The organism is Pseudomonas sp. TE3786, from assembly GCF_054057335.1.
In genome coordinates this window covers 1-114204 of sequence record NZ_JBSRZF010000001.1, presented here as the reverse complement: position 1 = coordinate 114204, position 114204 = coordinate 1, and the positions used below count along the sequence as shown (strand labels likewise).

General features: G+C 60.3%; 102 protein-coding genes, 2 tRNA genes, 1 other RNA gene and 3 pseudogenes (1 of these 108 only partly in view). 46 read left to right on the top strand and 62 right to left on the bottom strand.

The genetic code is table 11. The features are described from left to right. Together ACVW0Y_RS00540 and ACVW0Y_RS00535 are read right to left on the bottom strand one after the other, a co-directional pair. Positions 1 to 312: the beginning of a mechanosensitive ion channel family protein gene (locus tag ACVW0Y_RS00540; RefSeq protein ID WP_457435330.1), read on the bottom strand. 525 nt of this gene lie to the left of the window's left edge; the window shows 312 of its 837 coding nt (coding positions 1-312); its start codon is at positions 310 to 312; its stop codon lies beyond the left edge, outside the window. Between the two features lie 262 nt (positions 313 to 574). Further along, complete coding sequence (locus tag ACVW0Y_RS00535) at positions 575 to 1054, bottom strand: YajQ family cyclic di-GMP-binding protein (protein ID WP_457435329.1); 480 nt, start codon at positions 1052 to 1054, stop codon at positions 575 to 577. A gap of 106 nt (positions 1055 to 1160) precedes the next feature. Between ACVW0Y_RS00535 and ACVW0Y_RS00530 the strand changes: the two are divergent. The 4 genes and pseudogenes from ACVW0Y_RS00530 to ACVW0Y_RS00515 form a co-directional block, all read left to right on the top strand. Next, positions 1161 to 2168 (top strand): annotated as a pseudogene (locus ACVW0Y_RS00530) (response regulator); the annotation flags it as partial. Beyond that, positions 2169 to 3080, top strand: coding sequence for a putative 2-dehydropantoate 2-reductase (locus ACVW0Y_RS00525; protein WP_457435328.1), 912 nt, complete (start codon positions 2169 to 2171; stop codon positions 3078 to 3080). Between the two features lie 169 nt (positions 3081 to 3249). Next, complete coding sequence (locus ACVW0Y_RS00520) at positions 3250 to 5286, top strand: sensor histidine kinase (protein ID WP_457435327.1); 2037 nt, start codon at positions 3250 to 3252, stop codon at positions 5284 to 5286. A 2-nt stretch (positions 5287 to 5288) separates the two neighbouring features. Beyond that, entirely contained in the window at positions 5289 to 5867 is a 579-nt protein-coding gene (locus ACVW0Y_RS00515) for a cob(I)yrinic acid a,c-diamide adenosyltransferase (RefSeq protein WP_457435326.1), read from the top strand. 98 nt (positions 5868 to 5965) lie between these two features. Here the strand turns inward: ACVW0Y_RS00515 and ACVW0Y_RS00510 are convergent, their stop codons facing one another. The 4 genes from ACVW0Y_RS00510 to secA all read right to left on the bottom strand — a co-directional run bounded on the left by ACVW0Y_RS00510 (position 5966) and on the right by secA (position 11808). Further along, the gene (locus ACVW0Y_RS00510; RefSeq protein WP_457435324.1) at positions 5966 to 6916 is read right to left on the bottom strand and encodes a Nudix family hydrolase; all 951 of its coding nucleotides are present in this window, start codon (positions 6914 to 6916) and stop codon (positions 5966 to 5968) included. 5 nt (positions 6917 to 6921) lie between these two features. Further along, complete coding sequence (locus ACVW0Y_RS00505) at positions 6922 to 7545, bottom strand: glutathione S-transferase family protein (protein WP_457435323.1); 624 nt, start codon at positions 7543 to 7545, stop codon at positions 6922 to 6924. Between the two features lie 182 nt (positions 7546 to 7727). Then, complete coding sequence (argJ, locus tag ACVW0Y_RS00500) at positions 7728 to 8945, bottom strand: bifunctional glutamate N-acetyltransferase/amino-acid acetyltransferase ArgJ (RefSeq protein ID WP_457435321.1); 1218 nt, start codon at positions 8943 to 8945, stop codon at positions 7728 to 7730. A gap of 127 nt (positions 8946 to 9072) precedes the next feature. After that, complete coding sequence (gene secA / locus ACVW0Y_RS00495; protein WP_457435319.1) at positions 9073 to 11808, bottom strand: preprotein translocase subunit SecA; 2736 nt, start codon at positions 11806 to 11808, stop codon at positions 9073 to 9075. Between the two features lie 360 nt (positions 11809 to 12168). Between secA and ACVW0Y_RS00490 the strand changes: the two genes are divergently transcribed. Next, entirely contained in the window at positions 12169 to 12618 is a 450-nt protein-coding gene (locus tag ACVW0Y_RS00490; RefSeq protein ID WP_457435317.1) for a DUF721 domain-containing protein, read from the top strand. Between the two features lie 151 nt (positions 12619 to 12769). On the opposite strand, the gene lpxC is transcribed toward ACVW0Y_RS00490, so the two are convergent. From lpxC to rsmI, 18 genes are all read right to left on the bottom strand, one after another. Next, positions 12770 to 13681, bottom strand: a complete 912-nt coding sequence (gene lpxC, locus ACVW0Y_RS00485) for a UDP-3-O-acyl-N-acetylglucosamine deacetylase (RefSeq protein WP_108098520.1) — start codon at positions 13679 to 13681, stop codon at positions 12770 to 12772. Positions 13682 to 13792: 111 nt separating this feature from the next. Continuing rightward, on the bottom strand, positions 13793 to 14977 hold the full coding sequence (gene ftsZ / locus ACVW0Y_RS00480; protein ID WP_457435315.1) for a cell division protein FtsZ: 1185 nt from the start codon (positions 14975 to 14977) through the stop codon (positions 13793 to 13795). A 56-nt stretch (positions 14978 to 15033) separates the two neighbouring features. Further along, a complete protein-coding gene (ftsA, locus tag ACVW0Y_RS00475) occupies positions 15034 to 16281 on the bottom strand; it encodes a cell division protein FtsA (protein ID WP_457435314.1) in 1248 nt (415 codons plus the stop codon). A 20-nt stretch (positions 16282 to 16301) separates the two neighbouring features. After that, entirely contained in the window at positions 16302 to 17180 is an 879-nt protein-coding gene (locus tag ACVW0Y_RS00470) for a cell division protein FtsQ/DivIB (protein ID WP_457435312.1), read from the bottom strand. A 4-nt stretch (positions 17181 to 17184) separates the two neighbouring features. Next, on the bottom strand, positions 17185 to 18129 hold the full coding sequence (locus ACVW0Y_RS00465; RefSeq protein WP_457435311.1) for a D-alanine--D-alanine ligase: 945 nt from the start codon (positions 18127 to 18129) through the stop codon (positions 17185 to 17187). Beyond that, positions 18126 to 19544, bottom strand: a complete 1419-nt coding sequence (gene murC, locus ACVW0Y_RS00460) for a UDP-N-acetylmuramate--L-alanine ligase (RefSeq protein WP_457435812.1) — start codon at positions 19542 to 19544, stop codon at positions 18126 to 18128. The genes ACVW0Y_RS00465 and murC overlap by 4 nt, the downstream gene beginning before the upstream one ends. A gap of 28 nt (positions 19545 to 19572) precedes the next feature. Next, the gene (gene murG, locus ACVW0Y_RS00455) at positions 19573 to 20643 is read right to left on the bottom strand and encodes an undecaprenyldiphospho-muramoylpentapeptide beta-N-acetylglucosaminyltransferase (protein ID WP_457435310.1); all 1071 of its coding nucleotides are present in this window, start codon (positions 20641 to 20643) and stop codon (positions 19573 to 19575) included. Next, a complete protein-coding gene (gene ftsW, locus ACVW0Y_RS00450; RefSeq protein ID WP_457435811.1) occupies positions 20633 to 21871 on the bottom strand; it encodes a putative lipid II flippase FtsW in 1239 nt (412 codons plus the stop codon). The genes murG and ftsW overlap by 11 nt, the downstream gene beginning before the upstream one ends. Before the next feature lie 11 nt (positions 21872 to 21882). Continuing rightward, on the bottom strand, positions 21883 to 23232 hold the full coding sequence (murD, locus tag ACVW0Y_RS00445) for a UDP-N-acetylmuramoyl-L-alanine--D-glutamate ligase (protein WP_457435308.1): 1350 nt from the start codon (positions 23230 to 23232) through the stop codon (positions 21883 to 21885). 15 nt (positions 23233 to 23247) lie between these two features. Continuing rightward, complete coding sequence (gene mraY, locus ACVW0Y_RS00440; RefSeq protein WP_457435306.1) at positions 23248 to 24330, bottom strand: phospho-N-acetylmuramoyl-pentapeptide-transferase; 1083 nt, start codon at positions 24328 to 24330, stop codon at positions 23248 to 23250. Beyond that, positions 24331 to 25698 (bottom strand): UDP-N-acetylmuramoyl-tripeptide--D-alanyl-D-alanine ligase, encoded by a 1368-nt coding sequence (locus ACVW0Y_RS00435; RefSeq protein WP_457435305.1) that lies wholly within the window; start codon positions 25696 to 25698, stop codon positions 24331 to 24333. Continuing rightward, complete coding sequence (locus ACVW0Y_RS00430) at positions 25691 to 27154, bottom strand: UDP-N-acetylmuramoyl-L-alanyl-D-glutamate--2,6-diaminopimelate ligase (RefSeq protein ID WP_457435303.1); 1464 nt, start codon at positions 27152 to 27154, stop codon at positions 25691 to 25693. Before ACVW0Y_RS00430 ends, ACVW0Y_RS00435 begins: the two co-directional genes overlap by 8 nt. Next, positions 27154 to 28890, bottom strand: a complete 1737-nt coding sequence (locus ACVW0Y_RS00425; protein WP_457435301.1) for a peptidoglycan D,D-transpeptidase FtsI family protein — start codon at positions 28888 to 28890, stop codon at positions 27154 to 27156. Before ACVW0Y_RS00425 ends, ACVW0Y_RS00430 begins: the two co-directional genes overlap by 1 nt. Continuing rightward, entirely contained in the window at positions 28887 to 29180 is a 294-nt protein-coding gene (gene ftsL / locus ACVW0Y_RS00420) for a cell division protein FtsL (RefSeq protein ID WP_457435299.1), read from the bottom strand. Before ftsL ends, ACVW0Y_RS00425 begins: the two co-directional genes overlap by 4 nt. After that, positions 29177 to 30130, bottom strand: coding sequence for a 16S rRNA (cytosine(1402)-N(4))-methyltransferase RsmH (gene rsmH / locus ACVW0Y_RS00415; protein ID WP_457435298.1), 954 nt, complete (start codon positions 30128 to 30130; stop codon positions 29177 to 29179). The genes ftsL and rsmH overlap by 4 nt, the downstream gene beginning before the upstream one ends. After that, the gene (gene mraZ, locus ACVW0Y_RS00410) at positions 30127 to 30582 is read right to left on the bottom strand and encodes a division/cell wall cluster transcriptional repressor MraZ (RefSeq protein WP_457435297.1); all 456 of its coding nucleotides are present in this window, start codon (positions 30580 to 30582) and stop codon (positions 30127 to 30129) included. Before mraZ ends, rsmH begins: the two co-directional genes overlap by 4 nt. Before the next feature lie 311 nt (positions 30583 to 30893). Continuing rightward, positions 30894 to 31250, bottom strand: an RNA gene (gene rnpB / locus ACVW0Y_RS00405) — RNase P RNA component class A. Between the two features lie 50 nt (positions 31251 to 31300). Next, a complete protein-coding gene (gene rsmI / locus ACVW0Y_RS00400) occupies positions 31301 to 32146 on the bottom strand; it encodes a 16S rRNA (cytidine(1402)-2'-O)-methyltransferase (RefSeq protein WP_457435810.1) in 846 nt (281 codons plus the stop codon). 152 nt (positions 32147 to 32298) lie between these two features. Between rsmI and ACVW0Y_RS00395 the strand changes: the two genes are divergently transcribed. From ACVW0Y_RS00395 to ACVW0Y_RS00380, 4 genes are all read left to right on the top strand, one after another. After that, positions 32299 to 34113: a penicillin-binding protein activator gene (locus ACVW0Y_RS00395; RefSeq protein ID WP_457435809.1), complete on the top strand. Its 1815-nt coding sequence runs from the start codon at positions 32299 to 32301 to the stop codon at positions 34111 to 34113. After that, positions 34114 to 34485, top strand: a complete 372-nt coding sequence (locus ACVW0Y_RS00390; protein ID WP_457435295.1) for a YraN family protein — start codon at positions 34114 to 34116, stop codon at positions 34483 to 34485. A gap of 177 nt (positions 34486 to 34662) precedes the next feature. After that, positions 34663 to 35256, top strand: coding sequence for a phosphoheptose isomerase (locus ACVW0Y_RS00385; RefSeq protein WP_108098503.1), 594 nt, complete (start codon positions 34663 to 34665; stop codon positions 35254 to 35256). Continuing rightward, positions 35253 to 35783, top strand: coding sequence for a BON domain-containing protein (locus ACVW0Y_RS00380; RefSeq protein ID WP_457435294.1), 531 nt, complete (start codon positions 35253 to 35255; stop codon positions 35781 to 35783). The genes ACVW0Y_RS00385 and ACVW0Y_RS00380 overlap by 4 nt, the downstream gene beginning before the upstream one ends. A 101-nt stretch (positions 35784 to 35884) precedes the next feature. Here the strand turns inward: ACVW0Y_RS00380 and ACVW0Y_RS00375 are convergent, their stop codons facing one another. From ACVW0Y_RS00375 to rplM, 7 genes are all read right to left on the bottom strand, one after another. After that, positions 35885 to 36298, bottom strand: coding sequence for a ClpXP protease specificity-enhancing factor (locus ACVW0Y_RS00375; protein ID WP_457435292.1), 414 nt, complete (start codon positions 36296 to 36298; stop codon positions 35885 to 35887). Positions 36299 to 36315: 17 nt separating this feature from the next. Then, positions 36316 to 36933, bottom strand: coding sequence for a glutathione S-transferase N-terminal domain-containing protein (locus ACVW0Y_RS00370; protein ID WP_457435291.1), 618 nt, complete (start codon positions 36931 to 36933; stop codon positions 36316 to 36318). A gap of 92 nt (positions 36934 to 37025) precedes the next feature. Further along, positions 37026 to 37808 (bottom strand): cytochrome c1, encoded by a 783-nt coding sequence (locus ACVW0Y_RS00365; RefSeq protein WP_457435289.1) that lies wholly within the window; start codon positions 37806 to 37808, stop codon positions 37026 to 37028. After that, positions 37808 to 39019, bottom strand: a complete 1212-nt coding sequence (locus ACVW0Y_RS00360; protein ID WP_108098498.1) for a cytochrome b — start codon at positions 39017 to 39019, stop codon at positions 37808 to 37810. Before ACVW0Y_RS00360 ends, ACVW0Y_RS00365 begins: the two co-directional genes overlap by 1 nt. After that, positions 39019 to 39612 carry a ubiquinol-cytochrome c reductase iron-sulfur subunit gene (gene petA / locus ACVW0Y_RS00355; protein WP_108098497.1) on the bottom strand — a complete coding sequence of 198 codons (594 nt, stop codon included), beginning with the start codon at positions 39610 to 39612 and terminating at the stop codon, positions 39019 to 39021. The genes ACVW0Y_RS00360 and petA overlap by 1 nt, the downstream gene beginning before the upstream one ends. A 252-nt stretch (positions 39613 to 39864) precedes the next feature. Further along, positions 39865 to 40257, bottom strand: coding sequence for a 30S ribosomal protein S9 (rpsI, locus tag ACVW0Y_RS00350; RefSeq protein ID WP_108098496.1), 393 nt, complete (start codon positions 40255 to 40257; stop codon positions 39865 to 39867). Positions 40258 to 40271: 14 nt separating this feature from the next. After that, a complete protein-coding gene (gene rplM / locus ACVW0Y_RS00345) occupies positions 40272 to 40700 on the bottom strand; it encodes a 50S ribosomal protein L13 (RefSeq protein ID WP_457435287.1) in 429 nt (142 codons plus the stop codon). Between the two features lie 237 nt (positions 40701 to 40937). On the opposite strand from rplM, the gene ACVW0Y_RS00340 reads away from it, so the two are divergent. After that, positions 40938 to 41975, top strand: a complete 1038-nt coding sequence (locus ACVW0Y_RS00340; RefSeq protein ID WP_457435285.1) for an NADP(H)-dependent aldo-keto reductase — start codon at positions 40938 to 40940, stop codon at positions 41973 to 41975. A gap of 60 nt (positions 41976 to 42035) precedes the next feature. Here the strand turns inward: ACVW0Y_RS00340 and ACVW0Y_RS00335 are convergent, their stop codons facing one another. Beyond that, positions 42036 to 43172, bottom strand: coding sequence for an acyl-CoA dehydrogenase family protein (locus ACVW0Y_RS00335; protein ID WP_457435284.1), 1137 nt, complete (start codon positions 43170 to 43172; stop codon positions 42036 to 42038). Between the two features lie 249 nt (positions 43173 to 43421). Here ACVW0Y_RS00335 and ACVW0Y_RS00330 point away from each other — a divergent pair, with 249 nt between their 5' ends. Both ACVW0Y_RS00330 and ACVW0Y_RS00325 read left to right on the top strand, forming a co-directional pair. Next, complete coding sequence (locus ACVW0Y_RS00330) at positions 43422 to 44327, top strand: GlxA family transcriptional regulator (RefSeq protein ID WP_457435807.1); 906 nt, start codon at positions 43422 to 43424, stop codon at positions 44325 to 44327. A 72-nt stretch (positions 44328 to 44399) separates the two neighbouring features. Continuing rightward, positions 44400 to 45365, top strand: a complete 966-nt coding sequence (locus tag ACVW0Y_RS00325; RefSeq protein ID WP_457435282.1) for a hypothetical protein — start codon at positions 44400 to 44402, stop codon at positions 45363 to 45365. Between the two features lie 63 nt (positions 45366 to 45428). On the opposite strand, the gene ACVW0Y_RS00320 is transcribed toward ACVW0Y_RS00325, so the two are convergent. The 6 genes from ACVW0Y_RS00320 to hemA form a co-directional block, all read right to left on the bottom strand. Continuing rightward, positions 45429 to 45941, bottom strand: coding sequence for an acyloxyacyl hydrolase (locus ACVW0Y_RS00320; protein WP_457435280.1), 513 nt, complete (start codon positions 45939 to 45941; stop codon positions 45429 to 45431). 155 nt (positions 45942 to 46096) lie between these two features. After that, positions 46097 to 46891, bottom strand: a complete 795-nt coding sequence (gene murI, locus ACVW0Y_RS00315; protein WP_457435279.1) for a glutamate racemase — start codon at positions 46889 to 46891, stop codon at positions 46097 to 46099. Then, a complete protein-coding gene (gene moeB, locus ACVW0Y_RS00310; RefSeq protein WP_457435277.1) occupies positions 46888 to 47649 on the bottom strand; it encodes a molybdopterin-synthase adenylyltransferase MoeB in 762 nt (253 codons plus the stop codon). The genes murI and moeB overlap by 4 nt, the downstream gene beginning before the upstream one ends. After that, on the bottom strand, positions 47642 to 48466 hold the full coding sequence (gene prmC, locus ACVW0Y_RS00305) for a peptide chain release factor N(5)-glutamine methyltransferase (RefSeq protein ID WP_457435806.1): 825 nt from the start codon (positions 48464 to 48466) through the stop codon (positions 47642 to 47644). Before prmC ends, moeB begins: the two co-directional genes overlap by 8 nt. Positions 48467 to 48496: 30 nt before the next feature. Then, positions 48497 to 49579, bottom strand: coding sequence for a peptide chain release factor 1 (gene prfA / locus ACVW0Y_RS00300; RefSeq protein ID WP_457435276.1), 1083 nt, complete (start codon positions 49577 to 49579; stop codon positions 48497 to 48499). After that, the gene (hemA, locus tag ACVW0Y_RS00295; RefSeq protein WP_457435275.1) at positions 49576 to 50853 is read right to left on the bottom strand and encodes a glutamyl-tRNA reductase; all 1278 of its coding nucleotides are present in this window, start codon (positions 50851 to 50853) and stop codon (positions 49576 to 49578) included. The genes prfA and hemA overlap by 4 nt, the downstream gene beginning before the upstream one ends. Before the next feature lie 198 nt (positions 50854 to 51051). On the opposite strand from hemA, the gene ACVW0Y_RS00290 reads away from it, so the two are divergent. From ACVW0Y_RS00290 to ychF, 8 genes are all read left to right on the top strand, one after another. Then, positions 51052 to 52779, top strand: coding sequence for a tetratricopeptide repeat protein (locus tag ACVW0Y_RS00290; RefSeq protein WP_457435273.1), 1728 nt, complete (start codon positions 51052 to 51054; stop codon positions 52777 to 52779). 3 nt (positions 52780 to 52782) lie between these two features. Next, on the top strand, positions 52783 to 53400 hold the full coding sequence (gene lolB / locus ACVW0Y_RS00285; RefSeq protein ID WP_457435271.1) for a lipoprotein insertase outer membrane protein LolB: 618 nt from the start codon (positions 52783 to 52785) through the stop codon (positions 53398 to 53400). Then, the gene (gene ispE, locus ACVW0Y_RS00280; protein WP_457435270.1) at positions 53400 to 54251 is read left to right on the top strand and encodes a 4-(cytidine 5'-diphospho)-2-C-methyl-D-erythritol kinase; all 852 of its coding nucleotides are present in this window, start codon (positions 53400 to 53402) and stop codon (positions 54249 to 54251) included. The genes lolB and ispE overlap by 1 nt, the downstream gene beginning before the upstream one ends. Before the next feature lie 33 nt (positions 54252 to 54284). Further along, positions 54285 to 54359 (top strand) — tRNA-Gln (locus tag ACVW0Y_RS00275). A 46-nt stretch (positions 54360 to 54405) separates the two neighbouring features. Next, entirely contained in the window at positions 54406 to 55347 is a 942-nt protein-coding gene (locus ACVW0Y_RS00270) for a ribose-phosphate pyrophosphokinase (protein WP_457435268.1), read from the top strand. A gap of 127 nt (positions 55348 to 55474) precedes the next feature. Beyond that, positions 55475 to 56077 (top strand): 50S ribosomal protein L25/general stress protein Ctc, encoded by a 603-nt coding sequence (locus ACVW0Y_RS00265; protein ID WP_457435267.1) that lies wholly within the window; start codon positions 55475 to 55477, stop codon positions 56075 to 56077. A gap of 31 nt (positions 56078 to 56108) precedes the next feature. Continuing rightward, positions 56109 to 56693, top strand: coding sequence for an aminoacyl-tRNA hydrolase (pth, locus tag ACVW0Y_RS00260; protein ID WP_457435266.1), 585 nt, complete (start codon positions 56109 to 56111; stop codon positions 56691 to 56693). A gap of 40 nt (positions 56694 to 56733) precedes the next feature. Then, positions 56734 to 57834: a redox-regulated ATPase YchF gene (gene ychF / locus ACVW0Y_RS00255; protein ID WP_457435265.1), complete on the top strand. Its 1101-nt coding sequence runs from the start codon at positions 56734 to 56736 to the stop codon at positions 57832 to 57834. Between the two features lie 72 nt (positions 57835 to 57906). Here the strand turns inward: ychF and ACVW0Y_RS00250 are convergent, their stop codons facing one another. From ACVW0Y_RS00250 to ACVW0Y_RS00240, 3 genes are all read right to left on the bottom strand, one after another. After that, a complete protein-coding gene (locus tag ACVW0Y_RS00250) occupies positions 57907 to 58344 on the bottom strand; it encodes a CopD family copper resistance protein (RefSeq protein ID WP_457435263.1) in 438 nt (145 codons plus the stop codon). 11 nt (positions 58345 to 58355) lie between these two features. After that, on the bottom strand, positions 58356 to 59540 hold the full coding sequence (locus tag ACVW0Y_RS00245) for an NnrS family protein (protein ID WP_457435261.1): 1185 nt from the start codon (positions 59538 to 59540) through the stop codon (positions 58356 to 58358). A 330-nt stretch (positions 59541 to 59870) separates the two neighbouring features. Beyond that, a complete protein-coding gene (locus tag ACVW0Y_RS00240) occupies positions 59871 to 61286 on the bottom strand; it encodes an acyltransferase family protein (protein ID WP_457435260.1) in 1416 nt (471 codons plus the stop codon). A gap of 346 nt (positions 61287 to 61632) precedes the next feature. Here ACVW0Y_RS00240 and ACVW0Y_RS00235 point away from each other — a divergent pair, with 346 nt between their 5' ends. The 4 genes from ACVW0Y_RS00235 to ACVW0Y_RS00220 all read left to right on the top strand — a co-directional run bounded on the left by ACVW0Y_RS00235 (position 61633) and on the right by ACVW0Y_RS00220 (position 66969). Continuing rightward, a complete protein-coding gene (locus tag ACVW0Y_RS00235) occupies positions 61633 to 62601 on the top strand; it encodes a glycosyltransferase family 2 protein (protein WP_457435258.1) in 969 nt (322 codons plus the stop codon). Between the two features lie 62 nt (positions 62602 to 62663). Beyond that, positions 62664 to 63788: a hypothetical protein gene (locus tag ACVW0Y_RS00230; RefSeq protein ID WP_457435257.1), complete on the top strand. Its 1125-nt coding sequence runs from the start codon at positions 62664 to 62666 to the stop codon at positions 63786 to 63788. Beyond that, positions 63785 to 65959 carry a hypothetical protein gene (locus ACVW0Y_RS00225; protein ID WP_457435255.1) on the top strand — a complete coding sequence of 725 codons (2175 nt, stop codon included), beginning with the start codon at positions 63785 to 63787 and terminating at the stop codon, positions 65957 to 65959. The genes ACVW0Y_RS00230 and ACVW0Y_RS00225 overlap by 4 nt, the downstream gene beginning before the upstream one ends. Next, positions 65956 to 66969 carry a hypothetical protein gene (locus tag ACVW0Y_RS00220; protein ID WP_457435253.1) on the top strand — a complete coding sequence of 338 codons (1014 nt, stop codon included), beginning with the start codon at positions 65956 to 65958 and terminating at the stop codon, positions 66967 to 66969. The genes ACVW0Y_RS00225 and ACVW0Y_RS00220 overlap by 4 nt, the downstream gene beginning before the upstream one ends. Here the strand turns inward: ACVW0Y_RS00220 and ACVW0Y_RS00215 are convergent. From ACVW0Y_RS00215 to ACVW0Y_RS00170, 10 genes are read right to left on the bottom strand one after another with little or no spacing between them, the layout of a single operon-like run. Further along, positions 66920 to 68278: an ABC transporter ATP-binding protein gene (locus ACVW0Y_RS00215; RefSeq protein ID WP_457435252.1), complete on the bottom strand. Its 1359-nt coding sequence runs from the start codon at positions 68276 to 68278 to the stop codon at positions 66920 to 66922. The genes ACVW0Y_RS00220 and ACVW0Y_RS00215 overlap by 50 nt on opposite strands. After that, a complete protein-coding gene (locus tag ACVW0Y_RS00210; protein ID WP_457435250.1) occupies positions 68268 to 69077 on the bottom strand; it encodes an ABC transporter permease in 810 nt (269 codons plus the stop codon). Before ACVW0Y_RS00210 ends, ACVW0Y_RS00215 begins: the two co-directional genes overlap by 11 nt. A 54-nt stretch (positions 69078 to 69131) precedes the next feature. Continuing rightward, complete coding sequence (locus tag ACVW0Y_RS00205; protein ID WP_457435249.1) at positions 69132 to 70070, bottom strand: NAD-dependent epimerase/dehydratase family protein; 939 nt, start codon at positions 70068 to 70070, stop codon at positions 69132 to 69134. A 51-nt stretch (positions 70071 to 70121) separates the two neighbouring features. Then, positions 70122 to 70847, bottom strand: coding sequence for a sugar phosphate nucleotidyltransferase (locus tag ACVW0Y_RS00200; RefSeq protein ID WP_457435248.1), 726 nt, complete (start codon positions 70845 to 70847; stop codon positions 70122 to 70124). Positions 70848 to 70850: 3 nt separating this feature from the next. Next, the gene (locus tag ACVW0Y_RS00195; RefSeq protein WP_457435246.1) at positions 70851 to 72020 is read right to left on the bottom strand and encodes a DegT/DnrJ/EryC1/StrS family aminotransferase; all 1170 of its coding nucleotides are present in this window, start codon (positions 72018 to 72020) and stop codon (positions 70851 to 70853) included. A gap of 37 nt (positions 72021 to 72057) precedes the next feature. Continuing rightward, positions 72058 to 73020: a transketolase family protein gene (locus tag ACVW0Y_RS00190; RefSeq protein WP_457435244.1), complete on the bottom strand. Its 963-nt coding sequence runs from the start codon at positions 73018 to 73020 to the stop codon at positions 72058 to 72060. 5 nt (positions 73021 to 73025) lie between these two features. Next, entirely contained in the window at positions 73026 to 73859 is an 834-nt protein-coding gene (locus tag ACVW0Y_RS00185) for a transketolase (RefSeq protein ID WP_457435242.1), read from the bottom strand. Continuing rightward, a complete protein-coding gene (locus tag ACVW0Y_RS00180; protein WP_457435240.1) occupies positions 73852 to 74805 on the bottom strand; it encodes a GDP-L-fucose synthase family protein in 954 nt (317 codons plus the stop codon). The genes ACVW0Y_RS00185 and ACVW0Y_RS00180 overlap by 8 nt, the downstream gene beginning before the upstream one ends. Positions 74806 to 74807: 2 nt before the next feature. After that, entirely contained in the window at positions 74808 to 75800 is a 993-nt protein-coding gene (locus ACVW0Y_RS00175) for a GHMP family kinase ATP-binding protein (protein WP_457435239.1), read from the bottom strand. A gap of 2 nt (positions 75801 to 75802) precedes the next feature. Next, a complete protein-coding gene (locus ACVW0Y_RS00170; RefSeq protein ID WP_457435237.1) occupies positions 75803 to 77329 on the bottom strand; it encodes a B12-binding domain-containing radical SAM protein in 1527 nt (508 codons plus the stop codon). Between the two features lie 372 nt (positions 77330 to 77701). Here ACVW0Y_RS00170 and ACVW0Y_RS00165 point away from each other — a divergent pair, with 372 nt between their 5' ends. Both ACVW0Y_RS00165 and ACVW0Y_RS00160 read left to right on the top strand, forming a co-directional pair. Then, the gene (locus ACVW0Y_RS00165; RefSeq protein ID WP_457435235.1) at positions 77702 to 80575 is read left to right on the top strand and encodes a sensor domain-containing phosphodiesterase; all 2874 of its coding nucleotides are present in this window, start codon (positions 77702 to 77704) and stop codon (positions 80573 to 80575) included. A gap of 86 nt (positions 80576 to 80661) precedes the next feature. Then, positions 80662 to 80738: transfer RNA gene (locus tag ACVW0Y_RS00160), tRNA-Met, on the top strand. Between the two features lie 94 nt (positions 80739 to 80832). Here ACVW0Y_RS00160 and ACVW0Y_RS00155 read toward each other — a convergent pair. The 3 genes and pseudogenes from ACVW0Y_RS00155 to ACVW0Y_RS00145 all read right to left on the bottom strand — a co-directional run bounded on the left by ACVW0Y_RS00155 (position 80833) and on the right by ACVW0Y_RS00145 (position 82135). Then, positions 80833 to 81103: pseudogene (locus ACVW0Y_RS00155) on the bottom strand (type II toxin-antitoxin system RelE family toxin). A 14-nt stretch (positions 81104 to 81117) separates the two neighbouring features. After that, positions 81118 to 81390 carry a type II toxin-antitoxin system Phd/YefM family antitoxin gene (locus ACVW0Y_RS00150; protein WP_457435233.1) on the bottom strand — a complete coding sequence of 91 codons (273 nt, stop codon included), beginning with the start codon at positions 81388 to 81390 and terminating at the stop codon, positions 81118 to 81120. A gap of 373 nt (positions 81391 to 81763) precedes the next feature. Beyond that, on the bottom strand, positions 81764 to 82135 hold the full coding sequence (locus ACVW0Y_RS00145; RefSeq protein WP_457435232.1) for a hypothetical protein: 372 nt from the start codon (positions 82133 to 82135) through the stop codon (positions 81764 to 81766). 243 nt (positions 82136 to 82378) lie between these two features. Between ACVW0Y_RS00145 and ACVW0Y_RS00140 the strand changes: the two genes are divergently transcribed. Next, complete coding sequence (locus ACVW0Y_RS00140) at positions 82379 to 82702, top strand: YdcA family protein (RefSeq protein WP_457435230.1); 324 nt, start codon at positions 82379 to 82381, stop codon at positions 82700 to 82702. 103 nt (positions 82703 to 82805) lie between these two features. Continuing rightward, the gene (locus tag ACVW0Y_RS00135; protein WP_457435228.1) at positions 82806 to 83012 is read left to right on the top strand and encodes a hypothetical protein; all 207 of its coding nucleotides are present in this window, start codon (positions 82806 to 82808) and stop codon (positions 83010 to 83012) included. A 129-nt stretch (positions 83013 to 83141) separates the two neighbouring features. Here the strand turns inward: ACVW0Y_RS00135 and ACVW0Y_RS00130 are convergent, their stop codons facing one another. The 5 genes from ACVW0Y_RS00130 to ACVW0Y_RS00110 form a co-directional block, all read right to left on the bottom strand. Then, the gene (locus tag ACVW0Y_RS00130; RefSeq protein WP_457435226.1) at positions 83142 to 84011 is read right to left on the bottom strand and encodes an alpha/beta hydrolase; all 870 of its coding nucleotides are present in this window, start codon (positions 84009 to 84011) and stop codon (positions 83142 to 83144) included. An 81-nt stretch (positions 84012 to 84092) separates the two neighbouring features. Continuing rightward, positions 84093 to 86006, bottom strand: a complete 1914-nt coding sequence (speA, locus tag ACVW0Y_RS00125) for an arginine decarboxylase (protein ID WP_457435224.1) — start codon at positions 86004 to 86006, stop codon at positions 84093 to 84095. Positions 86007 to 86146: 140 nt separating this feature from the next. Beyond that, a complete protein-coding gene (locus ACVW0Y_RS00120) occupies positions 86147 to 86518 on the bottom strand; it encodes a translation initiation factor Sui1 (RefSeq protein WP_457435222.1) in 372 nt (123 codons plus the stop codon). A gap of 194 nt (positions 86519 to 86712) precedes the next feature. Continuing rightward, on the bottom strand, positions 86713 to 87273 hold the full coding sequence (locus tag ACVW0Y_RS00115) for an NUDIX hydrolase (protein WP_457435221.1): 561 nt from the start codon (positions 87271 to 87273) through the stop codon (positions 86713 to 86715). After that, positions 87273 to 88346, bottom strand: a complete 1074-nt coding sequence (locus tag ACVW0Y_RS00110) for a DUF2333 family protein (protein ID WP_457435219.1) — start codon at positions 88344 to 88346, stop codon at positions 87273 to 87275. The genes ACVW0Y_RS00115 and ACVW0Y_RS00110 overlap by 1 nt, the downstream gene beginning before the upstream one ends. Positions 88347 to 88640: 294 nt before the next feature. Between ACVW0Y_RS00110 and ACVW0Y_RS00105 the strand changes: the two genes are divergently transcribed. From ACVW0Y_RS00105 to ACVW0Y_RS00030, 16 genes and pseudogenes are all read left to right on the top strand, one after another. Then, positions 88641 to 90248 carry a diguanylate cyclase gene (locus ACVW0Y_RS00105; protein WP_457435217.1) on the top strand — a complete coding sequence of 536 codons (1608 nt, stop codon included), beginning with the start codon at positions 88641 to 88643 and terminating at the stop codon, positions 90246 to 90248. 1581 nt (positions 90249 to 91829) lie between these two features. Next, positions 91830 to 92345 (top strand): annotated as a pseudogene (locus ACVW0Y_RS00100) (methyl-accepting chemotaxis protein); the annotation flags it as partial. Positions 92346 to 92482: 137 nt separating this feature from the next. Beyond that, positions 92483 to 94273 (top strand): protein-disulfide reductase DsbD, encoded by a 1791-nt coding sequence (locus tag ACVW0Y_RS00095; RefSeq protein ID WP_457435215.1) that lies wholly within the window; start codon positions 92483 to 92485, stop codon positions 94271 to 94273. Positions 94274 to 94402: 129 nt separating this feature from the next. Further along, complete coding sequence (gene aroQ, locus ACVW0Y_RS00090) at positions 94403 to 94846, top strand: type II 3-dehydroquinate dehydratase (protein ID WP_108098429.1); 444 nt, start codon at positions 94403 to 94405, stop codon at positions 94844 to 94846. Between the two features lie 24 nt (positions 94847 to 94870). Then, positions 94871 to 95329 (top strand): acetyl-CoA carboxylase biotin carboxyl carrier protein, encoded by a 459-nt coding sequence (accB, locus tag ACVW0Y_RS00085; protein WP_457435212.1) that lies wholly within the window; start codon positions 94871 to 94873, stop codon positions 95327 to 95329. 17 nt (positions 95330 to 95346) lie between these two features. After that, the gene (gene accC / locus ACVW0Y_RS00080; protein WP_457435210.1) at positions 95347 to 96690 is read left to right on the top strand and encodes an acetyl-CoA carboxylase biotin carboxylase subunit; all 1344 of its coding nucleotides are present in this window, start codon (positions 95347 to 95349) and stop codon (positions 96688 to 96690) included. A 65-nt stretch (positions 96691 to 96755) separates the two neighbouring features. After that, positions 96756 to 97622, top strand: coding sequence for an EI24 domain-containing protein (locus tag ACVW0Y_RS00075; RefSeq protein ID WP_457435209.1), 867 nt, complete (start codon positions 96756 to 96758; stop codon positions 97620 to 97622). Between the two features lie 41 nt (positions 97623 to 97663). After that, entirely contained in the window at positions 97664 to 98542 is an 879-nt protein-coding gene (gene prmA / locus ACVW0Y_RS00070) for a 50S ribosomal protein L11 methyltransferase (RefSeq protein WP_457435207.1), read from the top strand. Positions 98543 to 98599: 57 nt separating this feature from the next. After that, the gene (locus ACVW0Y_RS00065) at positions 98600 to 99952 is read left to right on the top strand and encodes a DUF3426 domain-containing protein (protein ID WP_457435206.1); all 1353 of its coding nucleotides are present in this window, start codon (positions 98600 to 98602) and stop codon (positions 99950 to 99952) included. A gap of 167 nt (positions 99953 to 100119) precedes the next feature. Continuing rightward, positions 100120 to 101118 (top strand): tRNA dihydrouridine synthase DusB, encoded by a 999-nt coding sequence (gene dusB, locus ACVW0Y_RS00060; RefSeq protein ID WP_457435204.1) that lies wholly within the window; start codon positions 100120 to 100122, stop codon positions 101116 to 101118. Beyond that, a complete protein-coding gene (fis, locus tag ACVW0Y_RS00055) occupies positions 101115 to 101435 on the top strand; it encodes a DNA-binding transcriptional regulator Fis (RefSeq protein WP_457435202.1) in 321 nt (106 codons plus the stop codon). The genes dusB and fis overlap by 4 nt, the downstream gene beginning before the upstream one ends. 76 nt (positions 101436 to 101511) lie before the next feature. Then, positions 101512 to 103119 (top strand): bifunctional phosphoribosylaminoimidazolecarboxamide formyltransferase/IMP cyclohydrolase, encoded by a 1608-nt coding sequence (gene purH, locus ACVW0Y_RS00050; RefSeq protein WP_457435201.1) that lies wholly within the window; start codon positions 101512 to 101514, stop codon positions 103117 to 103119. A 172-nt stretch (positions 103120 to 103291) separates the two neighbouring features. Then, the gene (gene purD, locus ACVW0Y_RS00045; RefSeq protein ID WP_457435199.1) at positions 103292 to 104581 is read left to right on the top strand and encodes a phosphoribosylamine--glycine ligase; all 1290 of its coding nucleotides are present in this window, start codon (positions 103292 to 103294) and stop codon (positions 104579 to 104581) included. 125 nt (positions 104582 to 104706) lie between these two features. Then, positions 104707 to 107493, top strand: a complete 2787-nt coding sequence (locus ACVW0Y_RS00040; RefSeq protein ID WP_457435198.1) for a response regulator — start codon at positions 104707 to 104709, stop codon at positions 107491 to 107493. Positions 107494 to 107523: 30 nt separating this feature from the next. Further along, positions 107524 to 108123, top strand: a complete 600-nt coding sequence (locus ACVW0Y_RS00035) for a MarC family protein (RefSeq protein WP_457435196.1) — start codon at positions 107524 to 107526, stop codon at positions 108121 to 108123. 331 nt (positions 108124 to 108454) lie between these two features. After that, on the top strand, positions 108455 to 109720 hold the full coding sequence (locus ACVW0Y_RS00030) for an Hsp70 family protein (RefSeq protein ID WP_457435195.1): 1266 nt from the start codon (positions 108455 to 108457) through the stop codon (positions 109718 to 109720). A gap of 77 nt (positions 109721 to 109797) precedes the next feature. Here the strand turns inward: ACVW0Y_RS00030 and ACVW0Y_RS00025 are convergent, their stop codons facing one another. Further along, entirely contained in the window at positions 109798 to 110268 is a 471-nt protein-coding gene (locus ACVW0Y_RS00025) for a GreA/GreB family elongation factor (protein WP_457435193.1), read from the bottom strand. Between the two features lie 193 nt (positions 110269 to 110461). Here ACVW0Y_RS00025 and ACVW0Y_RS00020 point away from each other — a divergent pair, with 193 nt between their 5' ends. Then, positions 110462 to 110665: a hypothetical protein gene (locus ACVW0Y_RS00020; RefSeq protein WP_457435192.1), complete on the top strand. Its 204-nt coding sequence runs from the start codon at positions 110462 to 110464 to the stop codon at positions 110663 to 110665. 231 nt (positions 110666 to 110896) lie between these two features. Beyond that, positions 110897 to 111235 (top strand): osmotically-inducible lipoprotein OsmE, encoded by a 339-nt coding sequence (gene osmE / locus ACVW0Y_RS00015; RefSeq protein WP_457435191.1) that lies wholly within the window; start codon positions 110897 to 110899, stop codon positions 111233 to 111235. Between the two features lie 146 nt (positions 111236 to 111381). Here the strand turns inward: osmE and can are convergent, their stop codons facing one another. Further along, positions 111382 to 112029 carry a carbonate dehydratase gene (gene can, locus ACVW0Y_RS00010; RefSeq protein ID WP_457435190.1) on the bottom strand — a complete coding sequence of 216 codons (648 nt, stop codon included), beginning with the start codon at positions 112027 to 112029 and terminating at the stop codon, positions 111382 to 111384. An 82-nt stretch (positions 112030 to 112111) separates the two neighbouring features. Then, positions 112112 to 114034: a bifunctional metallophosphatase/5'-nucleotidase gene (locus ACVW0Y_RS00005; RefSeq protein WP_457435188.1), complete on the bottom strand. Its 1923-nt coding sequence runs from the start codon at positions 114032 to 114034 to the stop codon at positions 112112 to 112114. Positions 114035 to 114204: the final 170 nt, after the last annotated feature.

The following is a 114204-nucleotide window of genomic DNA, read 5'->3' as shown; positions in this document are numbered from 1 at the left end:
GATGGCCAGGCCGGCAGCACCAATGGCGGCGATAAAGGAGGTGGTTTCCACGCCAATCATCGACGCCGCGCTGATCACCAGCAGCACTTTCAGAATGATATTGGCCAGGGTGCCGATAAACCCTTGCAGGGCCGGGTCTCCCAGGCGTTTGCCGATAAGCGCGCTGAGGTTGTTCGTGAGCCGGTTGATCAGCCACCAGCCGATCGCCAATACCACCAAGGCCAGCAGCACACGGCCGCTATAGGCCATGATGACCGGTAACCACGCCTGTGAAGCGTCCACCAGGTGGTCCACTTGCGCATTGAAATCCATAACCCACTCCCCCACTGCCTGACCGCCCGTACGCCGGTCATGAAAAACAGCTGTGATGTAGGTTGCGACGTCTCGTAGATGGGATGGTTCCCGAATTTGGCCCGAGCCAATATCCGGTCAGACGCTGTGAAAACGTAGCGAGCGAAGGATAGGCAAGGCGGAAACAGGCGAACAAGCGGAGTTGGCTGTAGCCAATGAGCATTGTGAGTCTGTTTTCAACGCCGCCTAGCCGAGCGCAGTAGTTTTCACAGTGTCTGGAACACTAATCGCGGAAATTGTTGAACTGGAGGGGCATGCCGAACTCTTTTGCACGTAGCGCCGCGATGGCTTCTTGCAGGTCATCCCGCTTCTTGCCGGTCACCCGAACCTGCTCGCCCTGGATGGCGGCCTGGACTTTGAGTTTGGCGTCTTTGATATGGGCAACGATCTTCTTCGCCAGGTCCTTATCGATGCCCTCGCGCAGAACTGCTTCCTGCTTCACACTCTTGCCCGATGGATACGCATCTTTCAGCTCCAGGCACTGCACATCGATCTTGCGCTTGACTAGGCTGAGTCTGAGAATCTCCACCATCTGCTCGAGTACAAATTCGGCGTCACCGGTCAGGTTGATGGTCAGATCCTTGAACTCGAAAGTACCTTTGCCACGCAGGTCATAACGACGCTCCAACTCTTTAATCGCGTTGTCGACAGCATTGGTCACTTCGTGTTTGTCCAGTTCGGACACCACGTCGAACGAGGGCATGGGAATTCTCCAGATAGACGGCGTGATAAGTCTTACAGACAATGCACGCCAAGCTTGACGGTTAAAATGCCGGATCATTATATATCTGCCGATACAAACACCGCCCGGCCAACCGCCGGCACCTTCATTATTTCTCTCGAGTCTGCCAATGCCCAACCCCCATCTCAGCATCCTGGTGGTGGACGACGCCAAGTTCTCCAGCGCCATGATCGGCCGAGCCCTGAGCCAAGCCGGTTACCTCGATGTGCGCTTTGCCAGCAGCGCACTGGAGGCCTTGACGCTGTTGGAACAACGTCCTGCCAGCGTGCTGCTCGCCGACTGGCTGATGCCGGAAATCGACGGCCTGGAACTGACCGGCCGCGTCCGCCAACTGGACGAAATGGCGGACCACTACACCTACGTCATGCTGCTTACCGGCAAGGAAGGCGAAAACGTACTGAGTGAGGCCTTCGACCGTGGCGTCGATGACTTTGTCAGCAAGTCGGCCATGAGCGAGCAACTGGTGCCACGGGTGTACGCCGCCGACCGTCTGTGCAACACCTTGCAGCGCCTGCTGCAGGAAAACCGCATGCTCACCCAGAACATTTCCAGCCTGGAACAGCGCAATCTGGTCGACCCGCTGACCGGCCTGGGCAACCCGCGCTATCTGCATCAGATGATGATCGACAGCATCCGCCAGGTGGAGTCCCGTGGCGGTGCCGTGTGCTATCTGCTGATCGGCCTGCAGGACGCGCCGAACTTGCGTCAGCAGTACGGCGAAAGCTTCTACAACGAGCTGCTGCATGGCGTTGCCCGCCGTCTGCAACAGTTGGTGCGGCCGCTGGACGTGCTGGTTCGACTGGACGATCACCACTTCGGCCTGCTGACCCTGCTGGAAGACCTGCAGGAATGCTCGCCAAGCAGTTTCAAACGCCTGCATGAAGGGCTCAATCTCAAAGCGTTCAAGACCAGCGAAGGTTTTATCACCCTCAAGGCCGGTATCAGCCTGGTGGGAATGGACGCCAAGGCGCTGCCGATCCAGCCTCAGGCGCTGATCGACCAGGCCACCACCCTGCTGCCCGAAGCCTATGGCAGCGGTCGCGTCGCTGCGGTGCGTCTGCCGCTGAACAAGTAAATGCATTGGCACATTCTCGGTGCGGGCAGCCTGGGCACCCTCTGGGCTGCCCGTCTGGCCCGCGCCAATGTGCCGGTCACCCTGCTGCTACGCAATCGTCAACGTCTGGCCAGCTACCGTCAGCTGGGCGGCCTGACGCTGGTGGAACAGGGCCAGGCCAGCCTGTATCCAGTGCCGGCGCAAAGCGTCGACGACACCAGCCCCATTCGTTTGCTTCTGCTGGCGTGCAAGGCCTATGACGCCGAGGCTGCCGCAGCCAGCGTGGCCCATCGGCTGACCACGGATGCCCAGGTGGTTCTACTGCAAAACGGTATGGGCAGTCAGGACGCCGTGGCCGCCCGCCTGCCAAGAGCCCGTTGCATTCTTGCCTCCAGTACCGAAGGTGCCTTTCGTGACGGCGATTTCCGCGTGGTGTTTGCCGGCCATGGCCATACCTGGCTGGGCGACCCGCAGAACCCCGTCCCATCCGCGTGGCTGGCCGACCTGCAAAACGCCGGTATTTCCCATGAATGGACACCCGATATCCTCAGTCGCCTATGGCGCAAGCTGGCGCTGAACTGCGCCATCAACCCACTCACGGTGCTCTATGACTGCCGCAATGGCGCTCTGCTGGAGCATCCGGCGGAAGTGGCCACCCTGTGCGCCGAACTGAGCGAACTGCTCAGCCTGTGCGGCCAAACGGCAGCGGCGGAGCATCTGGACGAAGAAGTGCAACGAGTCATCAAGGCCACCGCAGCCAACTACTCATCCATGCATCAGGATGCAGCGCAGGGGCGGCGTACGGAGATCAGCTATCTGATTGGCCATGCCTGCGCGGTGGCGCAGCGGCATAACTGCGCGGTGCCGCATTTGCAGGTGTTGCTGGAGCGCCTGCAGGCAGAGTTGGGCAGTAAAGGCCTGCCGACCGACTAGCACGTCGCGCAAATCCGTAGGAGCGGCTTCAGCCGCGATGCGTTTGTCGTATGCACGACCCAATCGCGGCTAAAGCCGCTTCTACAAAAGCAGCATCCCTGAAGTCGTTGAGCTACCTCTGACCAGGCGTTACCCTGCCCACCTCTCTAGAAAAGGTGTTGCCTCGCTTATGTCCCTGCGCAAGCGCCTGGAAAACCTGTCGGTCGGCCGCAAGTTGTTGGCGGCGTTGTTGGCGTTGCTGACCACGGTGTTGCTGGTGGCCAATCTGGCGTTTATTAGTGCCGCCTACTGGATCTCCCAGGAAAATATGGCACCCCAGGCCCTGCAGACCCTCGGTCGCCTGCTGTCCACACCCGCCTTGAGCAACGAGGCCTTGAGCTCACGCGCCACCGCCGAAGCCTTGCTGCAACGCTTGGACAGCTACAGCCCGCTGCGCGCCGCAGCACTGTATGGCAGCGATGGCCGCCGTCTGGCGCAGCTGGAGCATGGCGAAAAACTGCATCTGCCACGCCGCATCGAACAACTGTCCACCTGGCGTTATGGCGAATTTCGCACCAACCAATTGTTCGAACTGCCGCAGGAAGGCAAACCGCCCGGCCATTTGCTGTTGGTGGCCTCCAGCGAACTGCCCGGCGCGTTCTACACCGGTACCCTGACCGCCAGCCTGGTGATTCTGGCCTGCAGTGTGCTGCTCTGGTCGCTGGTGGCGCGGCAGATCCGCCGGCTGGTGACCCGCCCGATTCGCCGCCTGGAGGAGCTGTCGCGCCAGGTGACCCGCGAAGAGAACTACGCCCTGCGCGCCGAGCGCGGCAATCAGGACGAAATCGGCAGCCTGGCCGAAGCGGTGAATACCATGTTGTCGCGCATCGAAGCCCGCGAGCAGCAGCTCAAGCGCGCCCGCGACGACGCGCAGATGGCCTTCGACCAGGCTCAGCGGCTGGCCGAAGAAACCCGCCACTCCAATCGCAAGCTGGAGCTGGAAGTACAGGTGCGTAGCAAGATCGAGAAAAAGCTCACCGGCTTTCAGAATTACCTCAATAGCATCATCGACTCCATGCCCTCGGCGCTGATTGCCCTCGATGAACAGCTGTATGTCAGCCAGTGGAATCAGGAAGCCAGCGCCCTCTCCGGCACACGCCTGGACGAAGCCCTGAACCAGCCAGTATTCCTCGCCTTCCCGCCGCTGAAACCCTACCTGCCGCAACTCAAGCGCACCGCCGAACGCCACACGGTGGAAAAAATCGAGCGGGTGACCTGGACCCGAGGCGACACCAAGTGCCATTACGCCCTCACCTTCTACCCCTTGATGGGTGGTGCCGGGCGCGGCGTGGTGATCCGTATCGATGACATCAGCCAGCGCCTGTCGCTGGAAGAAATGATGGTGCAGTCGGAAAAAATGCTCTCCGTGGGCGGCCTGGCAGCCGGTATGGCGCACGAAATCAACAACCCCCTGGGGGCGATTCTGCATAACGTGCAGAACATTCGCCGGCGCTTGTCCGCCGAGCTGCCGCGCAATCAGGAAGTGGCCGACGCCGTGGGCGTCTCGCTGGATACCGTCTATCAATACCTGCAAGGCCGCGAAGTCCCGCAGTTGCTCGATGGCATTCAGCAGGCGGGGTCCCGGGCGGCGAAGATCGTCACCCATATGCTCAGCTTCAGCCGCATGAGCAACCGGCAGTTGGCCCCCTGCCAGTTACCCGCCCTGCTCGACCAAGCGGTAGAAATCGCCGGCAACGACTTCGACCTCACCGAAGGCTTCGACTTCAAAGGCCTGAATATCGAGCGCGAATTCGACCCGCAGGTTGGCTTGGTGCCGGGCATCGCCAACGAGCTGGAACAGGTGCTGCTCAACCTGCTGAAAAACGCCGCCCAGGCCATTCACCAGCGCGAGGCCAAACCCGGTTCGTTGCTGGAACCAGGGCGCATCGTGCTGCGCACCCGGCTGGCCGAGCCCTGGGCCGAGATTCAGGTGGAAGACAACGGCATTGGCATGCCGGAGCTGGTGCGCAAACGCATCTTCGAACCCTTCTTCACCACCAAGGAAGTCGGCCAAGGCACCGGCCTGGGCTTGTCGGTTTCCTACTTCATCATTACCAACAACCACAAAGGCCAGATGGAGGTGCAGTCCACCCTGGGCCAGGGCACCTGCTTCACCCTGCGTCTGCCCCTGGCAACGCCCCCCCCCGATTACCTCGAAGAGAGCTGAACATGGGTTTTCGCCTGTCGAAGATTTACACCCGCACCGGCGATGCCGGCGAAACCGGCCTGGCCGATGGCCGCCGCGTGCCCAAGGATCACCCTCGTGTCGAAGCCATGGGCGAGCTGGACAGCCTCAACAGCCAGCTTGGCTTGCTGCTGGCCGGCTTGGCCGAACATGAAGTGATGTGGCCGGGGCTGAGCGAGGTGATTGATGTGTTGACGCCCTGCCAGCACCGGCTGTTTGACCTCGGTGGCGAACTGGCGATGCCGCAGTACCAGGCGTTGAACCAGGCCGAGGTAGAGCGCCTGGAGGCGGCCATCGATCTGTGGAATGAAGAGCTGGGGCCGCTGGAGAACTTTATTCTGCCGGGTGGCTCATTGCTGGTGGCGCAGGCCCATGTGTGCCGAGCGCAGGCCAGGAGCGCTGAACGGCGGTGTCAGCAATTGAATGCGCTGGAACCGTTGAAAGGGGTGGGATTGGCGTATGTAAATCGGCTTTCGGATTTGCTGTTTGTCGCGGCGCGTCTGATTGGGCGACGTATGCAAATCAACGAAGTGCTTTGGCAGGCGGCGCCGAAGCCGGAGTGAGATTGACGGTCCTATAACCAGACCTGTAGGAGCGGCTTCAGCCGCGAGCTTTTCAGAATCAAAAGCATCGCGGCTAAAGCCGCTCCTACGAGGATTTATCAGTCAGAAAACTGCGGCCAGAACGCACGAATGCCGGCCACACCCTGGGCACCAGCCTCCCAGGCTTTTTCGGTAGCCCCTGCGCCAACCCCACCGAGCAGAAACACCGGCTGATTGAAGCCCGCAATCATTTCCTGCGCCGCCTCCCAGCCCAACGGCTGAGCCTCGGGGTGAGTCTGAGTTGCCTGCACCGGCGACAGGGTGACGAAGTCCACGCCCATCTCCGTCGCCAACGCCAACTCTTCAGCGTTATGACAGGACGCTGCCAACCAGCGATGCGTCGGGAACGGCCGACCACCGCTGACCAGCTTGCGCAATTGGGTCGACGTCAGGTGCCAACCAGCCGCCGGAAAATCGCCCAGCCATTCCAGCGGTCCCTTGAGCATCAGCTGCGCACGGCCGGCGCACAGGCCGACAGCGTCCACCGCAAGGTCGCGGTACTGCGGGTCGTACATGTTCGGGGCACGCAGCTGGACCAGGCGAATGCCGCCTTCCAAGGCCGCCTTGAGCCCTAGCAAAAGTTGCTTGGGTTCCAGGTTGTCGGGGGTAATCAGGTAATGCTCGGGCAGACGCGCAGCAGCCACGATCGGGCGGTTGGCGGCGGGGAATTCGTAGTCGTTCAGTTCACGGTTGCTTACCCAAGCCAATGGCTGGCCTTCAGCCCCATGGGGCTCGCCGGTAAAGGCGCTGACTTCCCAGACATCCAACAGCACATGTTTGTCCGGGTAGTCATGGCGCACCTGAATCAGCGGCCGTGCAGCCGTCACCTGAATGCCCAGCTCCTCGGCCAGCTCTCGGCCCAGGGCAGCGCGCACCGACTCGCCCTCCTCGACCTTGCCGCCGGGGAACTCCCACAGGCCACCCTGATGTTTATCGTCGGGGCGACGGGCGAGCAAAATGCGCCCATCGGTCCCACGAATAACCGCTGCCGCCACATGCACTCGTTTCACGCCGTTTATTCCTCTCGTGCTGCCTGCTGCCAGCGCTGGAACGCCGGCCACTGGTAGATGGTTTCAACATAGGCTGCGGCCTCGGCCGACAGCACCGCCCGGTAGCCGCGAAAACGCACGGCGACCGGGGCAAAAAAGGCATCCGCCAGGCTGACATGGCCAAACAGATAGGGGCCGTCCTGGCCAAACTCGCTCCGGCAGCGCGCCCAGATGGCGCTGATGCGCTCGATATCGGCCAGAACATCAGCCGGCACCTCGGGCAACGCCTGATCGCGCGACAGGTCCATGGGCATCGCCGTACGCAGGGGCACAAAGCCGCTGTGCATCTCCGCACATACGCTACGGGCGATGGCACGCGCATAGGCACCACGGGGCCACAGATGGGCCTCAGGGAAGGTTTCGGCGAGGTATTCGCTGATAGCCAGGGAATCCCAGATCGAGCCTTCTGCAGTTTTCAGCAGCGGCACTTTACCGGTGGGCGAGTGCTCGAGGATGCGCTCGCGGGTATCCGGCTGGTTCAGGCGGATTACCTGCTCGCTGTAAGGGGTGCCGGAGAGCTCCAGCGCCAATGCGGCGCGCAGCGACCAGGAGGAGTAAGTCTTGTCGCCGATTACCAGGGAGAGAGCCATGTGCATCATCCTTTGTTGAGCCCAATTAACGAACTGCGACAATAGGCAGCGTCTGGGCCCAGGGCAAATTCCGATTGTTCATGCGCGGATAAGTCCGGGGAATACTGCATTCCCTGTGGGAGGGGCTCTAGCCGCGATGTTCTATCAAAAGCTCGCGGCTAAAGCCCTTCCCACAAAACGGTTTAGGAGCGGTATTCGGCGTTGATGCGCACGTACTCGTGGGACAGGTCGGTGGTCCAGATGGTTTCGCTGCAGGTGCCGCGGCCCAGCTCGATACGGATACCGATCTCTTCCTGGGCCATTACCGCAGCGCCCTGCTCTTCGGTGTAGGTGGTCGCGCGGCAGCCACGGCTGGCGATGCACACGTCACCGAGGAACACGTCGATCTTGCTCACATCCAGCTGCGCCACACCGGCACGACCCACAGCGGCCAGAATGCGGCCCCAGTTCGGGTCGGAGGCGAACAGGGCCGTCTTGATCAGCGGCGAGTGGGCGACGGCGTAGGCGACGTCCAGGCATTCCTGGTGGGTAGCACCACCGTTGGCTTGCACAGTGACGAACTTGGTGGCGCCTTCGCCGTCACGGACGATGGCTTGCGCCAACTCCATGGACACATCCAGCACGGCCTGCTTCAGCTCGGCGAACAGCGCGCCGCTGGCCTGGGTGACTTCCGCCAGCTCGGCCTGGCCGGTGGCGACCAGGATGCAGCAATCGTTGGTAGAAGTATCGCCGTCGATGGTGATGCGGTTGAACGACTTGTTCGCCGCATCGCGTAGCAGGTCCTGCAATACGCCCTGGGAGACTTTGGCGTCAGTGGCGATATAGCCAAGCATGGTGGCCATATTCGGCTTGATCATCCCGGCACCCTTGCTGATGCCGGTTACGGTGACGGTCACGCCTTCGTGCACGAACTGGCGGCTGGCACCTTTGGGCTGGGTGTCGGTAGTCATGATGCCGCTGGCCGCAGCCGCCCAGTTATCCACAGACAGATCTGCCAGCGCGGCAGCCAGGGCACCTTCGATTTTTTCCACCGGCAGCGGCTCGCCGATAACGCCAGTGGAGAACGGCAGCACGGAGGTCTCTGGCACGCCGGTCAGTTCAGCCAGCTTGGCGCAGGTACGCGCAGCGGCTAGCAGGCCTGGTTCGCCGGTACCGGCGTTGGCATTGCCAGTATTGGTCAACAGGTAGCGCACCGGGTTGACCACGTTTTTCTTCGCCAGAATCACCGGCGCGGCGCAGAAAGCATTCAAGGTGAACACTCCGGCAACGCTCGAGCCTTCGGCACAGCGCATCACCACCACGTCTTTGCGCCCCTCGCGCTTGATGCCGGCAGAGGAAATACCGAGTTCAAAACCAGCGACAGGGTGCAGCGTAGGCAGAGGACCGAGACCAACAGGCATGGGGATGAGCTCCTTGGCAGAAACCGAGTAAAACCGCGCCCCTTCGGCGCAGCATGAATTCAAGCAAAAACGCCGCGAACGGCAATTCGTTCACGGCGTTTTATCACACAGCTTTTACATTGCAGGCTTAAGAAATCTGGCCGTGGCAATGTTTGTATTTCTTACCCGAGCCGCAGTAGCAGAGTTCGTTGCGACCGATCTTCTGATCGTTACGTACGGGTGCGAATGTGGCGACTGCCACTTCACCTTCCGGCTCCAGCTCAGGCTCGTCCAGCGCCGAGGCTTCGGCGTGTTCAAACTGCATGCGCGAGGCCAGAGCTTCGGCTTCCTGGCGCAGACGCGCCTCTTCTTCGACCGGGTCTTCGCGACGCACTTGGACGTGGGACAGAACGCGAATGGTGTCGCGTTTGATCGAATCCAGCAGTTCCTGGAACAGGGTGAAGGACTCGCGCTTGTACTCCTGCTTCGGGTTCTTCTGCGCGTAACCACGCAGGTGAATACCGTGGCGCAGGTGGTCCATGGTCGACAGGTGGTCTTTCCACAGGTCGTCCAGTACGCGCAGCAGAATCTGCTTCTCGAAGGTACGCAGGGCTTCGGCGCTGGCCGCGTCTTCTTTTTCGTTGTAGGCCTTCAGCAGCTCTTCGAGGATGCGCGCACGCAGCGGCTCTTCGTACAGCTGGGCGTCGTCGTCGAGCCACTGCTGGATCGGCAACTTGATGCTGAAGTCGTTGAACAGCGCAGTTTCCAGACCGGCGATATCCCACTGTTCGGGCAGCGATTGCGGGGCAATGTGCTGATTGATGGTGTTATCCAGCACTTCCTGACGGAAGTCGGCGATGGTGTCGCCGATATCGCTGGCGGCCAGCAGGCTGTTGCGCATGTGGTAGATCACTTTGCGCTGCTCGTTGGCGACGTCGTCGAACTCCAGCAGTTGCTTACGCATGTCGAAGTTGCGGCCTTCCACTTTGCGTTGGGCCTTTTCGATGGCGTTGCTGACCATGCGGTGCTCGATGGCTTCGCCGGACTGCATGCCCAGGGCCTTCATAAAGTTCTTCACCCGGTCGGAGGCGAAGATGCGCATCAGGTTGTCTTCCAGCGACAGGTAGAAACGGCTGGAACCCGGGTCGCCCTGACGGCCGGAACGGCCACGCAGCTGGTTGTCGATACGGCGCGATTCGTGACGCTCGGACGCAATTACATGCAAGCCACCGGACTCGATCACCAGTTGGTGACGCTTGTGCCAGTCGGCCTTGATCTGCGCGATCTGCTCTTCGGTCGGGTTTTCCAGGGCGGCCACTTCGACTTCCCAGTTACCGCCCAACAGAATGTCGGTACCGCGACCAGCCATGTTGGTGGCGATGGTCAGCGCACCCGGGCGACCGGCCTGGGCAATGATTTCGGCTTCTTTCTCGTGGAACTTGGCGTTGAGTACTTTGTGCTCGATGCCTTCTTGTTCCAGCAGCTTGGACACGTATTCCGAGCTGTCGATAGACGCCGTACCCACCAGGATCGGACGGCCAACAGCCTGGCTTTCCTTGATGTCGGCAACGATGGCGGCGTACTTCTCTTCCTGGGTCAGGTACACCAGGTCGTTGAAGTCTTTACGGGCCAGCGGCTTGTTCGGCGGAATGACCACCACCGGCAGGTTGTAGATCTGGTGGAACTCGAACGCTTCGGTGTCAGCGGTACCGGTCATGCCGGAGAGTTTGCTGTACAGACGGAAGTAGTTCTGGAAGGTGGTGGAAGCCAGGGTCTGGCTCTCGGCCTGGATATTCAGACCTTCCTTCGCTTCGATGGCCTGGTGCAGGCCTTCGGACAGACGACGACCCGGCATGGTACGGCCGGTGTGCTCGTCGACCAGCAGAACCTGGTCGTTCTGCACGATGTACTCGACGTTGCGGTGGAACAGTTTGTGGGCACGCAGGCCGGCATACACGTGGGTCAGCAGACCGAGGTTGTGCGCCGAGTACAGACTTTCGCCTTCGGCCAGGAGGCCGGCGTGGGTAAGCATGTCTTCGATGAACTGGTGACCGGCTTCGTTGAGTTCGACCTGACGGGTCTTTTCATCAACGGTGAAATGGCCTTCCTGGGTCACTACGCCTTCCACTTCCTCGATATGTTGCTTGAGGCGTGGAATCAGCAGGTTGATCTGCATGTACAGCTTGGAGCTGTCTTCGGCCTGGCCGGAGATGATCAGCGGGGTACGGGCTTCGTCGATGAGGATCGAGTCCACTTCGTCGATCACCGCGAAGTTCAACTCACGCTGGAACTTCTCTTCAACGCTGAACGCCATGTTGTCGCGCAGGTAGTCGAAGCCGAATTCGTTGTTGGTACCGTAGGTGATGTCGGACGCATAAGCGGCGCGCTTTTCTTCCGGCGGCTGGAACGGGCTGACGATACCTACGGACAGGCCGAGGAACTCATACAGCGGACGCATCCAGTTGGCGTCGCGGCGAGCCAGGTAGTCGTTCACCGTAACCACGTGTACGCCTTTGCCAGACAGGGCGTTGAGGTAAACGGCCAGGGTACCCACCAGGGTTTTACCTTCACCGGTACGCATCTCGGCGATCTTGCCTTCATGCAGGGTGGCGCCACCGATCAGCTGAACGTCGAAGTGACGCATGCCCATCACGCGCTTACCCGCTTCACGGGCGACCGCGAAGGCTTCAGGTAACAGTTGGTCGAGGGTTTCGCCTTTGGCCAGACGGGCCTTGAACTCTTCGGTCTTGGCGCGCAGCTGCTCGTCGGACAGAGCCAGCATCTGCTCTTCGAACGAATTGGCGGCTTGCACCACCTTCTGCATGCGCTTCACTTCGCGCTCGTTCTTGCTTCCAAAGAGTTTTTTTAACAAAGGCGCAAACATATCGGCAGGATCTTCCACACATATGGATGGAGGGCGGCCCCGTGAGCAGCCCGCGCAGCCTTCATGGCTGCTTGCGAAGCGGGCATTCTACCCGGAATCGTTATTGAGGAAAGTAGCGTTGTTGCACTGTGCCAGCAGCTGATGTTTTCGCCACAGGCTATTCAGTTACGGACTACAAAATTGACTACTCAGTCTGATTGTTGTCGACGTAAAACCTGACCAGTTACAACTAGTAAACATTTCCAAGGCTTGTATATGGGGGCACTTTTTCCTCAATCAACCCCCTGCCCGACAGCCCTCGGCGCAGACGCCAAGCTGCTTCTGCTACCATGACCGCCCACCCCCCGAAGACCCGTCGCCATGGCTTTCCGCCCGCTGCCCGCCAAGGGCCACACCGCTGTGCTCCGCGACGCCAAGCCGTTGCAAGCGCTGATCAATCAGGCGCATCGCCTGGATCATTTGCAGCGCCTGCTGGAAAGCCAACTGCAACCTGCCGCTCGTGAACACTGCCACGTTGCCTCGTGGCGCGAAGGCTGCCTGCTACTGATTGTCACAGACGGCCACTGGGCCACCCGTTTGCGCTATCAACAGCGCCGCCTGGAGCGGCAACTGCAAATGCTGGAAGCGTTCCGCGGCCTCACCCGCATTCTCTTTAAAGTGCAGCCACGGGTCGGCGTCGCCAAGATGCGCGGGCACACGATGCAGCTGTCTAGCGAAACGGCAGAAGGGATTCAGGAAGTGGCGGAAGGGATCAGCGACCCGGGCTTACGCGCGGCGCTGGAGCGCTTGGCGCGGCACGGGAAAGATTGAGTTCGACTGGTAAAGAAAAGCGTCGCGGCTGAAGCCGCTCCTACGGGGACCGCGTATTCCGTAGCAGCGGCTTCAGCCGCGATTGCTTTTAAATGCTCATAAAAAAAGCCACCCGAAGGTGGCTTTAAGAAACAGCTAAGGAGGGTATTGCTCAACCAGCCGCAACTGGTCGCATGTACGAAATCGGCGCGCTCTTCACGTCGTCGAAAGTCACCACTTCCCAAGCGTCACGTTGCTCAATCAAGGTGCGCAACAGACGGTTGTTCAGCGCATGCCCCGACTTGAAGCCGCGGAACTCGCCAATCAGGCTGTTACCCAGCAGGTAGAGGTCGCCGATAGCGTCAAGAATCTTGTGCTTAACGAATTCGTCTTCGTAGCGAAGGCCGTCTTCGTTCAATACGCGAAACTCATCAACCACGATGGCGTTTTCTACGCTGCCGCCGAGTGCCAGGTTCTGTGAACGCAGGAACTCGATGTCACTCATAAAACCGAAAGTCCGCGCACGGCTCACTTCTTTTACGAAGGAGGTGCTGGAGAAATCCACGCTCGCGCTCTGGGTGCGATTGCGGAAAACCGGGTGATCGAAATCGATCTCGAAACTCACCTTGAAACCATCGAAGGGAACGAAGGTGGCGCGCTTGTCGCCCTCTACAACCGTTACTTCGCGGGTGATGCGGATGAATTTCTTCGCCGCTTCCTGCTCTTGCAGACCAGCGGATTGAATCAGGAATACGAAGGGGCCAGCACTACCGTCCATGATCGGCACTTCGGACGCGGAGAGCTCGACGTAGGCGTTATCGATGCCCAGGCCAGCCATGGCCGAAAGCAGGTGCTCCACGGTGTCCACTTTCACATCACCATTGACCAGTGTGGTCGACATGGTGGTTTCACCGACATTCTCGGCACGTGCGCGAATTTCCACGACGGGGTCCAAGTCGGTACGACGAAACACGATACCGGTATCGACCGGTGCCGGCTTGAGGGTCAGGTAAACCTTCTCCCCAGAATGCAGGCCGACGCCGGTGGCGCGGATGATGTTCTTCAGGGTGCGTTGTTTGATCATGGATTGGCCGCTATAACACTAGTTGCGAATTGTTTTCAACAATGGCCGGGGATGATACCAGACCCGGCCTGTGCTGAACACCAATCACCCCAATACTCCTGATACATTTCATCAATCAGCCTGACGACGCAGGAACGCCGGGATATCCAGATAATCCAGATCGTCCTGCGCGTTCAGCTTGGCTGCAGCAGCAGCGCCAGCATGAGCCTGATTGCGCATTACGGTCGGACGATCCAGGTCGCGGTAGTTCACCGCAGGCTGTTCGTGGCGTGGTGCAGCGGCGGACGGCATGGCAGCTGCTTGCACGGTGTTATCGATAACCTTGACCGGCTTCTCGATTTTCGCGCCCAGGCCTGTAGCCACCACGGTCACGTGCAGTTCGTCGCGCATGTCCGGGTCGATCACAGTGCCGACCTTGACGGTAGCCTGCTCGGACGCGAACTGCTCAATGATGTTACCCACGTCGGAGTACTCACCCAGAGACAGGTCAGGACCGGCGGTGATGTTCACCAGAATGCCGCGAGCGCCTTGCAGGTTCACGTCTTCCAGCAGCGGGTTGCGGATCGCTGCTTCGGTCGCTTCACGGGCACGGTTCGGACCGCTGGCGCAGCCAGTGCCCATCATCGCCATGCCCATTTCGCTCATCACGGTTTTCACGTCGGCGAAGTCGACGTTGATCATGCCCGGACGCTTGATGATGTCGGAGATACCGCGCACGGCACCGGCCAGTACATCGTCAGCCTTGGCGAAAGCCGACAAGAGGCTCGCGTCTTTGCCGAGGATGGTCAGCAGTTTTTCGTTGGGAATGGTGATCAGCGAGTCAACGCTCATCGACAGCGCGCGGATGCCTTCTTCGGCGATCAGCATGCGCTTGCGGCCTTCGAACGGGAACGGACGGGTCACCACCGCAACGGTGAGGATGCCCATTTCCTTGGCCACTTCAGCAATGATCGGGGCCGCACCGGTACCGGTACCGCCACCCATGCCGGTGGTGATGAAGACCATGTCGGTGCCTTGCAGCACTTCGGCGATACGCTCGCGGTCTTCCATGGCAGCCTGACGGCCGACTTCCGGGTTGGCACCAGCGCCCAAGCCCTTGGTCACGCCAGTACCGAGTTGCAGCACGGTACGCGCGCCGACATTTTTCAATGCCTGAGCGTCCGTGTTGGCGCAGATGAACTCGACGCCTTCAATGTTGTTTTTGGCCATATGGTTAACAGCATTACCGCCGCCGCCACCCACACCGATGACCTTGATAACTGCACTTTGCGGGATATTGTCTACGAGCTCGAACATGGTCCCCTCTCCTTTGCTTTTCTAGTTGTAACGCCTACAGCACACGCGGTTTAACATCAGAAATTGCCCTGGACCCAGCGTTTCAGCCGCTCCAGTACAGGTGTCTTTGGTTCGTCGTTGTAGCTGCTGCCACCCGACAGCGAGATGCCGTCGTTCTGCTTTTGCAGCCCGTACATGAGCAAGCCCACGCCGGTCGAATAAATCGGGTTGTGCACCACGTCCGCCAGGCCTTTGATGCCTTGCGGCATGCCCAGGCGAACCGGCATGTGGAAGATTTCTTCAGCCAGTTCCACCGCGCCTTCCATCTTGGAAGTGCCGCCGGTGAGGACGATGCCGGCCGGGATCAGGTCTTCGTAACCGCTGCGGCGCAGCTCAGCCTGGACCAGGGTGAACAGCTCGTCGTAACGCGGCTCCACCACTTCAGCCAGGGACTGACGCGACAGGTCACGGGGCGGACGATCACCCACGCTTGGCACCTTGATGGTTTCGCCAGCGCCAGCCAGCTTGGCCAGGGCGCAGGCGTAGCGAATCTTGATTTCTTCGGCGTACTGGGTCGGGGTACGCAGCGCCATGGCGATGTCGTTGGTGACCTGGTCGCCGGCAATCGGGATCACCGCGGTGTGGCGAATCGCGCCTTCGGTGAAGATGGCGATATCGGTAGTACCGCCGCCGATGTCCACCAGGCACACGCCCAGCTCTTTCTCGTCATCGGTCAGCACGGCATACGCAGAAGCCAGCTGCTCAAGAATGATGTCGTCTACTTCCAGACCGCAGCGGCGTACGCATTTCTCGATGTTCTGCGCCGCGTTCACCGCGCAGGTCACCACATGCACCTTGGCTTCCAGACGCACGCCCGACATGCCCAGCGGCTCGCGCACGCCTTCCTGGTTATCGATCACGTAGTCCTGCGGCAGGGTGTGCAGCACCCGCTGGTCAGCCGGAATGGCCACGGCCTGGGCGGCATCCAGTACGCGCTCGAGGTCGGCCTGGCTGACTTCACGGTCGCGAATGGCGACGATGCCGTGGGAGTTGAGGCTGCGGATATGGTTGCCGGCCACGCCGACGAAGGCCGAGTGAATACGGCAGCCAGCCATCATCTGCGCTTCCTCGATGGCGCGCTGAATCGACTGCACGGTGGATTCGATATTCACCACCACGCCCTTCTTCAGGCCACGGGATGGATGAGTACCGATACCAACGATTTCCAGCTGGCCGTCAGCCGTGACCTCGCCCACCAGCGCCACCACTTTGGAGGTGCCGATATCGAGGCCGACGATCATCTTGCCGCTCTGCACGTTTGCCATGTTGCTGCCTTCTCCTGAATTCACTTCTGGGCGACGGTTTTGGCCGTCGCCGGCGCAATCGGTTCACGCCACGCCACGGCCAGGCCGTTGGAGTAACGCAGGTCGATGCGCGAAATATTGGCGATCTGCTCTTTCAAACTCTTGTCGTAGATGGTCACGAAACGGCGCATTTTTTCGACCAGATGGTCGCGACCCAACAACAACTCAATACTTTGTCCGGTGTTATTCACCCCGGTGGTGAGGAACCAGCTGCCGCGCTCACGCAGCTCCAGGCGGGCCACCGAGAAACCCAGCGGGCGCAGCATCTGGCTGAGCATCTGGTAGCGCTGCATCACATCTTCCTGAGCGCGCTGCGGGCCCACCAGTTGCGGCAGATTTTCGTAGTTGGCCAACTCGCGCGGGGTGAAGGCCTGGCCCTGGTTATTCAGCAGCGCTTCGTCGCCCCAACGAGCGACTGGCAGTTGTTCTTCCAGTGAAATGGTCACGGTGTCCGGCCATACGCGACGTACTTCGGCATGGGCAATCCAGGGCATTTTTTCCAGCTCGGCACGCATGCCGGCCAGGTCGACGGTAAAGAAGCTCGCCGCCACGTAAGGCGCGATGCGCTGCTGCACCGCCTGCTGGCTGATATAGCTGAGCTCGCCCTGCACGCTGATTTTGGCAATCGGCCGGTCGGCATACGGCAGCAGGCGCTGCGCCGCTTCGTAGGTACCAAAACCGAGCACCAGCAACAGCACCGGCCAAAGCACGCGTTTGATCGCCGAGAAGCTCGGCTTGGGCACGCGCACCGACAACGGTTCTTTGGCCACCATCCGACTGGCACCCCGCTGCGCCGGCTTGCGTGGCAAAGCGCCGCGGCCGGGAACAGGTTGCTGATGACGGAGGGTTGCGCCGTGCATGGTCTTATCGAGCCTCAACGCTGTCGGAAAGAATCGCCACGACCAGCTGCTGGAAATCCAGCCCTGCTGCGCGAGCGGCCATGGGTACCAGGCTGTGGTCGGTCATACCCGGAACGGTGTTGACTTCCAGCAGCCAGAATTTGCCGTCTTTGTCCTGCATCACGTCGGCACGCGCCCAACCCTGGATACCTACGGCTTCACAGGCACGGGCGGTGAGGTCTTTGAGTTCCTGTTCCTTGGCCGCGTCCAGGCCGCACGGGATGCGGTACTGGGTGTCATTGGCCAGGTACTTGGCGTCGTAGTCGTAAAACGTGTGCGGGGTGCCCAGGCCAATCGGCGGCAGTACTTCGCCACGCAATACGGCAATGGTGAATTCCGGACCCGAGATCCATTGCTCGACCAACACCTGCGAGTCATAGCCGCTGGCGTCACGCCAGGCGCTGATCAGCTCATCCACGCTGGTCACTTTGGCCATGCCGATACTGGAACCTTCATGGGCCGGTTTGACGATCAGTGGGAAACCCAGTTCCGTGGCCGCCGACCGGCAGTCATCAACGCTGGCCAACACCGCATGACGCGGCGTGGACAGGCCCAGGCTCTGCCAGACTTGTTTGGTGCGCAGCTTGTCCATGGCCAGGGCCGAGGCCAGCACACGGCTACCGGTGTACGGAATGCCCACGCACTCCAGCAGGCCTTGCATGCTGCCGTCTTCGCCGCCACGACCGTGCAGCACGATAAAGGCGCGGTCGATCTTCTCGCTGACCAGTCGCTGCAGGAAGTCATCGCCGACATCGATGCCAAACGCATCCACGCCAGCCGCTTGCAGCGCTTCCAGCACGGCAGCGCCGGACTTCAGCGACACAGGACGCTCAGCGCTTTTACCGCCGAACAGCACGGCAACGCGGCCGAAGGCTTCAGGGGCCAGGTTAGCTTGCAACAGGCGACTCATTTCTTACTCCCACCGGCGGCAACCGCGCCGGCAAACAACGGGCTCTGCAACAACTGCGGCGCCAGGCCACCGATATCCCCGGCACCTTGGCACAGAAGGATGTCGCCGGCGCGCAGCAACGGCTTGACGATCGGCGCCAGCTCGGTGCCGCGCTCGATATAGATAGGGTCCAACTGGCCGCGCTGACGAATGCTATGGCACAGCTGACGGCTGTCGGCACCGGGAATTGGCTCCTCGCCCGCCGGGTACACTTCCATCAGCAACAGCACATTGGCGTCGGCCAGCACTTGCACGAAATCGTCGTACAGATCGCGGGTACGGCTATAGCGGTGCGGCTGGTAGACCATCACCAGGCGGCGCTCAGGCCAGCCGCCGCGTACGGCTTTGATCACCGCCGCCACTTCGCGCGGGTGGTGACCGTAGTCGTCCACCAGCATCACGTTGCCGCCTTCCACCGGCAACTCGCCGTACACCTGAAAGCGCCGACCCACGCCTTCAAAGCACGACAAGCCTTGCACGATGGCTTCATCGCTGAGTCCTTCGTCAGTGGCGATGGCGATGGTCGCCAGCGAGTTCAGTACGTTGTGGTTGCCCGGCATTTTTACCGACACATCCAACGGCTCACGGCCGGCGCGCAGCACGGTGAAGTAGGTTTGCATGCCGTCCTGACGGAGGTTGATGGCGCGCACATCGGCGTCTTCGCTCAGGCCATAGGTCATGGTCGGGCGTTTCACTTGCGGCAGAATTTCGCGCACCACCGGGTCATCGATGCACACCACCGCCAGACCGTAGAACGGCAGGTTGTGCAGGAACTCGACGAAGGTTTTCTTCAACTTGTTGAAGTCACCTTCGTAGGTGCTCATATGGTCCATGTCGATATTGGTGACCACGGCCACCATCGGCTGCAGGTGCAGGAAGCTGGCGTCGCTCTCGTCTGCCTCGGCCACCAGATAGCGGCTGGTGCCGAGCTGGGCGTTGGTGCCGGCAGCGTTCAGGCGGCCACCGATAACGAAGGTCGGGTCCAGACCGGCCGCGGCGAAAACCGAGGCGATCAGACTGGTGGTGGTGGTCTTGCCATGGGTACCGGCTACGGCGATGCCGTGGCGATAGCGCATCAGCTCAGCCAGCATCTCGGCGCGCGGCACGATGGGGATGCGCCGCTCAACGGCGTTGGCCACTTCCGGGTTGGCGGTGTTGATGGCGCTGGACACCACCAGCACATCAGCGTGCTGAGCGTTCTCGGCGCGGTGACCGATAAATATCTGCGCGCCGAAATTCTGCAGGCGCTCGGTGACGGCCGAACCTTTGATGTCGGAGCCGGAGACGTCATAACCGAGGTTCAACAACACCTCGGCAATACCGCACATGCCCGCGCCGCCGATACCGACGAAGTGGATGCGACGGATGCGGCGCATTTCTGGCTGCGGAAACGCTTTCTGGCTCTCAACCACGGGCCACCTCCAGGCAAATGTCGACTACGGTGCGCGTCGCGTCGGGCTTGGACAGGCGGCGAGCGGTGCTGGCCATGTAAATCAGACGTTCGGGATGCATCAAAACCTCGGTCAGGCGCTCGGCCAGTTCGGCGGCGCCAGTAGTCGCTTGTGGCAGCAGGAAGGCAGCACCTTCACGCGCCAGATAATCGGCATTGCGGGTCTGGTGATCGTCGATGGCGTGCGGCAACGGCACCAACATCGACGGCAGACCGGCAGCAGCCAGTTCACTGATGGTCAGCGCGCCTGCGCGGCACACCACCAGGTCGGCCCAGGCATACGCACCGGCCATGTCTTTGATAAAGGGCGCAACGTGCGCTTGGACACCGGCGGCCTGATAACGGTCCGCAGTGATTTCATCGTGGTTCTTGCCAGACTGGTGCACCACTTCCGGACGGATTTCCGCCGCCACTTCGCGCAGTGCTTCGGGTAACAATTTGTTCAACGGCTCAGCGCCCAAACTGCCACCCAGAATCAGCAACCGTGGACGACGACCTTTGAGGGTGTCGCGCGGCGTTTCCAGGAACAGCTCTTCGCGCACCGGGTTGCCAGTGGTGCGGCGCTTGGCCGAGGCCTTGAAGGTGTTTGGAAAGGCTTCGCACACACGGGTAGCGAAACGCACCAGGCTGCGGTTGGCCGTACCGGCCACCGCATTTTGTTCGTGGATGATCAGCGGCACGCCGGCCATCTTCGCCGCCAGCCCGCCAGGGCCGGTGACATAACCGCCCAAGCCCAGCACGCACACCGGCTTGAGCTTGCGCACGATCCGACGCGCCTGGAACAGCGAGCGCAGCAGGCTGAACGGGGCTTTCAACAAGTTGAGGAAGCCTTTGCCACGCAGGCCGGCCACGTTGATCAGGTGCAATTCCAGACCGGCTTCCGGCACCAATTGGTTTTCGATGCCGCGCGGCGTGCCCAGCCAGTGCACGGTGTAACCACGGGCCTGGAATTCGCGGGCGCAGGCCAGGGCCGGGAACACGTGACCGCCGGTACCGCCGGCCATGATCAGAACATTAGCGGCCATGGACCACCTCCTTGGACGCTTTGCCGGCAGGCGCATCTTCGGCGAAATCGCTCTCGACGAAATCGACATCCTCGCTGCCCAGAATCGTCCGGCGCTCCCACTCGATACGCAGGAGCAAGCCCAGGCAGGCGCAGCAGATAACCAGCGAACTGCCGCCATAACTGAGGAACGGCAGGGTCAGCCCCTTGGTCGGCAGCAGGCCGACGTTCACGCCGATATTGATCAGGAATTGACCAATCCACAGGAACGCCAGGCCATAGGCGACATAGGCGGCGAAGAATTGTTTGGCTTTCTCGGCCCACAGGCCGATGTACAGAGCGCGCACGCTGACGAACACGAACAGCGCTACGGTGGCCAACGAACCGAACAGGCCAAGCTCTTCGGCCAGCACGGAGTACACGAAGTCGGTGTGCGCTTCGGGCAGGTAGAACTGCTTCTGGATGCTGTTGCCCAGGCCCACGCCCAGCCATTGGCCGCGACCAAAGGCAATCAGCGCTTGCGTGAGCTGGTAGCCGGAACCGAACTGGTCGGCCCACGGGTCGGTAAAGGTCACCAGACGCGCCATCCGGTAGGGTTGCGCCTGCACCAGCACAAATACGGCGGCTACGGCCAAGGCCACCATCAGCGAGAAGCGGAACAGGCCCACGCCACCAAGGAACAACATGGCCGCCGCAGCGCCCATCAGTACGACGGTGGCACCGAAGTCCGGCTCCATCAGCAGCAGACCGGCCATTGGCAGCAGCACGATGAAAGGCTTGAAGAAGCCCATCCAGCTTTCCCGCACTTCTTCCTGACGGCGTACCAGGTAGCCGGCCAGGTAAATCACGGCGAACACCTTGGCGATTTCCGACGGCTGTACGTTGAACGCACCGAAGCCGATCCAGCGCATCGAACCGTTCACTTCGCGGCCAATGCCCGGCACCAAAACCAGCACCAGCAAACCGAAGGCGACCACCAGCAACGTGCCGCCCATGCGCTGCCAGGTGGCCAGGGGAATCACCATCATCAAACCGGCGGCACCCAGGCCGATGCACATATAAATGAGGTGGCGGATCATGTGATAGAACGGATTGCCGGTCTGCACCGCCGCCACTTCGGTGGAGGCCGAGGTAATCATCACCAGGCCCAGGCCCAGCAGCGCCAGGCAACCGGCCAGCAGCGGGAAGTCGAGGTCGATGCCGCGACGGCTGAACAGTGGCGACGGGTACGGGCGCAGAACGCTGAGCAGACGGGCGAGCATCAGTTCAGCCCCCCTACCGCTTGGGCAAACAGACGCCCGCGCTCTTCGAAGTTCTTGAACATGTCCAGGCTGGCACAGGCCGGCGACAGCAGCACGGCATCGCCGCTTTGCGCCAGCTCGGCGGCCTTGGCCACCGACTCGTCCAGTGTCTGCACGCGAATCAGCGGCACACCGGTATCGGCCAGCACATCGGCCAGCAGCGGCGCATCGCGACCGAGCAGGATCACCGCACGGCAATGGGCCGCCACCGGCGCACGCAGGGCGGAGAAATCCGCGCCCTTGCCGTCACCGCCAGCGACCAGCACCAGCTTGCCAGCGATATCCGCACCCAGGCCTTCGATGGCGGCGAGAGCGGCACCAACGTTGGTGGCTTTGGAGTCGTCGTAGTAGCTCACGCCATCGCGCTCACGCAACCACTGGCAACGGTGCGCCAGGCCGGTGAATTCACGCAGCGCTTGCAACATCGCTTCGAACGGCAAGCCCACAGCATGGCCCAGGGCCAATGCCGCCAGGGCATTGGCCTGGTTGTGGGCACCACGCACTTTCAGTTCACGCGCTGGCATCAGCGTGTCGAACTGGAAGGCCAGGTATTTTTCGCCGCCTTCTTCCACCAAGCCGAAGCCTTTGAAGTCGGGCTTGTTCAGGCCGAAGGTCCAGCACGGCGTGTTCTCGCCAATCAGCGGACGGGACAGGCCGTCCTGACGATTCACCACCACCTGCCGCGCGCCACGGAAGATCCGGTGCTTGGCCAGGTGATAAGCCGGCAGACCGCTGTAACGGTCCATATGGTCTTCGCTGATATTCAGCACGGTGGCCACTTCGGCATTCAGCTGGTCGGTGGTTTCCAGTTGGAAGCTCGACAGCTCGATCACATACAGCTCGACGTCATCGCTGAGCAGATCCAGTGCCGGGGTGCCAAGGTTGCCGCCCACTGCCACACGTTTGCCGGCAGCCACCGCCATCTCACCCACCAGGGTGGTCACGGTGCTTTTCGCGTTGGAGCCGGTGATGGCCACAATCGGTGCCTTGGCATGGCGGGCGAACAATTCGATATCACCCAGCAGCTTCACGCCACGGGCCGCGGCTTGCTGCAGCGCCGGTGTGGCCAGGGCCAGGCCGGGGCTCACATAAAGCTCGTCGGCGCGACACAGGAACTCCACGTCCAGCTCGCCACAACGCACTTCCACCTGCGGGTACTGGGCACGAATGCTGGCCAGTTCCGGCGGGTTCTCGCGCGTGTCGGCCACAGCAAAGCGGATGCCCTGGCGTGCGAGGAAACGCACCAGGGACATGCCGCTCTTGCCGAGGCCGACAACGATGCGGAAGTGGTCAGAAGCGATCAGGCTCATTGGGTTCCTTGGTCCTTAACGCAGTTTCAGGGTGGCGAGGCCGACCAGCACCAAAATCACGGTGATGATCCAGAAGCGCACGATTACGCGCGGCTCAGGCCAGCCTTTGAGTTCAAAGTGGTGATGGATCGGTGCCATACGGAATACGCGCTTGCCGGTGAGCTTGAACGACGCCACCTGGATCACCACCGAAAGGGTTTCCATCACAAACACGCCGCCCATGATGAACAGCACGATTTCCTGGCGGACGATCACGGCGATGGTGCCCAGAGCGGCCCCCAGGGCCAGCGCGCCGACATCGCCCATAAATACTTGCGCCGGGTAGGTGTTGAACCACAGAAAGCCCAGGCCGGCACCGACCAGCGCCGAGCAGAACACGATCAGCTCGCCGGCACCCGGCACATAAGGAATCAACAGGTAGTCGGCGAATTTGATGTTGCCCGACAGGTAGCAAAAAATGCCCAGGGCGCCGCCGACCATTACCGTGGGCATGATCGCCAGGCCATCGAGGCCGTCAGTCAGGTTGACCGCGTTGCTGGAGCCGACGATCACGAAGTAGGTCAGCACCACAAAGCCCACGCCCAGCGCGACGCTGACATCTTTGAGCATGGGCACGATCAGGGTGGTTTCCACCGCGCTTGGCGCAGTCATATACAGGAAGATCGCCGCGCCCAGGCCAAACACCGACTGCCAGAAATACTTCCAGCGGCTCGGCAGGCCTTTCGAATTCTTTTCGATCACTTTGCGGTAGTCGTCGACCCAACCGATGCCGCCGAACAGCAGGGTCACTGTCAGCACCACCCACACATAACGGTTGGTCAGGTCGGCCCAGAGCAAGGTGCTGATGGCGATGGCGGATAGAATCAAGGCACCGCCCATGGTCGGGGTACCGGATTTCGACAGGTGCGATTGCGGGCCGTCATTACGCACGGCTTGACCGATCTGGCGAATCTGCAGAGTACGAATCATCCAGGGGCCCAGCCACAGCGACAGCGACAACGCGGTCAACACACCCAGAATCCCGCGCAGGGTCAGGTATTGAAAGACCGCAAAGCCTTTGTAGAACTGTTGCAGATACTCGGCCAACAGCAGCAGCATTTAATGACTCCCCTGAGTGCCGCACAAAGCCGCGACGACGTTTTCCATCGCTGCGCTGCGCGATCCTTTAATTAGAATGGTGGTGTTGCCGGGCTCGGCACTGACGGCAGCGATCAGACTGGCCTGATCGGCAAAGTGCCGGCCCTGGGTGCCGAATGCGGCCACGGCATGGGCCATATTCGGGCCGACGGCATAAAGAGCATCGACTTTTCCGGCAGCGTAGGCACCGACATCGCGGTGGCCTTGTTCAGCCCACTCGCCCAGCTCGCCGATGTCGCCCAGAACCAGAACGGTCCGGCCTTCGAGGGCGGCGAGTATATCAATGGCGGCGCACATGGAAGTCGGGTTGGCGTTGTAGGTATCGTCGATCACCCGCGCGCCATTGGTCGCCAACTGCGCTACGGCGCGGCCTTTGACCGGCTGCACGTTTTCCAGACCGGCCTTGATACTGACCAACGGCACACCGAGGGCCGACGCTGCAGCCGCTGACGCCAACGCATTGGCGACATTGTGGGTGCCGAGCAGATTGAGCTGCACGGTGGCGCTGCCCAGGCGACTGTTCAGGGTAAAGGACGGGCAACCACGGGCATCGCGGCCCAGGTCGCTGGCGTAAAAATCGGCCGCAGGGTTGCTCAGGGCAAAGCTCAGTACCTGGCGGTTGCCGGCACGGCCTTGCCAGATCGCAAACGCCTTGTCGTCGAGGTTGAGCACGGCGATGCCGCTGGCGCTCAGGCCATCGATGATTTCGCCTTTGGCTTCGACAATCTTGTCGGCACCGCCGAACTCGCCGATATGGGCAGTGCCGGCGTTATTCAGTACCGCGACCTGGGGTTTGGCCAGGCTGACGGTGTAGGCAATCTCGCCGAGGCGGTTGGCACCCAGTTCGATCACTGCACCTTGATGCTCCGCGCCCAGTTCCAGCAGGGTCAGCGGTACGCCAAGGTCATTGTTCAGATTGCCGCGTGTGGCCAATACCGGGCCGTTGCTGCCGGCACGCAGAATGCTGGCGAGCATTTCCTTGACCGTGGTCTTGCCACTGGAACCGGTGATGGCCGCCAGCGGGCCGGTGTAGGCCTGACGATTCAGCGCACCCAGTTGCCCCAGGGCGTGACGGGTATCGGCAACCACCAGCTGGGGAATGCTCACGCCTACGGTTTCACGCTCGACCAGAGCGGCAACCGCACCTTTCTGGGTGACTTCCTGCAGGTAGCTGTGGCCGTCGAAGCGTGGACCGGTGAGGGCGACAAACAGCTGACCCGGCTGGATCGCGCGGCTATCGGTGCTGACGGCGCTAAATGTGGCGTCGGCACCGACCAGGCAAGCGTTGAGGGTGTTGACCACTTCACTCAGGCGCAAGGCTTTAAACATGGGCGGCCTCCCACGCAGCGAGGGCGTTGGTGGCTTGATGCAGATCGGAGAACGGCTGCCGTTCGCCATTGATCTCCTGGTAATCCTCATGGCCCTTGCCGGCCAGCACGATCACATCGGCAGCGTCGGCACTGGCAATCAACTGGGCGATCGCCTGGCCACGGCCATAGACGAACTGCGCCTGCTCCGGTGCCTTAAGGCCGGCACGGATATCGGCAAAAATCTGTTCCGGCGCTTCGCTGCGCGGGTTGTCGTCGGTAACCATCACGCCATCGGCCAGACGCTCGACCACTTCGGCCATCAGCGGACGTTTGCCGCGATCACGGTCGCCGCCGCAGCCGAACAGGCACAGCAGCTTGCCAGTGGCGTGGGGGCGCAATGCGCTGAGGACTTTTTCCAGGGCGTCCGGGGTGTGGGCATAGTCGACCACCACCAGCGGCTTGGCCCCGCCACCCAGGCGCTGCATACGGCCAGCCGGGCCTTCCAGCTGCGGCAGTACTTTGAGAATTTCGTCCAGCGGGTAGTCCAGGCCGAGCAAGGCACCGACCACGCCGAGCAGATTGCTCAGGTTGAAACGACCGAGCAAGGAACTGCGCAGGCTGCCCTCGCCTTTCGGGGTGACCAGCTTGGCGCGTACGCCGTGGTCGTCGAACACCGCTTCGCTGCAATAGAGGTAGGCGTTGCGGTCTTCGAGGCTGTAAGTAATCAGGCGCGACTCGTGGGTTTCGCCGGCCAGTTGGCGACCGAACGCGTCGTCTAGGTTCAGCACGCGGCAACGCAGGGTCGGCCAGCTAAACAGCTTGGCCTTGGCTTCGCCGTAGGCCTGCATGGAGCCGTGGTAGTCCAGGTGGTCGCGCGACAGGTTAGTGAACACCGCCACGTCGAAGGCCAAGGCGGCAACGCGGCCCTGGTCCAGACCGTGGGAGGACACTTCCATGGCCACGGCGCGAGCGCCCGCTTGTTTCAGATTGGCCAATACCGCTTGCACGCCAATCGGGTCGGGCGTGGTGTGGCGGCCTTGCTCCAACTCATTGTGGAAACCGGTGCCGAGAGTGCCGACGATGCCGCAGCGCTCGCCAAAATGGTCCAGCGCCTGAGCAATCAGTTGGCTGATACTGGTTTTGCCGTTGGTGCCGGTGACGCCCACCAGGTGCAGACCACGGCTTGGCTCGCCATAAAAACGCCCGGCAATCGACGATAGCTGGCCTGCCAGATTTTTCAACGGCACCAGCTCGGCACCCTGAGCGCTAATGACTGGAGCGCCTTCGGCTTCATAGGCCACAGCAGCCGCGCCACGGGCGATGGCATCAGCAATATGGACGCGGCCATCCTGCTGACCGCCAGGCACGGCGAGGAACAAGTCGCCAGGGCGAACTTTACGGCTGTCCAGGGTCAGCTCGCGGATCAATACCGAGCTTTCCGCTTGCGGCAGCAATTGGTTCAGGGGCATTGGCATTAGCGCGCTAACTCCCGAGGAATAGTGAGTGCCACGGCAGGCTGGACATCGGCCGGGGTCAGGTTGTCCGGGGCAATGTTCATCAGGCGCAGCGCGCCGGCCATGACTTTGCCGAATACCGGGGCGGAGATCAGGCCGCCGAAGTAGGCGCCGGTGCTTGGCTCATCCACCACCACGACCATGGCGATACGCGGATTGCTGATCGGTGCAAAACCGGCGAACAACGAGCGGTAGGCGTTGGCGGTGTAGCCCTTGGTGCCGACTGTGGCTTTACGCGCGGTACCGGATTTGCCACCTACGTGGTAGGCCGGCACCTTGGCGCGGAACACACCACTTGGTGCTTCAACCACTTGCTGCAACATGCCCTGGATGGTTTTTGCGGTAGCTTCCGGAATCACCTGCACGCCATCCTGGGTACGGCCATCGGCGCGGGTCATGGTCATCGGAATGCTGCGGCCGTTGTTGGCTAGCACGGCATAGGCGTGGGCCAGCTGAATGGCGGTGACCGACAGACCGTAGCCGTAGGCCAGTGTCGCGGTTTCGGCTTTCGGCCAGATGCGGTGATTGGGCAGGTTGCCGACGCGCTCGCCGGGGAAGCCCAAGCCAGTGTCCTGACCCAGACCCACCTGCTGCATCACGTTGTAAATCGGCTCTGCGCCGATATCGAAAGCGATCTTGCTGATGCCCACGTTACTGGACTTGATCAGGATGCCGGTCAAATCCAGCACGCCTTCATTCTTGGAAACGTCGCGGATGGTGTATTTGCCGATCTGCAGGGTGCCCGGGTAGACATCGACGGTATCGGTCGGCTTCCAGCGCCCACTTTCCAGCGCCGCACTCATGGAGAACGGTTTCACCGTGGAGCCCGGCTCGAACACGTCGATCATGGCGCGGTTACGCATCATGGCCGGCTGCAGGTTGCGCCGGTTGTTGGGGTTGTAAGTGGGCTGATTGACCATGGCCAGCACTTCGCCGGTCTTCACATCGAGCATCACCAGGCTGGCACCCTTGGCACCGAACTCGGTGACTACGTTGCGCAGCTCGCGGTGCGCCAGGTACTGCAGGCGCAGGTCGATGGACAGCGCCAGGGCCTTGCCGGCCTTGGCGTTGCGGGTGACTTGCACGTCTTTGATCAGGCGGCCACGGCGGTCTTTCAGCACTTCGCGCTTGCCGGGTACGCCGGACAGCCACTGGTCAAACGCCAATTCCACGCCCTCGCGGCCGTGGTCATCGATATCGGTAAAGCCCACCACATGCGCGGTCACTTCGCCGGCCGGGTAGAAACGACGAAACTCCTCGATGGAGTAGACGCCTGGCACTTTGAGGTCGAGCACTGACTGGCCCTGTTCCGGGGTCAGCCCCCGCACCAGGTACATAAATTCGCGCCCGGCATTTTCCTCCAGCCGCGCGGCGAAAGCCTTGGGCTCCTGGCCAAGTGCGGCGGCCAATGCTGGCCAGCGGTCTTTGCCGGCTTGCAGTTCCTTGCCGTTGGCCCACAGGGTAGTGACCGGGGTACTGACGGCCAGCGGCTCGCCGTTACGGTCAGTGATCAGGCCGCGGTGGGCAGGAATAGGTACGTGACGCACGCTGCGGGCATCGCCCTGACCTTGCAGGAAGGCGTGGTCGAGCACCTGCAGATCGATGATGCGCCAGCAGATGGCCGCAACCATGACACCGAGCAGGCCAAGCACCACACGGAAACGCCAGGGGTAGAGTGCGCCTTCGAGCTTCATCATGGCGCCACCATCCGTACTTCGGCGGGCTCAGGAATGCGCATTTTCAGCTGCTCGCTGGCCAGCGTTTCGATACGGCTGTGGGCGGTCCAGGTGCTTTGTTCAAGAATCAGACGACCCCACTCGGCCTGCGCTTTGTCGCGCACGCTGAGTTCGCCATACAGAGAGTTGAGCAACTGGCGGTTCCAGTGCGCGCTATAAGAGACGGCAATGGCCGAAACCAATACGGCAACAAACAGAATCAGCAGCAAGGTGCTGCCGGCCGGCAACGGCTTGGCGAATGCCCGGCTCAACGCAACTTCTCCGCCACACGCATAACCGCACTGCGCGAGCGAGGGTTGGCCGATTGCTCGGCATCGGACGGGAACTGCGCCTTGCCGATGGTCTTGATAAACGGCTCGAAGCGTTCAACCCGCACGGGCAGATTGCGCGGCAGCTTGTCGGCTTCGCCTTTTTCCAGGCGACGCATAAAGAGTTTGACGATGCGGTCTTCCAGCGAGTGGAAGCTGATCACCACCAGGCGGCCACCCACTTCGAGGGCGTTCATGGCCGCATGCAGGCCACGTTCAAGATCGCCCAACTCGTTGTTCACATGAATGCGCAAACCCTGAAAGGCACGGGTAGCCGGGTTCTTGCCCTTCTCCCAGGCCGGGTTGGCGACCTTCAATACTTCCGCCAGGTCGGCGGTGCGCTCGAACGGCGTGACTTCGCGGCGCTGCACCACGGCACGAGCCATACGCTTGGCGAAGCGCTCTTCACCGTATTCTTTAAAGACCCGGGCGATTTCTTCTTCCGCTGCGGTGGCGATGAACTGCGCGGCGCTGACGCCACGGCTCGGGTCCATGCGCATATCCAGCGGGCCGTCGTTCATAAAGCTGAAGCCGCGCTCGGCGTCGTCCAGCTGCGGCGAGGACACACCAAGGTCGAGCAGAATGCCGGAAACCTTGCCGCTGTCGCCACGCTCAGCCACCGCTTCGCCAAGCTCGGCAAAACTGCGCTGCACAACGACAAAGCGGCCGTCTTCGGCCGCCAGCGCGTCTCCGGTCGCAATCGCCAGAGGGTCTTTGTCGAAACCGAGGAGCCGCCCGTCTGGGCCAAGCTTTTGCAGAATCAGCCGGCTATGTCCGCCGCGACCGAAAGTGCCGTCCAGATAGCAGCCGTCCGGACGCACGGCGAGAGCCTCTACGGCTTCATCGAGCAGAACGGTGATATGGCGAAAGCCACTGCTATTGGTAGTTGTCACAGGATCAGATCACGCAGTTCGTCCGGCAGACCGCCCGGCTGTTTAATGGCTGCCAGGTCCGCATCAGCAAGCGCGTTCCAGGCGTTTTCGTCCCACAGTTGGAATTTGTTCAGTTGCCCGACCAGCATCGCGTGCTTGTCCAGCTTGGCGTACTCGCGCAAGCGCGGTGGCACCAGGAAACGACCAGCGCTGTCCAGCTCGATATCCACCGCATTGCCAATCAGCAAACGCTGCAGGCGACGGGTTTCTTCACGCAGGGACGGCAGCTCACGGAGCTTGGTTTCGATGATTTCCCACTCAGGCAGCGGGTAGACACAGAGGCAGGGGTCAATGGCGTCGATTGTTACGATGAGCTGGCCAGCCGAACGCGACACGATCTCGTCCCGATACCGACTTGGCATCGCGAGGCGCCCTTTGGCGTCGAGACTGATTGCGTTAGCTCCGCGAAACACGACAGCGCTTCCCCTTTTTTATTAGCTTTCCATGCCCACAAAACCCACTTCGTACCACTTTGTACCACTTCGGCACACTATAGGAACGCAGCCACCCCACCGTCAAGGCGCGCTTGCAGGGAAAAATCCTTATAGGACGGTGATTTAGCGATGTTTTTGGAACAAGGGAGGGGGGTTTTAGCAGTGTTTTGACGGATACAGCCGAACGAGTTCAAGGGGCTGCGCCTCGAACTTAAAGTAACTTCTTAAGAGTGAGATTTTTTCGATCTGGAAAACGCAGCGACGGGAGGTAAAGCAAACAGCGGAAGGAGGTGGAGAGTCGATCTGTAAGCCGGGTTCTGTCGAGGACAGTCATTCCTCTACGATGGCCATCACTGGACACCTTTAGCAACCTACCCGGTTCCGACGCGGGCCACGCCATGGAACCCTATTTGGTCTTGCTCCGAGTGGGGTTTGCCTAGCCACGAACTGTTACCAGACGTGCGGTGCGCTCTTACCGCACCTTTTCACCCTTACCGGCGCCGAAGCGCTTAGGCGGTTATTTTCTGTGGCACTTTCCGTAGGCTCGCGCCTCCCAGGCGTTACCTGGCACTCCGCCCTATGGAGCCCGGACTTTCCTCCCCCCCATCTTGCGAACAAAATGAGGCAGCGACTGTCCAATCGACTCTCCGCCGCCTAGGGTAGCGGCAGCCTTCCGTTAGAACAAGCCAATAAACCGTTATTGCCGCTCCAGGGCCACCTGATAGAGCAGATTCTTACGCACCCCGGTGATCTCCGCCGCCAAAGCTGCCGCACGCTTGAGCGGCATTTCCTTAAGCAGCAGATCGAGCACGCGCAGGGTTTCGGCATTTACCGCTTCGTCGCCTTCCGGCGCTTGCCAGCCCGCGACCAACACCACGCATTCGCCACGCTGCTGGTTGCTGTCGCTCGCCACCCAGGCACGCAGCTCGGTTAAAGGCAGGCCATTGAGGGTTTCGAAGGTTTTGGTCAGCTCACGCGCCAACAGCGCCACCCGCTCGCCACCGAACACAAGCTCCATATCCTCCAGGCATTCCAGAATCCGGTGCGGCGCTTCATAAAAGATCAGCGTGCGCGGTTCTTCCTTGACCGCTTCCAGGCGGGCACGACGCCCCACCGCTTTGGCCGGCAGAAAACCTTCGAAGATAAAACGATCAGACGGCAGCCCTGCCGCCGAGAGCGCGGCGATCAAGGCACAGGGCCCCGGCACCGGAACGACTTTGATACCCGCGGCACGCACCTGGCGCACCAGGTGATAACCCGGATCGGAAATCAGCGGCGTGCCCGCATCGGAAATCAGTGCCACGTCATCTCCGGCCTGCAGCCGCGCCAGAAAACGGCTGCCTTCATCGCGCTCGTTGTGTTCATGGCAGGCCGCCAAGGGCGTGCCGATGCCGAAATGCTGCATCAACCGAATGGAATGACGGGTGTCTTCGGCGGCAATCAGCGCCACGTCGCGCAGCACTTTCAGCGCGCGCGCACTGATATCGTCGAGATTGCCGATGGGTGTGGCCACCACATAAAGCGTGCCGGTGGTGGAATTCAAAACACCCTGAGTGGTCACAACGCACACCTCATGAATCACAGAAAGCGCGCATTGTAGCCCGATTCACGCCATCAACATCGCGCCTGCGCTGGCCCTTGGGTACAATCCGCCCTCTTCGATCAAGTACCAGGAACGCCTACATGATCATCCGCCTGACCGCCGGCCTGCGCCCGCTCCTCGCTATCAGCCTCGCCGCTCTCTTGGCCGCCTGCTCAAGCTCGCCGTCCTCCACCCTTGGCGAATTGCCCCGCACCCCGCAGGCCAGCATCGATCAATTGCTGCAGCAGGCCGCCGAGGCCAAGCCGGAACAAGCCGCCTCGCTGCGCCTGGCCGCTGCCGATCAGGCTTATCAACAGAAGGATCTGGGCCGCGCCGCGCAAATTCTCGAGCAAGTGCCCGTCGCCACCCTGAAACCCGCACAGCAAGTGTTCGCCGGCACCCTTGGTGCCGAAATCGCCCTGGCCCGCGGCAAGCCGAAAAGCGCTCTGCAGGCCCTCGACCAACCTGGTATGCAACGCCTGGCCGAGCTGCCGGTAGACCAGCAAGTACGCACCCAACTGGTTCGCGCCCAGGCGCTGGAGGCCGACGGGCAACCCCTGGCGGCTGCCCGCGAGCGTGTGTTTATCGCACCGCTGCTGAACGGCGAAGCGGCGCGCAGCAATCACGAAAGCATCTGGTCATTGGTGTCGTCACTGCCGGCCGATCAACTGCGAGGTGGCGGTGACGCCGACCTGGCAGGCTGGATGCAACTGGCCAGCGTGGTGAAAACCGCTGGCACCCTGCAACAGCAGCAAGCCGCCATCGACGCCTGGCGCCAACAGAACCCGCAACACCCGGCCGCTGAACAACTGCCGGCAGCGCTGAGCAAACTCAAGGAACTGGCCAGCCAACCGCTGACCAAAATCGCCCTGCTGCTGCCGCAAGATGGCCAGCTGGCGTCCGTAGCCCGCGCCCTGCGTGACGGCTTTATGGCCGCGCATTTCCAGGCCCAGCAAGCGGGCCAGAATCCGCCAAGCATCGAAGTATTCGACAGCTCGCGCCTGGCCTCGATGGATGACTTCTACCGCCAGGCCCAAGCAGCTGGCATTCAACTGGTAGTGGGTCCGCTGGAGAAAAACCTGGTCAAGCAACTGAGTGACCGCGAGCAGTTGCCGATCACCACGCTGGCCCTGAACTACGCCGACGCCGGCCGTGAAGGCCCACCGCAACTGTTCCAGTTCGGCCTGGCTGCCGAAGATGAAGCCCGTGAAGTATCGCGCCGTGCCTGGGATGACGGCATGCGCCGCGCCGTGGCCCTGGTGCCCCGTGGCGAGTGGGGCGACCGCGTGCTGGATGCCTTCCGCCAAAGCTGGCAAGCCAAAGGTGGCAGCCTGATCGCTGCCGAACATGTTGATCAGCCGGTCGAGCTGGCCCAACAGATTGCCGACCTGTTCCAACTGCGCCAGAGCGAAGCCCGCGCCAAGCGTCTGCAGAGCGTGCTGGGCACGCAACTCGCCGCACAGCCGGCACGCCGTCAGGACATCGACTTTATCTTCCTCGCTGCCACTCCGCAGCAGGCCCAGCAGATCAAACCGACCCTGGCCTTCCAGTACGCCGGCGATGTACCGGTGTATGCCACTTCGCACCTGTTCACCGGCGGCAGCAACCCGGCGCAGTACCAGGATCTGGACGGCATTCGTTTCTGCGAAACCCCTTGGTTGCTGGATGCCAACGACCCGCTTCGTCAACAGGTCAGCAGCCAGTGGCCACAGGCCGCGGGCAGCCTCGGCCGTCTGTATGCGATGGGCGTTGACGCGTACCGCCTGGCACCCCGTCTGACCGAACTGAAAGCCCTGCCAGAAAGCCGCGTTGACGGCCTGTCCGGCAGCCTGAGCGTTAACGCCAACCAGCGCGTAGAACGCCAGTTGCCGTGGGCCGAGTTCCGTGACGGCACCGTGCAACGTCTGCCTGTCAGCAGCAGCTTCTGATTGATCGCCGCCAACACCCAGCAGGCCGGCAGTGAAGGCGAAGCAGAGGCCTTTGAGCACCTGCGCCGCCACGGCCTGAAACTGCTGAGCAGGAATTGGCGCTGCAAGGGCGGCGAGCTCGATCTGGTCATGCTGGACGGCGATACAGTAGTATTCGTCGAAGTTCGCGCCCGCCGGCATACCGCCTGGGGTGGCGCAGTCGAAAGCGTTGACGGCCGCAAGCAGCAGAAGCTGATCCTCGCGGCCAGCAGCTTTCTGCAACAGGAGTCGCGTTGGGCCAAACACCCGTGCCGTTTCGATGTCGTAGCCATCAATAGCGGCGCACAGCCAGCGGACCGACTGAACTGGATTCGCAACGCCTTTGAAGCCTGATTAACCACAACCGATTGCCGGCAGTGCGCTGTGCGGCAGCAACCGAGTGCAAGACCGAACCTGGTTTCGGCACAGCGCAGTAACCACTGCGGCGCCGAGCGATTTTCACCTGCAACAGGCAGGTTCCAGAATTCCCCTGGGCCAGCTGATCAGCAGCCACACTGAAGGTCATCTCCGATGGACATGCAATCCCGTATCCGCCAGCTGTTTCAAGCCAGTATCGAAACCAAACAGCAAGCCATGGAAGTGCTTATTCCCTACATCGAGCACGGCAGTCTGGCCATGGTTCAGGCCCTGCTCAATGAAGGCAAGATTCTCACCTGCGGCAACGGTGGCTCGGCCGGTGACGCCCAGCACTTCTCCTCGGAACTGCTCAACCGTTTCGAGCGCGAGCGCCCCAGCCTGCCAGCCATCGCGCTGACCACCGACAGCTCGACCATCACCTCGATCGCCAACGACTACAGCTACAACGAGGTGTTCTCCAAGCAGATCCGCGCCCTGGGCCAACCGGGCGACGTCTTGCTGGCGATTTCCACCAGCGGCAACTCGGCCAACGTGATTCAAGCCATCCAGGCCGCCCACGACCGTGAAATGGTGGTGGTTGCCCTCACCGGCCGCGACGGCGGCGGCATGGCCTCGCTGCTGTTGCCCGAAGACGTGGAAATTCGTGTTCCTTCGAAAGTTACCGCACGCATCCAGGAGGTCCATCTGCTGGCCATCCACTGCCTCTGCGACCTGATTGATAGCCAACTGTTTGGGAGTGAAGAATGACCCGTACGCCATTAATCCTTGCCGCTCTTGCCGTCACCCTGGTGCTTTCCGGGTGCGGCAGCCGTTCGTTCGGCAACAAGATCGATGACCAATTCATCCCCTCGAATGTCGAGCAGAAAATCAACCAGGCCAGCCCCGACCTGGCCAATGGCTCGCACATCATCGTCACCAGCTATAACGGCATCGTGCTGCTCGCCGGGCAAACTCCACGCGCCGACCTGAAGGCCGCCGCCGAGCAAGCAGCCCGCTCCGTACAGGGCGTGCGCAAGGTGTACAACGAACTGCAAGTGATCGCCCCCTCCTCGGCCCTGGCGCGCAGCAACGATGCGCTGCTGACCACCAAGATCAAGACCGAGATGCTGGCTGACAACAGCGTATCCAGCTCGAATATCAAGGTGATCACCGAGAACGGCATCGTCTACATGATGGGCGTGGTCAGCCGTCAGCAGGCGCAACTGGCCGCCAATCTGGTGCAGGGTGTGTCGGGTGTGCAGAAGATTGTGAAGCTGTTCGAGTACGTCGACTGACGTGAACAGCGGGCAATAAAAAAGGCGATCTTCGGATCGCCTTTTTTATTGGATTTTGCGTAACCGTTGGGCTTCGCCTGCGGCTCAACCCAACCTACGTTTCACTTCACCACTTTCAGACTCGGCCGACCGCTTGGGCGCGGCGGCTCGCTGCCTGAAGGACCATCACCATCCGGATCATCTTCAGGCTCTTCGTCCGCCACTGGCGACTCCAAGTCGAAGACCATGCCCTGACCATTTTCCCGTGCGTAAATCGCCAAAACGGCCGATGCCGGGATGAACAGGGTATGAGCAACCCCGCCAAAGCGCCCCTCGAAGCTCACCGCGTCGTTATCCATATGCAGATGACGTACAGCGCTGGGCGACACGTTGAGGACGATCTGGCCGTCATTGGCAAAGCCTTGTGGCACTTGCACGTTCGGGTATTCAGCATTCACCAGCAGGTGTGGCGTGCAATCGTTGTCAACGATCCACTCGTATAAGGCGCGGATCAGATACGGACGACTGGAGTTCATCGAAAGCTCCTTCAGCTTCAGCGCATATCGCGCTCAACACCCGACAAGCTGACCTGGAAGGCCTCGCGGGCAAACTGGCGCTCCATGTAATCGAGCAAGGGTTTGGCCGGCTTGGGCAGCTCGATACCGAGGATCGGCAAGCGCCACAAGATCGGCAACAGGCAACAATCTACCAAACTCAACTCGTCACTGAGGAAATAAGCCTTGTCGGCGAACAATGGCGACACGCCGGTAAGGCTTTCACGCAGCTCCTTGCGTGCTTGCACACGGGCCGGCTCTTTGCTGCGCGGATCAAGAATCAGATCCACCAGAACACACCAATCGCGCTGAATGCGGTGAATCAGCAAACGACTGTTGGCCCGCGCCACCGGGTAAACCGGCAACAGCGGCGGATGGGGATAACGCTCGTCAAGATATTCCATCACCACGGTCGATTCATACAACGCCAGGTCACGGTCCACCAACGTCGGCAGGCTGGCGTAAGGATTGACCTCAACCAGTTTGGGCGGCGTGCGCCCAGGTTCCACATTGATGATTTCCGCGCTTACACCTTTCTCGGCGAGCACGATACGTACGCGATGGGAATAGTGATCGGCGGGGTCGGAGTAACAGGCCAACCGGTTGGTCACGCCCATGGCGATCCTCCTCGCTTGTTAAAGTTATCGGTAGCACAAAAACGTGCGCGCCCAATAGGGCGCGCAAGTCGACAGCGGAGAATACCAGTTACTTAGTGCACATCCTTCCAGTATTCACGTTTCAGCAGATACGCGAACACAAAGAAGAAGGCCAGGTACAGCAATACGTAGGTACCGATGCGCTCGCTTTTCAGCTTCACTGGGTTGGCGGAGTAGGCCAGGAAGGTCACCAGGTTTTTAACCTTCTCGTCGAACTCGGCCTCATTCAGCTTGCCGGTTTTCGGCACGATGGTGAGCTGGTCACAGGCTTCGTGGGTCAGCGGAGTACCGGTGAGCGGGTCGTACTGCTTCTTGCCCTCTTCAACCACTTGTACTTGCTTGCAACCTACCACCTGACGACCTTGCAGACCGACCAGAACGTTCGGCATACCTACGTTCGGGAAGACCTTGTTGTTCACACCCCATGGGCGTGCCGGGTCTTCATAGAAGGCGTGCAGGTAGCTGTACAGCCAATCGTTGCCACGCACACGGGCAACCAGAGTCAGGTCGGGCGGAGCCGCACCGAACCACTTCTTGGCATCCACTGGCGACATGCTGTTTTTCATCAGATCGCCGATTTTGGCACCGGTGAAAACCAGGTTGCTGAGCATCAGCTCGTGCGGGATACCGAGGTCGTCGGCAACACGCTCGTAACGCTGGAACTTGGCGCTGTGGCAGCCCATGCAGTAGTTGGCGAAAGTACGTGCGCCGTCTTGCATGGCAGCTTTGTCGGTGAGGTCGATATCGACCGACTCCAACTCAGGACCATGACCACTGTTGGCGAACGCGATGGCCGGCAGAACAGCGAAAACTAGTGCAGCAAATAGCTTTTTCATCAGCCAGTCACCCTTTCCGGAACCGGTTTGGTCTTCTCAAGCTTGGTGTAGAACGGCATGAGGATGAAGTATGCGAAGTACAGGGTGGTGCAGATACGCGCCAGCAGCGTGCGCTCGTCGGTAGGCGGCAGAACGCCCAATACGCCGAGGATGATGAAGGACACGCAGAAGGCCACCAGCCAGATTTTGCTCATCCAGCCCTTGTAGAGCATGGATTTGACCGGGCTACGGTCAAGCCACGGCAGCACGAACAGCACGGCAATAGCAGCACCCATGGCGATTACGCCGAGCAATTTATCCGGTACAGCACGCAGGATTGCGTAGAACGGGGTGAAGTACCAGACCGGGGCAATGTGCTCTGGGGTCTTGAACGAGTTCGCGACTTCGAAGTTCGGCTTCTCGAGGAAATAACCACCCATTTCCGGGAAGAAGAAGATGATCGAGCAGAAGATGAACAGGAACACCACCACGCCGACGATATCTTTAACGGTGTAGTACGGGTGGAAAGCAATGCCGTCCAACGGTACGCCGTTTTCGTCTTTGAACTTCTTGATGTCCACGCCTTGCGGGTTGTTCGAACCCACTTCGTGCAGCGCCAGAATGTGCAGGACCACCAGGCCCAGAATCACGATTGGCAGAGCAATAACGTGCAATGCGAAGAAGCGGTTCAGAGTGATACCGGAGATCAGGTAGTCACCACGGATCCACTGGGTCAGGTCATCGCCGATCACCGGAATGGCACCGAACAGCGAGATGATCACCTGGGCACCCCAGTAGGACATCTGGCCCCACGGCAGCAGGTAACCCATGAAGGCTTCAGCCATCAGGGCCAGGTAAATCAGCATACCGAATACCCATACCAGCTCACGCGGCTTCTGGTACGAACCGTAAAGCAAGCCACGGAACATATGCAGGTAAACCACGATGAAGAACGCCGAAGCGCCGGTGGAGTGCATCAGACGAATGATCCAGCCGTACTCCACATCACGCATGATGTATTCAACGGAGGCAAAAGCCTCTTCGGCGGACGGGGTGTAGCTCATGGTCAGCCAGACACCAGTCAGGATCTGGTTAACCAGAACCAGCAGGGCCAGGGAGCCAAAGAAGTAGAAGAAGTTGAAGTTCTTCGGTGCGTAATACTTGCTGAGATGGTCTTCCCACATTTTAGTGGCGGGAAAGCGCGCATCTACCCACTCCATGAATTTGCTCATCAGGCTTTCTCCTGGTCCACACCGATGACAATGACGGACTCGGACTCGTAAGAGTGAGGCGGCACTGGCAGATTCAACGGAGCTGGTTGCGATTTATACACACGACCGGCGAGGTCGTAGCGCGAACCGTGGCAAGGGCAGAAATAGCCACCGACCCATTCAGCGCCGAGGTCGGCCGGAGCCACTTCAGGACGGAAGGATGGCGAGCAACCCAGGTGGGTACAGATACCGACCAGCACCAGAATTTCTGGCTTGATCGAGCGCACCGTCGGATCGACATAGGTGGGCTGTACGGAAGCTTTCGACTCCGGGTCAGACATCCGATCGTGGATCTTGGTCAGGTTGCCCAGAATTTCTTCTGTACGGCGAACGATGAACACCGGTTGACCGCGCCATTCAGCAATCATCTGCTGACCTGGCTCGACCTTGCTGACATTCACCTTCACCGCAGCACCAGCGGCCTTGGCCTTGGCACTCGGGAACCATGACCCCACGAACGGGACCGCAGCACCCACCGCTCCTGCAGCACCAACCACCGAAGTGGCTGCTACAAGGAAGCGACGCCGGCCTGCATTCACGCCGTCATTGCTCATTCAGTCGTCTCCCATCAGCTTTGTGGCCTGTTATTCAGGCATCTACTAAGTAAAATTCAAGCCGCGCAAAAAATTTGCCAAATGGTAAAGAAAAGCCCCATTTCTGACAAGGCAATTACTGGATACAAAATGGCTGAAAGCCTTGCCGGACGCGGCATTTGCGCATGCGGCAAGTTGTCGCAAGCAATACTTTCGCCCATAAAAAACGCCCAGTTCCTTTGGGAAACTGGGCGTCTTTGAACGAAGTGCGAATTAACGCTTCGAGTACTGCGGACGCTTACGCGCTTTACGCAGACCGACTTTCTTACGTTCAACTTCACGAGCATCACGAGTGACGTAACCAGCTTTGCGCAGAGCAGGACGCAGAGCTTCATCATAGTCCATCAGAGCACGAGTGATGCCGTGACGGATTGCGCCAGCTTGACCGCTGACACCACCACCCAGAACGGTGACGTAGATGTCGAATTTCTCGACAGTCTCAGTCAGCTCCAGCGGCTGGCGAACTACCATGCGGGCAGTTTCGCGACCGAAGAAGTTTTCCAGGGTGCGGTTGTTGATGGAGATCTTGCCAGTGCCTGCACGCAGGAAGACGCGAGCGGTTGCAGTCTTGCGACGGCCAGTGCCGTAATTTTGAGTCGCCGACATAATGAACTATTCCGTTAAATCTTCAGTTCTTGGGGCTGCTGAGCAGTGTGAGGGTGAACAGCACCCGCGTACACTTTCAGCTTACGGTACATGTCGCGACCCAGCGGGTTCTTCGGCAGCATGCCTTTAACCGCGGTCTCGATCACACGCTCAGGCGCCTTGGCGATCAGCTTTTCGAAGTTGATCGACTTGATGCCACCCGGGAAACCGGAGTGAGAGTAGTACATTTTGTCGGTGGTCTTAGCGCCAGTTACACGTACTTGCTCAGCGTTGATGACGACGATGTAGTCACCGGTATCAACGTGAGGAGTGTATTCAGCTTTGTGCTTGCCACGCAGACGGCTAGCGATTTCTGTGGCCAGACGACCCAGAGTCTGACCTGCAGCGTCGACGACAAACCAGTCGCGCTTAACAGTTTCCGGTTTAGCAGTAAAAGTTTTCATTCTTTAATAGCCTCAGGGGCCGCCCTGAAAATAAGACGGCGGATCTTACTGAATAGTGCGCGCTTTGACAAGCAAAGGCAGCCAGAGACGGACGCTATCGGGGGCTCGGGTCATCACGTCCGTACGGCGAGTTCAAGCAGGCTAGGCATCCCCTGCTGAAAACAGCTGCGGAATTATGCCGATTGCAGGAAAAATATCAACCTGATTTGATGTGCGTTTTTGCACGAGGAGAAATTCATGCAGTTTCGTAAGCTCGGCCGCACCGATCTCGACGTCAGCGCAATCTGCTTGGGCACCATGACCTGGGGCGAGCAAAACACCCAGGAACAGGCCTTCGAGCAAATCGACATGGCCCGCGCGGCGGGGGTCAATTTTATCGACACGGCGGAAATGTACCCTGTGCCACCGCGTGCAGAGACCTACAGCCGCACCGAACAGATCATCGGCAACTACTTCAAAGCCCGTGGCAACCGCGGCGATTGGATTCTCGCCAGCAAGATCGCCGGCCCCGGCAACGGTATCGATTACATTCGCGACGGCCAGCTCAAGCACAACCGCGCCCATATCGTTACAGCGGTGGATGCCAGCCTGAAGCGCCTGCAGACCGACTATATCGACCTATACCAATTGCACTGGCCCGAACGCAGCACCAACTTCTTCGGCCAACTCGGCTACCAACATAAAGAGCAGGACTTCACCCCCATCGGCGAAATCCTCGAAGCACTGGACGAACAGGTAAAGGCCGGCAAGATCCGCCACATCGGCCTGTCCAACGAAACGCCGTGGGGCACCATGAAGTTTCTGCAGTTGTCCGAGCAGCTCGGCCTGCCGCGGCCGGCATCGATCCAGAACCCCTACAACCTGCTCAACCGCACCTTTGAAGTGGGTTTGGCGGAAGTGGCGATCCGCGAGCAATGCGGCTTGCTGGCCTACTCGCCGATGGCGTTCGGCATGCTTTCGGGTAAATACGAAGGCGGGGCTCGCCCGGCCAATGCACGCATCAGTCTGTTCAGCCGCTTTACTCGCTACACCAATCCGCAGGCGGAAGCGGCGTGCTCCCGCTATGTCGCTCTGGCGCGTGAGAACGGGCTGGATCCAGCGCAGATGGCCCTGGCCTTTGTAACCGCCCGCCCCTTTGTCACCAGCAATATCATTGGCGCGACCAGCAACGAACAGCTGCAAAGCAACCTGGCCAGTGCAGACCTGACCCTCAGCCCTGAGCTGCTGGAGCAGATCGACGCTATCCATAAATCCCAGCCGAACCCCGCGCCGTAACACACGGCAGAAACAAAAAAGCCCGGCCATTGAGCCGGGCTTTTTAATTTCGTCAACGTCTTACAACGATCGCGAAATGATCTCTTTCATGATCTCGTTGGTGCCAGCATAAATGCGCTGCACCCGTGCGTCGGCCCACGCACGCGCCACCGGGTACTCCCACATATAGCCGTAGCCGCCGTGCAGCTGCACGCACTCATCCAGCACTTTGCATTGCAGATCGGTCGTCCAGTATTTGCACATGGCGGCAGTCGGCACGTCCAACTTGCCTTCGAGGTGCTGCTCCAGGCAGCGATCCACAAACACTCGCCCTACCTGCACTTCGGTGGCGATTTCGGCCAGTTTGAAACGGGTGTTCTGGAACTCACTGATCGCTTTGCCAAACGCTTTGCGCTCCCGGGTGTAATCGAGGGTCCACTGCAACGCCGCCTCGGCATTGGCCAGCGCGCCCAGCGCCACGGTCAGGCGCTCCTGGGGCAACTCCTGCATCAGATAAGCGAAACCCTGGCCCGCCTGGCCGAGCAGGTTTTCCTTGGGAATACGTACGTCCTGGAAAAACAGTTCAGACGTGTCCTGCGCTTTCATGCCGACTTTCTCCAGGCGCTTGCCCTTGGCAAAACCCGGCGTCCCCGCTTCGACCAGGAACAGACTTGTACCTTTCGCGCCAGCTTTAGGATCGGTCTTGGCCACCACTATCACCAGATCGGCCAGAAAGCCGTTGGTGATAAAGGTCTTGGAGCCGTTGATGACGTATTCATCACCGTCCAGCACCGCCGTGGTTTTCACCCCCTGCAGGTCCGAACCGGCACCCGGTTCGGTCATGGCGATGGCGCTGACCATCTCGCCCGACACCAGTTTCGGTAGGTACTTGTGCTTCAGGTGCTCGGAGCCGTAATGCAGGATGTACGGCGCAACGATGTCCGAGTGCAGGGAGAAACCGATACCGCTCAGACCCAGACGGCTGATCTCTTCAATCACCACGGCGCTATAAAGGAAATCGGCTGCCATACCACCGTACTCTTCCGGCAGATGGGAGCAGAGCATGCCGGCCTCGCCCGCCTTGTTCCACAGCGCCCGGTCGATATGGCCATCCTTTTCCCACTGATGGTGGTAAGGCACGGCTTCCTGCTCAAGGAACTTGCGCACGCTGTCACGAAACAGCTCATGGTCAGAGCTGAACAGGGTTCTTGGAATCATTGTTTTACCCACTGAATACGTCTAACGCCGGGATTGGCAAGGCCCCGACTGTAGGACAGTCAAACGTTTCGACACACTGGACACATGCGACAAAAAATAAGACGATCCAGCCAGCTACTGACCACTATCCCCTAATAAGAACAAGTATCCATGCCGACTGCTCAGTCCAGCGCCCTCAAGCGCGTCGCTATCCTGGCCATCGAGGGCGTATTCGCCTCCACCCTCATGCAAGCCAAAGACTTCTTCCATATGGCCAGCCTGCGTTATGGCCGGCAACTGGGTCTGGGCCTGACGCCCGCGTTCGATATCCACCTGGTCAGCCCCGACGGCCAGCCGCCCCGCAGCTTCAGCGATGTGGTGCTGCCCGTAAGTGGCGGCCTGGAGCCTGCCGACATCATCATCCTGCCGGCCTACTGGGGCGATTTCGATCTGCTCTGCCAGCGCTATCCACAGATTCTCACCTGGCTGCGCAAGCAACACACGGCCGGTAGCGTTATCTGCGGTGAAGCGATGGGGGTGTTCTGGATTGCCCAGGCCGGGCTGCTGGACGGTAAAGAAGCCACCACTTACTGGCGCTTTTTCCGCGAGTTCAGCGAACGCTTCCCCAAGGTTTTGCTGAATCAGGAAAAACACCTTGCAGACGCCGACAATCTCTACAGCGCCGGCGGCACCACGTCGGCCTGCGACCTCTACCTGTATCTGATCGAACGCTTCTGTGGTGCCAGCGTGGCGCAGGCCGTGGCCCGTGACATTCTTTATGAAGTGCAGCGCAACTACACCCCGGGGCGTATCGGCTTTGGCGGACAGAAGCTGCACCAGGACGTGACCATCCTGCAGATTCAGCAATGGCTCGAAGAAAACTTCGCAGAGAAATTCCGTTTTGAAGACGTGGCCCGCCAGCACGGCATGAGCATTCGCAACTTTATGCGGCGTTTTCAGACCGCCACTGGCGATAAGCCGCTGCACTATCTGCAACGGTTACGGATCGAAACAGCCAAGGGTTTGCTGAGCGCCACGCGCAAAAGCATCAAGACCATCAGCTACGAAGTGGGCTACGACGATGCCAGCTTCTTTGCCCGATTGTTCCGTCAGCACACAGAACTGTCGCCTAACCAGTACCGACGCCAATTCCAGCAAAAGGACAGCCATTCCTAGGATGGGGGTTGGTCGCCCTCGCCTGCGACCTATGATCGGCGCGTGAACCTCTAACAAAAACAGGTACTTGTCATGCGCCCATTAATTTTTGCCGTGCTTACGCTGTGCAGCCTGATGGCTGTGGCAGATGAAAAATGGAAACCCTTCCCTTACGACCAGGCCGCCTATGACTACTCGGGCGACAAGCTGCGCCAGGCCTGGCCACAGCTGACCCGCGGATTTGGCGACAACTACCCGTTCCCGGATGCGGAGTGGGTAATAAAGATGGCCACCACCTACCCCAAAGCGCTGGAGATGACCGTCACTGGCAACACAGGCTTTACCGGCAAACCGGAAGAAGCCGAAATCTATGCGCAGAAACTGCAGAACGTCTGGCGTCTGATGTTCAAAGGGGACTTTGCCCAAGCCAAGAAAGAAGGCCTGGCACTCGGCGTCGGCGGCCAGATCCCGGCGATGTTCGCCCAGGTGGTGTACGCCATGTTCCTAGTGCCAAACCAGGACGAAAAACACCGCCTGCTGGAAGAGGTGATCGATTACACCGACAAGGCCGGCGAGCTGGTGCAGAGCGACACCGTGGCGCAGTTCGGCCGCGTTTATGCCAAGGCACGCCTGGGCGAAGAGCTGTCGGTGCCGGTGGTGCTCAAGCGTGGCTATACCAGCCAGATCCCCAGGGAACTCGACGCCCTGCTGGCCAAACAGCCACAACAACCGTTCGCGCTCGCCCTGTATGGCGGCTATGAAGCCGGCGTGATCCGCAAGGTCGGCAAGCTGGTGGGCAAGATGACCTACGGGGTCAGCGCCGATCAGATGGAAACCTACTTTGCGCGCTCCTTCAAACAGGCCGACAACCTGCCCATCGGCCACTACGAGTACGCTAATGCCTTGGTGTATGTATACGGCGACGACGAAGAAACCAAGGTCGTGCAACACCTGAAGGACGCCGTGGCGATCAAACCGATCAATGCCATGGAAGCCCTGGAAGTGGCCCATGCCAAAGAGCTGCTGAAAGCCCATGAGCAGAAGATGGCGCAGAACTGAGCCAAGCGCTACGCAGAAAAAAGCCCGGCTTCAGCCGGGCTTTTGCAGTTGCGTCACGGGCCTTTAGAAAGCCACGCGGTAATGCAGGGTGTAAGCCTCTACGCCGTCGTTCGGCTGGCTGATCCCGGCATTGGAATAGTGAATCGCCCGAACGCCCACCTCCTGACCAGCGAAGCGCAGGCCAAGGCCCAGGCGATCTTCAAACTGGAAGGAGGAGCCCAGGTCGTTGTCTTCCAGCTCCGTATTGGCGAACAGCGCCACGCCAACGCCAGCTTCGATATAGGGACGGACGTTTTCACCGGCGAACTCGTAAACGAATACCGGCGCTAAGGAAATACTGTGGTTGCTGGAGGACTTGTCGCCCTGCCAGTAGGTGTAGCCCGCATCCCAATAGCCGGTCAGATGGCCGACGTCGCTTTGCCACCAACTGGTGCCGAAATCGAATTGAGTACCGAGGCGATAGACCATGGTCGACTCACCGGATTGACCGATGGCGAAGGTGACGTCCGCAGCACTAGCGGAAAGGGACAGACCTAAGGAGAGGGCTGCAGCCGCAGCCAAGGAAATCAACTTCATCGCAACATCCTTTTGTATCGGATTGATCACAGATATCTGCGTACGAGCTCGATTATAGAAATCTTCGCTATAAACGAAAGGCACAGACAGCGGTAAAACCGACTAAAGAATCCAGTGAGATTTCCGTCGTCCTCAAGGGGCATTCGCCCACGGCACTAGTGCTGCAGCGAAGCGACGCTGGCCTTTCTGCCAAGTAGGAGCGGCATTACCTGTATTAGGTTCGATATATTTCCACTAGACCACAGACGGGTCTCCAGCCCCGCCACTTCGGCCAACAGGTCGCGCTCGCCGAGCAGCCGTTGCAGCTGCCTGGCCACCGCCATACCGGTGTCGATCAGCGTCACCGACGGCGGCACCAATTCCAGCAATAGCGGCTTGATAAAGGGGTAATGGGTGCAGCCCAGAATCAGGGTGTCGCACCCCTCGGCCAGCAGCGGCTCGACGTAACCTCGCAACAGTTCGCGGGTGACCTCGCCGTGCAGTTCGCCAGCCTCGATCAGCTCCACCAAGCCCGGGCAAGGCCGGGTAATAACCCGCACATCGCTGGCAAAGCGATCGAGCAAGGCGGCGAACTTGGCGCTCTGCAAGGTACCCGTGGTGGCTAGCACGCCGACCACGCCGCTGCGGGTTGCGGCGGCAGCCGGTTTTACCGCTGGCTCCATACCGATGATGGGCAACTGCGGGTACGCCGCGCGCAGCTCATTGATACCAGCGGCGGTGGCGGTATTACAGGCCACCACCAAGGCCTTGACGCCCTGCCCGAGAAGAAAGTCGGTAATGACTGTGCTGCGTTGGCGGATAAATTCCGGCGTTTTTTCGCCGTAGGGCACATGGCCGCTGTCGGCGACATACAACAAGGTTTCATTGGGTAGCAGGCGCTGAATTTCCAGCAACACCGACAGGCCGCCGACGCCGGAGTCGAACACGCCGATAGGTGCCGCTTTATTCATGGCCGCGCCCCGCACACAGCGCAGCCCGGATCGCGTTTGACCCGCAGCTCACGAAAGCGCGAACCAAGGGCGTCGATCAATAACAACCGCCCCACCAGCGGCTCACCAAACCCGGCCAGCAGCTTCAAGGCTTCCAGGGCCTGCAATGAGCCGACCACCCCCACCAGCGGACCGACCACCCCCGCCTCACTGCAGGTCAGCTCGGCCTCGCTGCCATGCCCGTACAGGCAGTGGTAACAGGGGCTGCCGGCCTGGCGTGGATCGAACACCGAAAGCTGACCTTCCAAGCGAATCGCGGCACCACTCACCAGCGGTTTGCCGGCAGCCACACACGCCGCATTCACCGCCTCGCGGGTGCCGAAGTTGTCGGAGCAATCGAGCACCAGATCCACCGCCGCCACGGCCGCAGCCATGCTGTCAGCGTCCAGCGCCTGGCGATGGGCATGCAGCTCAAGGTTCGGATTGATCGCCAGCAGACGCGCACTCATCGAGTCGACCTTGCTCTGGCCGATGCTGGCGGTGTCGTGAGCGATCTGGCGCTGCAGATTGGTCAGATCCACCGTATCGAAATCGGCCAGATGCAATTCGCCAATCCCGGCCGCCGCCAGGTACAGCGCCACCGGCGAACCCAGGCCGCCAAGACCGACGATCAGGGCGCGGCTGTTTTTCAGACGCAGCTGGCCGTCGATATCGATCTGGCTGAGCAGGATCTGCCGGCTATAACGCAGCAGTTCCTCGTCGTTGAGTGAGTCATTCATGCAGGTAGCGCCCCAGGCTGATTCGTTCATGGCCGCCCAGGTCGCGACGGCTATCGACTTCAGTAAAGCCTCGGGCTGCCAACAGCTCACGGACGGCGGCAGCCTGGTCAAAACCGTGTTCCAACAACAGCCAGCCGCCCGCCACCAGGTGCTCGGGGGCTTGCTCAATGATCAAGCGGATATCGTCCAAACCATCGGCACCCGCCACCAGCGCACTGGCGGGCTCGAAGCGCACGTCGCCTTCGCTCAGGTGCTTGTCGCCGGCGCAGATATAGGGCGGGTTGCTGACGATCAGGGTAAAGCGTTGGCCGGCCACGGCGCTGAACCAGTGGCTCTGGCGAAATTGCCCGTTGTTCAGTTGCAGGCGGCTGCGGTTGCGCTCGGCAAGGGCCACGGCTTCCGGTACTCGATCCACGCCGGTGACGCTCCAGCCCGGCCGTTCCTTGGCCAGAGCCAAGGCGATGGCACCGGTACCGGTGCCCAGATCGAGGGCGGCAAGAGGATTGTGCGGCAGCAACTCCAGGGCGGTTTCCACCAGCAATTCGGTGTCAGGACGCGGAATCAGGGTATGCGGGGCGACTTCCAGATCCAGGCTCCAGAAGCCCTGCTGGCCAAGAATATAAGCCACCGGCTCACCCTGCTGACGGCGCTGAATGGCCGCTTCGAACTGCTGCAACTGTTCAGCGCTTAGCTCGCGCTCCGGCCAGGTGCGCAGGAAACTGCGCGGCTTGCCCAACACCGCTGCGAGCAGCAACTCGGCGTCCAGCTGGGCAGTGTCCGAGCCAGACAACACCACACTGCCGAGCAGATTCTGAATGCTTGGGGCGCTGCCCTGGCTGGTCAAGGGTCAGTCCCCCAATGCCGCCAACTGATCGGCCTGGTACTCGCTGAGCAGCGGCTCGATCACCGCGTCGACGCCACCGGCCAACACATCATCCAGGTTGTAGAGGGTCAGGTTGATGCGGTGATCGGTCACCCGCCCCTGGGGAAAGTTGTAGGTACGGATGCGCTCGGAGCGATCACCGGAACCGACCAGCAAGCGGCGGGTGTCGGAAATCTCTTTGTGCGCGGCAGCTTCCTGCTGATCATTGAGCTTGGCCGACAGCCAGGCCATCGCCTTGGCGCGGTTCTTGTGCTGCGAACGCTCTTCCTGGCACTCGACAACGATGCCGGAGGGAATATGGGTGATGCGAATGGCCGAGTCGGTCTTGTTGACGTGCTGGCCACCGGCACCGGAGGAGCGGTAGGTGTCGACACGCAAATCCGCCGGGTTGATCTCGATGGCCTGCTGCTCATCGGGCTCCGGCAGCACGGCGACGGTGCAGGCCGAGGTATGAATGCGGCCCTGCGATTCGGTTTCCGGCACCCGCTGCACACGGTGGGCACCGGACTCGAACTTGAGCTTGGCGTAAACATTGTCGCCCTCGACGCGGGCAATGACTTCTTTATAGCCGCCATGCTCACCGACGTTCTCGGACAGGACCTCCACCCGCCAGCCGCGCTTTTCGGCATAGCGCGAATACATGCGGAACAGGTCGCCGGAGAAGATAGCCGCCTCGTCACCGCCGGTACCGGCACGCACTTCGAGAAACACGTTGCGGCTGTCATTGGGGTCTTTGGGCAGCAGCATGCGATGCAGGCGCACTTCCAGGTCGGCCAACTGTTCTTTGCTCTCGGCCACTTCCTGCTCGGCCATTTCACGCATGTCCGGGTCGCTGTCTTTAAGCAACGCCTGGGCACCCTGCATATCGGCGGTGACCTTGCGGAATTCCTGGAACAGTTGCACCACCGGCTCGACCTCGGCGTATTCCTTGGAGTACGCACGAAATTTGCTCTGATCGCTGATCACTTCGGCGTCGCCAAGCAGCGCCGTCAGCTCTTCATAGCGGTCGTGGATCATGTCCAGTTTGTTCAGCAGTGACGCTTTCATTGCGGGGTTTTATCCGTGGTGCTCTCGTCGAGCGCGAAGAGTTCCTGAGCCACGGTCAGCGCATCGATGCGCCCGTCGGCCGAGAGTTTTTTCAGTTGCACGCTGGGGGCGTGCAGCAATTTATTGGTCAAGCCGCGCGCCAGTTGCGCCAGTGCTTCTTCGGCTGAGGTGCCGTTGGCAAGCATACGCTGAGCCTTGGCCAGTTCATCGTCGCGCAAGCGCTCGGCTTGCTGACGATAGGCCTTGAGCACATCGACGGCGGCCAGCTCGCGCAGACGCGACATAAAGTCGCTGGTGCCGATGGCCACCAGCTCTTCGGCGGCCTGGGCTGCGCCTTGGCGGCTTTTCAGGTTCTCGGCGATCACATCGTGAAGGTCGTCGACGGTATACAGGTAGACGTCGTCCAGCTCACCTACTTCCGGTTCGATATCCCGTGGTACGGCGATATCGACCATAAAAATCGGCTTGTGCTTGCGCTGCTTCAGCGCACTTTCCACCGCGCCTTTACCGAGAATCGGCAACTGGCTGGCGGTGGAACTGATGACGATATCGCTGCTGATCAACTCTTGGGGAATCTCCGAAAGCAGCACGGCATGGGCACCGAACTGCTCAGCCAATTGGCTGGCGCGTTCCAGGGTACGGTTGGCAACGACGATGCGTTTTACCCCTTGTTCATAAAGGTGGCGGGCCACCAGGGTGATGGTCTCACCAGCACCGATAAGCAGCGCCGAGCTGTTATTGAGGTTGGAGAAAATCTGCTTGGCCAGGCTGACGGCGGCAAACGCTACCGACACCGGGTTCTCACCAATGGCAGTGTCGGTACGTACCTGTTTGGCGGTACTGAAGGTCGCCTGGAACAGACGGCCGAGCAGTGGGCCGACGGTGCCGGCCTCGCGGGCCACGGCGTAGGCGGACTTCATCTGGCCGAGAATCTGTGGTTCGCCGAGCACCATGGAATCCAGACCGGAAGCCACGCGCATCATATGGCGCACGGCGGAGTCGTCCTGGTGCACGTAGGCACAGGCGCGTAGTTCATCCAGGCTGAGTTTGTGGTAGTCGGCCAGCCAGGCCAACACGCCGTCGGCGGTCAGGCTGTCCTGCTCGATATACAGCTCGCTGCGGTTGCAGGTCGAGAGAATCGCCGCCTCGCGGCTGGCGGTGCGCAGACATAACTGCTGCAATGCATCAACCAACTGCTCCGGGGTGAACGCCACACGTTCGCGGACATCCACCGAGGCGGTCTTATGGTTGATACCGAGGGCAAGAAAGGTCATGCAGGGTCGCTGACAGAATCGGGAAGCCGCCAATTGTCCTACTTCACCAGATTGAGAACAACCACCGCTGACCATTGTCCTAATTGCCGGTAGCCTGTCTCGCACAGAGCCAACCATAGATAGGCGCTCGCCCCATGGGTTTGCCCAACGGCTTGTGTCATGATGCCCAGACCGCAGGTAAGTCGCCCTTTCCTATATATGAATAAATCGCTGCCATTGTTCGCCGCCGTCTTGTTTCTCGGGGGCTGCGCCAACCTGAGCCCTTCCAGTCAGGACGGTTCCCCGCCGGTGGAAGACACCGCACCGGCCGCCGTTGCCAAGCCTCAGGTGTACGGCTCGTTCAGCGAGGAAACCCTGCTTTCCTTGCTCACCGCCGAGCTCGCCGGGCAACGCAATCGCTTCGATATCGCCCTGGAAAATTATATTCAGCAAGCCAACGAAACCCAGGATGCCGGCGTCGCCGAGCGCGGGTTCCGCATTGCCGAATACCTGGGAGCCGATGAGCCCGCGCTGGAAACCTCGCTGATCTGGGCCAAAAACGCCCCGGACAATCTCGAAGCGCAGCGCGCCGCCGCCATTCAACTGGCCCGCGCCGGGCGTTACGACGAATCCATGGTGTACATGGAGAAAGTCCTGCAAGGCCAGGGCGACACCCACTTCGACTTCCTGGCTTTATCCGCTGCTGAAACCGATCCCGACACCCGCGCCGGCCTGCTGCAAAGCTTCGACCGCCTGCTGGTGAAGTACCCGGACAACGGCCAGCTGCTGTTTGGCAAAGCCTTGCTCATGCAACAGGACGGCCATCCCGATACCGCCCTGAAGCTGCTTGAAGACCAGAAGGCCGCGACCCACGACGTCGCCCCGCTGCTGCTACGCGCCCGCCTGCTGCAAGGCATGAAGCGGGGTGATGAAGCCGTTCCGCTACTGGAAAAAGGCATCAAGCAGCACCCCGACGACAAACGTTTGCGTCTGGCCTATGCCCGCCTGCTGGTAGAACAGAATCGCCTGGAAGACGCCAAGGTCGAATTCGCCTCCCTGGTCCAGCAATTCCCTGATGACGATGACCTGCGCTTCTCCCTGGCTCTGGTGTGCCTGGAAGCCCAGGCCTGGCAGGAAGCTATCGGTTACCTGGAAGATCTGGTGGAGCGCAACAGCCATGTCGACGCCGCTCACTTTAATATGGGTCGCGCCTACGAAGAGCTGAACGACAAAAACAGCGCCTTGCAGGAGTTCGGCCTGGTTGGTCCTGGCAACGACTACCTGCCAGCGCAACTGCAGCAGACCACCATTCTGTTCGACAGTGGGCGCAGCAGCGAAGCCTCTAAACTGCTTGCCGAAGCCCGCGACGAGCAGCCGGACTACGCCATCCAGCTGTATCTGATCGAAGCTGAAGCCCACTCCAGCCGCCAGCACTATGACAATGCCTGGGCCGTGATCCAGAAAGCCCTCAAGCAATACCCGGACGATCTGAATCTGCTCTACACCCGCTCGATGTTGGCGGAAAAGCGCAACGATCTGGCCCAACTGGAAGCCGACCTGCGCACCATCCTCAGCCGCGAACCGGATAACTCGATGGCCCTCAACGCCCTCGGTTACACCCTGGTGGACCGCACCACGCGCTATGCCGAAGGCCGCGAGCTGATCCAGAAAGCCCACAAGTTGAGCCCGGATGACCCGGCGATTCTCGACAGCCTGGGCTGGGCCAATTACCGCATGGGCAACCTCAATGAAGCCGAACGCTTGCTGCGTCAGGCCCTTGAGCGCTTCCCCGATGCCGAAGTCGCCGCCCACCTCGGCGAAGTACTGTGGGCCAACGGCAAGCAGCCGGAAGCGCAGAAAGTCTGGGCAGCGGCGCAAAAAGAACAACCCGACAACACCATCCTGCGCGAAACCCTATTGCGCCTGACCGGTTCCGAGAAGCTTTAACCCATGCGTTTGCGCCACCTCCTCGTTATTGGCCTGCTCACCGTGCTCAGCGGTTGCGCAGGCTTCACCTCCCATGAATCGCTGGAAGGCCAGGGCGACCCGGCCAAGTGGCAAGCCCACAAAGACCGCACTGTTGCCCTCAACGGCTGGCAGATCAGCGGCAAGGTGGGCATTCGCGCTCCGAAAGACTCCGGCAGCGGCACGCTGTTCTGGCTGCAGCGTCAGGACTACTTCGACATTCGCCTGTCCGGCCCCTTGGGGCGGGGGGCCGCGCGCCTGACCGGACATGCCGGCGACGTGACGCTGGAGGTGGCCAACCAGGGCCGCTACCAAGCCAGCACACCCGAAGAACTGCTGGAACAACAGCTCGGCTGGAAGTTGCCCATTTCTCACCTGACCTGGTGGGTGCGCGGCTTGCCGGCTCCGGATAGCAAAAGCACCGTTACCCTCGACACCGACAGCCATCTGCAGCGTCTGAGTCAGGACGGCTGGCAGGTGGAATACCTCAGCTACACCGAACAGAACGGTTACTGGCTGCCCGAGCGCATGAAGCTGCATGGCCGCGACCTCGACGTCACCCTGGTGATCAAGGACTGGCAACCGCGCCAGCTGGGCCAGTGATGCCCACTGCACGCCTGACCTTGCCCGCACCGGCAAAACTCAACCTTATGCTGCATATCCTCGGCCGCCGTGCCGATGGCTACCACCAACTGCAGACCCTGTTTCAATTTCTCGACTACAGCGACGAGCTGACCTTCGCCCTGCGCGATGACGGCGAGATTCGTCTGCACACGGAAATTGATGGCGTTCCCCACGACAGCAACCTGATCGTAAAAGCTGCGCGGCAACTGCAAAACAAAAGTGCCTGTCCGCTCGGTGCCGATATCTGGTTGGAAAAACGCTTGCCCATGGGCGGCGGAATTGGCGGTGGTAGCTCCGATGCAGCCACTACCCTGCTCGGCCTCAACCATCTTTGGCAGCTGGGTTGGAATCACGATCAACTGGCCGAACTGGGTATAGGTTTGGGTGCCGATGTACCGGTCTTTGTCCGTGGACACGCCGCATTTGCTGAAGGCGTGGGTGAAGTGCTGACTCCGGTGGAGTTGGACGAACCGTGGTTTCTCGTGGCAATACCGCAAGTATCTGTCAGCACAGCAGAAATTTTCTCTGACCCGGAGTTGACACGCGACACTGCGCCGATTACATTGCACGCCGTTCTCGAGCGGGGCGGTCGTAATGACTGTCAGTCGGTGGTCGAGAAGCGTTACCCAGATGTTCGTAACGCTTTGATCTTGCTAAACAAATTTGTTTCAGTTAGATTAACCGGCACTGGATGTTGTGTTTTTGGGAGCTTCCCTAACAAAGCCGAAGCTGATAAAGTCGCGGCCCAACTTCCAGCCTCCCTGCCAGGGTTTGTTGCTAAAGGTTGTAACGTTTCGATGTTGCACCAGCGGTTACAAAAACTGTCCTGAGAAGCGGATGCTAAGCATCCAGTTGCACATTACAGGGGCGTCGCCAAGCGGTAAGGCAGCAGGTTTTGATCCTGCCATGCGTTGGTTCGAATCCAGCCGCCCCTGCCATTTTCTATACTCATCCAGGTATACCCTCAGCCGGCAGGTACTGCGCGTGTCCAAGATGATGGTCTTTACGGGGAATGCTAACCCCGATCTGGCGCGACGTATCGTACGTCAGCTGCATATCCCACTCGGCGATGCCTCCGTTGGAAAATTTTCCGATGGCGAAATCAGCATTGAGATCAACGAAAACGTCCGCGGTAAAGACGTCTTCCTGATCCAGCCGACATGCGCGCCAACCAACGATAACCTGATGGAACTGGTGGTAATGGCTGACGCCTTCCGCCGCTCCTCGGCTACTCGAATCACAGCCGTGATCCCCTACTTCGGTTATGCACGTCAGGATCGCCGTCCGCGTTCCGCGCGTGTAGCAATCAGCGCCAAAGTGGTGGCTGACATGCTGACCGTCGTCGGTATCGACCGCGTTCTGACTGTTGATTTGCACGCCGACCAGATTCAGGGCTTCTTCGATATCCCGGTAGATAACATCTACGGCTCGCCAGTACTGGTGGACGATATCGAAGACCAGCGCTTCGAAAATCTGATGATCGTTTCCCCGGATATCGGCGGTGTAGTGCGTGCTCGCGCTGTCGCCAAATCCCTGGGTGTAGACCTGGCGATCATCGACAAGCGCCGTGAAAAAGCCAACCACTCCGAAGTGATGCACATCATCGGTGATGTTGAAGGCCGTACCTGCATCCTCGTCGATGACATGGTCGACACCGCCGGCACACTCTGCCACGCGGCCAAGGCCCTGAAAGAACACGGTGCTGCCAAGGTTTTCGCCTACGCAACCCACGCCGTTCTTTCCGGTCGTGCCATCGAAAATCTGGAAAATTCCATGCTCGACGAACTGGTGGTGACCAACACCATCCCGTTGTCGGCAGCTGCTCAAGCCTGCAAACGTATCCGTCAGTTGGATATCGCGCCGGTAGTCGCTGAAGCGGTCCGCCGCATCAGCAACGAAGAATCGATCAGCGCGATGTTCCGCTAAGGGTCAAAACCCTGGCTGCATAGTGCAGAACGAAAGTGCCCCGCCTCGTGCGGGGCTTTTTGCCTCACCGCCTTCCATTGCCGGTCGCAAGCAATGAGGGCGGCGAAGTTTATTTTGGAGATTCACCATGACTGATTTTGCCCTGAATGCTGAAGTGCGTTCCGACCTGGGGAAAGGTGCGAGCCGCCGCCTGCGTCGTCTCGCCGCCCAAGTTCCTGCCGTAGTTTACGGCGGTGACAAAGCTCCTGTTTCCATCACTCTGCTGGCCAAAGAAGTTGCCAAGCTGCTGGAAAACGAAGCTGCCTACAGCCACGTAATCGCCCTGTCCGTTGGCGGCGCGACTGAAACTGTAGTGATCAAAGCCCTGCAACGTCACCCAGCTAAAGGTCACGTACTGCACGCTGACTTCATTCGCGTTGTAGCTGGCCAGAAACTGACCGTTCACGTTCCTTTGCACTTCCTCAACCAAGAAACATCGGTTGGCGTGAAGCAGCAAGGCGGCGAAGTTTCGCACACCGCTGCTGAAGTTGAAGTTTCCTGCGAGGCGAAAGACCTGCCGGAATTCATCAACGTTGACATGGCTAAAGTAGAAATCGGTCAGATCGTTCACCTGTCCGACCTGGTTCTGCCAGCCGGCGTTGAACTGGTTGCTCTGGCTCACGGCAAAGACCTGCCGGTTGCCAACATCCACGCTTCCCGCGTACAAAAAGAAGAAGGCGCAGCCGAGTAATACTCGCTGGGTCTAAGGAAGGGCTCCTGTCGTGACTGCCGTACAACTGATCGTCGGCCTGGGTAATCCAGGCGCTGAATACGAACAGACCCGGCATAACGCAGGGGCCCTTTTTGTTGAGCGTCTCGCCGCAGCCCAACGGGCCAACCTGGTGGCAGAGCGCAAATTTTTCGGTCTGACGGCTCGTTTCAGCCATCAAGGCCACGATATTCGTCTGCTGATCCCCACTACCTTTATGAACCGTAGCGGCCAAGCGGTTGCCGCCATGGCCAGTTTCTACCGCATTCCGGTCGACGCCATTCTGGTAGCCCACGACGAACTCGACATGCCTCCGGGCGTTGCCAAATTCAAACAAGGCGGCGGGCACGGCGGCCACAACGGCTTGCGCGACATCATTGCGCAACTCGGCAATCAGAATACCTTTCACCGTCTGCGGCTCGGCATTGGCCACCCCGGTGAAGCCAGTAAAGTTTCCGGTTTTGTTCTGGGCCGCGCACCGCGCGCCGAGCAGGAAAAACTGGACGCCAGCATCGACTTTGCCCTCGGCGTGATGCCAGAGGTTTACGCCGGGGAATGGAACCGCGCGATGAAACTCCTGCACAGCCAGAAGGCTTGACCACTCTTTTTAGCGAATTCACTTCCGCGAGGATTACACCATGGGATTTAACTGCGGCATCGTCGGCCTGCCCAACGTCGGCAAGTCCACCCTGTTCAACGCCCTGACCAAATCCGGTATCGCGGCAGAGAACTTTCCGTTCTGCACCATCGAACCGAACAGCGGCATCGTGCCGATGCCCGACCCGCGTCTCGACGCCCTGGCGGCCATCGTCAACCCCAAGCGCATCCTGCCGACCACCATGGAATTCGTGGACATCGCAGGCCTGGTAGCCGGCGCTTCGAAAGGTGAAGGCCTGGGCAACAAGTTCCTCGCCAACATCCGCGAAACCGACGCCATTGCCCACGTGGTGCGCTGCTTCGAAGACGACAACGTGATCCACGTTTCCAACAGCGTCGACCCCAAGCGCGACATCGAGATCATCGACCTCGAACTGATCTTCGCCGACCTCGACAGCTGCGAAAAACAACTGCAGAAAGTTACCCGCAACGCCAAGGGCGGCGACAAAGACGCCGTGGCCCAGAAGGCATTGCTGGAACAACTGATCAACCACTTCACTGAAGGCAAGCCCGCGCGCAGCCTGATGAAGAACTGGGGCACCGACGAAAAACTGATCGTGCGCGGCTTCCACCTGCTGACCACCAAGCCGGTGATGTACATCGCCAACGTCGCCGAAGACGGCTTCGAAAACAACCCGCTGCTGGACGTGGTCAAGGCCATTGCCGACGAAGAAGGCGCGATTGTGGTACCGGTGTGCAACAAGATCGAAGCCGAAATCGCCGAGCTCGATGACGGCGAAGAAAAGGACATGTTCCTCGAGGCCCTGGGCCTGGAAGAGCCGGGCCTGAACCGCGTGATCCGCGCCGGCTACGAAATGCTCCACCTGCAAACCTACTTCACCGCCGGCGTTGAAGAAGTGCGTGCCTGGACCGTCCGCGTAGGGGCCACTGCCCCGCAAGCCGCCGGCGTTATCCACACCGACTTCGAAAAAGGCTTTATCCGCGCCGAAGTGATCGCCTACGACGACTTTATCCAGTTCAAGGGCGAAGCCGGTGCCAAGGAAGCTGGCAAGTGGCGCCTGGAAGGTAAAGAGTACGTGGTCAAAGACGGCGACGTGATGCATTTCCGCTTTAACGTCTAAGTCTGTAGCGCGCTCAAAGAAAGCCCTCCTTACGAGGGCTTTTTCATTTCAGTGCGTTCGCCGCTGCAATGCTTAATTCAGCAAAAACATCGCCTTTGCCAGAAACACGATCCCCAGCATCTGCACCAGCACGCTGACGTGAATAAAGCGCGAACGGGCAGGCGTCATGCGCCCGCTTCGCATCAATACCACCACTGCCATGAAGTGCCCGAGAATACTCAACGCCAGGCAGATCTTCAGCGTCAGCAGCGTGCCAAAACAACTGGAAAATGGATTCGCCAGCGCCACGCGATAGTGCCAGGCCAACGTCAGACCGGTGCCATACAGCGCTAACACTACCCAGTGCATAACCTTGCGCGCCTGCTGGCCCAGCGCCTGAGAAAACTGACCGAGCACACCGGGAGGCAATACCCCGGTGGCGCGGCTCAGAATCATCACTTCGAAAAACACCCCGCCAATAAAAAACGCCGCGGCGCTCAGGTGAATAACTTTTACCCACAGAAAATGCATAACCGTCTCCCCTACCCCGGCTGACCATCAGCCCGTGGCCGCCACAGCATCGGCCCATAGCGATACAGAAACAGCGCAAAGGCCGCGCACCAGCAAGTACCCGCCAGCCAAAGCGAAGGCAGATACCAGAACTGTACAGCCACTACCCGAAACAGGCCGCCGAGATTCACCAACACAAAGGCCCACGCAAAGCCGCGCGGCAGCACCAATGGGCGCCCGGTATGGCCCAGTGAAATACGCGCCAACATGGCTAGAATCAGCCCGCCGATAGCGCCCACCGTCAACGCATGCAACGCCGCGCTCGCGGGAAAGGGTGCACCGAAATGCCAGGCAGCCATACCGCCACATGCCGCTATCAGCCAGGCATAGGCCAGGTGCAGCGACCACAGCAACGGTACCTGCGCGATGCCGTGGTCGAACCAGCGCAGCAAACGCGCGGCATGCCCCGCAGCCAGCAGCGCAAACAGCATGCCAATGGCCCAATGCGGCTGCAGTGCCGGGCCAACCGCGTAGGCGGCAGCGAGCACGATGGTCAGCGACAACAGGCCCCAGTCGAGCCAAGGCCAGGGCTGAACTGCCTGCTGCCTGGCCAACCCGCGCTGGGAAAAGAAAGGAATCACCCGCCCGCCAATCAGCCCTATCATCGCCGCGACCAGCCAGACCGATGCCCACGCCCCCTGGCGTTGCCAGGCTTCGTGCCCCGTCACCACGCCAAGCAACACCAGCAGATCGGCGCTGGCCAGCAGCACCAGCAAGCCGGCGGTGGGGTAATTACGGCGCTGGCGGACGCTCCACAACAGACGCGCCAATACCAACGCGGCGGCGAGCAGAAACAGCAGATTGGCCATCAGCAACAACAACGGCATCGCCGACCACCAACTCAACCGTGCCACCAGCCAGACCAGCACCAGCGCCGCCAACGGTATGCCGGACAAGCTTGGGCGCCCAGTCCAGGTCTGCACTGCCGTGAGCAGAAACCCCACGATGATCGCCCCGGCGAAACCGAAGATCAGCTCATGGCGATGCCACGCCAACCAGCCGCCCATGGGGGCCGGCCACTGTGGCTGCAGCAAGGCTAATAACCACAGCGGGATGGCCAACACTGCCAACAAGCAGCCGCCCAAAAAGAACGGACGAAAACCCAGGTGCCATAGCGGCGCGGTTTGCCGTGCCTGGCTCGCATTGGATATGTGCATATCACCTCCTGTTACTGCCACCTGGACTGCCGGCATCGTGCCGTGAAGTCAGGGCCAATGCACAGGCGTCCAGACGTCGCAGGCGGTGGCACCATCCGGACTCTGCCCCGCCGTATGCCGACCTCAGAAGTACGCAACTCGGCGGCGCTGCGGCTTACGAGTTCTAAGCAGAAGAAACGCACCGAAAAATCGCCCGGGGCTCGCGCCATTGGCCCGCCTTCGACGAGTTCGCGAAGGCCCGCAGACGCAGGCCGATTAGATTGAGGAGAGGATCACGCCAACCCCTCGCGGCTTACCGCGGGAGCGAGGTCTTCTTTCAGGCTGGGCCACTCACTGAACTGTACTGCCCGCCCTCTTGTAGATTGCCGCGCTCACTTCTTCCTGCGAGTTGGCGATGATCAGGCCAGGGGTCGCTTCATAGTTGTGGCCACCCCACTCGATGGGGATGCCAAACGCGATCCCATAAAACTTGTCGTTGTAGCTGACGATGTTGTAGTGCAGCGCCTCTTCGACTTTTACCAGCCGGGCAGGCGGCGCTTGCAAGGGGGCGAAAGTGGTCAGCGCACCGATATACAGACAGATTGCCAGCGTAGTCGCCCCTGCCCACTTCAGAGGCACTGACGCATGCAGCGGCTGCGCAGAAGAAATCGAAGCGACAAATCGGCGCTGGCGCCACCTGTCAAAAGGCGTCTCGATTGCCACGCAGGCGAAACCGGCGATAAGCAGCGAAACAGCCACGATCGTTATCTGCGCGGCGTAGCCTCCCTGCGCTAGACCGGTTCTCCCCAACACGATGCCAATGACCAGGCCATGGACGATATAAACGGGGTAACTGAAGTCCCCCAGCCAACGGTCAACGCGGTTGTTTTTCCACAGCAGGAATACAAAAGGCAGGCACAGGGCAAAAACACAGTACCGCAGCCACAACGCGACGGTGTCGTAGCCCGTGGCCTTCTCAATGATTGGGTAACCTTTCACGGCCATCACGTACAACACGCCACCCAGTAACAAAAGATTCATCGGCAGGACAGCCTTGCTTGCCCAGGCACGCTGATTCACTTGCCGATAGAGGTAATAGGCCAGGCTCCCCATCAGGAAGAAACACAGTACCGAGGGGAAAAAGTAATAACCCCAGGCCAGCGGATTAAAGGTGTCCGCCAACGGCCGAAACGCTGCACGCACCGCCAGGCTGGCAATAATCAGAACAACAATACGGCGACGACTGTGCACCACGAAGGGTGCAACCAGGTAAAACAGCAGCTCGATGGCAAGCGTCCACGCCTGTCCGATCAGCATCATGCTGTTATCGAAATAGGGCCTGCCCAAGTGCTCCGCCATAAACGCCGTATAGGCATTGACGTCATTTTCAGCCAGCGAATACGCGGTGAGCTGATGCCAGTCCTGCCCAAAGATGAACAGGTTCATCCAGACCAGGCTGAGCTGCGCCCAGAAACCACGCCCCATATTGGCGGTAAAGACGCTCGGTGTATGAGTGATGAAATACCAAAGCACCATGGCCAGAAGCATGGCCAAGTACACCGGAAAAATCCTGAACGCCCGTGACAGATAAAAACGGGTAATCCATGGTCCTTCGGCCATTCGATATTTTTCATTGATCACCAGAGTCATGTAGAACCCTGAGACCATAAAAAAACCGATCACTGCAACGGAGCCGTGCAGCCAGCGGAAAGGAGATTGCGGTATGTGATGCAGGACTACCGACAACGCCAGAAATAACCGAAGCATCCCCATTCTTGCCGATCCCCAAAATGGAAGGTAGAGCGTGTCTGACCGAGCCGATTGGCTAATTATCGAGCGATGCACGCTTTTTATTTTATGACTGCCGCGCGCACGCAGAAAATCATAGCTGGCTTCTTCCGTTAACCAAGTGCAGCAGCCTACTCAAATCGACCTGACTCCTGAGCGGGACCTTTTTACGGTCAAAGCTCCCTGGGTTTTCCTTTTTCCGGCCTTAAGCTCCGAGACAAGCGGCTATGCAGGCGAAAGGTATTTAAGCCCTCTAGCTCATGCGGCCAGGCATATCACAGATCTTCGGCTATGTTTGATGGGATACCTGACAGGGAAGAGACATATGGATGCCGGGCTACCCGTCGCTACACACACTTCGATGCCAGGGAATAAGAAAGCCACTGTAGAAGTCGTGCACATATCGCTGTTATTGCCGACTCGTGGCCGACCGGAACTGGCTAAGCGTTTTCTACAGAGCGTGGTGGACACAGCAGAAGCACTGCACGCCGTCGAAGTCATTCTGTATGTCGATGACGACGACACGGGCAGCCATCATCTGGATGGAGGCGCGCTGCACACGGAACGTATCATCGGCCCCAAACAGTCAATGGGGGTCTATAACACCTCCTGTTATCGAGCCTCGAAGGGGCAGATCATTGTCCTGGTCAACGATGACATGGTGATACGTACCGTCGGCTGGGACACTGCCCTGCGTGCCATGGACGAGCGTTTCTCCGACCGGATCTACTTGGGCTACTGCAATGACCTGCTGAAAAAGGGCGGCCTGGCGACCTTCCCCATACTGTCGCGCAAAACCTGCGAGTTATTGGTTGACCCCTACCCCGCCGCCTACGCCGGTGCCTTTATCGACGTGCATCTCTTCGATATTTTCAAACGCCTGCAGCATCAGGGCTTTGATCGTTTTATCTATTTGGACGATGTGATCTTTGAGCACTTGCACTACCGAACCGGCAAGGCGGCTTACGATGACACCTACAAGCAGCGCGGTCGCTTTCAGGATGACTCGATCTTTATTCGTTTAAGCAGCGCTCGGAGTGATGCCGCCAAACGCCTCCTCCGCGCCCTGAAGGGGCAGCCTGCCGAGGCGGCAACTGAAACGGCAGTCGACGTCCCACTGGCAACGGGCCGCAGCTCATCGCTGTTTTACTTCAAGCGCCTGTTTCTTGATTTCGACTTGCCGCTTCGCTGGCGCACCTATCTATGGATCTGGTTCACCCTGCGCCACTCCGCCGCCCATGGGCTATTGCGGTTTGTGGTCAAAGGGGGCGGCGAAACCAAACTGTCCAACTGATCCGTAAAGCACGAATGCCCCAAGGAGCCGGAGCTATTTAAGCAGTTAAGGAAAGTATGGATATGGCCTGGTTCCACTTTTGCACCGCCAATCACAATGCAGTCGGTAGATCGACACTGACTGATATGGCCGATTGGTTCGAGGCTGGACTGCTTGAGCTGGGCCATAAGGTGACGTTCTCCGAAACCTCTGTGGAACGGTCCGCTATCAATCTGTTTTGGGAGTACTTCGAGCCCGGAATGCTTAAGGAGCTGCTTGGCGCGGGCGTTGAGTTCGGAATAATTGCCACGGAAATACCCGACGGAGAGGGCTTCAACTGGCAGAGCGACCCAAGGTGGACAGCCAGATTCGACACCTTTTCCGAGGTCGCGCGGCACGCGAAATTCATCTGGACGATGATAGAAAGCACTGTGCCGTTCTACGCTCAGTTTTGCCCCACTGCCTTTATTGAATTGGGCTTTTCAGAGCGCCTCGTGCCTGCCGACCTGAATACCAGACCCCATATCGATTTCTGTTTTTTCGGTCTGAGAACACCCTACCGGGAGAAGGTCGTCAAACAACTGGAAAAACACGCAAAGGTGGTATGGCCCCAGGGATTGCTTTCACCTACCGGTATTGCCGAGTTAATCAGCAATAGCCGCGTGGGCCTTAATTTCAAGCAGTCTGCTCAATGGCCAATACCCTCACCAACGCGCCTGGGACGCTTGATGATGGCCAGACGAGCTGTAGCTGCTGAGCATGTGCCCGTATCTACGCGCCAGGGCGATATTGCCGGCATATGCCCGCAGAGCGAGCTGTTTCACCAGCATGCGCTGCATATCCTTGATTCGGGCTGGCATCAAAGCGCCGAGCAGGTTTTCGAGCGCTATAAAACCGAGATGCCCATGGCGCTCATCATGGAGCGGGTGCTGGAGCAGACGATCAGCTACCGCGCGGTCGATTCTGCTGCCAAAGCCGTCCATATCAAGCTCTATCCCCCCGTGTGGATTGGGGAAGACGCAATCTGGAATTTTTTCCGCTGGGAAGATGAATACTTTTCGCTCAAGAAAGAACTGGGGCCGATCGACGTCAGGCAGGGAGGGCATGCTTTGCAAAATATCCATGGAGTGGAAAACGTTCTGTATTCCAGCGATCTGTCCGAGCTATACCAAAAGGCGGAGAGCGAGTCGTTACGGAGAAACAAATGAACGCTCAGTTATCAGTGGCGGCTCCCTGGAGCCTGACCCACTACATGCCGTTGAATGGCTTCCACCCGCTGTATCGCGCGCTGTTTGAGGCCAAGCCCGACTGGGTGACGTTATCGGCCTGGGACAATATCGCGCTGTCGCAAAAGCTTCGCGGTGACTCTGAGTTCAGGAGAGGTTTATTGCATGAGGTAACGCGGGATGCCGAGGATTTTGCGCCGCGTAGCAACCCTATAGAAAAGGGCTACCTCAACCATTTCTGGCAAGCCAACTTCAGCCTGACTCGGCTGCTGCCAGGGGACATCGAATTTCACCATACGGCCCCCTTCCCCAGCTTCAAGCGCCCGTTCGTGTTCCATTGCGAAGCCTTTGCTCCGGTGTTCTTTCCGCTCGCGCACCAGGGCAGCGGAGGCTTCGCCTCCAATGAAGTGCAACAGGTGCGGGAGCACTACCGGGCGATCTTCGAGCACCCGCTATGCTTGGGGATTTTTTCCCATATAGGACAAACCCTCGACGATTTTCGCCGGTTCTTCATATCGCCGACTATCGACAGCAAATTGCACGCGTCGAGGATTGGCCTGTTTGCCAGTGAAGCAATACCGTCACCGGTAGAAAAAGGCGAACTGCACGCGCCGATATTCCTGTTCGTCAACTCAGCCAACCAGAACCCAAAGAACTTCTTCTTGCGCGGAGGCCACCTTGCCTTGCGCTATTGGCAGCGCACCAACCCGCAACCAGGTACCGGGCGTCTGATCATGCGCTGCGCACGGCCTCTTGATAGCGAGCTTGCCGAGTACCGCGTGGATCTGCAGTGGTTACGCCAGCATGAGGGTCACTCGGTTATCTGGATCGAGAACTACCTGAGTGAAGCTGAACTCGACGCACTGATGCAGGCCGCGCACTTTCTGCTGCTACCGAGCGTTTCCCTACACTCAGTGTCCATCATGTCGGCCATGGCCGCAGGAGCAGTGCCCGTGGTGTCAGATACCGTGGGCACCGATCGTTATGTGCTGGATGCTGCCGACGGCGTGGTGTTGCGCGGCATCTACGCGAACAACTGGCGGCAAGATGGCGAAACCGGGCTGACGTTCAATAGCTTCCAACGCAGCAATGAGCTGGAAGACGACCTGGTGGAGCAACTAACGGTGCGCCTGGGACGATTACTGGCCAATCCCGCGGAGTATGCGGCGCTGCAACGTGAAGCCTTATCAAAGGCCCGCGATGCCTTCTCCGGCACTCATTTCAGCGAGGATTTCTGGTCGCAGGTTCAGCGGTGCTACCAGGCCTTGCCTGTGTCTGCCGGAAACGGTGTGGCCGGCAATCCGGGCGGACGCAAAGGGCTGCAGTTGGCCAGTTGCCTGGTGGAAAAAAGCGACTGGCCCCGGCTGTTTACCAGCGCCCCGCAACCTGTGGCACGTCTCGATGCAGGTAGCGGTCGCGTGACCGAGCTGGGCGGCTGTCTGATATTCAACCCCAGCGGCGGCTCCATGGAGTTGAATCACTGGTCGCCAATGGCGGAGTACGTCGACAAAGCCGCCCCCTCCCTCACCTTTGCCTCCAGCATCAAACGCCTGAATGGCTGCTACTTGATAGCGCCGCCTTTCTCGCAGTTTCCCCGGCACAAATTCCATCTGTTCAAAGGCCAGGTCGCCAAACTGCTGATGCCCTATCCGCGGCTGTTCTCTGCTGCGGCTATTGCACTGAATTGGTTGCGCCGCACACATCGCGTACTACGGCGCATCCTGCCCGGCGGCAACGCGGTAACGCCACCGCAGAATAGTTTTGCGCCGGCGGATATCGAGTTGATTGCAGAGAATATCAAAGGGCTCAACGTAATCCGTCATGGCTATAAGTTCTATGGCATATCGCCGTCGGCCGGAGAGTTCATTCCGGCGTACGCCGAGACCGGAAAATATGATCCCTGTGTAGTCGGCACCAGCCTCAAAGACCTATTGCGCAAGCTTGACGAGTTACCGGGGCGTGACGATATCGAGCTGGTGGAGAAAGCCGTGGCTGGCTTCAACCTGGTTCGCTACGGCAGCGTCTTTTATGCGATCCCGGAGCTGGAGGGCGAGTTTGATATCGGCCGCGTGCAAGCCGGCTTTTACAGCCGCATCCATTCAGGACAGTCCGCAGACACCGTGAAAGCGGCAATTCGTGAGAGCGCCTTATGAACAACCAGCGAGCGTTGCCCGCTCTGCACCTTTGGGTCTACAACCATCCCTTGGCCGGCATCAGCGATCAGGTGGAGTTCTTTTTCCTGGTAATGCAGCAACGTGGCTACCGGGTTTCCATGAGCCGCAAGCCGCGGCTGGATGCCCTCAATGTGGTGATCGAGAACTTCTCCGAAGGCACCAGCCAGACCCTCATCGATTTCTGCGCGCGAACCGGCAAACGGGTTGCCCTGATCATGACCGAACATCTCGATCTGCAGGGCGGCGAACTGTTTATCCATGGTGAGCCACTTTGGAACAATAACGACTATATGCACCCCGCCACCCAGGCGGCGCGCGTCAAGAATCTGATGGATTGTCTGCCCTGCCTGCGAGCTATCTGGGTGCTGGGAGATCTGCCGCAGCTGATAGGTTCCGATCGCATGTTTCCAGGCATACCGGTGCGGGCATTGCCATTTCCCTCATTGCCACGGGTAGATCTCGCCGGGCAGGAACCGCAGCATGATTTTGTGTTTACCGGGGCATTAACTACCTATCGCAAACAAGTGCTGCAAACTGTCGCGGCCAATCATGCGCTGACCCATACGCTCTACTTCCTGTCTCGCAAGGGTCGCGATCACCTGAATACCTCAGCACGCATCGTCTTGAATATTCCCCAGCGTCCCGAATGGAGCTGGCTGTCACTGATGCGAATCATCGCCGCCTTGCGATGCGGGCGGGCAACCATATCCATCGGCTCCAACGATACGTCGGCCATCTCACGCTGCTGTTTCCAACTGGATGATGACCAGTGGGAGAAACGCATCAGCGAGCTGTTGAAAACCTGGCCCGAGTTATATGCAGATGCTCATCAGCGTTATCAGGCCATGCAAACCGACTTCCTGGCTGAAAACGGTTTTCCGGCGGACTTGATCGAGTACTGGGCCTTGCTTGAGAAGAAGTCGCTGCAGGGTACGCCACTCACAACAGATGCTCTTGCAGGCCGGCAACTGACAGCACCTCATGCTTGACCTGCAGGTTGGCAAAGCCTCCGATACCTGGCGTCTGCGCTATTCTCAGCACCGCCAGGGAGCGCCTTACATCCAGAAAGCGGTCTTCGTCGGCTGACGGCTGGGTGCAGCCCAGATCGAGAAAATATTCGGCCCCCACCAACGCCGTGTAGAGCGAAAAACGCACCACCAGGCACTCCCCCGCCATGGCCGACAGCAGTGGCGCTTCAAGCATCAGCAGATTGGTGCCGAACACATAAGTACCGTCGAGGGAGACGATGGCAAAGCCGACGGAAACGTTCTCCAGCGTTTTGCGGAACAGCACTTTGACCATCAGATCTATGGTCTGCCCCGAAGGGACAGTGAGAGGATCCCGGCAGCCGTTGGCCATGATTTCGAAATCCACGATCTGCACTTCCCCACTGCCCAAGCGGGTTTCATGGGCGTTATAGGAAGGCTTGTTACAGATCACATCGCTGGTGCTGCTACTGAGCAAGTGCGGTGATTCGTCCTCGTCGATTGCCTCGTCCAACGCCATCACGTCTGATCCAGCGCTAGATTCCGGGGGCATTCCAGTCCCACCGGAAAGCAGATCCTGATAGTGGTTAACCGCGTCGACAATCGGCCCATCAAACGACAATCGGCCCTGCTCCATTACCACCCCTCGATGGCAGAGGCGCAATACGGTGTCGACACTGTGGGAAACGAACAGAATGGTCTTGCCCTGTTCGACGAACTGGCGAATACGTTGAAAACAACGGTGTTGAAACTTGGCGTCGCCGACACTCAACGCCTCATCCACGACCAGAATTTCCGGCTCGACATGGATGGCAGCAGCGAAAGCGACGCGCACGAACATCCCCGAGGAATAGGTTTTCACCGGCTGATCGAAGTGCTCGCCTATCTCGGCAAATGCCTCGATGCCGGGCATCTTCGCCTCCATCGCCGCGCGACTGAAACCCATGATCGAGCCATTGAGGATCACGTTTTCCCGGCCGGTGAATTCCGGATTGAAGCCCGCGCCCAGTTCCAGCAGCGCAGAGATCTTGCCGTTCACCGCGACGCTGCCGGTGGTCGCCTGCATCACCTCGCAGATGATCTGCAACAACGTCGATTTGCCCGAACCATTGCGTCCCAGGATGGCAATAAACTCGCCCTTGGCCACCGTGAACGACACGTCGTGCAGCGCCCAGAACTCTTTGTGGTATTGCTTGCGCAACGGGTGCAGGCTTTCGATCAGGCGCTCTCGTGGCGAGGAGAACAGCCTGAACTTCTTGGAGACGTTCTTTACGCAAATAACGGGGTCAGCGGCCATGGCGTTAAAGGACATCTGCAAATTCCGGTTTCAATCGATAAAAGACAAAGGCACCCAGGAACAACACTGAGAGCGCCACCGCCCAGAACACCAGGGTCTGCTCCAGTGGCGGCAAGGTGACGGTGGGAAAAACCAGCGTTGCGCGATAACCCTGCACGATGTAGTACATCGGGTTGTAGACCATCCACTGCGCAATACGCGCCGGCATGATGTCCAGCGACCAGACGATGGGCGTGCTCCAGAACCACAGGTTGAGGCCGATGGTCAGGGCCTGGCCGATGTCGCGGTAAAACACCTGCAACGCCGCCAGCAGCCAGCCCAGGCCCAGCAACAGCACACAGGTGCACAGCAGAAAATAGATAAACAGCAGGCGCTCGGGAGCCAGCGGCACCTGGTAGAGCAGCATCATGGCCGCGAGCACCAGAAGAAATATGCCGTGGGGAATTAGCGCTGATATCACGTGAACCAACGGCAACACTTCGGTCGGAAACACGGTTTTTTTAACCAGGTGAGCATTGCCGGTGATCGAGTTGGTTATCGCCGGCAGCACCTCGCTGAAAAAGAACCAGGGCACCAGGCCACAGACGAACCACAGGATAAACGGCGTGTTCACCGGTGCCTGGGCGCGGAAGCCCACCGCGAAGACAAAATAGAACACCACAACAATCGCCAGCGGGTGAGCAAGCGCCCAGAACATGCCGCCCAGAGTACCGATATAGCGACTCTGCAGCTCACGCATGGCCAGTGCCAGGATCATCGGGCGATGGCGCACGGCATCGCGCAACAGCTGCCTCACGGAAAGATGGCTAGCCAAATGGCGGTCCTTTTTTTGTCGAAAACAAGGCGTTGTCTAAACCCGAGGCGGCGGTCAAACGTTGCCGTAAACCATGTTCTTGATCATGGTGAAGCCTTTGATCAAGTCCTTGATGCCGTCATCCAGTGACATGCTGGTTTTATAGCCGGTCGCCTCCAGCTTGGCGTTCGAGACCACGTAGTTGCGTTGATCCTGGTCCTTGCCGACCGGAGCCTCGAGAAACACGAAATCCGGAATCTGCGCCTGAATGTGTTCGCACAGCTCGCGCTTGGAAATGTTCGCGTCCGACAGGCCGACGTTGTAGATCTGCCCGGTCATGGCCGAGAAGTTTTCCAGGCCATGCAGAAACACCCGCGCCACATCGCGCACGTGGATGTAGTTGCGCTTGAACGAGCTTTCGAACAGCACCACAAAACGGTCGTGTACCGCGCGATAGGTGAAGTCGTTGACCAACAGATCCGTGCGCATCCGTGGCGACATGCCAAACACCGTCGCCAAGCGGAAACTGATGGCGTTCTCGCGCTCCATCAGCAGTTTTTCCACTTCGACCTTTTCCTTGGCGTACTGGGAAATCGGCCGCAGCGGCGACTCCTCGCTGCAGAAGTTGTCCGCATCACCGGTGCCATAGGCGCTATTGGTGGTGGGCATCAGCACCACCTGCTCGGGCGACAGCAGGCGCAGCATCATGGCAATCGCATCGTGGTTGATGCTCGACGCGCCAACCGGGTCGGCGTTGCACATCGGCGCGCCCACCAGGGCTGCCAGCGGAATCACCACGTCGGCCTTGCTCAGCAGCGGCTTGATCACGCTTTCCAGGCGAATATCGCCTTTCACCACGTTGAAATTCGGCGCATGGCAGACATGGTTGAGGCTCGCCTGCTTGAACAGAAAGTTATCCAGCACCGTGACCTTATGCCCGGCCTCCAGCAATGCTGGCACCAGCGTCGACCCCAGATACCCTGCCCCACCGGTCACAAGAATGTTGTGGCTCATCGTCTGCTTCCTTTTTATGTACATGCATAAAAACGCCTGAGCTCAGGCCGCTCAGGCGTGCGATTCAGTACCTGTCAGCACCAGGGATGCCCGGTGGTAATCCTGTGGAATTCCGATATCGATAAAAGCCCCGTGCGCCGCAAAGCCCGATAACCCAGCGCCATCCGCCAGAAGCGTCGGTAACAGCTCGTCCTCAAGGGACACCGCCTGGCCGGTGGTAAACGGCAAGCGGGCCAGACTGCTGCGCCGCACCCAATACACGCCGCCATTGGCCAGGCAACCCGGCAACCCGCGCTGGGAGGCCAGCGAGAGAATCCGCTGGGTTTCGTCCAGCTCCAGGCCCATATAACGGTTCGCCTCTCCCGCGCGAAACAGCGACAGGGTCCAGTCCGCATCGGCTTGCCGGGCAAAGTCATCCAGCGCAGCGAGCGGCACGGCAAAGAAGGTGTCGCCATTGAGCAGCAGAAAAGCCTGCTCATCCCCTAACTGCGACGCCGCCAGCAGCAAGCCGCCGCCGGTGCCCAGGCGCTCATATTCAATTGCATACGCCAGGCTCGCGCCGCGATAGGTACTGCCGAAATGTTCGGTAATCACCTGGCTCTGGTAGCCCACCGAGAGAACGAAGCGACTGATGCCCTGCTCGATCCAGTAATCCATCAGCCATTCCAGAAAAGGCCGGCCATTGATCGGTGCCATGGGCTTGGGCACATCGGAAACGACACTGCGCAAACGCGTGCCCAAGCCCCCTGCAAGAATCACTGCGGTAGTGACCGTCATTGCTTACACACGGTTGAGGAAGCGGCAGAGCTCATCGATTTCCTCATCCCGCAGGTCTGGAAAATTGCCGATGTAAAAGCCGTAGAAATGTACGTGCTCGGTCTCTGGAAACTCGAGGTGGTAGTCCGCCGGCACGATGCCCTTGAGGTACGGCTGGCGCAGCTGGTTGCCGCCGCCGGCGCTGCCGCGGCGGAACTCGATACCGCCTTCCTTCATATGCGCCATAAGCCGTTGCACCAGCACCTCATCCGGCTCGCGCAGGATCAGATTGAAGGCATAGTTACTCGAGCCTTCCAGCTTGAAGTCGGTACGAAATTTCAGCGGGTCGATGCCATTGAGAAAGCGGCGCAGGTTCTGGGTGCGGCGCTCGACGTTGGCGGACAGGCGTTTCAGTTGCGTGCGCCCGAGGATGCCGCCGATTTCGGTATTGCGGGTATTGAACGCCGGGAAGGCGAAGATGAAATCCGGATTGAGCTGCGGATTGGCTTGCTGATACTCGGCGCGAAACTCCGGATCATTCGCCTCGCGCACCATGCCGTGGGAGCGCAGCATGCGCGCCTGCTGGTAAACCAGCGGGTCGTTGGTGCAAATCATCCCGCCCTCGATGGTGCTCATATGGTGGGCGTAGTAGTAGGAGAAGTTGGAGATCCACCCGAGGCTGCCCAGACGTCGGCCGTTATGTTCAGCGCCATGGGACTCACAAACGTCCTCAATCAATGGAATACCGCGGCGTTCCAGCTCTTGCAGCACCCCATCATCAATACCGTCAAAGCCTTGCACATGGGTCAGGAATACGGCGCGGGTGCGCTCGTTGAGCTTGCCGAGGATGCCCGCGGGTGACATCGCCAGCGTGTGCGGATCGATATCGGCAAACACCGGGGTAAAGCCGTTCTGCAATACGCTGGCGATATCCGATACCCAGGTCAGCGGCGGCACCAGCACTTCGCCGCCCTCCGGGTGACGAAGCTTGAGCAAGGCCATGGTCAGCAGATTCGCCGAGGCCCCGGAATTGACGAATACGCTGTACTTGACCCCCAGCCATTGCGACCACTCTTGCTCAAAGAGTTTGACGTTTTCACCGTGGGTAAGCTTGGGATCGTCCTGGCGCAGGTGCTCGATTACGGCATCCAGGTCTTCGCGCAGGATGTTGTTACGCATCAGGGGATATTTCATCGTCAACGGCTGCTCCGTGGTCAAAGTGGCTGCGTGATCAGAGTGCTTGCTTGAAATCGCGGATTTTCCGCATGACCGCCTGAGCGCCGATCCCCACCTGCTCGTGCAGGGTTTGCCGGTCGCCCAGTTCGAATCGATAGTGCGGTGCCACACCTATATTCAGGAACGGCTTGCCCGGCACTCGCCGGGACAGCAGGTTGAACAACAGGGAATCCAGGCCGCCGGCACCCTGGAAGCCTTCTTCCAGCGAGACGATCCCCCGGGCACCCTGAAGGCAGGTCACCAGGGCCTCTTCGTCGAAGCGGCTGAGATCGAACAGATCCACCACCCTCACGTCTATACCCTCCCCAGCCAGTTCATCAGCCACCTTGAGCGCCGTGTGGGTCATATAGCCGGTCGACACCAGGCACAGTTCCCGGCCTTCACCATGGGCCTGAAAACCGCGGCGGAAATCCGGCCGCTGTTGCTCGTAGAGCACCGGCAGAACCTGGGCATCCAGGCGCAGGTATTTGATTCCGGGACGGGTTAGGCAGGCACTGGCCAGCAGGCTGGAGGTGATCTGATCCGCCGGCGAAAACAGCTGCATATTGGGCATGCTGCGCATCAGCGTGATGTCTTCGTAACACTGATGGGTTGGCCCGGAGACCACATAGCTGTAACCAGCGCCAACCCCGATCAAGGTGACGTTGAGTGGCCGCACGGTAGACAGCAACGCCAGGTTGACGCGGATCTGCTCGAAACAGCGCATGGTGATAAAGGGCGCAATGGCGTAGGCAAACACCTTGAAGCCTTCCAGCGCCAGACCCGCCGAGACGTTGATCAGGTTCTGCTCGGCGATGCCGACATTGACGAAGCGCTGCGGGTAACGCTCGCGAATATGGTCGAGCACCGGTGAGCCAAAATCGGCAGTGACGAAAAACACATCGTCACTCTCCATCGCCTCAAGAATCGAGGTCAGCAAGGTGTCGCGCATGGCACGTGGTTTTAACGGCGGTTGCATACCCGTCATGCTCGGTCCCCCAACAACTGTTCCATCAGCTCCGGCGCAATCGGGGTAACGTGCGACAGCGGCGCGTTTTCCAGCCCTGGCACCCGGTGGCCCTTGCGGGTGTTGACGATAATGGCTTGGGGTTTTTCCTCGGTGCTGGCCCGGCTGGCGTTCAGCGCCGTGGCAATCGCCTGGGGTGAATGCCCTTCTGTCACCACCTGCGCCTGCCAGCCGAAGGCGTTGAACTTGGCTTGCAGATCACGATGGGAAATGATCTCGTCGGTGGCACCGAGCATGCTGATCTGGTTGTTGTCGACCAGCACGGTAAGGTTGTCCAGGCGGTGCTGCGCGGCAAACATAAAGGCCTCCCAGTTCGAGCCTTCGTGCAGCTCACCATCACCGGTAAGCACATGCACCCGTTGCTCCTGCCCCCGGCGCTTCAGGGCCAAAGCCATACCGGCCGCCACCCCGACGCCGTGGCCGAGTGAGCCGTTGATGGTTTCGTAGCCGGGGATCACCGGGTCCGGAATACCGCCGAGAAAGCTGCCTGCCATGCACACCCGCTCCAGCTCGGCCGCCGGGAAGTAGCCCAGGTCGGCGAGGATCGGATACATGCACAGCGAACCGTGGCCCTTGCTGATGATGCAGCGGTCTCGTCCCGGCCAGAGCGGCTCGTCCGGCTTCTGGCGGAGGAAGCCGCCGTAGTACAGGGTGACGAATATCTCGATGGGCGAAAGCGAAGACGCCACCCGGGTCTCGGGAGATCGCTGGTGGATTTTCAGGGTTTCGCGCCAGACCCAGCGCGCTTTTTCCTCCAACTGCGCGGCAAACGCCGTCTCGATCTTATGCATGGCCGCTCTCCAGAAAAGATCCATAGGTTTGGCGGATGCCGGTGTCCAGCGCGATGCCCGGTTGCCAGCCGAGCGCCTGGATGCGTGAGCTGTCGAGCAGCTTGCGCAAGGTGCCGTCGGGGCGCTCGGTGTCCCAACTGATATCGCCCTGATAACCGACGATTTGCGCGATCAACTGGGCCAGCTCACTGATCGGCAGGTCGTGGCCGCTACCGATATTGATCGGCAGTTCGACGCCGGCAAGATCGGTCTGCAACAGCAGATGGCAGGCGGCCGCCAGATCATCGGCATGGAGAAACTCGCGCCGTGGCCGACCGCTGCCCCACAGCGTGGTGACCGGGTCTGCGGCTTTTAGCGCGCGGTGAAAGCGGTTGAGCAAGGCCGACAGCACATGCCCGGATTGTGGATCGAAGTTGTCGTTGGGCCCGTAGACGCTGTTGGGGATAACCGGAATAAAGCGCTGCTCGCCGTACTGTTGGTTGTACGCCAGGCACATCTGCAGGCCGGCCAGCTTCGCCATCGCATAGGCCATGCTGGTCACTTCCGGTTTGCCGCTGAGCAGCGCCGTTTCGGCCATGGGCTGCGGACACTCGCGGGGGTACATGCAGGACGAAGCGAAGAACAGCAGACGCTTTACACCGTTATGGTGGGCGCTGTGGATAACGTTGGTCTGGATCTGCAAGTTGCGGGTGATGAAATCCGCCGGGTAGGTGAGGTTCTCGACTATCCCGCCCACCTTGCCCGCGGCAAGAATCACCACCTCCGGACGTTGCTCGGCAAAAAACGCCGCAACGGCCGCATTGTCGGTGAGTTCCAGCTCCTCGTGGCTGCGCACAATCAACTGGGTGAAGCCAGCGGCGGTGAAGTGCCGGACAAATGCCGAGCCGATCATTCCACGGTGCCCGGCGATAAAGATGCGTGTGTGCTTAGCAAGAGACAGCGACATGCTCAAAATCCATTGGGCTGGTAAAGAACCACACGGCTCCCGGAGTTCTCAAAGCGGAACGGCACATGGACCAGGTCGCGCAAGCACTCCTGAACCTGGCGCTGCAATTCAGGCTTGACGAAAAACAGCATGAATCCGCCGCCCCCCGCGCCAAGCAATTTGCCGCCCATCGCCCCTGCCGAGCGGGCGGTGTCATAGATAAGGTCGAGGTCTTTGTTGCTGACCCGATTGGAGAGGCTCTTTTTCAGGCACCAGCTTTCATGCAGCAGGGTGCCGAAGTCGTCCAGCGATCCGGTGGACTGCAGCACCGACATGGCTTCATCCGCCATTTGCATCATCTGCGTCAGTTCGCTGTGGCGGGCGGAGATGTTCTGGATCTGGCTCTGTGCAATTTCCGAGGCGATGCGCGAAAAGCCGGTAAAGAACAGCATCAAATGGTCCTGCAGGTACTGCAGGCGGGCCTCCGGCAGGATGATCGGTGCCACGTCGAAGTTGCCGTTGCGATGAAAGTCGATACGGTTGAAACCACCGTAGGCTGCAGCCACCTGGTCCTGGGAACCTACGCTTTCCTTGATCAGATTCTGCTCGACATGAATGGCCATCTTGGCCAATGAGTCGTGGCAAACCTGCTCACCGTTAAGCGCTTTCAAGGCATGTAAAAGCCCGACGGTAAACGAAGAGCTGGAACCCAGCCCGGAGCGCGCCGGCAAATCGCCGTCGTGGTGAATCTCCAGCCCGCGGTCACAGCACATATAGCGCAGCACCTCACGCACCGCGGGGTGTTGAATCTCGCTCGGCTCCATCACGTTCTCGATGCTGGAGTAAACGATCCGGTACTTGTGATCAAAGAACGGCGGCAGATGGCGACAGTTGATATAGCAGTACTTGTCGATCGAGGTGGAAATCACCACGCCCCCCTCGTTGCGGTACCAGCCGGGGTAGTCAGTGCCTCCGCCAAAAAAGGAGATGCGATAGGGTGTGCGAGTCAATATCACGGTCAATCCCCCAGCAATTTGCGTTTGAGCTTGATGCGCGTCATCGCTTCAATGTTCTGACGCTGCACAAGGCCGAACTTCTCCTGGACGAGATCCAAATACAGCGGATTCGTGAAGTACTGCTGCCAGGCTTCATCGCGAAATTTCAACACCTGAGCGGCTGACAGATACTTCGTTGGCAGTGGCTCGCACTCGTACGACAAAAACGCGAAACCTTCGTAGCTGGACGGCAATTTCCAGCCGTTTTCCCGCGCCGATCGGTGCATGGGGCTGCCGGGCAAGGCCTGGCAGGGGTACATATTGGTCATTTCACAATTCAGCTCGATGGCTAAATTGAGGGTTTCCTGCATGGTGTCGAGGGTGTCATCGGGAAATCCGAAAATGAAATTGCTGATGACATTGATGCCCGTGTCACGGATGCCATTGCACACATCGCGGATGTTCACCTCTTTAAATGACCCTTTGGATACTTCCTGACGAACCATCTGGTTGCCGGCCTCGACCCCCAGCGCCAGCCAGTTCACCCCGGCTTTTTTGAATGTCTCCAAGGCATCGCGGCGAACGGTATCGACCCGCGAGTAGGTCCACATATTGAAATTGAATTCGCGCTCGATGACCTGATCGAGAATCGGCTGATAGAACTTGCGATTAAGGAAGAACATCTCATCGCTGATGCGCAGGGTATGCACACCCAAGCGGGCCAGCTTTTCCATTTCGCGCATCACCCACGCCGGGCTCCAGAAGCGCATGCCGCGAAAGCTCGAAGCATCGACGTCGTCGGCGTTATCGGTGCGGTTAAGGATATTGATCATGCAAAAGTTGCAACCGAAGTTGCAGCCCAGCGAGGTGTAGATCGCCGCAAACGGCGTGCGGTTGTTGTGATCGAAACCGGCATGCCAGAAGTGCGCGCGGTACAGATCCAGCGGGCGCTCGTTATAAGGCAGCAGATCCCAGGCATAGCCCGGCATATCGATGTCCATCCGCTCCTGGGGCACCAACCGCTCGGGCGGGTTGAGCATCGGCATGCAGAAGTTGGCCGGGCCGATCTGCTTGTAACCTATGCCCTTGATGGTGCAGAGGTCATCGCCCAGATTGCTTCTAAGCAGATTGTGCAGCGCGTAGACGCCCTCGTTGAGCAACACGATATCGACGCAGGGGTGCGCCAGCACCTCGCGCGGCAGCGCACTGACGTGCGAGCCGACAAAGCAGATCTTGAAGAGCGGGGACTGTTCCTTGAGCGCAGTCGCCAGCTCAAGCGCCCCGATCATGCTGGTGGTGCCGGAATTGGGGTTCTGCCCGTAGATCACAAAGACCACCAGGCGCGCCTGATAGGCCTCTATGCGCAGCACTGACTGCTCCAGGCTCAGCCGCTGCGCATCGCAATCGAGAATCGCCGCGCTAAAACCCAGGCTGCGGCATGACTCCGCTAAAAGCAGCGACCAGGTGGGCGGTTCTATTGCTGAGTACACATCAGCCAGCCCTTGATAGGCTTTGGCTGACGAATCTGGCGTGACGAATAAAACGTCCATAAGCACTGCAATTCCCTCTACATTCAGCCTATTCCAACCTACAGCCCACCATCTGCAGTCGGTTCCAGCTCAAGAGCAGATCAAGTCTGCCCTTAGGGCTACTTTGGCTTGGCGTCCATTTGCCAGTCCAAGAAATCAAGGAACGGTACTACCGGCCGATCAGCGGGTGCCTCATCTCGCCATTGACACATCGACACTAGCTGCACTTATCCAACACCGCCATTTTTGGAAATAAAAAATAGTGGCCCTTCATCCGTTTCGTTTGGTCGTTGGCCCTGCCATCGGCTTACTCCCTCGCTGTCACGCGGCTTGCCAGCCCCGCCATATGGCCTGAAGATGAGCCCCAGCCGACGTTACTGGCCCGGAGTGCCAATGAATTCATCTGCTCTGCCCCATGGTCTGCCCCTTTCCGCCACCGCTGCGAGCGCCATCGCCAGCCTGCTCAGCATCGCCGGGGGCTGGGTCCATAACCGCGCCTGGGCCTGGTATCGGGTCAACGACCAATTGCACCTGAGCGGGCAAGGCGACCCGCAGCAGAGTTGGCCCGCCACCCTGCGCCCGGAGCAGCTCGACACTTTCTGCCAAACCCACCAGCTGCAGCGCTGGGCCACCGGCAGTGGCGAAAACGTCCTGGGTTGGCTGCTGGCCCCGGCGGTGGCCAGCGACGACGAACAGAACAAACTGGCCTTGAGCGGCCTGGCCCAGCAGCTCGGCCAGCACCTGCAGACCATCACCCTGGCCCGCGCTCAATTGACCCAGCGCGTGTTGTACGAAATCACCTACCTGGCCACCTCCACCCGCGAGCGCTCCGAGTTCCTGATGGGCGTGCACCAGCAGTTGGCCAACTTGATCGACGCGGAAAACTTCTACCTGGCGCTGTACGACTGCGACACCCGCAAGATCACCTACCCCTACTACGTCGATATCATCGACACCGAGGCGCTGGAAGCCGAGACCTACGAGTACCTCGACCCCGAGCACCTGTCCCTCACTGGCATGGTGCTTACCAGCGGCCAGCCTTTGCTGATCGATGCCGTCGGCATTTTTTCCGCCGAAGCCCAGGGGCGGTTTTTCTGCGTGGGGCACAAACCCGAGTTCTGGATGGGCGCGCCGCTGAAGAACGCCTCCGACGAAGTCTTCGGCATGCTGGCGATGCAGGTGTATGAAAAGTCCCGGATATACAGCTCCGAAGACCAGGCCCTGTTTCTGGTGGTGGTGCGCCACGTGGCCATGGCCCTGGACCGCATCCTGCACCGCGCCGACCTGGAAGAAACCGTGTCGCGGCGCACCCTGCAGCTGTCGGAACTGAACCACACCCTGCGCCAGGAAGTAGCCGACCGCGAGCGCGCCGAACACCTGCAAAGTGCGCTGTTCCAGATCACCGAGCTGTCCAGCCAGCCTGGGGAAATGGTCGACCTGTTTCGCGGCCTGCACAGCATCGTTGGCGAGCTGCTGTTCGCCCTCAACTTCTATATCGCCCAATTCGACCGGCGGACCGATGAAGTGAGCTTCCCCTACTTCGTCGACGAACAGCGCAGCGACCCGCCACACTCGCGCCGCGGCCGCCGTGGCCTGACCGAATATGTGATTCGCCAGCGCCGCCCGTGCCTGATCGACTACGACGAAGCCTCACGGCTGATGGACAGTGGCGAGATCGAGCGCAGCAAAGAGCCGGTGCGCTCACAGTCCTGGCTGGGCATTCCGTTGTTCGCCGACAACGACGTGCGCGGTGTACTGGTGGTGCAAAGCTACGAACCCACAGTGCGCTATACCCTGCGCGACCAGGACCTGCTGACCTTCGTCTCGCGGCATATCGACACCGCCTTCTCGCGCCGCAACGCCGCTGAAGCGGTGCAGGCCGCCAACCTGCAACTGGAAGAACGGGTACAGAGCCGCACCCGCGAGCTGGACTACGCCAACGCCAAACTGCAACACGAAAACACCCACGACGCCCTCACCGGCCTGCCCAACCGCGCTCACCTGCAACACCGCCTCAACCTGGCCTGGAATGAATTCCATGAGCACGGCAAACAACTGGTGGTGATGTTTATCGACCTCGACCGCTTCAAGCTGATCAACGACAGCCTGGGCCACCACTTCGGCGACCTGCTGCTCACCGAAGCCGCCGCCCGCCTGCGCGCCTGCCTGCGCGGCAGTGACCTGCTGGCGCGTCTGGGCGGTGACGAATTCGCCGTGCTCGCCCCCGGTGCACCGCTGGAAGTGGCCATCGGCATTGCCGAACGCATCCTCACCGAATTCGATGTGCCCTTCGCCATCGACGGCCACACCCTGTTTTCCTCCTGCAGCATTGGCATCGTCAGCGCCGACCAACAGTTCCACCAGGAACCCGCCGACCTGCTGCGCGACGCCGACACTGCCATGTACCGGGTAAAAAACGCCGGCCGTGACAGCTTTGCCGTGTTCAACCAGGAACTGCGCCGCGAAGTCTCCGACCAGATGGAGCGCGAAGGTGCCCTGCGCAACGCGCTGAAACGCAGCGACGAACTGGTGCCCTACTTCCAACCGATCGTAAACGTATGCACCGGGGAACTGGTGTCACTGGAAGCCCTGATTCGCTGGCATCAACCAGACGGCAGCGTGCTCGCCCCCGGCTATTTCCTACCCGCTCTGGAAGGCCTGCGCCTGATCGGCCGCCTCGACCTGTACATGCTCAACTGCGTAGCGGAAATCCTCGCCCAGCCCGAACACGCCAACTGGCCACCGGTACACGTCAACTGCTCCAGCTACAGCATCACCCGCCCGGAGTTTGCCGAAGAAGTACTGGCCCTACTGGCCCGCCACAACATCGCCCCGGCACGCATCTGCCTGGAACTTACCGAAGGTGCCCTGGTGGCCGAACCTGCCCAGGCGCAACTGACCATGCAGCAACTCTCCGACCAGGGCATGAGCGTGGTACTCGACGACTTCGGCTCGGGTTTTTCCTCCCTCAGCTACGTCCATCAGTACCAATTCAGCGGCTTGAAAATCGACAAATCCTTTATCTTCGAACTCACCACCAGCGCCCGCAGCCGCGCCATCGTCCGCGCCATCGTGCGTATGGCGGAGTCTCTGGGATTGTCGGTAGTGGCCGAAGGCGTCGAAGACCAAGCCACCCTGCAGCTGCTGCGCGAGATCGGTGCCGGCCAAGCGCAAGGCTACTTCTTCGCCAAACCCCTGGCCCTTGAGCAGCTCACACAAAACCCGCTTATGCAGCCCAACGGCACCGCCCACAGCGACACCCACTAAATAGCTAAGCGCTTGATCGTGCGTGAAAAAAGGAAGGAATTTAAGCTTGACAGCCAAGCCCGAGCCAAGAATAATGCGCGCCACTTGGCTACATAGCTCAGTTGGTTAGAGCATAGCATTCATAATGCTGGGGTCCGGGGTTCAAGTCCCTGTGTAGCCACCAAACAAAACAAAGGCTTACCTTCGGGTAGGCCTTTGTTGTTTGTGGGGTAGCGATTCAGCAGAGACTACGTCGGCAAGCTCAGCGCCTTGCGCCCTCACTCGATTCGCTTTGAAGCTGCGTCATACGCCTCGCTTCTTTCACGCTTACCTACCGCGATAACCGTAACGATCAGCACACGGTCCACCACCTCGTACACGAGGCGATATCCCGCCGCACGTAGCTTGATCTTGTAGCAATCCGGCATCCCCCTGAGTTTGTCAGCCCCGAGGGTTATCAAGACGCTCTTTCAGCTTCTTGGCAAACTGCAACTGAATAGTGCTATCCAGCCGTTTCCACTCTTTCAACGCTCGGGCGTTGAACTCCAGCGCGTACTTACTCTTTACCGGCTCCGTCGGCTTCTGCGATGAGCATCATCGATGCCTACTCGGACAGTGGGTTCGCCGCGCCGCTCGCGGACAAGTTCAGCCAGTCGCAGATCATCAATCAATTCCAGCATGGCCGCATACCGTGCCGGCGGAACCGCGTAGAAAGCCGGTTCGTTTCGGTTGAGGATAACAACGGTTTCGCCGCCGCCTTCGCGGATGGTGCCCATGGGGTCTTTTTTCAGGTCTGTCACCGACGCTGCAACGTTGGCCAGCACTGCATATGTCATTGCCATATCCACCTGTTCTCGCTATTTGCGTATCTATTGGCTGCCTGAGCTATCTGTAATGGCCGGCCTCTGGAACTAATTCCGCTTAGCTCATCCAGGCTGTCTGCATTGGCCTAGCTACCTATGGTTAAGGACTTTTCTTGATGAGGCTAACTGTGCGAACACGGGGCTAAGCTTGCGCAGCGTAACATCCATAAAAACACCAAGAAAAGCACTCTAATCAGCACTCTTTTAATTATCTGAAGGGGATAGGAAAACGGCCAAGACATTGCCCGCGCCTGACCTGGCCTCACTACCTGTTTGCCTCGGATGAGGCTCCGACGAGCATGTAGCAGCAATAGAAAATGGGAGCAGCTGTATCGCGTCCGCCCCCCTATTTCCTCAATCGCCGATCAACCCCATACCCAGCGATCCCTCCGATAACAATCGGCAGCAATGCATAGATAGGTATGAAGACGATGCCCACCGCCGCCTGCGCATCCCCAGCCAGATCAAGCGAGTAGTGCGCCCAGGCCAAATAGCCGAAGCCCAGCAGCGCGGGCGCTAAGAGGGCTGCCGGGCGGCGGTAAGCAAGGCTGATGGCCAGGATGCTGCCCCAGGCTATGGCGTTGAATGCCTGCAGCAATAGCCAGCCACGAATATCGGCGTTGGTGTATTGAGCCAGCCATTCCATTCCGCCTGGCAGCCGCGCCAAGTAGGGAACCAGCATTGCAACGAGGACGACGGCAATTCGTGCGTTGAGCATGGCCTCCCCCCTCTCTGCGTGTTCAAACGAAACCTTGGGCCGATGTGCGCGGATGATGGCAGAAATGGATTTACTGGCGAAGTACAGGGCTGGGGTAGGAGATAGGTTTTACTAAGTCTTAGGTGACGACAGCACCCTGGCTGGGCAGAATCTGCTGCATCCCGCCAGCAAAAAAGACGCGGGATAGAACCCTGTAGGTCGACGTGGCGAATTCGCCGCTTAACGCGCAAAAAGGATTTCGCCGTGCTCCTCCGCCCTGTGCAGGTAGCCCTCCTGCTAACCCTCTGCCTCACCCAAGTCGGCCTTGCCGCCAACACGCCCTGCTCGGGTGCCAAAGGCGGCATCGCCCGCTGCGATGGCGAGTTGTTTGTGTGTCGGGACGGCTCCATCAGCGGGTCGAAGAAGAACTGCGCGGCGAGCTATGGCGGCAGTCAGGCACCATTAAAGACCATCGATGGCAGCGGCGGTGGTGACTGCCCCTGTGGCGGCGGCACGCTGTGTGTCGGGCCGCGGGGTGGGGAGTTCTGTATGACGCCGTCCGGCAACAAGAGTTATCGACGCAAGTAGTCGTTCGGCTATTGGGGGCCGAACCGTAGAATGGCCAGCAACACCCGCGCCCCGATAGGCCGGTCGAAATTTTGAAAGCGCCGAGAAGCGCAGAGGACACGAGATGAGAGACGACTTCGACGATATCCGCGCGGAACGCGACCGCCCTGTCCGCGCCACCAACGGCAGCGCGAATCCGCATGCCGGCCTGTGGAAGCAGATCGCGCTGGGCATTGTGGTGGGATATGTGGTGTTGGGGGTGTTGAGTGTGATTGGTTGGGCGGTCACGTCCCATCTGCTGTTGAGCGGGCTGAAACTTGGCACGCCTTAACAGCGCCCCGAAATTGGGAAATCAGTGGCACTAAAAGCATCGCGGCTAACCAGAGCGCCGGACCGGCCGCTCCTACCGTTTTTGCGGTCTCGTAGGATGGAGCGGCCATCCGGTTGAACCGCGTTTTTCTCAGGGCCTACGCCCGCCATCGCTGTCGATAAACCGCGCAATCTCTTCCAATGCCGGTGCCTTGTAACGCAGCGGTCGGGACAAGGTGCCCACCAGGGTGATGTGGCTGACGTTATCGTAGTAATGCTCGCTCACCGACACGCCCAGTTCCCGCAGGCGCTTGGCCAGCCCGCCGGTATTGCGTTGCGGGTTGACGAGTTGGTCTTCGGTGGCGGCCATCAGCAATGCCGGAGGTGCGTTGGCGCTGACCTGGTTGATCGGTTGTGAGTCCGGCGGGCTGTTGGGGAAGAAGAATACCGGGCGCACGTCGGGGTTTTCGATGGGCAGGAAATCGTAGGGGCCGGCCAGGCCGATCCAGCCTCGAATGGCGCTGGCGTCGAGGTGAACCTCGGCCAGGAGACGCGGATCAAGGGCGAGCATGGCGGCGTTATAGGCACCGGCGCTATGGCCCATCAGAAACAGCTGTTCGGGATCGCCGCCGTAGTTGCTGATGTGTTGGCGTACCCAGGCGAAGGCTTGCGCGCCGTCTTTGAGAAACTCGGGGTAGCGCACCTGTGGATAAAGTCGGTAGTCGGCGATCACCGTTACGTAGCCTTGGCTGGCTAAGGCTTCGCCAACAAAGCGGTAGTCGTTGCGCTCGCCGCTGTTCCAGCTGCCACCGTAGAAGAACAGCACCACGGGCGTGGGGCCGGCTTTTTTGACGGTGGGGGTGTAGATGTCGAGTTGTTGCCGGGGGTCGCTGCCGTAGGCGATGGCGCTGGTTTTGCTGTAGCTGTCGGTGGGGCTGACGGCGTTGAGCAAACCGACCGGTGAGCAGGCGCTGAACAGCGTGCTGAGGGCGAGAAAAACCGGGGTAAGCAGTCGGCGCATGGGGAATCCTTGGATGGATACAGCTGCAGGCCCGATGCAAAAACGCCGCTACAGAAGGGGTCTGTAGCGGCGTCGTTCAGCTTATGACGACAGGTACGACGAGCGTGTCAGCCCCAAGCGCAGTGCGTCGAGGAACTGGGTGCGTTCCCGTGGGCTGATCTTGGCGCTGGCGACTTTGTCGCGGTAGTGGGTCATCAACTCCTCCGGCGACAGGTGCACGTAACGCAGCATGTCTTCGATGGTGTCGTGGGTTTCGATGCCGGCGTGGTAGGCGGTGCCGTCCGGGTTCTGGTAGATGTTCACCGAGTCGGTGTCACCGAACAGGTTGTGCATGTCGCCGAGAATTTCCTGGTAGGCACCGACCAGGAAGATGCCCAGCAGGTAGTCTTCGCCTTCACGTACTTCGTGCACGGGCAGGCTGGTTTCGATGCTCTGCTCGTCGACGTATTGCTTGATCTTGCCGTCGGAGTCGCAGGTCAGATCCTGCAGCACGGCGCGACGCAGCGGTTCTTCGCCCAGACGATGCAGCGGCAGAATCGGCAGCACCTGGCCGATGGCCCAGGTGTCCGGCAGGCTCTGGAACACCGAGAAGTTGCAGATGTATTTGTCGGCGAGCTTGTCGTTGAGTTCGTCCAGCACCTGGCGGTGCGAGCGCTGGCGGGCTTTCAGCGAGTTGTGCAGACGGCGGCAGACGGCGAAGTAGCACTGCTCGGCCAGCGCCTTCTGAGTCAGGGTGATTTTGCCGTCGGCGTACTGGCTGGCCACGTCGCTCATGTAGTGGGTGGCGCGCCAGTAGGTTTCGGTGACCATTTCCAGGTCGGTCGGGCCCAGCAGGTCGACCAGCCATTGCACGGTTTCCGGCAAGGTTTCCTTGTCGTCGATTTTCGGCACGTCGTCGTTGTGTTTTTCCACGTCTGTCACTTGCACCACCAGCATGGCGTGGTGGGCGGTGAGGGAGCGGCCACTTTCCGAGAAGATATGCGGATGCGGCAGTTCCTGGGCATCGCAGAATTCTTTGAGCATGCCGACGACTACGCCAGCGTAGTCATCCATGTCGTAGTTGATCGAGCTGGCGTTGCGCGAGTGGGTGCCGTCGTAGTCCACGCCCAGGCCGCCGCCGACATCGATGTGGTCGACCGGCAGGCCGAGGCCGCGCAGTTCGCCGTAGTACCGAATGGCTTCTTTGAAGCCGTGTTGGTAGTCGGCCAGGTTGGCGATCTGCGAGCCCATGTGGAAGTGCAGCAGGCGAATGCCCTGGTCGAGTTTGGCGGCGCGGAAGCGCTCGACCACCGACAGTAGCTGCGCGGCAGACAAACCGAATTTGGATTTCTCGCCACCGGTATCGGCCCATTTGCTCGAGGCCAGGGACGACAGGCGCACGCGCAGGCCAACCTGCGGGGCAACCTTGAGGTCAGCGGCTTCTTCGATCACCAGCTGCACTTCGGATTCTTTTTCGATGACGATGAATACGTTGTGGCCAAGCTTCTGCCCCATCAGCGCCAGGCGAATGAATTCGCGGTCTTTGTAGCCGTTGCAGACGATGGTGCCGCCTTTCGGGGCCAGCGCCAGCACGGCCAGCAGCTCGGGTTTGGAGCCGGCTTCAAGGCCGATGGAGACGTTCTGGGTGGCGATGATGTTTTCCACCACCGCTTCCTGTTGGTTGACCTTGATCGGGTACAGCGCGGTGTATTGGCTCTGGTATTCGAGGCGCGCGATATTGGCGTCGAAGGCACCCGTCAGCTGGCGTACACGGTCTTGCAGAATATCCGGGAAGCGCACCAGCAAGGGCAGCGACAGACCGCTCTGGCGCAGTTCTTCAACCTGCTCGAAGAGGTCGATGGGCGCGCTGTTGGGGCCGCTGGGGCGCACTTCGACACGGCCTGCTTCGCTGATGGCGAAATAACCGGCACCCCAATGGCGAATGCCATAAACGCTGCGGCTGTCCGCGACTGTCCATTGGCTGCCGTCATCTTTACGTGTGCGTCGTACGGACATTCAGGTTCCCTTCTATCAAGAATTCAAAAGCGTCGGGCAGCCCCGACTCGTGCAAGGTAAGCAGTGGACATGACGATTACTGAGGTGTTCAGACGCGTCGCTGGTTAACCGGGCAAAGCAGAAGTTTAGGAGGCAACGGTTCAGCCGCCAGATTTCTTCGCTTTGAAGCCCTGTTTGAGCAATTCATCGAGCAGCAGCTGCACATGGTCGCCCTGGATTTCGATGACACCGTCTTTCAACGAACCGCCGCAACCGCAACGCCGTTTGAGCAGGCTGGCCAACTCTTTCAACGGTTCTTCAGCCAGGGGAATGCCGGTGATGGTGGTTACCGTCTTGCCGCCACGACCTTTGGTTTCCCGGCGTACACGGGCGATGCCATCCCCTTCGGGAATGGCGGTCTGTTTGCAGATGCAGGCGTCCACAGGTTTGCTGCAATCCGGGCAATGCCGGCCTGCATCGGTGGAAAACACCAAACCGCCAAGGGCGGAAAAGGACGAAGCTTTCTTGACCACCGGGTTGTCCTCGGTCAGGAAGGTCCAGCGCAGCGTTATTAAGTTGATGGACCTGAAAGCGACTAGCTGACAAAGGTGTCAGCCGCGAAGCCCCACTCTGGCAGGGGCAGCGCACCTGGGCCGGGAGGCTCAGGCTGGAAAGGCGGCGCAGTGTACCGATAAATCCGGCTGTTGCTAATAGCCAATTTGCGCCATTAAACGCCGAATTCGCGACCTGCCTGGCCACTGCGCAAATAGCGCTTGAAGGCTTCGAGGGAATCGGGGCAGAACGGCTGGTTTAGCGCGGCGGCCAACACGGCCTCGATAGGCATGAAACGCGCCTCTAAAACCTCTTCGGGCTGCAGGCGCAAGGGCCCATCGGAGACTGCGGAAAATACGGCACACCACAGGCGATTGTCGGGCTCATCGAAGAGAAAACGCATATGTTCGCGCAAGGGTACGCCGCTGATGCCGAGTTCTTCTTCCAGCTCGCGGGTCGCCGACTCCAAGTAGCCTTCGCCCTGCTTGACCATCCCGCCAGCGGCCACATCCCAGTAGCCCGGGTAGATGGCCTTGCTCAGGGTGCGGCGATGCACGCATAACTCACCGGCACTGTTGAACAGCAGAATCACCGTGCCACGGCCGATCAGCCCGCGCTCGCGCAATTCGGCGCGCGGCAGGCCGCCAAGCTCGTTGTCAGCCTCATCCACCCAGGCAATCTGTTCGGCATCGGAGGCCGCGCGGTGGGCGGCCTCCTGGGGGGACACAGCAACCATCAACCCTGGCTCAACAGCTGGCGCAAGTCGATGATCGCGGCGTTGGCGCGGGAAATGTAGTTGGCCATCACCAGCGAGTGGTTGGCGAGAATGCCGTAGCCGCTGCCATTGAGCACCATCGGGCTCCACAGCGGCTCCTGGCAGGCTTCCAGCTCACGAATGATCTGCCGCACGCTGACGGTGGCGTTCTTTTTCGCCAGCACGTCGGCGAAGTCCACTTCGATGGCCCGCAGAATGTGCGACAGTGCCCAGGCTTGGCCACGGGCTTCGTAGAACACGTTGTCGATCTGCATCCACGGCGTTTCGTAGACTTCTTCGCGCACGGCCGGCACATCGCCTGCGGTCACGCTTTGCTGGGGCTCCTTGGTGGCGCTGTTCAGACGCACTTGGCCAACGCTGGCCGACAGACGCTGAGACAACGAACCCAAGCGGGTGGCGGTATCGCCCAGCCAGTTATTCAGGTTGTCGGCGCGGGTATAGAACTGCGCGCTCGGTTGGTTCGGGTCGGCGAGACGGGCCAGGTAGCGGTCGAGGGATTTGATGCCTTCGCGGTATTCGGCTTCGGAAGCCGGTAGGGCCCAGCTTTTATTGTCGAAGTTGAAGCGCGGTTCGGCCTTGGCCAGATCCGGGTCTTCGGTGGATTGGGTTTGCGAGCGGGCGAAGTCTTTGCGCAAGGCGCGGGAAAGATCGCGAACCTGCACCAGCACGCCGTATTCGAAGCTGGGCATGTTATCCAGCCACAGGCCGGGAGGTGCGAGGTCGTTGGAGAGGTAGCCGCCGGGTTTGTCCAACAGGGTGGACACTACTTTCTTCAGGGTTTCTACTGTGGTGTAACCGCTGACCAGTTGGCGGTTGGCTTGTTGGGCGGCCTGCTGTGCATTTTGTTGCACTTGAAACAGACCCGGTTCCTGGCTCCACCACCAGCCGATCAAGCCGGCAGCGATCAAATAAAGTGCCAGCAAAGTACCCAGTGCGCGGCTTACCCACAGGCCACCGAAGTAGCTACGAGCGCCATCTACCGAGTTACCGACGCCATCGCGCACAGAGCTCGCGCGGTTCTTCCAATTCAACATGGCCTTGTCCTTTCAATCGAAGTCAGCAGTTCGACCACAGCCTGGCTAGAGGGTGCCGCCTGCGTGGCACTATAAGGGAAGCGCTTGCGGATGCGCAGCGCGACGACGCAAACTTACCGCTGGTTAAGTAACAGCCTCGACACCTGTCAGAATTTTCCACCGCCCGTCAAAAAAATGCTGTTTCATTGGCGTCAAATGATCGACGGTACTAGCGTACAAAATAGGCATTGGTAGCATAGCGCCACCATTCGAGCCGCCTGAGCGGCAACCGCGCACTAAAGAAGACGTCCGGCCATGTCCGAGCAAGAAGACCTCAGCAGCGATCGCCTCAAACACCACTTTGCCCAGCGTGTAATTCACCAGGCGCGGCAAGTGCTGGAAGTATGGCAACGGCTGCAGGAACGGGAATGGAACGATGCCGAACTGGCTGAGGCCAACCTGCGTCTGCTGCGCTACGCCGAACGCTTCGGCCAGGACGAACACGCGCAACTGGCGCGCAGCATCGGTCAGTGCCTGCAAGCCAGCGAGGCCAACAAGGGGCGCCTGAACAGCGCGCTGATCACCGAACTCAACCAGTTGATGCAACGCCTGTCGCGCACCGGTCTGCGCCATGGCGATCAATACGAACAAACCTTTCTGCCGCCGTTGCGCAAGCCGGTGTACCTGGGCCTGCAGGACCGCGAGCGCGCCGAGCGCCTGGCGCAGCAGTTGGAATTCTTTGGCTTGAGCGCGCAATCCTTCGCCAATGCCAATGCCTTCCGCGCCGCCATGCGTGAGCGCCACCCGGCAGCCATCGTCATGGAAGTGGATTTCGCAGGAGCGGGCCAAGGCCTGGAGCTGGCCAACGAAGTGCAGCAGGACCTTGAGCAGAAACTGCCCCTGCTGTTCTACAGCGAAGAAGAAACCGACACCCCTACCCGCCTGGCCGCTGTACGCGCCGGGGGGCAGGAGTTTTTCACCGGCAGCCTGGATGCCTCGACCCTGCTCGAGCGTATCGAAGTGCTCACCCATGTCAGCCAGTACGAGCCCTTCCGCGTGCTGGTGATCGACGACTCCCGCGCCCAAGCCACGCACACCGAGCGGGTATTGAACAGCGCCGGGATCATCACCCACACGCTCACCGACCCGATCAAGGCCATGAGTGCACTGGCCGAATTCCAGCCCGATCTGATCATTCTCGATATGTATATGCCAGAGTGCAGCGGCACCGAGCTGGCCCAGGTGATTCGCCACAACGACCGCTACGTAAGCGTACCGATCATTTACCTGTCGGCCGAAGACGATCTGGATAAGCAGCTGGATGCCATGAGCGAAGGCGGCGACGACTTCCTCACCAAGCCGATCAAGCCGCGCCACCTGATCGCCACGGTGCGCAACCGTGCCGAGCGGGCGCGCAACCTGAAATCGCGCATGGTCCGCGACAGCCTCACCGGCCTGTACAACCACACCCATATCCTGCAGTTGCTTGACGACACCCGCACCCGCGCCCGTCGTGATAATCAGCCAGTCACCTTCGCCATGCTCGATATCGACCACTTCAAGAAAGTGAACGACGTGTATGGCCACCCCATGGGCGACCGGGTGATCAAGAGCCTGGCGCTGTTTCTCAAGCAGCGCCTGCGCAAAACCGACCATATCGGCCGTTATGGTGGCGAAGAGTTCGCCGTGGTCTTGCCCAACACCGACGCGGCCACCGCTGCCAAGGTGCTGGACGGTATCCGTCAACGGTTTGCCGAGATCCACTTCCCCGCCACGCCCCAGGACCTGACCTGCACGTTCAGCTGCGGCATCGCCCAATTGCAGGGCGACGTCGACAGCAATGCTCTGTCGAAACAGGCCGACCAGGCCCTGTACGTGGCCAAACACGGCGGCCGCAATCGCGTGGAAACCTTTCAGGGCTAAGCTCGCCGCCCCCTCAGAAAAGCGTGACGACCGTCACGCTGTCATCAGCCTGCAATGAAAAAGCAATAAATTCAGGACTTTAAAGCCAGTCATGGCGTTTTGACGCCATGTGTTCCCGGTCGAGTCCTGTCTATGCGCCTGAAGCACCTTACAAACCTCAATACCGCCTTGCTCGTTGCCGTCTGCCTGGCCCTGGGCGTGACCCTCTGGTGGTCGCAGCGCGCTCTGGAAACCCCTTACAAGCTGATGGAGCAGTACCTCAGCCTGTCGCAACGGTTCCAGGCTGAGGTGGCCAACAGTATTCAGGACTACCTGGGCAGCGGCGACGCCCTTCGCCACAGCGCTGCCAGCCAGGCCATCGACGGCCTGCAGCAAGCCCTGGACGAGCTGCCAGCGGAGCTGGCCGGCGACCTGCGACCAAGCCTCAACGACCTGCAAAATTTCACCGCCAGCGAATTGCTCGCGGCCGGTAAATTGGCCGGCGACCCACAGGGGCTGCTGCTGCAAGCTGAGCGGGAAATCTCCGGCTCTCTGGAACAACTGAGCAGCTATGCGGACAGCGCCACTGGCAGCGACAGCGCCGCCTACCGCGCCCCGCTGTTCAATGCGGCCGTACACCTCACCCGCCTTGGCCATGCCCGCGGCAAGCTGGTGAGCAGTGCTCGGGATGAATTGGCCGGCGATGTGGAACGTGAGATCACTATCCTCAACCAGCAAGCCGACGCCCTGCAGACCTTGCCGCTGCTGGGCGTAGCCGATGCCAGCAACTCCGGCTCGGATGATTTTGCCTCGATGATGGGCATCGCCACCGACAGCAGCGCCAGCCAGGCCGAAGACCGCGGCATCGCCCTCAAGCGCGAGCTGGGCAGCCTGCTCAAACGCTACCCCAGCGAATTGAGCCGTACCCGCGACCTGATCCAGAACCGCGCCGCTCTGGCGAGCAAAACCCGCGAAAAACTCAACGCCACCCAGCACGCCCTCGACGAACTGGCCCCGACGGTTCGCGCCGAGTACGGCCGCATTCAGTTGCAAGTGCGTGTACTGCAAGGTGCCATGATCGGTCTGATTCTGCTGATCGCGTTGGTCATCGACCGCATCCAGCGCCGCCTGAGCACCGTTCTCAGTCGCCTGGCACCGTCACTCTCGGCCTGGGCCCAGGGAAACTTTGCCAGCGATATCCAACTGGACTCGAAAACCCGCGAACTGCGCGATATCGAAGAGTCCCTCAACCGTCTGCGCGCATACCTGGTGGACCTGGTGGGCACCATTCGCCAACACGCCGAACAGGTTGCCGGCAGTAGCCGCGCTCTGGCCGAACTGAGCAACGGTCTGCACAGCGGTGCCGAGCGGCAGGCCGGAGATACCGAACAGATTCGCGACGCCCTGGGCGATCTGGAATCCACCATCCAGCAAGTGGCCGGCGATGCCAGCCAGGCCTTTGATGCCAGCCGCGAAGCCGGCCGCGCCCTGGAGCAAGGGCAGACGGTAATTGGCCAGAGTCTGAATGGCATGCACACCCTGGTCAGCGAAGTACAAGGCAACGCCCAGGCCATCGAACGCCTGGCCGCCGAGACCGCCACCATCGGCGGTGTACTGACGGTGATTCGCTCCATCGCCGAACAAACCAATCTGTTGGCCCTGAACGCCGCCATCGAAGCTGCCCGCGCCGGGGAAAGTGGTCGCGGTTTTGCCGTGGTGGCCGAAGAGGTTCGCACCCTGGCGCAACGAACGGCGGGTGCCACCGGCGAGATCCAGCAATTGATTGGTCGCCTGCAACAGGCCGCCGGACAATCTCTGGAAGCCATGCGCGCCCAGGTTGGTCATGCCGAAGCGACAGCCAGCCAGGCCCAGGCGGCCGATGGCGCGCTGGATGAAATTGTCAGCGCGATCCGCACCATCGCCAGCATGGCCGAGCGGATTGCCGATGCCACGGCGCAGCAGAGCGGCGCGGTGAGTGAGATTCGTGGGCACAGTGAGCGCATCCATCAATTGGGGGGCGACAACCTGGAGCGCATTGGTCATGGGCGTAATCAGGGCGAACAGTTGCAGGCCCTCGGCGGGCAGTTGCATACGGCTGTGCAGGCATTTCGCGTTTGATCGGGACATCGCGTCGGGGCCATCGCGGCTAAAACCCGCTTTTTGCTCCGCCGAAAATCCCTGTGGCGATTCGCCCAAGGCCACGGCGCAACGCTTTCCGCTATGATTGCGCGCACTTTCTTTGTTGCGAGAATTCCATGCGCCGCCTGCTCAGCCTGTTTCTGCTGTTGCTCGCCCTGCCCGTCAGCGCCAGTCTTCTGGATAACCGCCCCAGCGCCACCCTTGGCGCGCCGCTGAATAACAGCGCCGACTTCCTGCCGGTGCGCGAAGCGTTCAAGTTGAGCGTGGTGGAAAACACCGCCACCTCGGTCAAGCTGCGTTTTGTCGCCACCGACGGCTATTACCTGTACCGCCATCGTTTTCAGTTCCGCATCGAACCTGCTGACGTCGGCAACGGCCCGGCACAATTGCCGCCGGGCGAAAAAAAGCACGATGAGTATTTTGGCGATGTCGAGGTGTACCACGGCATTCTCGATGTCGAGCTGCCGCTAAAAAACGCCTACAACCTGCCCTATACCCTGTTTGTTACCTACCAGGGTTGCGCCGATAAAGGCCTGTGTTATCCACCGGAAACCGAGCGCCTGGAGCTCGACGGCAAAGGCGCACCGAGCAATCCATCGGCAGCCACTGGCTCCGCCGCAGCGACCACCGCGGCGACGGGCTGGAGCTGGCATGAACTGCTGCTGTTTTTTATCGCTGGCCTGGGCCTGACCTTTACCCCATGCGTATTGCCGATGCTGCCAATCCTTTCCGGCGTAGTGCTGCGCGGGCAGATTGGCGGGTTGCGGGGCTTGAGCCTGTCGCTGGCCTATGTGCTGCCGATGGCCGCGTGCTTTGCCGTACTCGGTGCGCTGATGGGGATCTTCGGGGCCGAGCTGAATCTGCAGGCGCGCTTGCAATCGGCTTGGGTGCTGGTGCCCTTTGCGCTGTTTTTTGCGGTGTTTGCCTTGGCGATGTTTGGCGTCTTCGAACTGCGTTTGCCGCGTTTTATCAGCGAGCCCCTGGACCGTATGGCCGGCAATGCCAAAGGCGGTTCGCTGTGGGGCGCGGCGCTGCTGGGCGTGGTGTCGAGTCTACTGGTTTCGCCTTGTGTATCCGCGCCTCTGGCCGGTGCCTTGCTGTATATCAGCGCCAGCGGCGATGCCCTGGGTGGCGGCCTGAAGCTGTTTGCCCTCGGCTTGGGCATGGGCACGCCACTGGTGTTGTTCGCCGTCGGCGGCGGCACCTTGCTACCCAAAGGCGGCAACTGGATGGTGACCGTGCGCAATGGGTTTGGCGTGCTGCTGCTAGCGGTGTCGGTATGGATGCTGGAGCGCGTATTGCCGCCGAGTCTGGCACTGGCGCTGTGGGGTTTGCTGGCAGTGGGCGTGGCGCTGTTTCTCGGTGCCCTGGAGTTCAGCTACAAGGCACCGCGTGAGCGATTGGCGCAGTTGCTTGGCTTGGTGTTGCTGGTCTACGGCATCACCGCCTGGGTGGGTGCCCTGCAGGGTGAAAGCGATCCGCTGCGCCCACTCGGTCGTCCGACTGCCAGCGTTGCAGCCTCGGGTGCGGTGCCAGTCGCCACTCCCTGGCAAACAGTCAAAACCCCAGCCGAACTGGACGCCGCCCTCACTGCGGCCAAGGCCGCCAAGCAGCCCCTGCTGCTGGACTGGTATGCCGACTGGTGCATCAGCTGCAAAGTGATCGAACGTGAAGTGCTGCATGCGCCCGAGGTCACCAGCCAGCTCGGCCGCTATCGCCTTGTGCGCTTCGACATCACCGACAGCACCGAAGAGCAACGCACCCTGCTCGACCGCTACAAGCTGTTCGGCCCGCCCGCCATTTTGTTTTTTGCCCCTAATGGTGACGAGTGGGTCGATATCCGTGTCGTAGGCGAGGTTGACGCCGCCACCTTCGCTGAACGCCTGCGCACGGCAGCCACGCGCTGACGAGCAGAGCTATATTTGCAGCAATCTGCTGCTATCGTGCTTGGTACTGCTGAGAACTGGACATGCCCAACCAGCCTGCGGCATAGTCCGGCGCAGCGTCGAATGGCAAAACAATAAGGAACACACCCTATGGCCACCTTGCTGGTGCTGCATGGCCCCAACCTGAATCTGTTGGGCACACGCGAACCAGGCGTCTACGGCGCCACCACCCTGGAACAGATCAACCTCGATCTGGAACGCCGCGCCCGTGAAGCCGGCCACCATCTGATGTACCTGCAGAGCAATGCCGAGTACGAGCTGATCGAGCGTATTCACGCCGCTCGCAGCGAGGCGGTGGACTTCATTCTTATCAATCCGGCAGCTTTTACACATACAAGCGTCGCATTACGTGACGCGCTGCTGGCGGTGAGCATCCCATTCATCGAAGTGCACCTCTCTAACGTGCACAAGAGAGAACCTTTCCGCCATCACTCCTACTTTTCGGATGTTGCTGTAGGTGTGATCTGCGGCCTTGGCGCCAGCGGTTACCGGCTGGCCCTGGAGGCTGCCCTGGAACAACTTGAACGCCCCTGACCTCTTCCTTGGGAGTTGCTACTTATGGATATTCGTAAAGTTAAGAAATTGATCGAGCTGCTGGAAGAATCCGGCATCGATGAGCTGGAGATCCGTGAGGGCGAAGAGTCCGTACGTATCAGCCGTCATGGCAAACAACCGCAATACGCCCCCGCTCCACAAATTTTCGCCGCCCCAGCACCTGCTGCTGCGCCGGCCGCCCCCGCTGCTCCGGTTGCCGATGCGGCACCGGCCGTCGCCAAGCTCAATGGCAATGTCGTGCGCTCGCCGATGGTCGGTACTTTCTACCGCACCCCGGCACCGACCTCGCCGGCCTTCGTTGAAGTGGGCCAGAGCGTGAAGAAAGGCGACATTCTGTGCATCGTCGAAGCCATGAAAATGATGAACCACATCGAAGCTGAAACCAGCGGCGTCATCGAATCCATCTTGGTGGAAAACGGCCAGCCGGTTGAGTACGACCAACCGCTGTTCACCATCGTTTGAACCGCGGAGAGCCTGCGATGTTGGAAAAAGTGCTGATCGCCAACCGCGGCGAAATTGCCCTGCGCATCCTGCGCGCCTGCAAAGAGCTGGGGATCAAGACAGTCGCGGTGTACTCCACCGCCGACCGTGAGCTGATGCACCTGGGCCTGGCAGACGAGACGGTGTGTATCGGCCCTGCCCCCGCGAACAAATCCTACCTGCATATTCCGGCCATCATCGCCGCCGCCGAAGTGACTGGCGCTACCGCCATTCACCCTGGCTACGGTTTCCTGGCCGAAAACGCCGACTTCGCTGAGCAGGTTGAGAAATCCGGTTTTGCCTTTATCGGCCCGAAAGCCGACACCATCCGCCTGATGGGCGACAAGGTTTCGGCCAAGCACGCGATGATCGCCGCCGGCGTACCGACAGTTCCCGGTTCCGACGGCCCGCTGCCGGAAGACGAAGAAACGGCCCTGCGCATCGGTCGCGAAGTCGGTTATCCGGTGATCATCAAGGCCGCTGGCGGCGGCGGTGGTCGCGGTATGCGTGTGGTGCATGACGAAGACGACCTGATCAAATCGGCCAAGCTGACCCGCACCGAAGCCGGCGCGGCGTTTGGTAATCCGATGGTCTACCTGGAAAAATTCCTCACCAACCCACGTCATGTGGAAGTGCAGGTATTGTCCGACGGCCAGGGCAACGCCATTCACCTGGGTGACCGCGATTGCTCGCTGCAACGCCGCCACCAGAAGGTCTTGGAAGAAGCACCGGCTCCGGGCATCGACGAAAAAGCCCGCCAGGAAGTGTTCGCCCGCTGCGTAAAAGCCTGTATCGATATCGGCTACCGCGGTGCCGGCACCTTCGAGTTTCTGTACGAGAACGGTGCCTTCTACTTTATCGAGATGAACACCCGCGTTCAGGTGGAGCACCCGGTATCGGAGATGGTCACCGGCATCGACATCGTCAAGGAGATGCTCAGCATCGCCGCTGGCAACAAGCTGTCGATCAAGCAGGAAGATGTGGTGATCCGTGGCCATGCCCTGGAGTGCCGGATCAACGCCGAAGACCCGTCGACCTTTATGCCGAGCCCCGGCAAGGTCAAGCACTTCCATGCCCCTGGCGGCAATGGCGTGCGGGTTGATTCGCACCTGTACAGCGGCTACAGCGTACCGCCGAACTATGACTCGCTGATCGGCAAGCTGATCACTTACGGGGCGACCCGTGACGAGGCCATGGCACGCATGCGCAATGCGCTGGACGAGATTGTGGTGGACGGCATCAAGACCAATATCCCGCTGCACCGTGATCTGGTTCGGGATAAAGGCTTCTGCAAGGGCGGCGTAAATATCCATTACCTGGAAAAGAAACTGGGTATTCACTAAGCCGCAATCGCTCGACGAAAAAGGCCGCTTGATGCGGCCTTTTTCATTTTCACAGGGATCATGTGATGGCCATCAAAGCCGCTTTCGATACTACCGCTGCCGCCTTCGGCGAAGCATTCACCTGCCTGGGCCTGGCCTTCAGGGATAGCCTGCGTCCCGGCATTCTGTTGCGCTCGGCCGGGCTGTGCATCCTGATGTTCGCGCTGTGGACCTGGCTGTTCTTCAAGTACTACGAACAAATCGGCATCGCCTGTGGCGCGCTGTCATTCTTCGTCATTTACGGCGGCGCGGTACTGGGCTTGTTGCCCAGTCTCAGTGGCGGTGGCGGAGGTAGCGGCAGCGTGGTTGCCATGGGCGGGATGGGCGCCGGACTGGCCATGCTGGTGATCTATGTCGCCGCCCTGGCACTGGTGATGTTCGCCGTACTCTATATAGCCGCCATCGTCGCCAGCATTCGTCTGGCGCTGAGCTGGGTGATGATGGGCGCGATGCGCGAACGCTGCATCCGTCACTATCCCGAGCTGCAGCGGCGCGCCGATCGTGATCGTCAACTGCTGCTCGGCGCACGGTATGTGATCGGGCCTTGGCTGGGCGTCACGCTCGGCACGTTGCTGTGCCTGCTGATTCCGCTGCTCAATGGCGTGTTGCTGCTACTGTTGTTTGCGTACCTGAATGTGCGCTTTCTCACCCCAGCCGCCTTTGCCAGCCTGGCGACCAGCAGCGAACAGCTTGCCGCTCTCAGTGGCCGACGTGGCGCGGTGATGGCCTTCGGACTGCTGGTGTTTTTGCTCGCCGCAGTACCGGTAGTGAATCTGCTGGTTCCAGCCTTGCTGGCCGGTGGTGCCTGCCACCTCGCCTACCGTGGCCTGAACCCCGCGCAAAGCCCGGCTGGTGCGGCGCCGGCAGCTCAAGTAAGCTTGCCGCCCTGTTAAAGCCCGCTCTTCTATAAGCATCGTCTTCGAGGTTGTTCGTTATGCCGTGGTTACAAGTCCGTCTCGCCATCAGCCCGGAACAGGCAGAAACCTACGAAGACGCCCTGCTGTCCGTGGGCGCGGTATCGGTAACCTTTATGGACGCCGAAGACCAACCGATCTACGAGCCGGACCTGGGCACCACCCCGCTGTGGTCGCGTACCCACCTGCTCGCCCTGTTCGAAGCCGATGTCGATGAAGCCAACCTGCTCGCGCACCTGACCCTGTTGACTGGCGGCACCCTGCCAGACCACCAGGTCGAGCGTATCGAAGACCAGGATTGGGAACGCAGCTGGATGGATAACTTCCAGCCCATGCGCTTTGGCCAACGCTTGTGGATCGTGCCGAGCTGGCACGCCGCCCCGGAGCCGGATGCGGTCAATCTGCTGCTTGATCCGGGCCTGGCCTTTGGCACCGGCACCCACCCGACCACCGCGCTGTGCCTGGAATGGCTGGATGGTCAGCAATTGAACGGTGTCGATGTGCTGGATTTTGGTTGCGGCTCAGGCATTCTCGCCATCGCCGCCTTGCTGCTGGGTGCCAAGCAGGCGGTCGGTACCGACATCGACCCGCAAGCGCTGGAAGCCTCGCGTGATAACGCCGGACGCAATGGCATCGACCCCGCGCGGTTCCCGCTGTATCTGCCAGAACACCTGCCGCAGCAACAGGCCGAAGTGGTGGTGGCGAACATTCTGGCTGGTCCGCTGGTCCAACTCGCTGGCACCATCACCGCCTTGGTTCAACCCAGAGGGCGCCTGGCCTTGTCGGGCATCCTCGCCGAGCAGGCGGAAGAAGTTCGCGCTGCTTACGAGCAAGCGTTCGAGCTCGACCCCACCGCCGAAAAAGATGGCTGGGTGCGTATCAGCGGCCGCCGCCGCTGATACAAGCCTTGAGTTAAACTAGCCCCCGATCGATTTGCGCAACCCCCGGAATACTGCATGACCGCCAGCTTCGTCACCCAATGCCCACATTGCCGCACCAGCTTTCGCGTCAGCAGTACGCAGCTGGGTGCCGCGCATGGCGCTGTGCGTTGCGGGGCGTGCCTGCATGTATTCAACGCGGCTCAGCAAATTCTCGATGACCATCCGTTGCAGCCCAAGGCACCGCCATCTGCGGTCAGCACTCCGGCACCGATAAAACCACCGGCACCAGTCCCGCCGCCTGTGCCAGCGGCGCTGCGTTCGACGCCCGCGGCGGCCATTCCAACGGCGGGCAAAGCCACCAGCGAAACCCTGTGGATTCACGACGATCTGGACCTGGACAGCCTCGACGAAGAGCTGGCCAAGCTGGAGCAGCAAGAGCTGCAGCTGTCCCAGGAATTCCTCTCCCTGGCACCGGCGAACAAACCCAAAGACGATTTCCTCAAAGCCCCGGATCGCATCGACGATCACCACGATGAAGGCTGGGCCGAAGCCCTGCTGAAAAAAGAAACCGCAGCGGCGCCAAGCCGCGATGGTATCGAGCCGCCGGCCCCGAGCCTGGCCCCGCCGCCACCGGTTTTCCGGGCCCGCCCGCCAGAGCCTGCGACAGAAGTCGGCGAGCCGCTGCCGGTGGATGACGAACCGTCACTCGGCAATGGCCGCATCGACGACGAAGACGATCTGGAGCCGGCCTTCAAACTCAGCGCCGACCGCGATAGCGAGCGCCCTGCGGTCGATGAAGAAGACCAGGACGAGCACCCGCGCGACAACTTCTCTGCGGTCAAAGACCTCAACATGCCATCGCGCAGCGAACCCGCCCTGCGCGATGACAGCCTGTTCCATCTGTCCGATGACCCGTTGCAACTGGACTGGCAGGAACAGCGCAAACCCTGGGGCCGCTGGATCGGCTGGGGCTTGCTCAACCTGATCGGTGCGGCCGCATTGGTCACGCAATACGTGGCCTACCACTTCGATGAGCTGGCCCGTCAGGACCAGTACCGCCCGTGGTTCGAAGAGCTGTGCCCGAGCATCGGTTGCAGCCTGCCGTCCAAGGTCGAAATCAGCCTGATCAAAAGCAGCAACCTGGTGGTGCGCAGCCACCCGGACTTCAACGGCGCGCTGGTGGTGGATGCGATCATCTACAACCGGGCCACCTTCGCCCAACCGTTCCCGCTGCTGGAAATACGCTTTGCTGACCTCAACGGTCAACTACTTGCCAGTCGTCGCTTCAAGCCCAGCGAATACCTGGCCGGCGAATTGGCCGGACAGGCCGAAATGCCACCGCAAACGCCGATTCATATCTCCCTGGACATCCTCGACCCAGGCAACAAGGCCGTGAATTACAGCCTGAGTTTTCACTCGCCCGAGTGATTTTCCACACGACGTTTTTGCCATTCTCGACTGTCGCTCGCGACTTTCTGACTCGCTAAAGCTGTTCATAATTTATCCAAAACAGCCTTTATCCAGTCATCGAGAGCGGGTATCATGCCCACCCTTTTTCGCACTCTCAGATCCGCCTTTCTCAGCAGGGAAGCCCCATGTCGGCGGTACGCATCGGCCCATACACATTGCCCAATCAGCTGATTCTCGCCCCCATGGCGGGTGTTACTGATCGCCCGTTTCGCCAGCTCTGCCGGCGCCTCGGAGCCGGGATGGTGGTATCGGAGATGGTGACCAGCGACATGAGCCTGTGGAACACACGCAAATCCAGTTTGCGTCTGATTCATGCCGGTGATCCCGAGCCTCGCTCGGTTCAGATAGCCGGTGGTGATCCGCAGATGCTGGCTGACGCCGCACGAGCTAACGTGGATCTGGGCGCGCAGATAATCGACATCAATATGGGTTGCCCGGCCAAAAAGGTCTGCAACAAGGCAGCGGGGTCTGCGCTGCTGAAAGACGAAGTCCTGGTCAGTGCGATTTTGCAGGCAGTGGTTGCCGCGGTAGATGTGCCGGTAACCCTGAAAATTCGCACCGGTTGGGACCGCGATAATAAAAACGGCATCACCGTTGCGCGAATTGCCCAGGATTGCGGCATTACCGCTCTGGCAGTTCACGGCCGCACTCGCGCCGATCTGTACACCGGTGAAGCCGAGTACGAAACCATCGCCGCGATCAAGCAGGCAGTGTCGATTCCGGTGTTCGCCAATGGCGATATCACCTCGCCAGAGAAAGCCCGCCACGTGCTCGACAGCACGGGCGTTGATGGGTTGTTGATTGGTCGTGCTGCTCAGGGCCGGCCGTGGATCTTTCGCGAGATCGAGCATTACTTGCGCACCGGCACTCACCTGCCGGTGCCTACGCTGTATGAGGTGGAACGCATTCTGCTAGAGCATCTGGCCGAACTGCACAGTTTCTACGGTGACGTGATGGGCCCGCGAATCGCGCGCAAGCACGTTGGCTGGTACCTCTCCACCCTGCCGGGCGCCAGGGAGTTTCGCGCCCAATTCAATCGTCTGGAAAACACGGACGTGCAATGCGCCAGCGTGCGGCAGTTCTTCGCCGAACGTCACAACGATGGAGATGAGGTGGCCGCATGACGATGATGACTGAGACTTTAGTGAGTGGAATTGCACCTGTGACCGATAACGTCAATTTGAAACAGCACCTCAACACGCCGAGCGAAGAAGGCCAGACCTTACGCGGCAATGTGGAAAAGGCGCTGCACAACTACTTCGCCCATCTGGATGGGCAAGATGTGTGTGATGTCTACAACCTGGTGCTGTCCGAAGTCGAAGCGCCACTGCTGGAAACCGTGATGAACTACGTCAAGGGCAACCAGACCAAGGCTTCCGAATTGCTCGGCCTGAACCGCGGAACCCTGCGTAAAAAGCTCAAGCAATACGATCTTCTATAACGAGTATTCAAACGAAAAAGGGCGGCCTGACAGCCGCCCTTTTTTGCTGATTTCTTCGCTTCAGATGGAAATTGAGATGACCGACCAAACCACCCGCCTACCCGTTCGCCGTGCCTTGATCAGCGTTTCCGACAAGACCGGCATCCTCGAGTTTGCCCGTGAGCTGTCCGCCCTTGGTGTGGAGATTCTGTCCACCGGCGGCACCTTCAAACTGCTCCAGGACAATGGCGTAGCTGCCGTCGAAGTCGCCGACTACACCGGCTTTGCGGAAATGATGGATGGCCGGGTGAAAACCCTGCACCCGAAAATCCACGGTGGCATTCTCGGTCGCCGCGGCACCGACGATGCAATCATGGCCGAGCACGGCATCAAGCCGATCGACCTGGTGGCGGTCAACCTCTACCCCTTCGAAGCGACCATCTCCAAACCCGGCTGCGACCTGCCGACCGCCATCGAGAACATCGATATCGGCGGCCCCACCATGGTTCGCTCGGCTGCCAAGAACCACAAAGACGTGGCCATCGTAGTTAACGCTGGCGACTACGCCACCGTTCTGGAAAACCTCAAGGCCGGCGGCCTGACCTACGCTCAGCGCTTCGACCTGATGCTCAAGGCCTTCGAACACACCGCCGCCTACGACGGCATGATCGCCAACTATATGGGCACCGTGAACCAGACGGCTGAAACCCTGAGCACAGAAGGCCGCAGCGAATTCCCGCGGACCTTCAATAGCCAGTTCATCAAGGCCCAGGAAATGCGCTACGGCGAGAACCCGCACCAGAGCGCGGCGTTCTACGTGGAAGCCAACCCGGCCGAAGTCAGCGTGGCCACCGCCACCCAGCTGCAAGGCAAGGAACTGTCGTTCAACAACGTGGCCGACACCGACGCCGCGCTGGAGTGCGTGAAGAGTTTCGTCAAACCCGCCTGCGTGATCGTCAAGCACGCCAACCCATGCGGCGTGGCCGTGGCCCTGGACAGCGAAGGCGGCATTCGCCAGGCCTACGAACTGGCCTATGCCACCGACACCGAGTCGGCTTTTGGCGGCATCATCGCCTTCAACCGTGAGCTGGACGCGGCCACCGCCAAAGCCATCGTCGACCGTCAGTTCGTCGAAGTGATCATCGCCCCGAGCGTGACAGCCGAAGCCCGCGAAGTAGTCGCGGCCAAAGCCAACGTGCGCCTGCTGGCCTGCGGCCAGTGGAACGCCGAGCGCGCCGCTGCCTGGGACTACAAGCGCGTCAACGGTGGTCTGCTGGTACAGAGCCGCGACATCGGCATGATCACCGCCGATGACCTGAAAGTAGTGACCAAGCGCGCGCCGACCGAGCAGGAAATTCACGACCTGATCTTCGCCTGGAAAGTGGCCAAGTACGTGAAGTCCAACGCCATCATCTACGCCAAGAACCGTCAGACCATCGGTGTCGGCGCCGGCCAGATGAGCCGCGTGAACTCCGCCCGTATCGCCGCCATCAAGGCCGAGCATGCTGGCCTGCAAGTGCAGGGCGCGGTCATGGCATCGGACGCGTTCTTCCCGTTCCGTGACGGCATTGATAACGCGGCGAAAAACGGCATTACCGCCGTGATTCAGCCGGGTGGTTCGATGCGTGATAACGAAGTGATTGCCGCGGCCGACGAAGCCGGTATCGCCATGGTATTTACCTCTATGCGCCACTTCAGACACTAAGACGGCTGCGCTGACGCAGGCATCTGCGGCGTTGGATTGGACTTTTACGATGCGGCAACTGCGCTCGCAAAAGCCCAATCCGCCGTGCATCTACCTACGTCATCGCACCCTCGATAGGCGTCGCCTGATTTTTTAGCCCCCCGCGCTTCGGCGCCCCACAGAGGCTTGCACCATGAATGTATTGATCATTGGCAGTGGCGGTCGTGAACACGCCCTGGCGTGGAAAGTCGCGCAAGACCCGCGCGTTGCAAAAGTATTTGTTGCCCCAGGCAACGCTGGTACCGCCACCGAAGCCAAGTGCGAAAACGTGGCCATCGACGTGCTGGCCCTGGAACAACTGGCCGACTTCGCCGAGAAGAATGTCAGCCTGACTATCGTTGGCCCGGAAGCGCCGCTGGTCAAAGGCGTGGTCGACCTGTTCCGCAGCCGCAACCTGCGCTGCTTCGGTCCCACTGCTGGTGCCGCCCAGTTGGAAGGCTCGAAAGCCTTTACCAAGGACTTCCTCGCCCGTCACAACATTCCCACCGCCGAATACCAGAATTTCACCGAAGTGGAGCCAGCCCTGGCCTACCTGCGTGAAAAGGGCGCGCCGATCGTGATCAAGGCCGACGGCCTGGCCGCCGGTAAAGGCGTGATCGTCGCCATGACCCTGCAGGAAGCCGAAGACGCGGTGCGCGATATGCTCGCTGGCAATGCCTTTGGCGACGCCGGTTCGCGGGTGGTGATCGAAGAGTTCCTGGAAGGCGAAGAAGCCAGCTTTATCGTCATGGTCGACGGCAAGAATGTGCTGCCAATGGCCACCAGTCAGGACCATAAACGTGTAGGCGATGCCGACACCGGTCCGAACACCGGCGGTATGGGCGCGTACTCCCCTGCCCCAGTGGTCACCCCGGACGTGCATCAGCGCGCCATGGACGAAGTGATCTGGCCGACCGTGCGTGGCATGGCTGCCGAAGGCAACGTGTACACCGGTTTCCTCTATGCCGGGCTGATGATCGACAAGGCCGGCAAGCCGAAGGTCATCGAGTTCAACTGCCGCTTCGGCGACCCGGAAACCCAGCCGATCATGCTGCGTCTGCAATCCAGTCTGGTGCTGCTGATCGAAGGTGCCCTGGCCGAAGCGCTGGACAAGATCGAAGCACAGTGGGATCCGCGGCCGAGCCTGGGCGTGGTGCTGGCCGCTGGCGGCTACCCGGGCGACTACGCCAAGGGTGTCGAGATCAAAGGTCTGGATGCCGCCGTGTCGGAACACGGTAAGGTGTTCCATGCCGGTACCAGCCTGAGCGATGGCAAAGTGGTCACCGCTGGTGGTCGCGTACTCTGCGCCACCGCCCTGGGCGAAACCGTTTCGGCGGCTCAGGCCCAGGCCTATGAGCTGGCGAAAAAGGTTGACTGGGATGGCTGTTTCTATCGCAACGACATCGGTTATCGGGCGATTGCCCGCGAGCGCGGCGAAGACTGAGGACGTAATTACGCAATTGGTCGGCAAAAACGCACAAAAGGCAGCTCAACGAGCTGCCTTTTGCGTATTACCGGCCACCCTAGGTTGGCTATAATCCGACCACTCAAAGCTGAAGGGATCTCATTGTGCAAGGGCTCAGGATCGCCATAGGACTCGCCGTCAGTCTGCTGTTGGCCGCACTGTCGCCACTGCCTGCCCAGGCGGCGGAGCGCGGCTCATGGTCAGTGCTGCTGGACCCCGCCGCCCACCTGCAACTGGATGACGTGCGCAGCAATGCCAGTGTCAGCCGCTTCAGCCCCATCGATATCCAACAGCTGTACACCCCCGGCGACAACGCCGCGCAATGGCTGCACTACCGCCTGCCGGGCAATGGCCGTGAACGCCTGCTGCGGGTATTTGCCCCCTACCTCAGCCAACTCGAGCTGTATGTCCTGCGCGGCAACGAGCTGCTGGCCAGCACCCGCACCAGCAGCCAGACGCCCATGGCCGAGCGTCCCCTACCCAGCCGCGACCTGCTTCTGCCGCTGCCTGTCAGCAGCGACACGCTGGATCTCTACCTGCGCCTGTCCAGCAGCCATGGCCTGCGCCCGGCCATCCGCATCGACGATGCCAGCGCGATGGCCGCCGATGATAGCCGCCCGTTGCTGTACGGCATGCTGCTGGCCGCCTTCGGCCTGCTAGTGCTCTATAACCTCGTGCGTTTTTCCTACACCCGCCTGCGCAGCAGCCTGTGGCTGGCGCTGGCGCAATTGAGCCTGCTGGGCACCACTAGCACCCTGCTGGGTATCAGCACGCCCTGGTTGGCGGGTTGGCCGGCGCTGCAGGTGCAAGCTGGCAACCTGTCGATTCTGCTGGCCACGCTGTGCGGGCTGGGCTTCACCCTGAGCTTCTTCCAGCGCGTGCAACCCCACGGTCTGTGGCGCCGCGTGCTGTTGGCCGAGTGTGTCGCCACCGGTCTGTTGGCCGTGTTGGTGCTGGTAGCCAATCAGTTGCCGTTCAATCGCGTGGTGTATCTGTTCGCCGCCATCAACAGCCTCAGCATGTTGCTGGTGACTGCCCGTCACTGGCTGCGCGGCTATCGACCGGCGCGGCTATTTACCCTTGCCCAACTGATCTTCAACCTGGCGTTTTTCGCCGCGCTGCCATCGCTGTTTGGCTACTGGCCAATCGACTCCGACTGGCTGGCCTACAACCTGCTGAGTGTGGCGGCGGCCAGCGGTTTTCTGCAGAGCCTGGCCCTGGCCGAACGCCAGCTGCGCCTGCAGCAGGAGCACTTCGCCGTCAGCCGCGACCTGGCCGCCAGCTCGGCCGAGCTGAAAGCCAAGGCCGAATTCCTGGCCAAGATCAGCCATGAAATCCGCACCCCCATGAATGGCGTGCTGGGCATGACCGAACTGCTGCTCGGCACCCAGCTGTCGACCAAGCAGCGCGACTATGTGCAGACCATCCACAGCTCTGGCAACGAACTGCTCACCCTGATCAACGAGATCCTCGACATTTCCAAACTGGAGTCCGGGCAGATCGAGCTGGACGATGTGCAATTCGACCTCAATGCCCTGATCGACGACTGTCTGGATATCTTCCGCGCCAAGGCCGAGCAGCAGAAGGTCGAGCTGATCAGTTTTATGCAGCCGCAGGTACCGCGGGTGGTCAGTGGCGACCCCACGCGCCTGCGCCAGACCCTGCTGAGCCTGCTGGACAACGCCTTCAAACAGACCGACGAAGGCGAGGTGCTGTTGGTGGTGGCCGTGGATACCACGGGCGACGTTCCGCGCCTGCGGATTGCCGTGCAGGACAGCGGTCGCTCGCTGGACAGCAACGAACGCGACGCGCTGCTCAATGCCGAGTTGCACAGCAAGGACTTCCTCGCCGCCACCGGCCTGGGTGCCCGCCTGGGCCTGATCATCGCCCGCCAGCTGGTGCGTCTGATGAGCGGCACCTTCGGTATTCAGAGCGGCGGCAACCAGGGCAATACCCTGTGGCTGACCTTGCCACTGGACGCCGAACGCCTGGAAAACCCCACCGCCGACCTCGACGGCCCGCTGCAGGGCGCGCGCCTGCTGGTGGTGGACGACAACGAAACCTGCCGCAAGGTATTGCTGCAACAGTGCAGCGCCTGGGGCCTGACCGTCAGCGCCGTGCCATCGGGCAAGGAAGCCCTGGCGCTGCTGCGTACCAAGGCCAATATTCGCGAATATTTCGATGTGGTCCTGCTGGATCAGGACATGCCCGGCATGACCGGTATGCAGCTGGCCGCCAAGATCAAGGAAGACCCGAGTCTCAACCACGATGTGCTGCTGATCATGCTCACCGGCATCAGCAACGCGCCGAGCAAGATCATTGCGCGCAACGCCGGGATCAAACGCATCCTGGCCAAACCGGTGGCCGGCTACACCCTGAAAACCACCCTCGCCGACGAACTGGCGCAGCGCAAGCCGGGCCTCGAGCCACGCACTTTTGCGCCGGTGGTGGCACCCCAGGAATTCCCCGAAGACTTCCGCATTCTGGTGGCCGAAGACAACAGCATTTCCACCAAAGTGATCCGCGGCATGCTGGGCAAACTCAATCTGCAGCCGGACACCGCCAGCAATGGCGAAGAAGCCCTGAGTGCAATGAAAGCCCAGCAGTACGACCTGGTGCTGATGGACTGTGAAATGCCGGTGATGGATGGTTTCTCCGCCACCGAACAATTGCGCGCCTGGGAAGCCCGCGAGCAGCGCCAGCGCACCCCGGTGGTGGCGCTGACCGCGCATATTCTTTCCGAGCACAAGGAGCGCGCACGGCTGGTAGGCATGGACGGCCATATGGCCAAACCGGTGGAGCTATCCAACCTGCGCGAGCTGGTGGAACACTGGGTAGCCGAACGCGACGCCCGGCGGCAGGAAGCCTCCGACTCGGCGCTGCCCCACTGACGTTCCTCTTTTCTGCCTGCGAGCCTGCCCATGCTGTCCACCCTGTTCAGCCTGTACCTGAAGATGCTGGTGCTCTACAGCCCGTTCTTCGTGCTGTCGTGCTTTATCGGCATGACCCGTGGCTACACCGTCAAAGAACGCAAGAAGCTGGCGTGGAAAGTGGCCACCGGCGTGGTGATCGCCAGTAGCGTGCTGTATCTGTTCGGGCAAAGCATCTTCACCGTGTTCGGCATCACCATCGATGCCTTCCGCATTGGCGCCGGCAGCGTGCTGTTCATCTCTGCCCTGGGCATGGCGCAAGGCAATCCGGTGGTGCAGAACGAAAACCAGAGCAAAGACGTCACCATCGTGCCGCTGACCATTCCGCTCACCGTCGGCCCCGGTACCATCGGTGCCATGCTGGTGATGGGTGCCGGCCAGCCACACTGGGACAGCAAGCTGATCGCCCTGGTGGCCATCGGTCTGGCCAGCGTGACGGTGGGCGTGGTGCTGTACCTCAGCGATATGTTCGAACGGATTCTCGGCGACCAGGGCCTGGAGATCATCGGCCGGCTGATGGGTCTGTTCGTCTGTGCGCTGGCGGCGCAGATCATATTTACCGGGATCAAGGGTTACCTCATTACCCCGTAAACCTCGCCCTCGAAAACAACACTCATCAGCCCCGCGCAGGAGGGGATGATGGGGGGCGCAAGTAAAAAGCCAACGCTGGGCAGCTTTTGCGCTTGCGGGTGCCCCCCCTGCTATAGACTCTGCACTGTTTCAGGTGCGTCGTATTGCTGCGAGCTTCTGGCTCCCAGCCGAGCACCATTCTCCCGCAACACCATGAATGTCGGACCGCCGCCTGCGGGGGGAATGACGGTGCAGGGCAAAAACCCTTCATCGCTTCCCCAAACCTTCCCGCGCATCACCCCACACCTTCGCGTAAACTGCGCGGCCGTTTTTGCACCCCCGGAATCCATTCATGACCAACGCGCAACCTGCCCGAGCCATTGGCATCGACTTCGGCACGTCCAACTCCACCGTCGGCTGGCTGCGCCCCGGCGAAGAATCGTTGATCGTCCTGGAAGATGGAAAAATCACCCTGCCGTCGGTGGTGTTCTTCAACTTCGAAGAACGCCGCCCGGTGTACGGCCGCCAGGCTCTGCACGAATACCTGGAAGGCTATGAAGGGCGCCTGATGCGCTCGCTGAAAAGCCTGCTGGGCTCCAAGCTGCTGAAAAGTGAAACGGCCGTGTTGGGCAGCAGCCTGCCGTTCAAGGACATCCTCGGCTACTTTATCGGCGAGCTGAAAACCCGCGCCGAAGCCGTTGCCGACCGCCCGTTCGAATCCGTGGTGCTGGGTCGCCCGGTATTCTTTGTCGATGACGATGAAAAGGCCGACAAGGAAGCTGAAGACACCCTGGTAGCCGTGGCCAAGAAGCTTGGCTTCAGCGACGTATCCTTCCAGTACGAACCGATTGCCGCCGCCTTCGACTACGAAAGCACCATCAGCCGCGAAGAGTTGGTACTGATCGTCGACATCGGCGGCGGCACCTCGGACTTCTCGCTGATCCGCCTGGCCCCCGAGCGTCATATGGTGGCCGAGCGGCAGAACGATATTCTCGCCACTGGCGGCGTGCATATCGGCGGTACCGACTTCGACAAACAGCTGAGCCTGGCCGGCGTGATGCCGCTGTTCGGCTATGGCAGCCGGATGAAAAACCAGGCCTATATGCCCACCAGCCACCACCTGAACATGGTGACCTGGCACACCATCAACGCCGTGTATTCGCAGCAGGCGCAGACCGCGCTGAAAAACATGCGCTACGACGCGCTGGACACCGATGGCCTGGACCGTTTCTTCAAACTGATCGAACAGCGCGCCGGGCACTGGCTGGCCATGCAGGTCGAGCAGAGCAAGATCGAGCTGACCGAGATGGACAGCCGCAATATCTCCCTGGAGCGCGTTGAATCCGGGTTGGTGGCGGAACTGAATCGCGAGCTGTTCGACGAGTCCATCGACGGCCTGCTGGGTAAAGTGAACGGCAGCGTGCTGCAACTGCTGGCCGATGCCGGGGTGAGCACCGAGGATATCGATACGGTGTTCTTTACCGGCGGCTCGAGCGGCATTCCGGCGTTGCGCGCGAATATCCAGCGCCTGCTGCCCAATGCCCGGCATGCCGAAGGCGATACCTTCGGCAGTATCGGCAGCGGCCTGGCCATCGAAGCGAAGAAACGTTACGGGTAGGGCGAATAGCGCCCACGGCGTTATCCGCCGTGGGCGTTGAGATCGAGGCGGTGGATAACCGCTAGCGGTTATTCGCCCTACGCGACCTCGATAATTTCGGATTCCTGGCCGTTCACCAGAACCACATCCCCCGGAGCCTTGCCGAGTAGGCTTTGGCCCATGGGCGAGTGCGGGGTGATGCTCATCACTTCGCCATCGTCGGTCGGCACTTTCATCCCCGCGCCATCTGGCACCAGGAACAGCCGGCGCTGTTGCCCGCTGTCACTTTCCAGCAGCACCAGCGCGCTTAGCTGAATGCCTTTGTCGGCATCGAACTCACGCAGCTGCAGCGCGCGAAAGGCCAGCAGTGCCTGTTCGATCTCGGCCACCCGCCGCGCCTGACCATGGGCCAGATAACCCGCCTCCAGCCCCAGGGTGTCGTACTTGTTTTCGGCGACGTTTTCTTCATGGGTAGCCGCTTCATGGGCGGTTTGCAGGGCAAGCTGGGCGTTATGCAAATCGGCGCTGAGCCGTTCGACAAAGAGCTGGTGAAGGCGGGTTTTGTTCATAGAGACTGATAGGGTTCACAGGAGCGGCTCAGCCGCGAGTGGCCAGACCTGAAAACGACGCTTGCAGGGATCGCGGCTGAAGCCGCTCCTACGCTATCGCAGTGGTGCCATTGTGTCGCCCCACGCAGTGTTTATGAAAGGCTTTTGCTAGAGTTCGGCAACTGGCTGCGGCCTTCCCCATTTGGAGTGAACCATGTCCCCGTTCAAGGCCCTTGCCATCCTCGCCTGCGCCGCCGCTTTGAGCGCCTGTGGCCTTGGCGAAAGCGCCGCTACCGCCTCGCTGCAAGCCAAACAGGCGCAGCAGGCCCAGCAACAAATGAAAGATATGCAGCAGAAGATCGATGCGGCCAATGCGGTGAGTAACGAGCGCCTGAAGCAGGCGAGCGAAGAGCAGTAACGGTCGCCGCCCGGGCGCATATTTTTTCTTACTGAGCAATGTCGCGCCCACCACGAGCAGCCACAACGAACGAAGAGTATTGGCAAACATAGGGATGTCCTTGGGCAGATCTGGCGAGCGCCAGCATTGTTGTTACAGGAGTAGCTAAGGGGCAAAAAACTCGAACTTAGTTCACCTGAACGGCCTCAAAATCAGGTAAGCCGACAACGGCTCCCCAGAAGGAACGACACCATGTACAAAACCAAACTCCTCGCGGCTCTTTGTGCACTGGCAGCGGTTACAGGTTGTGCCAGCAAAATGGAAAACCCGGTCGACTACGTCACCTATCGCGATGAACCACTGGCCAAGCAAGTGGACGTCGGCATGAGCAAATCCCAGGTACTGACCCTGGGCGGCCCACCTTCCACCGAAATCCATCGCACCGTGCGCTCTGGCACCTGCAATAACTATGTGATGGAGAAGGACGGTTCCAAGCAGGTGTATTACGTGAGCTTTGATGCCAATAACCGGGTCGATGGCAAGGGCTTTATGACCTGCGAGCAGATGGAACACAACGAACGCGTGCAGTAATCCAATCCGTAATTGCCGCCTCGTAGGAGCGGCTTCAGCCGCGATTGGCCTGACCTGAAAACGACGTTTACAGGAATCGCGGCTGAAGCCCCTCCCACAGGAAACGTATTTCCCTGTGGGAGGGCTTCAGCCGCGATGTTTTTGATTTAGCTCTGACCGAGCGGACGCAGGCGGTACTGCGGCGGGAGTTGCTCCATGCCGCTGACGGTGACGTTGAGGTTTTTCCAGCGGCCGTCTTTGATGCCGTAGATGCAGCCGTGCACCGACAGCTTCTGCCCACGGTGCCAGGCGTTCTGGACGATGGTGGTGTGGCTGACATTGGCCACTTGCTGGATCACATTCAGTTCACACAAACGGTCGACCTGTTCTTCCTCGGTCGGCAGCTGCGCCAGGTGCTCGCGCTGGTCGTAGTAGAGATCACGAATCGAGCGGATCCAGCCATCGATCAGGCCCAGCTGCACATCCTTCATCGACGCCCTGACCCCACCACAGCCGTAGTGGCCGGTGACCAGGATATGTTTGACCTTGAGCACATCCACCGCGTACTGGATCACCGACATGCAGTTGAGGTCGGTGTGCAGCACCACGTTGGCGACGTTGCGGTGTACGAACAGATCGCCGGGCAACATGCCGACGATTTCATTGGCCGGCACCCGCGCATCGGAGCAGCCGATCCACAGGTATTCAGGCACTTGCTGGCGGGCGAGTTTTTCGAAGAATTCCGGGTCTTCCTGTTTGATCGACTCCGCCCAACGCGCGTTGTTGTCAAACAGCTGCTGCAGATCGTCACTCATATCAGTACTCCCAAAAATCCGATGCGCACCCTACGGTGCGCCTGGTGCCTTTGACAAGCCGCCGGATGCTCGGGTCACAGCATCAAGGCCGGCGACGGCGCACGGCCTGGCGCAGCAGCCAGAGAATCAACAGCAACCCCAGCACCACGACCACGCTCACGCCCCATTGCAAGGTGCCCGCATACCGGAATAGCTCGGCCGGCGCAAAGCTCGCTGCACGCACCATACGCTGTTCGGCGGCGGCACCGGTGGTGGGAATGTCCGCCAGGCCATCGCCGTCGACGTCCGGCAGGCGGCGGATATGGTCGAGCAGACCCTGCCATTCCTTGTACTCCTGCACGCCGGGGGTGTTGGGGTCGGCGTCGATGATTGCGTCATTCAGTTCAGCCAGCGGCTTGCCGTTGGCGTCTTTGGGCACCACGGTCATCAGGCCTTTGCTCAGGTCGGAAATCAGCCAGGTAAAGCTGCCGACATAACTGCTGGCACCAATGCTGTAGAGCCTGGAATCGTTCAGGTCGAGGTCGTGATAGCCGCGCACGGCATCGCCCAGTTCCACCCGGCTGACGCGATCGAACGGCACACGGTAGGGGTTGTAGCTGAAGCGTAGCCCCGCCACCCGGGGAAAGTAGCTGTCGCTGTCGCGCATCTGGTAGGCCAGCAACAACACTTCGAGGATGTCTTTTACCTCCTGGCCGGTGACATACACCTTCACCAGCGGATAGCCCGGTGCCTCATCCAGCTGGCCAATGCCCAGCGGCGCAATGCGGAACAGGTCGGACACCGCCTGTATCCCGCTGCGGCCCTGGATCATGTCATCGCGAATGGTGCCGTTGCCGGTAAAGGCGATATCGCTGCCGGTGGCATCGCGCAGGGCGTCAGTGACCAGATTGGCGAGAATCGGATCGTCATGTTCGCGGGTCAGGGTTTTATCGACCTTGGCCAACGGCTGGTCGAAGCGGTAGCCCTTGGGTTCCAGCATCTGCTTGCTGACTTGCTGTTTGAAGTCGTCGACCTGGGTGGTGATCACCCCATCGCCCGGGGTTTGGTCATTGATCGGGTGCAGGCTGTAGTCGCGCACCTGGGTTTGGCCGTCCTCGCCCAGGCGCATATGCAACTCGCCCAGGTACTGGATTTCCGAACCGGCCTGCACCACCGGGGTGTGGCCGTTGACCAGCACCGGTTGTGGCAATGCGGTGTGGGAGTGGCCGCCGACAACGATATCGATGCCCGGCACCTGCTCGACCATTTCCACTTCTTCGCCGCGCCAGCTGCCGTCGTCCTGCTGCACTACGCCCATGTGCGAGAGCAGGATCACCACATCGACCTTGTCCTCCTCGCGGAGTTTTTTGACCATGGTTTTCGCGGTTTCAATCGGGTCGGCAAAGGTCACCGGCTTGGTCATCGGCGACACGGCAATGGCGTTGTAACCCAACAGACCGAACAGGCCGAAACGGATGCCGCCCTTCTCCACCACCTTGTAGGGCACGATGCGCCCGGCGTCCTGCTGGGCCTTGAGACTGTCGTCGCCAGGGCTGTTGGGGTCGAACTGGATATTGCTGGCGATGATCGGTACCAGCTTCGCCCCTTCGGCCTTCGCGGCGGCGGTGATCATGGCGGCCAGGCCCATGGGCCGGAAGTCGAACTCATGGTTGCCGAGGGTGGTGGCGTCATAGCCGATTTCACTCATCAGCCGCAGCTCGCTGCCGGCCTCGCGGGTGATGGTGTGAAACAGGGTACCCATGGTGAAGTCGCCGGCATCCAGCAACAGCAGCGGTTGCTCGCCGGCTGCGGCGCGGCGTTGCTTGACCAGAGTAGCCAGACGGGCGACGCCGCCGACGGTGCCATCGTCGTTGACGGTGGCCGGGGTGTATTCGTTGTTGGGGCCAAAGCCCAGCAAGCGCGACTGCCAGTCGTTGGTATGCAGGATGGTGAAATCACGCGGGGCAGCGGTGGCCAGGGTTGAGGTCAGCAGCAGGCTGACTAGCAAGGGGCGGAGCAGGTGCATGAACAGGTCCTTATTCATCATCTTGTGGTGCCGATTTACACCGTCCCTGTAGTAGCGGGGGGGGGGGGGGGGGGGGGGGGGGGCCCGGCAAACAGGGGCGCCGAGTTGCCCCCGACGGCCCGGAGGGGGGGCCCCCCCCCACCCACCCCCCCCCACCCCCCCCCCCCCCC

What these genes read in the sequence shown, in the direction of transcription:
- ACVW0Y_RS00005 (WP_457435188.1), bottom strand. Translation starts at nt 114,034, where the DNA reads ATGCACCTGCTCCGCCCCTTGCTAGTCAGCCTGCTGCTGACCTCAACC.
- ACVW0Y_RS00265 (WP_457435267.1), top strand. Translation starts at nt 55,475, where the DNA reads ATGACTGATTTTGCCCTGAATGCTGAAGTGCGTTCCGACCTGGGGAAA.
- hemA (WP_457435275.1), bottom strand. Translation starts at nt 50,853, where the DNA reads ATGACCTTTCTTGCCCTCGGTATCAACCATAAGACCGCCTCGGTGGAT.
- murG (WP_457435310.1), bottom strand. Translation starts at nt 20,643, where the DNA reads ATGGCCGCTAATGTTCTGATCATGGCCGGCGGTACCGGCGGTCACGTG.
- ychF (WP_457435265.1), top strand. Translation starts at nt 56,734, where the DNA reads ATGGGATTTAACTGCGGCATCGTCGGCCTGCCCAACGTCGGCAAGTCC.
- aroQ (WP_108098429.1), top strand. Translation starts at nt 94,403, where the DNA reads ATGGCCACCTTGCTGGTGCTGCATGGCCCCAACCTGAATCTGTTGGGC.
- ACVW0Y_RS00195 (WP_457435246.1), bottom strand. Translation starts at nt 72,020, where the DNA reads ATGAAATATCCCCTGATGCGTAACAACATCCTGCGCGAAGACCTGGAT.
- speA (WP_457435224.1), bottom strand. Translation starts at nt 86,006, where the DNA reads ATGTCCGTACGACGCACACGTAAAGATGACGGCAGCCAATGGACAGTC.
- ACVW0Y_RS00110 (WP_457435219.1), bottom strand. Translation starts at nt 88,346, where the DNA reads ATGTTGAATTGGAAGAACCGCGCGAGCTCTGTGCGCGATGGCGTCGGT.
- ACVW0Y_RS00375 (WP_457435292.1), bottom strand. Translation starts at nt 36,298, where the DNA reads ATGAACTCCAGTCGTCCGTATCTGATCCGCGCCTTATACGAGTGGATC.
- ACVW0Y_RS00130 (WP_457435226.1), bottom strand. Translation starts at nt 84,011, where the DNA reads ATGCGCCGACTGCTTACCCCGGTTTTTCTCGCCCTCAGCACGCTGTTC.
- ACVW0Y_RS00335 (WP_457435284.1), bottom strand. Translation starts at nt 43,172, where the DNA reads ATGATTCCAAGAACCCTGTTCAGCTCTGACCATGAGCTGTTTCGTGAC.
- petA (WP_108098497.1), bottom strand. Translation starts at nt 39,612, where the DNA reads ATGAGCAATGACGGCGTGAATGCAGGCCGGCGTCGCTTCCTTGTAGCA.
- rpsI (WP_108098496.1), bottom strand. Translation starts at nt 40,257, where the DNA reads ATGTCGGCGACTCAAAATTACGGCACTGGCCGTCGCAAGACTGCAACC.
- ACVW0Y_RS00320 (WP_457435280.1), bottom strand. Translation starts at nt 45,941, where the DNA reads ATGAAGTTGATTTCCTTGGCTGCGGCTGCAGCCCTCTCCTTAGGTCTG.
- ACVW0Y_RS00065 (WP_457435206.1), top strand. Translation starts at nt 98,600, where the DNA reads ATGACCGCCAGCTTCGTCACCCAATGCCCACATTGCCGCACCAGCTTT.
- ACVW0Y_RS00250 (WP_457435263.1), bottom strand. Translation starts at nt 58,344, where the DNA reads ATGCATTTTCTGTGGGTAAAAGTTATTCACCTGAGCGCCGCGGCGTTT.
- dusB (WP_457435204.1), top strand. Translation starts at nt 100,120, where the DNA reads ATGTCGGCGGTACGCATCGGCCCATACACATTGCCCAATCAGCTGATT.
- accB (WP_457435212.1), top strand. Translation starts at nt 94,871, where the DNA reads ATGGATATTCGTAAAGTTAAGAAATTGATCGAGCTGCTGGAAGAATCC.
- ACVW0Y_RS00205 (WP_457435249.1), bottom strand. Translation starts at nt 70,070, where the DNA reads ATGAGCCACAACATTCTTGTGACCGGTGGGGCAGGGTATCTGGGGTCG.
- argJ (WP_457435321.1), bottom strand. Translation starts at nt 8,945, where the DNA reads ATGCCTGTTGGTCTCGGTCCTCTGCCTACGCTGCACCCTGTCGCTGGT.
- ACVW0Y_RS00520 (WP_457435327.1), top strand. Translation starts at nt 3,250, where the DNA reads ATGTCCCTGCGCAAGCGCCTGGAAAACCTGTCGGTCGGCCGCAAGTTG.
- mraY (WP_457435306.1), bottom strand. Translation starts at nt 24,330, where the DNA reads ATGCTGCTGCTGTTGGCCGAGTATCTGCAACAGTTCTACAAAGGCTTT.
- prfA (WP_457435276.1), bottom strand. Translation starts at nt 49,579, where the DNA reads ATGAAAGCGTCACTGCTGAACAAACTGGACATGATCCACGACCGCTAT.
- accC (WP_457435210.1), top strand. Translation starts at nt 95,347, where the DNA reads ATGTTGGAAAAAGTGCTGATCGCCAACCGCGGCGAAATTGCCCTGCGC.
- ACVW0Y_RS00200 (WP_457435248.1), bottom strand. Translation starts at nt 70,847, where the DNA reads ATGACGGTCACTACCGCAGTGATTCTTGCAGGGGGCTTGGGCACGCGT.
- murC (WP_457435812.1), bottom strand. Translation starts at nt 19,544, where the DNA reads ATGCGCCGCATCCGTCGCATCCACTTCGTCGGTATCGGCGGCGCGGGC.
- ACVW0Y_RS00245 (WP_457435261.1), bottom strand. Translation starts at nt 59,540, where the DNA reads ATGCACATATCCAATGCGAGCCAGGCACGGCAAACCGCGCCGCTATGG.
- ACVW0Y_RS00185 (WP_457435242.1), bottom strand. Translation starts at nt 73,859, where the DNA reads ATGCATAAGATCGAGACGGCGTTTGCCGCGCAGTTGGAGGAAAAAGCG.
- fis (WP_457435202.1), top strand. Translation starts at nt 101,115, where the DNA reads ATGACGATGATGACTGAGACTTTAGTGAGTGGAATTGCACCTGTGACC.
- ACVW0Y_RS00430 (WP_457435303.1), bottom strand. Translation starts at nt 27,154, where the DNA reads ATGCCAATGCCCCTGAACCAATTGCTGCCGCAAGCGGAAAGCTCGGTA.
- ispE (WP_457435270.1), top strand. Translation starts at nt 53,400, where the DNA reads ATGCCCACTGCACGCCTGACCTTGCCCGCACCGGCAAAACTCAACCTT.
- lpxC (WP_108098520.1), bottom strand. Translation starts at nt 13,681, where the DNA reads ATGATCAAACAACGCACCCTGAAGAACATCATCCGCGCCACCGGCGTC.
- ftsA (WP_457435314.1), bottom strand. Translation starts at nt 16,281, where the DNA reads ATGGCAAACGTGCAGAGCGGCAAGATGATCGTCGGCCTCGATATCGGC.
- ACVW0Y_RS00145 (WP_457435232.1), bottom strand. Translation starts at nt 82,135, where the DNA reads ATGCTCAACGCACGAATTGCCGTCGTCCTCGTTGCAATGCTGGTTCCC.
- ACVW0Y_RS00020 (WP_457435192.1), top strand. Translation starts at nt 110,462, where the DNA reads ATGTCCCCGTTCAAGGCCCTTGCCATCCTCGCCTGCGCCGCCGCTTTG.
- ACVW0Y_RS00030 (WP_457435195.1), top strand. Translation starts at nt 108,455, where the DNA reads ATGACCAACGCGCAACCTGCCCGAGCCATTGGCATCGACTTCGGCACG.
- ACVW0Y_RS00225 (WP_457435255.1), top strand. Translation starts at nt 63,785, where the DNA reads ATGAACGCTCAGTTATCAGTGGCGGCTCCCTGGAGCCTGACCCACTAC.
- ACVW0Y_RS00215 (WP_457435252.1), bottom strand. Translation starts at nt 68,278, where the DNA reads ATGTCCTTTAACGCCATGGCCGCTGACCCCGTTATTTGCGTAAAGAAC.
- ACVW0Y_RS00525 (WP_457435328.1), top strand. Translation starts at nt 2,169, where the DNA reads ATGCATTGGCACATTCTCGGTGCGGGCAGCCTGGGCACCCTCTGGGCT.
- ACVW0Y_RS00435 (WP_457435305.1), bottom strand. Translation starts at nt 25,698, where the DNA reads ATGTTTAAAGCCTTGCGCCTGAGTGAAGTGGTCAACACCCTCAACGCT.
- ACVW0Y_RS00035 (WP_457435196.1), top strand. Translation starts at nt 107,524, where the DNA reads ATGCTGTCCACCCTGTTCAGCCTGTACCTGAAGATGCTGGTGCTCTAC.
- moeB (WP_457435277.1), bottom strand. Translation starts at nt 47,649, where the DNA reads ATGAATGACTCACTCAACGACGAGGAACTGCTGCGTTATAGCCGGCAG.
- ACVW0Y_RS00150 (WP_457435233.1), bottom strand. Translation starts at nt 81,390, where the DNA reads ATGACATATGCAGTGCTGGCCAACGTTGCAGCGTCGGTGACAGACCTG.
- ACVW0Y_RS00105 (WP_457435217.1), top strand. Translation starts at nt 88,641, where the DNA reads ATGTCCGAGCAAGAAGACCTCAGCAGCGATCGCCTCAAACACCACTTT.
- purD (WP_457435199.1), top strand. Translation starts at nt 103,292, where the DNA reads ATGAATGTATTGATCATTGGCAGTGGCGGTCGTGAACACGCCCTGGCG.
- murD (WP_457435308.1), bottom strand. Translation starts at nt 23,232, where the DNA reads ATGAGCCTGATCGCTTCTGACCACTTCCGCATCGTTGTCGGCCTCGGC.
- osmE (WP_457435191.1), top strand. Translation starts at nt 110,897, where the DNA reads ATGTACAAAACCAAACTCCTCGCGGCTCTTTGTGCACTGGCAGCGGTT.
- ACVW0Y_RS00025 (WP_457435193.1), bottom strand. Translation starts at nt 110,268, where the DNA reads ATGAACAAAACCCGCCTTCACCAGCTCTTTGTCGAACGGCTCAGCGCC.
- ACVW0Y_RS00380 (WP_457435294.1), top strand. Translation starts at nt 35,253, where the DNA reads ATGACCCGTACGCCATTAATCCTTGCCGCTCTTGCCGTCACCCTGGTG.
- can (WP_457435190.1), bottom strand. Translation starts at nt 112,029, where the DNA reads ATGAGTGACGATCTGCAGCAGCTGTTTGACAACAACGCGCGTTGGGCG.
- ACVW0Y_RS00235 (WP_457435258.1), top strand. Translation starts at nt 61,633, where the DNA reads ATGGATGCCGGGCTACCCGTCGCTACACACACTTCGATGCCAGGGAAT.
- ACVW0Y_RS00240 (WP_457435260.1), bottom strand. Translation starts at nt 61,286, where the DNA reads ATGCTTCGGTTATTTCTGGCGTTGTCGGTAGTCCTGCATCACATACCG.
- ACVW0Y_RS00190 (WP_457435244.1), bottom strand. Translation starts at nt 73,020, where the DNA reads ATGCAACCGCCGTTAAAACCACGTGCCATGCGCGACACCTTGCTGACC.
- murI (WP_457435279.1), bottom strand. Translation starts at nt 46,891, where the DNA reads ATGAATAAAGCGGCACCTATCGGCGTGTTCGACTCCGGCGTCGGCGGC.
- ACVW0Y_RS00340 (WP_457435285.1), top strand. Translation starts at nt 40,938, where the DNA reads ATGCAGTTTCGTAAGCTCGGCCGCACCGATCTCGACGTCAGCGCAATC.
- ACVW0Y_RS00515 (WP_457435326.1), top strand. Translation starts at nt 5,289, where the DNA reads ATGGGTTTTCGCCTGTCGAAGATTTACACCCGCACCGGCGATGCCGGC.
- secA (WP_457435319.1), bottom strand. Translation starts at nt 11,808, where the DNA reads ATGTTTGCGCCTTTGTTAAAAAAACTCTTTGGAAGCAAGAACGAGCGC.
- ftsZ (WP_457435315.1), bottom strand. Translation starts at nt 14,977, where the DNA reads ATGTTCGAGCTCGTAGACAATATCCCGCAAAGTGCAGTTATCAAGGTC.
- ACVW0Y_RS00365 (WP_457435289.1), bottom strand. Translation starts at nt 37,808, where the DNA reads ATGAAAAAGCTATTTGCTGCACTAGTTTTCGCTGTTCTGCCGGCCATC.
- ACVW0Y_RS00425 (WP_457435301.1), bottom strand. Translation starts at nt 28,890, where the DNA reads ATGATGAAGCTCGAAGGCGCACTCTACCCCTGGCGTTTCCGTGTGGTG.
- ACVW0Y_RS00385 (WP_108098503.1), top strand. Translation starts at nt 34,663, where the DNA reads ATGGACATGCAATCCCGTATCCGCCAGCTGTTTCAAGCCAGTATCGAA.
- ACVW0Y_RS00465 (WP_457435311.1), bottom strand. Translation starts at nt 18,129, where the DNA reads ATGAGTCGCCTGTTGCAAGCTAACCTGGCCCCTGAAGCCTTCGGCCGC.
- ACVW0Y_RS00490 (WP_457435317.1), top strand. Translation starts at nt 12,169, where the DNA reads ATGGCTTTCCGCCCGCTGCCCGCCAAGGGCCACACCGCTGTGCTCCGC.
- ACVW0Y_RS00505 (WP_457435323.1), bottom strand. Translation starts at nt 7,545, where the DNA reads ATGGCTCTCTCCCTGGTAATCGGCGACAAGACTTACTCCTCCTGGTCG.
- ACVW0Y_RS00170 (WP_457435237.1), bottom strand. Translation starts at nt 77,329, where the DNA reads ATGGACGTTTTATTCGTCACGCCAGATTCGTCAGCCAAAGCCTATCAA.
- ACVW0Y_RS00165 (WP_457435235.1), top strand. Translation starts at nt 77,702, where the DNA reads ATGAATTCATCTGCTCTGCCCCATGGTCTGCCCCTTTCCGCCACCGCT.
- ACVW0Y_RS00330 (WP_457435807.1), top strand. Translation starts at nt 43,422, where the DNA reads ATGGCCAGCCTGCGTTATGGCCGGCAACTGGGTCTGGGCCTGACGCCC.
- ACVW0Y_RS00290 (WP_457435273.1), top strand. Translation starts at nt 51,052, where the DNA reads ATGAATAAATCGCTGCCATTGTTCGCCGCCGTCTTGTTTCTCGGGGGC.
- lolB (WP_457435271.1), top strand. Translation starts at nt 52,783, where the DNA reads ATGCGTTTGCGCCACCTCCTCGTTATTGGCCTGCTCACCGTGCTCAGC.
- ACVW0Y_RS00180 (WP_457435240.1), bottom strand. Translation starts at nt 74,805, where the DNA reads ATGTCGCTGTCTCTTGCTAAGCACACACGCATCTTTATCGCCGGGCAC.
- ACVW0Y_RS00360 (WP_108098498.1), bottom strand. Translation starts at nt 39,019, where the DNA reads ATGAGCAAATTCATGGAGTGGGTAGATGCGCGCTTTCCCGCCACTAAA.
- ACVW0Y_RS00220 (WP_457435253.1), top strand. Translation starts at nt 65,956, where the DNA reads ATGAACAACCAGCGAGCGTTGCCCGCTCTGCACCTTTGGGTCTACAAC.
- ACVW0Y_RS00535 (WP_457435329.1), bottom strand. Translation starts at nt 1,054, where the DNA reads ATGCCCTCGTTCGACGTGGTGTCCGAACTGGACAAACACGAAGTGACC.
- ACVW0Y_RS00075 (WP_457435209.1), top strand. Translation starts at nt 96,756, where the DNA reads ATGGCCATCAAAGCCGCTTTCGATACTACCGCTGCCGCCTTCGGCGAA.
- ACVW0Y_RS00370 (WP_457435291.1), bottom strand. Translation starts at nt 36,933, where the DNA reads ATGGGCGTGACCAACCGGTTGGCCTGTTACTCCGACCCCGCCGATCAC.
- ACVW0Y_RS00470 (WP_457435312.1), bottom strand. Translation starts at nt 17,180, where the DNA reads ATGCACGGCGCAACCCTCCGTCATCAGCAACCTGTTCCCGGCCGCGGC.
- purH (WP_457435201.1), top strand. Translation starts at nt 101,512, where the DNA reads ATGACCGACCAAACCACCCGCCTACCCGTTCGCCGTGCCTTGATCAGC.
- ACVW0Y_RS00115 (WP_457435221.1), bottom strand. Translation starts at nt 87,273, where the DNA reads ATGGTTGCTGTGTCCCCCCAGGAGGCCGCCCACCGCGCGGCCTCCGAT.
- rplM (WP_457435287.1), bottom strand. Translation starts at nt 40,700, where the DNA reads ATGAAAACTTTTACTGCTAAACCGGAAACTGTTAAGCGCGACTGGTTT.
- prmA (WP_457435207.1), top strand. Translation starts at nt 97,664, where the DNA reads ATGCCGTGGTTACAAGTCCGTCTCGCCATCAGCCCGGAACAGGCAGAA.
- ACVW0Y_RS00230 (WP_457435257.1), top strand. Translation starts at nt 62,664, where the DNA reads ATGGCCTGGTTCCACTTTTGCACCGCCAATCACAATGCAGTCGGTAGA.
- ACVW0Y_RS00135 (WP_457435228.1), top strand. Translation starts at nt 82,806, where the DNA reads ATGAGAGACGACTTCGACGATATCCGCGCGGAACGCGACCGCCCTGTC.
- ACVW0Y_RS00095 (WP_457435215.1), top strand. Translation starts at nt 92,483, where the DNA reads ATGCGCCGCCTGCTCAGCCTGTTTCTGCTGTTGCTCGCCCTGCCCGTC.
- ACVW0Y_RS00325 (WP_457435282.1), top strand. Translation starts at nt 44,400, where the DNA reads ATGCGCCCATTAATTTTTGCCGTGCTTACGCTGTGCAGCCTGATGGCT.